The 115,343-nt window shown below is 31.4% G+C and carries 111 protein-coding genes and 1 tRNA gene (2 of these 112 cut by a window edge); 79 read left to right on the forward strand and 33 right to left on the reverse strand.

What is annotated here, in order from left to right:
• Nucleotides 1-331, reverse strand: the 5' portion of a protein-coding gene (locus BN2665_RS03145) for a J domain-containing protein (RefSeq protein ID WP_055665663.1). Its footprint begins 275 nt before the window's first position; 331 of the gene's 606 nt are visible here — the first part of the coding sequence; it begins with the start codon at nt 329-331; its stop codon lies beyond the left edge, outside the window.
• Between the two features lie 12 nt (nt 332-343).
• Nucleotides 344-1,228 carry a DUF5685 family protein gene (locus tag BN2665_RS03150; protein ID WP_055665664.1) on the reverse strand — a complete coding sequence of 295 codons (885 nt, stop codon included), beginning with the start codon at nt 1,226-1,228 and terminating at the stop codon, nt 344-346.
• A 456-nt stretch (nt 1,229-1,684) separates the two neighbouring features.
• Between BN2665_RS03150 and BN2665_RS03155 the strand changes: the two genes are divergently transcribed.
• The 7 genes from BN2665_RS03155 (at nt 1,685) to BN2665_RS03185 (ending at nt 10,290) form a co-directional block, all read left to right on the forward strand.
• Nucleotides 1,685-2,032, forward strand: a complete 348-nt coding sequence (locus BN2665_RS03155) for a hypothetical protein (protein ID WP_055665665.1) — start codon at nt 1,685-1,687, stop codon at nt 2,030-2,032.
• A gap of 175 nt (nt 2,033-2,207) precedes the next feature.
• Complete coding sequence (locus tag BN2665_RS03160; RefSeq protein ID WP_055665666.1) at nt 2,208-3,236, forward strand: ABC transporter substrate-binding protein; 1,029 nt, start codon at nt 2,208-2,210, stop codon at nt 3,234-3,236.
• A gap of 116 nt (nt 3,237-3,352) precedes the next feature.
• On the forward strand, nt 3,353-5,035 hold the full coding sequence (locus BN2665_RS03165; RefSeq protein WP_055665667.1) for an ABC transporter permease: 1,683 nt from the start codon (nt 3,353-3,355) through the stop codon (nt 5,033-5,035).
• A 24-nt stretch (nt 5,036-5,059) separates the two neighbouring features.
• Nucleotides 5,060-6,130 carry an ABC transporter ATP-binding protein gene (locus BN2665_RS03170; RefSeq protein WP_055665668.1) on the forward strand — a complete coding sequence of 357 codons (1,071 nt, stop codon included), beginning with the start codon at nt 5,060-5,062 and terminating at the stop codon, nt 6,128-6,130.
• A 32-nt stretch (nt 6,131-6,162) separates the two neighbouring features.
• The gene (locus BN2665_RS03175; RefSeq protein WP_055665669.1) at nt 6,163-6,864 is read left to right on the forward strand and encodes an MgtC/SapB family protein; all 702 of its coding nucleotides are present in this window, start codon (nt 6,163-6,165) and stop codon (nt 6,862-6,864) included.
• Nucleotides 6,865-6,977: 113 nt separating this feature from the next.
• Nucleotides 6,978-8,738 carry a sensor histidine kinase gene (locus BN2665_RS03180; RefSeq protein WP_055665670.1) on the forward strand — a complete coding sequence of 587 codons (1,761 nt, stop codon included), beginning with the start codon at nt 6,978-6,980 and terminating at the stop codon, nt 8,736-8,738.
• A complete protein-coding gene (locus BN2665_RS03185) occupies nt 8,731-10,290 on the forward strand; it encodes a response regulator transcription factor (RefSeq protein WP_055665671.1) in 1,560 nt (519 codons plus the stop codon). The genes BN2665_RS03180 and BN2665_RS03185 overlap by 8 nt, the downstream gene beginning before the upstream one ends.
• Before the next feature lie 66 nt (nt 10,291-10,356).
• Here the strand turns inward: BN2665_RS03185 and BN2665_RS03190 are convergent, their stop codons facing one another.
• Both BN2665_RS03190 and BN2665_RS03195 read right to left on the reverse strand, forming a co-directional pair.
• Nucleotides 10,357-10,863: a QueT transporter family protein gene (locus BN2665_RS03190; RefSeq protein WP_055665784.1), complete on the reverse strand. Its 507-nt coding sequence runs from the start codon at nt 10,861-10,863 to the stop codon at nt 10,357-10,359.
• Nucleotides 10,864-10,927: 64 nt separating this feature from the next.
• Nucleotides 10,928-11,161: a hypothetical protein gene (locus BN2665_RS03195; RefSeq protein WP_055665672.1), complete on the reverse strand. Its 234-nt coding sequence runs from the start codon at nt 11,159-11,161 to the stop codon at nt 10,928-10,930.
• Nucleotides 11,162-11,517: 356 nt separating this feature from the next.
• Here BN2665_RS03195 and BN2665_RS03200 point away from each other — a divergent pair, with 356 nt between their 5' ends.
• Both BN2665_RS03200 and ndk read left to right on the forward strand, forming a co-directional pair.
• Complete coding sequence (locus BN2665_RS03200) at nt 11,518-11,721, forward strand: hypothetical protein (protein WP_055665673.1); 204 nt, start codon at nt 11,518-11,520, stop codon at nt 11,719-11,721.
• A gap of 113 nt (nt 11,722-11,834) precedes the next feature.
• Complete coding sequence (gene ndk / locus BN2665_RS03205; protein ID WP_055665785.1) at nt 11,835-12,245, forward strand: nucleoside-diphosphate kinase; 411 nt, start codon at nt 11,835-11,837, stop codon at nt 12,243-12,245.
• A 23-nt stretch (nt 12,246-12,268) separates the two neighbouring features.
• On the opposite strand, the gene BN2665_RS03210 is transcribed toward ndk, so the two are convergent.
• Nucleotides 12,269-13,747, reverse strand: a complete 1,479-nt coding sequence (locus BN2665_RS03210; protein ID WP_055665674.1) for a nicotinate phosphoribosyltransferase — start codon at nt 13,745-13,747, stop codon at nt 12,269-12,271.
• 244 nt (nt 13,748-13,991) lie between these two features.
• On the opposite strand from BN2665_RS03210, the gene BN2665_RS03215 reads away from it, so the two are divergent.
• The 6 genes from BN2665_RS03215 (at nt 13,992) to BN2665_RS03240 (ending at nt 22,631) form a co-directional block, all read left to right on the forward strand.
• Nucleotides 13,992-15,980: an ATP-dependent helicase gene (locus tag BN2665_RS03215; RefSeq protein WP_055665675.1), complete on the forward strand. Its 1,989-nt coding sequence runs from the start codon at nt 13,992-13,994 to the stop codon at nt 15,978-15,980.
• Between the two features lie 122 nt (nt 15,981-16,102).
• Nucleotides 16,103-16,402 (forward strand): hypothetical protein, encoded by a 300-nt coding sequence (locus tag BN2665_RS03220; protein WP_055665676.1) that lies wholly within the window; start codon nt 16,103-16,105, stop codon nt 16,400-16,402.
• A gap of 308 nt (nt 16,403-16,710) precedes the next feature.
• On the forward strand, nt 16,711-18,783 hold the full coding sequence (locus tag BN2665_RS03225) for a cell division protein FtsA (RefSeq protein ID WP_055665677.1): 2,073 nt from the start codon (nt 16,711-16,713) through the stop codon (nt 18,781-18,783).
• Nucleotides 18,784-18,804: 21 nt separating this feature from the next.
• Entirely contained in the window at nt 18,805-20,007 is a 1,203-nt protein-coding gene (locus BN2665_RS03230) for a M20 metallopeptidase family protein (protein ID WP_154674854.1), read from the forward strand.
• 27 nt (nt 20,008-20,034) lie between these two features.
• On the forward strand, nt 20,035-20,991 hold the full coding sequence (locus BN2665_RS03235) for an RluA family pseudouridine synthase (RefSeq protein ID WP_055665678.1): 957 nt from the start codon (nt 20,035-20,037) through the stop codon (nt 20,989-20,991).
• A 20-nt stretch (nt 20,992-21,011) separates the two neighbouring features.
• Nucleotides 21,012-22,631 carry a putative polysaccharide biosynthesis protein gene (locus BN2665_RS03240; protein ID WP_055665679.1) on the forward strand — a complete coding sequence of 540 codons (1,620 nt, stop codon included), beginning with the start codon at nt 21,012-21,014 and terminating at the stop codon, nt 22,629-22,631.
• Nucleotides 22,632-22,723: 92 nt separating this feature from the next.
• On the opposite strand, the gene spoVB is transcribed toward BN2665_RS03240, so the two are convergent.
• Nucleotides 22,724-24,226 carry a stage V sporulation protein B gene (spoVB, locus tag BN2665_RS03245; RefSeq protein WP_055665680.1) on the reverse strand — a complete coding sequence of 501 codons (1,503 nt, stop codon included), beginning with the start codon at nt 24,224-24,226 and terminating at the stop codon, nt 22,724-22,726.
• A gap of 171 nt (nt 24,227-24,397) precedes the next feature.
• Here spoVB and BN2665_RS03250 point away from each other — a divergent pair, with 171 nt between their 5' ends.
• From BN2665_RS03250 to BN2665_RS03380, 28 genes are all read left to right on the forward strand, one after another.
• Complete coding sequence (locus BN2665_RS03250; RefSeq protein WP_055665681.1) at nt 24,398-24,955, forward strand: ferritin family protein; 558 nt, start codon at nt 24,398-24,400, stop codon at nt 24,953-24,955.
• A gap of 150 nt (nt 24,956-25,105) precedes the next feature.
• Nucleotides 25,106-26,410, forward strand: coding sequence for a PQQ-dependent sugar dehydrogenase family protein (locus BN2665_RS03255; RefSeq protein ID WP_195892651.1), 1,305 nt, complete (start codon nt 25,106-25,108; stop codon nt 26,408-26,410).
• 18 nt (nt 26,411-26,428) lie between these two features.
• Nucleotides 26,429-27,145 (forward strand): zinc dependent phospholipase C family protein, encoded by a 717-nt coding sequence (locus BN2665_RS03260; protein WP_055665683.1) that lies wholly within the window; start codon nt 26,429-26,431, stop codon nt 27,143-27,145.
• A gap of 75 nt (nt 27,146-27,220) precedes the next feature.
• Entirely contained in the window at nt 27,221-27,826 is a 606-nt protein-coding gene (locus tag BN2665_RS03265; RefSeq protein ID WP_055665684.1) for a hypothetical protein, read from the forward strand.
• Nucleotides 27,732-29,435 carry a B12-binding domain-containing radical SAM protein gene (locus BN2665_RS03270; protein WP_055665685.1) on the forward strand — a complete coding sequence of 568 codons (1,704 nt, stop codon included), beginning with the start codon at nt 27,732-27,734 and terminating at the stop codon, nt 29,433-29,435. Before BN2665_RS03265 ends, BN2665_RS03270 begins: the two co-directional genes overlap by 95 nt.
• Before the next feature lie 234 nt (nt 29,436-29,669).
• The gene (locus tag BN2665_RS03275; RefSeq protein ID WP_055665686.1) at nt 29,670-29,996 is read left to right on the forward strand and encodes a hypothetical protein; all 327 of its coding nucleotides are present in this window, start codon (nt 29,670-29,672) and stop codon (nt 29,994-29,996) included.
• On the forward strand, nt 29,983-31,935 hold the full coding sequence (locus BN2665_RS03280) for a V-type ATP synthase subunit I (protein ID WP_055665687.1): 1,953 nt from the start codon (nt 29,983-29,985) through the stop codon (nt 31,933-31,935). Before BN2665_RS03275 ends, BN2665_RS03280 begins: the two co-directional genes overlap by 14 nt.
• Nucleotides 31,936-31,947: 12 nt before the next feature.
• Nucleotides 31,948-32,427, forward strand: a complete 480-nt coding sequence (locus BN2665_RS03285) for a V-type ATP synthase subunit K (protein WP_055665688.1) — start codon at nt 31,948-31,950, stop codon at nt 32,425-32,427.
• A 32-nt stretch (nt 32,428-32,459) separates the two neighbouring features.
• Nucleotides 32,460-33,065: a V-type ATP synthase subunit E gene (locus tag BN2665_RS03290; protein ID WP_055665689.1), complete on the forward strand. Its 606-nt coding sequence runs from the start codon at nt 32,460-32,462 to the stop codon at nt 33,063-33,065.
• Between the two features lie 14 nt (nt 33,066-33,079).
• On the forward strand, nt 33,080-34,081 hold the full coding sequence (locus BN2665_RS03295; RefSeq protein WP_055665690.1) for a V-type ATP synthase subunit C: 1,002 nt from the start codon (nt 33,080-33,082) through the stop codon (nt 34,079-34,081).
• On the forward strand, nt 34,074-34,382 hold the full coding sequence (locus BN2665_RS03300; RefSeq protein ID WP_055665787.1) for a V-type ATP synthase subunit F: 309 nt from the start codon (nt 34,074-34,076) through the stop codon (nt 34,380-34,382). The genes BN2665_RS03295 and BN2665_RS03300 overlap by 8 nt, the downstream gene beginning before the upstream one ends.
• A gap of 17 nt (nt 34,383-34,399) precedes the next feature.
• A complete protein-coding gene (locus BN2665_RS03305) occupies nt 34,400-36,175 on the forward strand; it encodes a V-type ATP synthase subunit A (protein WP_055665691.1) in 1,776 nt (591 codons plus the stop codon).
• On the forward strand, nt 36,168-37,550 hold the full coding sequence (locus tag BN2665_RS03310) for a V-type ATP synthase subunit B (protein WP_055665692.1): 1,383 nt from the start codon (nt 36,168-36,170) through the stop codon (nt 37,548-37,550). The genes BN2665_RS03305 and BN2665_RS03310 overlap by 8 nt, the downstream gene beginning before the upstream one ends.
• A gap of 1 nt (nt 37,551) precedes the next feature.
• On the forward strand, nt 37,552-38,193 hold the full coding sequence (locus BN2665_RS03315; RefSeq protein WP_055665693.1) for a V-type ATP synthase subunit D: 642 nt from the start codon (nt 37,552-37,554) through the stop codon (nt 38,191-38,193).
• 363 nt (nt 38,194-38,556) lie between these two features.
• Nucleotides 38,557-39,396: a hypothetical protein gene (locus BN2665_RS03320; protein WP_055665694.1), complete on the forward strand. Its 840-nt coding sequence runs from the start codon at nt 38,557-38,559 to the stop codon at nt 39,394-39,396.
• A 428-nt stretch (nt 39,397-39,824) separates the two neighbouring features.
• Entirely contained in the window at nt 39,825-40,691 is an 867-nt protein-coding gene (locus tag BN2665_RS03325) for a GNAT family N-acetyltransferase (RefSeq protein ID WP_055665695.1), read from the forward strand.
• A gap of 42 nt (nt 40,692-40,733) precedes the next feature.
• Entirely contained in the window at nt 40,734-41,267 is a 534-nt protein-coding gene (locus BN2665_RS03330; RefSeq protein ID WP_055665696.1) for an NUDIX hydrolase, read from the forward strand.
• Between the two features lie 95 nt (nt 41,268-41,362).
• Nucleotides 41,363-42,724 (forward strand): SMI1/KNR4 family protein, encoded by a 1,362-nt coding sequence (locus BN2665_RS03335; RefSeq protein WP_055665697.1) that lies wholly within the window; start codon nt 41,363-41,365, stop codon nt 42,722-42,724.
• 85 nt (nt 42,725-42,809) lie between these two features.
• Complete coding sequence (locus BN2665_RS03340) at nt 42,810-43,754, forward strand: GNAT family N-acetyltransferase (RefSeq protein ID WP_055665698.1); 945 nt, start codon at nt 42,810-42,812, stop codon at nt 43,752-43,754.
• A 133-nt stretch (nt 43,755-43,887) separates the two neighbouring features.
• The gene (locus tag BN2665_RS03345; protein WP_055665699.1) at nt 43,888-44,721 is read left to right on the forward strand and encodes a GNAT family N-acetyltransferase; all 834 of its coding nucleotides are present in this window, start codon (nt 43,888-43,890) and stop codon (nt 44,719-44,721) included.
• Between the two features lie 37 nt (nt 44,722-44,758).
• The gene (locus BN2665_RS03350; protein WP_055665700.1) at nt 44,759-45,322 is read left to right on the forward strand and encodes a flavodoxin family protein; all 564 of its coding nucleotides are present in this window, start codon (nt 44,759-44,761) and stop codon (nt 45,320-45,322) included.
• 28 nt (nt 45,323-45,350) lie between these two features.
• On the forward strand, nt 45,351-46,526 hold the full coding sequence (locus BN2665_RS03355; RefSeq protein ID WP_055665701.1) for an amidohydrolase family protein: 1,176 nt from the start codon (nt 45,351-45,353) through the stop codon (nt 46,524-46,526).
• A 102-nt stretch (nt 46,527-46,628) separates the two neighbouring features.
• Nucleotides 46,629-46,799: a hypothetical protein gene (locus tag BN2665_RS27515; protein WP_242865891.1), complete on the forward strand. Its 171-nt coding sequence runs from the start codon at nt 46,629-46,631 to the stop codon at nt 46,797-46,799.
• Between the two features lie 5 nt (nt 46,800-46,804).
• The gene (locus BN2665_RS03360; RefSeq protein ID WP_242865892.1) at nt 46,805-47,356 is read left to right on the forward strand and encodes a GNAT family N-acetyltransferase; all 552 of its coding nucleotides are present in this window, start codon (nt 46,805-46,807) and stop codon (nt 47,354-47,356) included.
• A gap of 95 nt (nt 47,357-47,451) precedes the next feature.
• Entirely contained in the window at nt 47,452-48,339 is an 888-nt protein-coding gene (locus tag BN2665_RS03365; RefSeq protein ID WP_055665702.1) for a GNAT family N-acetyltransferase, read from the forward strand.
• Between the two features lie 140 nt (nt 48,340-48,479).
• Nucleotides 48,480-48,899: a pyridoxamine 5'-phosphate oxidase family protein gene (locus BN2665_RS03370; protein WP_055665703.1), complete on the forward strand. Its 420-nt coding sequence runs from the start codon at nt 48,480-48,482 to the stop codon at nt 48,897-48,899.
• A 101-nt stretch (nt 48,900-49,000) separates the two neighbouring features.
• The gene (locus BN2665_RS03375) at nt 49,001-49,588 is read left to right on the forward strand and encodes a GNAT family N-acetyltransferase (RefSeq protein WP_055665704.1); all 588 of its coding nucleotides are present in this window, start codon (nt 49,001-49,003) and stop codon (nt 49,586-49,588) included.
• 513 nt (nt 49,589-50,101) lie between these two features.
• The gene (locus tag BN2665_RS03380; protein ID WP_055665705.1) at nt 50,102-50,617 is read left to right on the forward strand and encodes a hypothetical protein; all 516 of its coding nucleotides are present in this window, start codon (nt 50,102-50,104) and stop codon (nt 50,615-50,617) included.
• A 44-nt stretch (nt 50,618-50,661) separates the two neighbouring features.
• Here BN2665_RS03380 and BN2665_RS03385 read toward each other — a convergent pair whose 3' ends face one another.
• Nucleotides 50,662-51,495, reverse strand: coding sequence for an SDR family oxidoreductase (locus BN2665_RS03385; RefSeq protein WP_055665706.1), 834 nt, complete (start codon nt 51,493-51,495; stop codon nt 50,662-50,664).
• A gap of 213 nt (nt 51,496-51,708) precedes the next feature.
• On the opposite strand from BN2665_RS03385, the gene helD reads away from it, so the two are divergent.
• From helD to BN2665_RS03405, 4 genes are all read left to right on the forward strand, one after another.
• Nucleotides 51,709-54,003: an RNA polymerase recycling motor HelD gene (helD, locus tag BN2665_RS03390; RefSeq protein ID WP_055665707.1), complete on the forward strand. Its 2,295-nt coding sequence runs from the start codon at nt 51,709-51,711 to the stop codon at nt 54,001-54,003.
• 100 nt (nt 54,004-54,103) lie between these two features.
• The gene (locus BN2665_RS03395) at nt 54,104-55,276 is read left to right on the forward strand and encodes an FprA family A-type flavoprotein (protein ID WP_055665708.1); all 1,173 of its coding nucleotides are present in this window, start codon (nt 54,104-54,106) and stop codon (nt 55,274-55,276) included.
• Nucleotides 55,277-55,356: 80 nt separating this feature from the next.
• A complete protein-coding gene (locus BN2665_RS03400; protein WP_055665709.1) occupies nt 55,357-55,608 on the forward strand; it encodes a DUF1292 domain-containing protein in 252 nt (83 codons plus the stop codon).
• 32 nt (nt 55,609-55,640) lie between these two features.
• Nucleotides 55,641-56,039, forward strand: coding sequence for a hypothetical protein (locus BN2665_RS03405; protein WP_055665710.1), 399 nt, complete (start codon nt 55,641-55,643; stop codon nt 56,037-56,039).
• Nucleotides 56,040-56,200: 161 nt separating this feature from the next.
• Here BN2665_RS03405 and BN2665_RS03410 read toward each other — a convergent pair whose 3' ends face one another.
• Nucleotides 56,201-56,386 (reverse strand): aspartyl-phosphate phosphatase Spo0E family protein, encoded by a 186-nt coding sequence (locus tag BN2665_RS03410; RefSeq protein ID WP_055665711.1) that lies wholly within the window; start codon nt 56,384-56,386, stop codon nt 56,201-56,203.
• 299 nt (nt 56,387-56,685) lie between these two features.
• Between BN2665_RS03410 and BN2665_RS26145 the strand changes: the two genes are divergently transcribed.
• From BN2665_RS26145 to BN2665_RS03435, 6 genes are all read left to right on the forward strand, one after another.
• Nucleotides 56,686-56,862, forward strand: a complete 177-nt coding sequence (locus BN2665_RS26145; protein WP_074042207.1) for a DUF896 domain-containing protein — start codon at nt 56,686-56,688, stop codon at nt 56,860-56,862.
• A 25-nt stretch (nt 56,863-56,887) separates the two neighbouring features.
• Nucleotides 56,888-57,805, forward strand: a complete 918-nt coding sequence (gene hprK, locus BN2665_RS03415; protein ID WP_055665712.1) for an HPr(Ser) kinase/phosphatase — start codon at nt 56,888-56,890, stop codon at nt 57,803-57,805.
• Nucleotides 57,795-58,346 carry a 5-formyltetrahydrofolate cyclo-ligase gene (locus tag BN2665_RS03420; RefSeq protein ID WP_055665713.1) on the forward strand — a complete coding sequence of 184 codons (552 nt, stop codon included), beginning with the start codon at nt 57,795-57,797 and terminating at the stop codon, nt 58,344-58,346. Before hprK ends, BN2665_RS03420 begins: the two co-directional genes overlap by 11 nt.
• A 144-nt stretch (nt 58,347-58,490) precedes the next feature.
• Nucleotides 58,491-59,423, forward strand: coding sequence for a CorA family divalent cation transporter (locus tag BN2665_RS03425; RefSeq protein ID WP_055665714.1), 933 nt, complete (start codon nt 58,491-58,493; stop codon nt 59,421-59,423).
• A gap of 137 nt (nt 59,424-59,560) precedes the next feature.
• The gene (locus BN2665_RS03430) at nt 59,561-60,976 is read left to right on the forward strand and encodes an aminopeptidase (RefSeq protein WP_055665715.1); all 1,416 of its coding nucleotides are present in this window, start codon (nt 59,561-59,563) and stop codon (nt 60,974-60,976) included.
• A 117-nt stretch (nt 60,977-61,093) separates the two neighbouring features.
• Nucleotides 61,094-61,336 carry a site-specific integrase gene (locus BN2665_RS03435; RefSeq protein ID WP_055665716.1) on the forward strand — a complete coding sequence of 81 codons (243 nt, stop codon included), beginning with the start codon at nt 61,094-61,096 and terminating at the stop codon, nt 61,334-61,336.
• A gap of 252 nt (nt 61,337-61,588) precedes the next feature.
• Here BN2665_RS03435 and BN2665_RS03440 read toward each other — a convergent pair whose 3' ends face one another.
• Nucleotides 61,589-61,978, reverse strand: a complete 390-nt coding sequence (locus BN2665_RS03440; RefSeq protein ID WP_055665717.1) for a hypothetical protein — start codon at nt 61,976-61,978, stop codon at nt 61,589-61,591.
• 654 nt (nt 61,979-62,632) lie between these two features.
• Between BN2665_RS03440 and BN2665_RS03445 the strand changes: the two genes are divergently transcribed.
• The gene (locus BN2665_RS03445) at nt 62,633-62,863 is read left to right on the forward strand and encodes a holin (protein WP_055665718.1); all 231 of its coding nucleotides are present in this window, start codon (nt 62,633-62,635) and stop codon (nt 62,861-62,863) included.
• A gap of 35 nt (nt 62,864-62,898) precedes the next feature.
• Here BN2665_RS03445 and BN2665_RS03450 read toward each other — a convergent pair whose 3' ends face one another.
• From BN2665_RS03450 to BN2665_RS03465, 4 genes are all read right to left on the reverse strand, one after another.
• Nucleotides 62,899-63,726 carry a PHP domain-containing protein gene (locus BN2665_RS03450; protein WP_055665719.1) on the reverse strand — a complete coding sequence of 276 codons (828 nt, stop codon included), beginning with the start codon at nt 63,724-63,726 and terminating at the stop codon, nt 62,899-62,901.
• 32 nt (nt 63,727-63,758) lie between these two features.
• Nucleotides 63,759-65,009, reverse strand: a complete 1,251-nt coding sequence (locus BN2665_RS03455) for a lactate/malate family dehydrogenase (RefSeq protein ID WP_055665720.1) — start codon at nt 65,007-65,009, stop codon at nt 63,759-63,761.
• A gap of 4 nt (nt 65,010-65,013) precedes the next feature.
• A complete protein-coding gene (locus tag BN2665_RS03460) occupies nt 65,014-69,885 on the reverse strand; it encodes a nucleotidyl transferase family protein (RefSeq protein ID WP_055665721.1) in 4,872 nt (1,623 codons plus the stop codon).
• Between the two features lie 223 nt (nt 69,886-70,108).
• Nucleotides 70,109-70,585 carry a DUF4883 family protein gene (locus BN2665_RS03465; protein WP_055665722.1) on the reverse strand — a complete coding sequence of 159 codons (477 nt, stop codon included), beginning with the start codon at nt 70,583-70,585 and terminating at the stop codon, nt 70,109-70,111.
• A 153-nt stretch (nt 70,586-70,738) separates the two neighbouring features.
• On the opposite strand from BN2665_RS03465, the gene BN2665_RS03470 reads away from it, so the two are divergent.
• The 4 genes from BN2665_RS03470 to BN2665_RS03480 all read left to right on the forward strand — a co-directional run bounded on the left by BN2665_RS03470 (nt 70,739) and on the right by BN2665_RS03480 (nt 72,615).
• Nucleotides 70,739-71,251 carry an N-acetylmuramoyl-L-alanine amidase gene (locus BN2665_RS03470; protein ID WP_055665723.1) on the forward strand — a complete coding sequence of 171 codons (513 nt, stop codon included), beginning with the start codon at nt 70,739-70,741 and terminating at the stop codon, nt 71,249-71,251.
• Nucleotides 71,252-71,599: 348 nt separating this feature from the next.
• Complete coding sequence (locus BN2665_RS26855) at nt 71,600-71,725, forward strand: CPC_1213 family protein (protein ID WP_278335847.1); 126 nt, start codon at nt 71,600-71,602, stop codon at nt 71,723-71,725.
• Nucleotides 71,726-71,856: 131 nt separating this feature from the next.
• On the forward strand, nt 71,857-72,147 hold the full coding sequence (locus BN2665_RS03475; RefSeq protein WP_055665724.1) for a hypothetical protein: 291 nt from the start codon (nt 71,857-71,859) through the stop codon (nt 72,145-72,147).
• Nucleotides 72,148-72,198: 51 nt separating this feature from the next.
• Nucleotides 72,199-72,615, forward strand: coding sequence for a putative ABC transporter permease (locus tag BN2665_RS03480; RefSeq protein WP_055665725.1), 417 nt, complete (start codon nt 72,199-72,201; stop codon nt 72,613-72,615).
• A gap of 200 nt (nt 72,616-72,815) precedes the next feature.
• On the opposite strand, the gene BN2665_RS03485 is transcribed toward BN2665_RS03480, so the two are convergent.
• Nucleotides 72,816-72,902: transfer RNA gene (locus BN2665_RS03485), tRNA-Leu, on the reverse strand.
• Between the two features lie 302 nt (nt 72,903-73,204).
• Here BN2665_RS03485 and BN2665_RS03490 point away from each other — a divergent pair.
• Complete coding sequence (locus BN2665_RS03490) at nt 73,205-73,897, forward strand: iron-sulfur cluster assembly scaffold protein (protein WP_055665726.1); 693 nt, start codon at nt 73,205-73,207, stop codon at nt 73,895-73,897.
• A 23-nt stretch (nt 73,898-73,920) separates the two neighbouring features.
• The gene (locus BN2665_RS03495) at nt 73,921-74,922 is read left to right on the forward strand and encodes a GGGtGRT protein (protein ID WP_055665727.1); all 1,002 of its coding nucleotides are present in this window, start codon (nt 73,921-73,923) and stop codon (nt 74,920-74,922) included.
• A gap of 456 nt (nt 74,923-75,378) precedes the next feature.
• Here the strand turns inward: BN2665_RS03495 and BN2665_RS03500 are convergent, their stop codons facing one another.
• Nucleotides 75,379-75,684, reverse strand: a complete 306-nt coding sequence (locus BN2665_RS03500) for a DUF1259 domain-containing protein (RefSeq protein WP_055665728.1) — start codon at nt 75,682-75,684, stop codon at nt 75,379-75,381.
• A gap of 212 nt (nt 75,685-75,896) precedes the next feature.
• Between BN2665_RS03500 and BN2665_RS03505 the strand changes: the two genes are divergently transcribed.
• Entirely contained in the window at nt 75,897-76,745 is an 849-nt protein-coding gene (locus BN2665_RS03505) for a PhzF family phenazine biosynthesis protein (protein ID WP_055665729.1), read from the forward strand.
• Nucleotides 76,746-76,880: 135 nt separating this feature from the next.
• On the opposite strand, the gene BN2665_RS03510 is transcribed toward BN2665_RS03505, so the two are convergent.
• On the reverse strand, nt 76,881-77,219 hold the full coding sequence (locus BN2665_RS03510; protein ID WP_055665730.1) for a hypothetical protein: 339 nt from the start codon (nt 77,217-77,219) through the stop codon (nt 76,881-76,883).
• A 76-nt stretch (nt 77,220-77,295) separates the two neighbouring features.
• A complete protein-coding gene (locus BN2665_RS03515; RefSeq protein WP_055665731.1) occupies nt 77,296-77,676 on the reverse strand; it encodes a hypothetical protein in 381 nt (126 codons plus the stop codon).
• A gap of 208 nt (nt 77,677-77,884) precedes the next feature.
• Between BN2665_RS03515 and BN2665_RS03520 the strand changes: the two genes are divergently transcribed.
• The 6 genes from BN2665_RS03520 to BN2665_RS03540 all read left to right on the forward strand — a co-directional run bounded on the left by BN2665_RS03520 (nt 77,885) and on the right by BN2665_RS03540 (nt 83,210).
• Complete coding sequence (locus BN2665_RS03520; protein ID WP_055665732.1) at nt 77,885-78,124, forward strand: hypothetical protein; 240 nt, start codon at nt 77,885-77,887, stop codon at nt 78,122-78,124.
• A gap of 21 nt (nt 78,125-78,145) precedes the next feature.
• A complete protein-coding gene (locus BN2665_RS26625; RefSeq protein ID WP_055665733.1) occupies nt 78,146-78,385 on the forward strand; it encodes a hypothetical protein in 240 nt (79 codons plus the stop codon).
• A 152-nt stretch (nt 78,386-78,537) separates the two neighbouring features.
• Nucleotides 78,538-78,666 carry a hypothetical protein gene (locus BN2665_RS27705; protein ID WP_278335845.1) on the forward strand — a complete coding sequence of 43 codons (129 nt, stop codon included), beginning with the start codon at nt 78,538-78,540 and terminating at the stop codon, nt 78,664-78,666.
• A gap of 302 nt (nt 78,667-78,968) precedes the next feature.
• Nucleotides 78,969-79,994: an Ig-like domain-containing protein gene (locus tag BN2665_RS03530; protein WP_055665734.1), complete on the forward strand. Its 1,026-nt coding sequence runs from the start codon at nt 78,969-78,971 to the stop codon at nt 79,992-79,994.
• Nucleotides 79,995-80,024: 30 nt separating this feature from the next.
• On the forward strand, nt 80,025-81,422 hold the full coding sequence (locus BN2665_RS03535) for an Ig-like domain-containing protein (protein ID WP_055665735.1): 1,398 nt from the start codon (nt 80,025-80,027) through the stop codon (nt 81,420-81,422).
• Nucleotides 81,423-81,605: 183 nt separating this feature from the next.
• Nucleotides 81,606-83,210 (forward strand): IS1182 family transposase, encoded by a 1,605-nt coding sequence (locus tag BN2665_RS03540; protein ID WP_055665736.1) that lies wholly within the window; start codon nt 81,606-81,608, stop codon nt 83,208-83,210.
• 273 nt (nt 83,211-83,483) lie between these two features.
• Here BN2665_RS03540 and BN2665_RS03545 read toward each other — a convergent pair whose 3' ends face one another.
• Nucleotides 83,484-84,377, reverse strand: coding sequence for a radical SAM protein (locus BN2665_RS03545; protein WP_242865894.1), 894 nt, complete (start codon nt 84,375-84,377; stop codon nt 83,484-83,486).
• Between the two features lie 50 nt (nt 84,378-84,427).
• Nucleotides 84,428-85,480 (reverse strand): YkvI family membrane protein, encoded by a 1,053-nt coding sequence (locus BN2665_RS03550; protein ID WP_154674859.1) that lies wholly within the window; start codon nt 85,478-85,480, stop codon nt 84,428-84,430.
• Between the two features lie 189 nt (nt 85,481-85,669).
• Between BN2665_RS03550 and BN2665_RS03555 the strand changes: the two genes are divergently transcribed.
• From BN2665_RS03555 to BN2665_RS03575, 5 genes are all read left to right on the forward strand, one after another.
• Nucleotides 85,670-86,803: a hypothetical protein gene (locus BN2665_RS03555; protein WP_055665739.1), complete on the forward strand. Its 1,134-nt coding sequence runs from the start codon at nt 85,670-85,672 to the stop codon at nt 86,801-86,803.
• A 64-nt stretch (nt 86,804-86,867) separates the two neighbouring features.
• Nucleotides 86,868-87,806: a tRNA modification radical SAM protein MnmL/YtqA gene (gene mnmL, locus BN2665_RS03560; protein ID WP_055665740.1), complete on the forward strand. Its 939-nt coding sequence runs from the start codon at nt 86,868-86,870 to the stop codon at nt 87,804-87,806.
• Between the two features lie 82 nt (nt 87,807-87,888).
• Nucleotides 87,889-88,998 carry an ABC transporter ATP-binding protein gene (locus BN2665_RS03565; RefSeq protein ID WP_055665741.1) on the forward strand — a complete coding sequence of 370 codons (1,110 nt, stop codon included), beginning with the start codon at nt 87,889-87,891 and terminating at the stop codon, nt 88,996-88,998.
• A 13-nt stretch (nt 88,999-89,011) separates the two neighbouring features.
• Nucleotides 89,012-89,956: a PucR family transcriptional regulator gene (locus BN2665_RS03570; protein WP_055665742.1), complete on the forward strand. Its 945-nt coding sequence runs from the start codon at nt 89,012-89,014 to the stop codon at nt 89,954-89,956.
• 1 nt (nt 89,957) lies between these two features.
• A complete protein-coding gene (locus BN2665_RS03575; RefSeq protein WP_055665743.1) occupies nt 89,958-90,668 on the forward strand; it encodes a 2-phosphosulfolactate phosphatase family protein in 711 nt (236 codons plus the stop codon).
• Nucleotides 90,669-90,865: 197 nt separating this feature from the next.
• Here the strand turns inward: BN2665_RS03575 and BN2665_RS03580 are convergent, their stop codons facing one another.
• Nucleotides 90,866-92,470: an IS1182 family transposase gene (locus BN2665_RS03580; protein WP_055665788.1), complete on the reverse strand. Its 1,605-nt coding sequence runs from the start codon at nt 92,468-92,470 to the stop codon at nt 90,866-90,868.
• 197 nt (nt 92,471-92,667) lie between these two features.
• Nucleotides 92,668-94,467 carry a heme NO-binding domain-containing protein gene (locus BN2665_RS03585; protein ID WP_055665744.1) on the reverse strand — a complete coding sequence of 600 codons (1,800 nt, stop codon included), beginning with the start codon at nt 94,465-94,467 and terminating at the stop codon, nt 92,668-92,670.
• Nucleotides 94,468-94,760: 293 nt separating this feature from the next.
• On the opposite strand from BN2665_RS03585, the gene BN2665_RS03590 reads away from it, so the two are divergent.
• Nucleotides 94,761-96,590 carry a SpoIID/LytB domain-containing protein gene (locus BN2665_RS03590; RefSeq protein ID WP_055665745.1) on the forward strand — a complete coding sequence of 610 codons (1,830 nt, stop codon included), beginning with the start codon at nt 94,761-94,763 and terminating at the stop codon, nt 96,588-96,590.
• A 75-nt stretch (nt 96,591-96,665) separates the two neighbouring features.
• Complete coding sequence (locus BN2665_RS03595; RefSeq protein ID WP_055665746.1) at nt 96,666-98,294, forward strand: IS1182 family transposase; 1,629 nt, start codon at nt 96,666-96,668, stop codon at nt 98,292-98,294.
• A 146-nt stretch (nt 98,295-98,440) separates the two neighbouring features.
• On the opposite strand, the gene BN2665_RS03600 is transcribed toward BN2665_RS03595, so the two are convergent.
• The 7 genes from BN2665_RS03600 to murI all read right to left on the reverse strand — a co-directional run bounded on the left by BN2665_RS03600 (nt 98,441) and on the right by murI (nt 104,416).
• Nucleotides 98,441-100,213, reverse strand: coding sequence for an HD domain-containing phosphohydrolase (locus BN2665_RS03600; RefSeq protein ID WP_055665747.1), 1,773 nt, complete (start codon nt 100,211-100,213; stop codon nt 98,441-98,443).
• 1 nt (nt 100,214) lies between these two features.
• Nucleotides 100,215-101,315 carry an ABC transporter substrate-binding protein gene (locus BN2665_RS03605; protein ID WP_055665748.1) on the reverse strand — a complete coding sequence of 367 codons (1,101 nt, stop codon included), beginning with the start codon at nt 101,313-101,315 and terminating at the stop codon, nt 100,215-100,217.
• A 13-nt stretch (nt 101,316-101,328) separates the two neighbouring features.
• Nucleotides 101,329-102,021, reverse strand: coding sequence for an XRE family transcriptional regulator (locus BN2665_RS03610; RefSeq protein ID WP_055665749.1), 693 nt, complete (start codon nt 102,019-102,021; stop codon nt 101,329-101,331).
• Nucleotides 102,022-102,393 carry a DUF3783 domain-containing protein gene (locus tag BN2665_RS03615; RefSeq protein WP_055665750.1) on the reverse strand — a complete coding sequence of 124 codons (372 nt, stop codon included), beginning with the start codon at nt 102,391-102,393 and terminating at the stop codon, nt 102,022-102,024.
• A gap of 12 nt (nt 102,394-102,405) precedes the next feature.
• Nucleotides 102,406-102,921 carry a peptidylprolyl isomerase gene (locus BN2665_RS03620; RefSeq protein ID WP_055665751.1) on the reverse strand — a complete coding sequence of 172 codons (516 nt, stop codon included), beginning with the start codon at nt 102,919-102,921 and terminating at the stop codon, nt 102,406-102,408.
• 193 nt (nt 102,922-103,114) lie between these two features.
• Nucleotides 103,115-103,381: an STAS-like domain-containing protein gene (locus tag BN2665_RS03625; RefSeq protein ID WP_055665752.1), complete on the reverse strand. Its 267-nt coding sequence runs from the start codon at nt 103,379-103,381 to the stop codon at nt 103,115-103,117.
• Between the two features lie 243 nt (nt 103,382-103,624).
• Nucleotides 103,625-104,416 carry a glutamate racemase gene (gene murI / locus BN2665_RS03630; RefSeq protein WP_055665753.1) on the reverse strand — a complete coding sequence of 264 codons (792 nt, stop codon included), beginning with the start codon at nt 104,414-104,416 and terminating at the stop codon, nt 103,625-103,627.
• Nucleotides 104,417-104,835: 419 nt separating this feature from the next.
• Here murI and BN2665_RS03635 point away from each other — a divergent pair, with 419 nt between their 5' ends.
• Together BN2665_RS03635 and BN2665_RS03640 are read left to right on the forward strand one after the other, a co-directional pair.
• Entirely contained in the window at nt 104,836-106,737 is a 1,902-nt protein-coding gene (locus BN2665_RS03635) for a type I glutamate--ammonia ligase (protein ID WP_055665789.1), read from the forward strand.
• 115 nt (nt 106,738-106,852) lie between these two features.
• Nucleotides 106,853-107,218, forward strand: a complete 366-nt coding sequence (locus BN2665_RS03640) for a hypothetical protein (protein WP_055665754.1) — start codon at nt 106,853-106,855, stop codon at nt 107,216-107,218.
• A gap of 71 nt (nt 107,219-107,289) precedes the next feature.
• Here the strand turns inward: BN2665_RS03640 and BN2665_RS03645 are convergent, their stop codons facing one another.
• A complete protein-coding gene (locus tag BN2665_RS03645) occupies nt 107,290-108,750 on the reverse strand; it encodes a methyl-accepting chemotaxis protein (RefSeq protein WP_055665755.1) in 1,461 nt (486 codons plus the stop codon).
• A 56-nt stretch (nt 108,751-108,806) separates the two neighbouring features.
• The gene (locus BN2665_RS03650) at nt 108,807-109,394 is read right to left on the reverse strand and encodes a nitroreductase family protein (RefSeq protein WP_055665756.1); all 588 of its coding nucleotides are present in this window, start codon (nt 109,392-109,394) and stop codon (nt 108,807-108,809) included.
• Between the two features lie 222 nt (nt 109,395-109,616).
• On the opposite strand from BN2665_RS03650, the gene BN2665_RS03655 reads away from it, so the two are divergent.
• The gene (locus BN2665_RS03655) at nt 109,617-110,714 is read left to right on the forward strand and encodes an HD-GYP domain-containing protein (protein ID WP_055665757.1); all 1,098 of its coding nucleotides are present in this window, start codon (nt 109,617-109,619) and stop codon (nt 110,712-110,714) included.
• A gap of 236 nt (nt 110,715-110,950) precedes the next feature.
• Here BN2665_RS03655 and BN2665_RS03660 read toward each other — a convergent pair whose 3' ends face one another.
• Nucleotides 110,951-111,223, reverse strand: coding sequence for a YciI family protein (locus tag BN2665_RS03660; RefSeq protein ID WP_055665758.1), 273 nt, complete (start codon nt 111,221-111,223; stop codon nt 110,951-110,953).
• Nucleotides 111,224-111,506: 283 nt separating this feature from the next.
• Between BN2665_RS03660 and BN2665_RS03665 the strand changes: the two genes are divergently transcribed.
• Nucleotides 111,507-111,938 (forward strand): RrF2 family transcriptional regulator, encoded by a 432-nt coding sequence (locus tag BN2665_RS03665; RefSeq protein WP_055665759.1) that lies wholly within the window; start codon nt 111,507-111,509, stop codon nt 111,936-111,938.
• Between the two features lie 73 nt (nt 111,939-112,011).
• Nucleotides 112,012-113,895, forward strand: a complete 1,884-nt coding sequence (gene cooS, locus BN2665_RS03670; RefSeq protein ID WP_055665760.1) for an anaerobic carbon-monoxide dehydrogenase catalytic subunit — start codon at nt 112,012-112,014, stop codon at nt 113,893-113,895.
• 73 nt (nt 113,896-113,968) lie between these two features.
• On the opposite strand, the gene BN2665_RS03675 is transcribed toward cooS, so the two are convergent.
• The gene (locus BN2665_RS03675; RefSeq protein ID WP_055665761.1) at nt 113,969-114,433 is read right to left on the reverse strand and encodes a hypothetical protein; all 465 of its coding nucleotides are present in this window, start codon (nt 114,431-114,433) and stop codon (nt 113,969-113,971) included.
• A gap of 210 nt (nt 114,434-114,643) precedes the next feature.
• Nucleotides 114,644-115,343, reverse strand: the 3' portion of a protein-coding gene (locus BN2665_RS03680) for an EFR1 family ferrodoxin (protein ID WP_055665762.1). Its footprint extends 80 nt past the window's final position; the window shows 700 of its 780 coding nt (coding positions 81-780); its start codon lies off the right edge, out of view; it ends in the stop codon at nt 114,644-114,646.

The raw sequence follows: 115,343 nt of genomic DNA on the forward strand, positions 1-115,343 counted from the left end.
TTCTAATTTTTATAGAGTTTAGTTTTTGTTCTGCAGCATGAAGGTTTCTATTTTGTATATCCATTCTTATAGAAGCATAGCTGTAATCATTATTACTAGTATTATTGCTATAATTTTCATTTGAGCTATAACTATTACTGTTATCTGAAATCTTCATTAAATAATCGTAAGCTTCGTTTAGCTCTCTTAACTTATCTTCTGCAAGATTTTTTAATGGATTATCTCCATATTGATCGGGGTGGTATTTTTTTACTAATTCTCTATATGCTCTTTTTATATCTTCTTTTGACGCTCCTTCTTTGAGACCTAATATTTCGTATGGATTTCTCATAACTATCACTCCTTAAAAATTTTCTTTAGAATTATTATCATTCAACATTACTTTTTGAGTTTTTTCCATAAGACCTAGTGCAAGTATATTTTCTATTAATTCTTCATTTTTTTTCAAAGGTAATTTTTTAAGCTGTTCATAACAAGAGGCTGCAGCAGAGGTTAATAGAAATTCTATTCTGGCTTTAATTTCTATACTAAATTCATTATAGACTTTTTTTTCTTTATTAAATATAGAGTTTAAAGCATTAAATTTATTTTTTTCCATATCTTCCTTTAAATCATCATAAGCGTCAATTATGTATATCCATTTGCCAAGATTATAACCAAGCCAGTATAAGTTTTCATAATCCATAGGTTTAAACGTTTCATTGATTATATAAGACTTTAATATACTTCCAGTTAAATGAGCAAAAGGGTGGGAAACCTCATCAATACTTATACCTTCACAATTTTTTTCTTTTTCACTCAATTCATTTATTTGTTCTTTGATTATATCGTCTAAGAAGGCTAAATTATTCTTTTGATTATACTTATTTAAAAAAGTTGAAAGTATGGAACTTTTTAATGACTTATCATCATGGACATCATCTAGTAATTTATAGTAGGCTAATAATATATTCGTACTTGCTGCAAAGTCTAAGGGTTTATTATTATATATTATAACCCTTTTTTTTAGTGGATGAACAAAACATCTTTCTGTTTTAAAGCATATTTTATCTTCATTTAAGGAATCTAAAACAATTGCTAGAAAGGTCATGTCATAATTTAAAAAAGCTCTTGGGAAATTACCATATTGTGTTTTTATGGACTTACACAATCCGCAGTAATAAGCTTTGAACTTTTCGTAATCTTTAATTTTTAGCTCCATTTTACATGGCATAACATATCCAAACATTAATTATAAATATCTCCTTTAAAAGCATTTAACATTGAAAATTATATCATAAATGAAGAATACTATAAATGTTTAGCAAAACTTTTTATCTTTTATTTTTATAGATTTGCTCATTAAAAGTATACCAGATATGGCTACAAAAATTGCAATGAATCCAGGTAGAGCATTAAATAAAGAATAATGAAAAGAATTGCCACCTATTCTATCAAGAAATTTAATTGCATAGGTTTTAGAAAAGGTGGTCATAAGAGTAAAAAGGATTCCATTATAAATATAATATCTTAAATTAGTATCAGGAGTTAAAAAAGTGTTATATATTGAGATACTTTACTTCTACAGGGTTTGATGATAGACTATAGATAACGATGTCTAAAAAATATACAATAACATTATTAATGTAGCACCTTGTCTAGAAGTTAAATTAAAGTCTTAAAATTTACTTTGGGAGGTAATATTATGAGCAAATATAGAGTAGGCGATGAACTAATAATAATAGAGAGGCCAGGTATGGACGAAAAAAGGCTAAGTGATATGACTAAATTATCCTTAGAAGGAGACTTTGCAGAAATTTCTTGGGGTCTTAAAATCTTAAATGTAGAATATGACAAGCCTAACGTAACTCTTACATATAAAAATGCCTATGGTCAAATTAATAAAGTATTTGCAGTTTGTGTAGATATAGATAATTTTAATCAGCAGAAGGTTCTTGAGAAGGCTCTGTTAAAGGCTTTTCAAAATGAGATTATAAACATTACTGTTTATAAAAACAATTCCAAGCAAATGTGCAATTTAAATTTAAAATAGTAAAATGCAGCTATAAAGCTGCTTTTTTCATGTATATTTTTAAAATGTGCAATAATTTTACCTTTATGTTTAAAATTTTGTTCATTATTTATTAACATGTTTATATTTAAATTATAATGAATCTGTAAACGAAATCAATAATATTTTAACCGAAACCATTAAGGAGGGTAAAATAATGAATAAAAAAAGACTATTGGCATTAACCTTAGGGGCAATGATGTCTGTTACATTATTTGCTGGTTGTGGTAAAAAAGAAGCAGCTTCAGAGAAAAAAGATCTAAAGTTAACAATTTACTGCGGATTAATGGAAGACCACATGGTTAAGGCTGTAAAAGAATTTGAAAAGGATACAGGGGTTAAAACCGAAGCAGTAAGAATGAGTTCAGGAGAAATATTAGGTAGAATTAGGGCTGAAAAAGAAAATCCTAAAGCTTCAATATGGTTTGGAGGTCCAGCAGATGGATTAGTTCAAGGCGCTGAAGAAGGGTTACTAGAGAAATATGTTTCACCAAATGCTAAAGATCTAGCAGATAAGTACAAAGATAAAGATGGATATTGGAGTGGAATATATGTTGGATACTTAGGCTTTGCGTCTAACCAAAAACTTCTTAAAGAAAAGGGTGTAGAAGCTCCAAAAACTTGGGATGATCTTTTGAAGCCAGAATTTAAAGGACAAGTATCCATGGCTAATCCAGGATCTTCAGGAACAGCTTATACAGCTTTGGCTACAGTAGTACAGCTTATGGGAGAAGAAAAGGGCTTAGACTATATGAAGAAACTTCATAAACAAATAAAAACCTATGAAAAGTCTGGAACTGCTCCTGCTAGATTAGCTGGACAAGGAGAAGTTATGGTAGGAATAAGCTTTCTTCATGATGGAATAAAGTATAGAGAAGAAGGTATGAAGGATTTAATTATGACAGCTCCATCAGAAGGTACAGGCTATGAAATAGGTGCTGTTGGTATAATTAAAGGAGGACCGGATCAAGAGGCCGCTAAGAAGTTTGTTGATTGGTGTTTGACTAAAAAGGCTCAAGAACTTGGACAAACTGTAGGATCTTATCAGTTCTTAACTCATAAAGATGCGCAACCTCCAAAACTAGCTGAAGAATTAAAGAGCACTAAGCTTATAGAATATAATCTTGACTGGGCAGGAAAGAACAGAAGTGCTTTAGTTGAAAAATGGAATAAGGCTATAAAATAATATTTTGAGACCAGTGAAAACTGGTCTCAAAACATATAAAAAGCAACGTGTATAATATTTTTACTTTATGTATAATATTTTGCTCGATAATATTTTAAGAAAGGAGCACATAGTAAATGGCTTTAAGAAAAAGTGCTTTAAAAAATGATTTAAATGACATGAAAAAGATTTGGAGAGATCCAATGCTTTTAATTACTATAGTATTCGTACTCATATCTTTAGCGGTATTTATATTGTATCCACTATTTTCTGTATTAAAGGTAAGCTTTATAAAAGGCTCTAGCTTTACCTTAAATGCCTATTGGGAAACTTTAAAAAACATTGAATTCCAAAAAACCTTAAAAAACACATTGGTGTTAGGTGCGGTGGTAGGCGGACTATCTACTATTATTGGTTTCGTATTTGCTTATGCAGATTCATATATCAGGTCTCATTTTAAAAGATTATTTAAGGTAGTTTCTATATTACCAATAATATCGCCACCTTTCGTTTTAGCGTTATCAGCCATAATGCTTTTTGGACAATACGGATTAATTACAAGAAGATTATTAGGAATAACAGATTATAATATATACGGATTTAAAGGTTTGGTAATTGTTCAAACCATGACCTTTTTTCCAGTAGCATATCTATTATTGACGGGTTTGTTAAAGAGAATAGATCCTTCTCTTGAAGAAGCGGCAAGAAATATGGGGGCATCAAGGTGGAAGACCTTCAAAACCGTTACTTTGCCTTTAATGGCTCCAGGACTAGCTAATGCCTTTTTATTAACTTTTATTGAAACTGTAGCGGATTTCTCAAATCCTATGGTTATAGGAGGTAACTTTTCAACCCTGGCTACTCAAATTTACCTACAAGCTATAGGTAATTATGATATGCAGGGCGGAGCTGCCGTAGCAGTTATATTACTTTCAATATCCATATTACTATTTGTGCTTGAAAAGTATTGGATAGAAAAGAAATCCTATATTACTGTCACAGGAAAAGCATCGAGGGAAAGAGATTTAATCACAGAAAAGCATATAGTATGGCCCATTGACATAGCATGTTTATTAATAACAGTATTTGTCCTTGCTTTCTACGCGCTCATACCTTTAGGCGGATTATTTAAAGTAATGGGAGTAGACTATTCTTTAACTTTAAACCACTTTAAATATGTATTTAGTCTAGGTACAAAAGCTTTAAAGGATACCACTTATTTAGCTGCTATAGCTACACCAATAACAGGTATATATGGCATGATAATAGCATTTTTAATTGTAAGAAAGAAGTTCTTTGGCAAGGGCTTTATAGAATTTACTTCCTTATTAGCAATGGCTGTGCCAGGTACTGTTATAGGTATAGGATATGTAACAGCCTATAACACTAAACCATTAGTATTAACAGGTACAGCGACAATAATTATTCTTTCCTTCGTCATGAGAAGCGTACCAGTAGGAGTAAGATCAGGGGTAGCGTCTTTGCAGCAAATAGATCCTGCAATAGAAGAAGCAGCAGCGGATTTGGGAGCAAATACAACAAAAGTATTTACCTCTGTAACACTGCCATTAATAAAGTCAGCATTCTTCAGCGGCCTGGTTTATACCTTTGTTAGAAGTATGACCGCTGTAAGTGCTGTAATATTCTTAGTTTCTGCTAAGTACAATCTTTTAACAGTTCAAATATTATCTCAAGTGGATAATGGAAGATTTGGGGTGGCATCTGCTTTCTCCACCATACTTATAATTATTGTTTATATAGCTATTTCTATATTATATTTTGGGTTAAGTAAAATGGGTGTAAGTAGAGAAGAAATGTAAAATTCATGGATGGAGGTAATTCATATGCAAAGAAGTAAAGGTGTTAATATTAAAAATTTAGTGAAGATATATACAGGAACAACTAATGGAGAGTTTAAAGCTGTTGATAATATATCTGTAGATATAAAAGCTGGAGAATTTGTAACCTTATTAGGCCCTTCAGGTTGCGGTAAAACTACTACCTTGAGAATGGTAGCTGGATTTGAAATCCCGAGCTCTGGAGAAATTTATTTAGGAGGGGACATGATAAATAACTTACCTCCTGACAAAAGAGATACAGCTATGGTTTTCCAAAGCTACGCTTTGTTCCCACATTATAATATATATGATAACATAGCTTATGGCTTAAAACTAAAAAAAATGGATAAGTCAGTAATAAAAGAGAAAGTTAATAATATAATAGATTTAGTAGGTTTAAGAGGAATGGAAAATAGATATCCAAATCAACTATCAGGAGGGCAACAGCAAAGAGTTGCTTTAGCTCGTGCTCTTGTAATGGAGCCTGGTGTGCTGCTATTTGATGAGCCTTTATCAAATTTAGATGCGAAGTTAAGAGTATATATGAGAACTGAGATTAGAAAAATCCAAAAGAAGGTTGGAATTACTGCTATTTATGTAACTCACGATCAATCAGAGGCCATGAGCTTATCTGATAGAATTATAATAATGAACAAAGGTATAATTGAGCAAGTTGGTACCCCTAAGGAAGTTTATTACACACCACAATCAGAATTTGTTGCAGACTTTATAGGTACAGCTAATTTCTTAGAAGCTACAATAAAAGAAGTTAAAGGTGGAAAAGCTATTTTAGATTTAGGGGGAACAATAATTGACATAAAATACAATGGAGACAAAGGCGCTGGAGATAGATGTAAATTAGTATTGAGACCTGAAGCCATACAAATTGCAAAGGAAGGAATGCTTTCATCGAAGGTAAGCCTATCTACCTTTATGGGATCCTATCAGGATTATGTAGTAGAGGTTATGGGCCAAGAAATTAAAATTCAAGACAATAATCCACAAGGTAGAGAAACCTTTAAAGAGGGAGAAGAAGTAAAAATAAGCTTTTCGGCGCTTAATGTGCATATAATTTAGGTCAAATAATTATCTATAAAGGAGGAAATTGTATGGCCATTTATGAAGTGGTTATAAGACTCCTTCTTGCTATAATCATAGCAGGGGCTATAGGTTATGAAAGAGAGTTTAAAAATAGACCAGCAGGGTTTAGAACTCATATACTCGTATGTGTTGGAGCGGCAGTGATATCTATGATTCAGGTTTACTCTATTCAAGATGCCACCAATTTGATACTAAAGAATCCTAGCCTAGAAGGAGCCTTGAAATCTGATATAGGAAGAATGGGAGCTCAGGTTGTAAGCGGTATAGGATTTTTAGGGGCCGGAACTATAATACATGAAAAGGGATCCATAAGAGGATTAACCACTGCTGCCAGCCTTTGGGTAGTTGGTTGTTTGGGGCTAGCTATTGGTATGGGATATTACCTTCTCAGTATTTTTTCAGGCATAACCGTGGTTATGGTACTTGTATCCTTGAAAAAGCTAGAAACAAGATTCTTTGAAAAGAGTAATCTAGTAAAGATAGAAGTCCAATATTATGATAGAAAAGCAGTAATAGATAAACTAGAAAACTACTTTAATACTAAGCGTATAAAGGTGAAAAATATAGAATTTGCATTAGAGGATGAGGAGGAAAATCCTAAAAATATGTCCAGCCTATATACCATATTAGTACCTAAATATATAAGCAGTTCAGATATCTTACATGACTTAATGCAAAACGAGGAAGTAATCAAAGTTAGCGTTATATAATTATTAATTTAAATATGCCTTAATAAAGAGAGTCCTGGGATTACCAAGGACTTTCTTTTGATATATATGCTATAATAAAATTGCGTTAAAATTAAATCCTTAAGGGGGCATCTATGGCAAAAGAAAGAAAACCTATACATTTTAAAGAGAAGCTTTTTAGATCCTTTATAATCGTAGGAATAATTCCTTTATTGTTTATGGCTATAATATCATATTATAATATTTCAGTATTTACAGAAGATAAAATAAACAAATCCATTACAGAAAATTTAAATATAATAAGTAGATTGGCAGATTCTACTTTATCTACTTTTATAAATATGACAAACTACATTTCAGAGCAAGAGGAGATACAAGCAATATTAAGCAAGACTAATTATGACAATTATGAGGATAGATTTAAAGATACTCAAAGGATCTATAAAATCGCTAATAGTGTATTAGCTACCCAGACTTTAGATGTACCGATACATATTATTGATAAAAATAGAAAAACTAGGTTTAGCACCACTGACTATCTAGTACCTATTTATGAGGATTCAAGAGGGAATTTTTTTGATATAATTGATGGATCAGAGGGGAAACAATTATCTTTTATACATAGAAGAGTAGATGGTAAGTATAGTAAGGATATAGTTATGGCTGTTGGAAGGCAAATAAGAAGCAGAAATGAAGGTGGCTCACTAGGATATGTTATTTCTGATGTATATGATGACTATTTCAATGACATTTTAAAAAACACAAGAACTTATGAAAAAAACAATGTGTACATATTGGATAAGAACGGAACTATTATAACTGATAAGTTACATAAAAATAGAACTGGTTTTAAATTTGATGAAGGTTACTTAGATCAAATTATAAAAAATGAAAAAGGTGTTTTTGAATGTAATCTTGATAATATACATTATAGAGCTTATTATACAACTTCAGACCATATGGCACTGAAGGTGGTAGAATTAGTTCCTATATCTGTTATCTATAAGGAGAGAGCTATAATAATCGCTATCTTTATAATTTTAATGATTGTATTTTCTATAATGGCTGTAATAGCTTCCTTAACTCTTTCAAGAAATATTTCTAAACCCATCAATGAATTATCTAATATAATGAAAAAGGTGGAGGAGGGCGAAAGAAATATTAATTTTCCTATTATAGGTAATGATGAAATAGCCCAGCTGGGAAAAAGTTTCAATGATATGATAAAAGAAATCAACAGGTTAATTGAAGAGGTTTACATAAAACAATTTCTTCTTCAGCAGGCTGAGTTTACCGCTTTAAAGGCTCAAGTAAATCCACACTTTCTATACAATACTTTACAATCTATTAATTGGATGGCGAAATTAAATGATTTTGAAGGAGTATCCACCATGGTTACTGCCTTGGGAAAGTTTTTACGATATAGCATAAGTAGCCATGAAGATCTGGTAACTATAGGTCAAGAAATAGAACAGATACAGAATTATTTAATCATTCAAAAGACAAGATATGGGGACAAATTTGAAGTATTTATAGATGTAGAGGAAAATATAAAGAATTATAAGGTATTAAAATTAATGCTTCAGCCTATAGTAGAGAACTCTATAATTCATGGCATAGAGCAAAAAATAGGTAAGGGTGAGATTAAAATTAATGTATATGCAAGAGATAGGAAGTTGTATTTTGATATTTTAGATAATGGCATTGGATTTGGAAATAGTACTGCAAAAGGAGAAGGTATAGGTATAAATGACGTAGATAGGCGAGTGAAAATTCAATATGGAGATGCTTTTGGAGTGAGTGTAGAGAAAAAAGGAGAGTTTACTTGCGTAAGCATTAAAATTCCTTATAATGATAACCTTCATTACGAAAAAAAAGGTGATATAAATGATTAAAGTATTAGTAGTAGATGATGAATACCTTGCTAGAGAAGGTATGAAAAGGACTATAAATTGGACGAGCCTTGGCTGTGAATTAAGCGGAGAGGCAGAAGACGCTTTTAAAGCCATAGAACTAAGTAAAGTAATTAAACCTGATATAATAATCACAGATATAAAGATGCCTGGCATGGATGGGATTAAAATGGCAGAAAAAATTAAAGAATATTTGCCAGATTGCAAATTTATAATAATCACTGGTTATGATGAATTCCAGTATGCTAAAGCCGCAATTAAAATTAATGCTCTAGACTTTATATTAAAGCCCATTGATGAAAACGAGTTTTTGGAGGCTGTATCAAAGGCCTCTTTAGAGGCACTTAAAATACGAGAAGAAAAGAATTTCACTAGAGAAAAAATATTACTAGATATTATGAGAGGTAAGATCACCAATATAGATATAATTGAAGAGATACTCTATGCAAGCAAAGTTAAGCTAAGAAAAATTATTGTAGTAAATATAGAAAATGACAATTATCATAATATTTTAGAAGAGGGAAGAGAAGATTTAATTTATACTCAAAATCGGTTGATTAAAAATATTATTTATGAAAACATTAACGAAGATTGCTATGTTATAGAGTGTCATCAAGACAGACTTGCCATAATAATAGATACGGAGCATATAAAAGATAAAGAAGAAATAGTTACTTTACTATCCTTTATACAAAAGGAAATAAAGGAAAAATGTAAGATAAGTGTCAGCATGGGTTTATCTACAATTGGTTTAATACAAAATATGAATAGACTATATTCTGAAAGTAAAGAGGCCCTTTATGATAAACTATACAAGGGAAGAGGTAGTATAAATTTTTATAAATATGAAGCTCACGATATAATAGAGAGTAAAACCTTAAATTTGTTAATAGAAAAATACAAAAGAGAAATTATTTTATCTATAAATGCAAAAGATAAGAGGAATGTAGAAAAGCAGATAAAGCAAGTGTATTATGAGATTTTCAAGAAATTAAAAGTAAAGTCCAAGCTAATTAAGGAATTCAGCATTGAAGTAATACTTTCTGCTTTAAAGTTATTAAAAGAATATAATATAGTTATTGCAAAGGTTGCAAGTGGAGAATTTGATGCTTATAAGCAGATCTCAAAGCTTAATACTTTAGATGAAATTTACGAACTTGTAAATAGCATAATCATATCTTGTTTAGATGAATTAAAGGAATTCAGTATAGAAACCCAAGATAGTGGGATAGAAAAGGCCTTGGAATATATAAAACAACACTATCACGAAGATATATCTTTAAATGATGTAGCAAAGACGGCATATTTAAGTGAAAGCTATTTAAGCAGAAAGATTAAAAAGATATTAGGAATTGGATTTTCTGAATATATTACTAAGCTGAGAATGGAAAAAGCAAAGGAATATTTTAGAGATCCTAATATAAAGGTTACAGAAGTAGCATCTAAACTAGGGTATCCAGATTACAGATATTTTTCTCATATCTTTAAAAAATATACTGGATATACCCCTAGCGAATTCTCTAAAGTAAAATAATGACGATTTTTGAAATTTTAGATATTTAAAAATTTAAAATAAAAAGTCCTTTTAAAAGGACTTTTTTTATATCTTTAAAATACTATTTATTTTGTTGTTGCTAAGCAGAGTCTTAAATAGAGGAACTCCTATAATTGAAACTACTCCAAACTCGCCTAGAGCAACATATAATATTGAAGCCCAGAAAGGAGCTATGTTTAGCAAATATAATTCAGCGGCAACAAATATGCCGTTCATTATACAAGGCCATAAAGATGCCAAGAATAAGTTTTTAGACTTGTTAATCATATAAACACTCAATAAAGTAGCAAAGCTGCCTACAAAGACATCTATCATACCTAGTGGACTAAATATATTAGCCATTATGCATCCTAGTACTAAGGCTGGTATATAAAGAGGATCTATAAAGGCTAATAATACCATTACTTCTGAAAGTCTAAATTGTATGAATCCATAGCTTATAGGCGCTAAGTTAATAGTTAAAAGTGCATATAAAGCTGCCACTATAGCTATTTTAACTAATTTATTGGTAGTTATGCTTTTTAAATATACTTTAAAAACAAAAATAAGCATAGCAATAGTTAAAATAAGCAGAGCAATAAAATAAAGTTTTTTTTCCATTGAAATTACCTCCAATTCAATAAATGATTTTCAAGAAATAGCTTTTTAATACTCCTTCCTTAAATAGAGTTTTAATGTCAAAAAGCCTTTCTTGTGGAAGCCCAAAACAATGTTTTAATTTTATTACTTCCCATATACCTTGGTTACCCGCAAATTTTTTTAGCATTCTCTTATAAAACTTAATTGCTATAAAACAGATAATATTTTGTGAAAAACTATTGTTAATAGTAGTACACTTAACCAAGCTCATATCAAACCCTCCCTTTTTTTATAGTGGGTACAAGGAGAAAACACTTTTTGACACTCAGATCATTATATCATATAAATTATTTTTTTACATCAAATTTGAGGATTTTATAAGGATTTTTTCTTGACATTTAGATTGTATGTGGAATATAGTGGTAATATACGTAGATTTTTTCTATAGCAAAAGGTTAAATGCTGGTTTGAGGTTATTTATACATTTTATATATCATCTTAGATATCACTCAGCAAAATAATTAAAAATAATTAGAAAATTCTAAATTTTAATACTTGGCTTTAAATTTCTAAAAAATTAGAATATAATAAAAATAATAATTGGTATAAAAACAGGAGGCGAGTAATATGAATCAATGCCCGTTTTGGTCTACAACTAAAGAGAAGGTAGAATGCTTTAAGGATTGTGTTTTTTATATGGAAGAGGAGAGGACTCAGGAAGGTTGTCCTTTTAAGTTATATGAAAATAAACATTCTTTTAGGATTAAAGAGTTATTAGAATATGACTTAGATCCTGATTTTAATGAATCTTACGATAATATTTTATGGTAAAACTAGTCTTTTTATAAAGACTAGTTTTAAATTTAATGAATTAGTGTTTAAATATTATTAAATTTGTCAATACATAGTATTATTACTATGTTGAGAGGTGGATACATATGGCAATTGAAAAAACTTTAGTATTAATTAAACCTGATGGAGTTAAAAGAAAATTAGTAGGCGAAATAATAAGTATCTATGAAAAAAAGAATTTAAACATATCTTCCCTAAAAATCGTAAAGGCAGATAGAGCATTAGCTGAAAATCATTATATTGAACATAAAGGAAGAAGCTATTTTGAAGATTTGGTAGTATTCATAACTGAAGATAATCTATGTGCTATGATAATAGAGGGGGAAAATGCCATTGAATTAGTAAGAAAAATAAATGGTAATAAAAATCCTCTAGAAGCAGATATGGGCAGTATAAGAGGAAGATTTAGCGGTGAGACTACAAAAAATCTGGTGCATGCTTCAGATAGCATAGATAGCGCTAAACGTGAAATGGCTATTTGGTTTCCAGAATTTAAAGAATAAAAAAAGTTGCATTGCAACTTTTTTTATTCCTCATATATATCAGAGTACTTATGAAGTAAGCTCTGTTTTAAATTCCATAAATCTGAAGATAAATCTAAATAGTAGCTATGTGGGTTTTCAAATCTTAATACTTCTGGCCAAAGTTTTGCAGATTCTTTTTCTGCCAAGCTTTTAATCTCCATAACGCTAGGGCTCTCATAAATAGGCTTACCATTTTCAAATATCTTAACCATTAAATCCTTAACATAATAATTTTTAATCTTCTTCTTTTTCCAGGTGTGTATAGGATCAAAAATTTCTAAAGGCTTTGTAACATCTATGGTTTCATGATTTAAAGTAATCAAGTCGGCTATAGCCATATGGCTATCCTTATCGAAGATTCTATATATTTTCTTAAAACCTGGATTAGTTATTTTTTCTTCATTTTCACTAATTTTTATTTTGGGGATTATACCAGAAGGTTCCTCAATGGCACAGAGTTTATATACACCACCAAAAACTGGTTCTGATTTTGCGGTAATTAAGCGCTCGCCTACACCAAAACCATCCACTTTTGCTCCTTGATTTAATACATCCATGATTATGTGTTCGTCTAGGGAGTTTGAAATTATTATTTTTACATCTTGGTATCCAGCTTCATCTAGCATTTCTCTGCAACGCTTTGTTAAATAGGTAATATCACCACTATCTATTCTTATAGCTTTTGGTCTATAGCCTTTAGGGATAACTACTTCATCAAAAGCTTTGATAGCATTAGGGATACCGGATTTTATAACATTGTAGGTATCTACAAGTAATGTGCAGTTATCAGGATAACATTCAGCCCAAGCTTTAAAAGAATCATACTCGTTTGGGAAAAGTTGAACCCAGCTGTGAGCCATAGTGCCTGCTGACGGTATTCCAAACATCTCTTCAGCAATAGTACAAGCTGTTGAGCTACAACCGCCTATAACAGCAGCCCTTGCTCCATAAATGGCACCGTCATAACCTTGAGCTCTTCTTGAACCAAACTCCATAACGGGTCTATTTCCAGCTGCTCTGCAAATCCTATTTGCTTTTGTAGCTATTAAGGTTTGATGATTTATTGTAAGTAAAATCATAGTTTCAATAAATTGAGCTTGAATGATAGGACCTCGTACTGTAACTAAAGGTTCATTTGGAAATACAGGATTTCCTTCAGGAATAGCCCAAACATCGCAAGAAAATTTAAAATTCTTTAAGTAATTTAAAAATTCTTCTGAAAAAATCTCTTTGCTCCTTAGATACGATATATCCTCATCTGTAAATTTAAGGCTGCCCAAATATTCAATAAGCTGTTCTACTCCAGCCATTATGCAATATCCTCCGCCATCAGGCACCCTTCTAAAGAACATATCAAAATAGGCTATTTTATCAGATACTTCACTGTTTATATAACCATTTCCCATAGTTAATTCATAGAAATCTACAAGCATTGTAAGATTTCTTTCATTCATAACATTAAATCTTGTTGAGTTTTTCATAGTTACTCTCCTCTACAGTGTATATGATGAAATCATATCTATTTTAATACCTTAAAAAAAATTTTACAATAGTTAAAATATATTTTAAAATTGGATATAATTAATGATAAAAGATTTTTAATATTAAATCTAGCATTAAATTTTCAAATTAATATATACATCGAGGAAATATTGAAAGTTATCATATTTTGGCAGGAAAATATGTATTTGTTATAAATAGTTTATATGCAGAAAGAGGTTATTTATGTATCGTAATTTAGATAAATTTCAAGTGGAAGCTGTAACTAGCAGCAAAAAGAATTTATTAGTAGTAGCAGCTCCGGGAAGCGGAAAAACTACCGTTATAATTAATAGGGTGGTGCACCTAATTAACGAGAAAAATGTGAATCCAGATAATATAATAGTAATAACTTTTACTAAAGCTGCCGCCTTAAATATGAAAAATAGGTTTTTGGGATTAGCTAGTGGAAGTAAGGCTCCATTTTTCGGCACACTTCATGCTTTGTTTTATAAAATATTAAGAAGAGCCTATGGAGAAATAAATATAATTGAAGCCTATGATAGCTTTAAAGTAATAAATGCTACTTTAGTTAAATATTTAGATGAAGTCAGTGAAGATAAGGTAAAAGAGCTTTTAAACAATATTTCTATTTTTAAATCAAGCTTTATCAAAATTGAGGATTTTACTCCTTCTATGGACAAAGATATTTTTAAGGAATGCTATAAAAATTATGAAGAATATAAATCTTCAAAGGGACTTTTAGATTTTGACGACTTACAGATAAAATGTAAATTGCTATTTGAAAAAGAACCTATGCTGCTTCAAAGGTATAGGAGACTGTTTAAATACATATTAGTAGATGAATTTCAAGATTGTGATGGACTACAAATTGAGCTATTAAAAACCTTAGCAGAGGATAACTCCTTGTTTGCAGTGGGGGATGAAGATCAATGCATATACTCTTTTAGGGGTTCTAAGCCAGAATGCATGGTAAATTTTTCTCAGCATTTTAAGAAGGGCCATAAGATATATCTTTCATATAATTATAGAAGTGCTCACAACATAGTAGAGCTTTCTAAAAAAATTATCATTAATAATAAGATAAGAAATTCAAAGAATATAATTCCTTTTAGAAAAGATAATAAAACTATTGTATGGAAAAATACGTATAATGAGGGACAGCAAACTGAAAAGATTATAGACATTATAAGCAAGCAAAATAGTGAAGAGTTCCATTATAAGGACAATGCCATACTATATAGAACTAATATGGAAAGCAGGAGTTTAATTGATGGATTTATAAGAAAAAAAATTCCTTTTGTTATATTGGACAAAGAATATAATTTTTATGAACATTTTATATGTAAGGATTTAATCTCTTATCTTAAATTAAGTATAGATCCTTTTGATAGAGAGAGCTTTATAAGAATAATAAATAAACCTTTTAGATATATAAGCAGAAGTAATTTAGACATAATTAAAGAATATAAATATAAAGAAGATTGTTTTTATATTTTTAAAAACTACTGTGAAGCAGCAGATTTCCAAATGAAGGTTATGGATAAGTTAAAGAGTACTATACAAAGTTTAAATAAAATGTCTCTTAGAAGTGCTATTGATTACATAATAATGGATTTGGCGTACATAGACTATTTAAGAGAATATTGTAATAAATTTAAATTAAGCATTGAAGAATTGGAAGAGATAATGGAAGAGTTTAAAAGTTCTGCAGAAGGATATAATAGTATAATATCTTTTTTGGCACACATAGAAGTATTCAAAGAAGAAGTAAGTAAAAATAAACCCACTAGTAATGAAGAGGGAGTAATAATAAGCACCATTCATGGCGTGAAGGGTATGGAGTTTAAAAATGTTTACGTAATAAACTGTAATGAAGATAATATACCCCATATAAATAGTATGGAAAACATAGAAGAAGAGAGAAGACTTTTTTACGTAGCTGTAACTAGAGCTATAGACAATCTTTATTTAATCTCAACTAGAAATATCAGAGGGAAGATGAAAGAAAAATCTAGATTTATTGAAGAATGTGGTATTGAAAATGAATATATTGGTAAGTATAAAAAGGGAGATAAAATTTTTCATAAAGCTTTTAAAGAGGGTATAATACAAGAAATCAAAGAAAAAGAAATAGATATTAAATTTAATGATATAGTAAGAAAGTTTGATTTAGATATATTGATCGTTAATGGTCTTATAGAAAAAATTTAGAAGATTTAAAAAGTATGCTTTTTTATATAAATGTGTTATACTATTACTTGATAATGATGGGGAATATGAAATGCAATTGTTTCATTTAATATATCACATTTCATTGGAAAGGGGAATGGTTTATGATAGCCTTTAAAACTATGTGGAAAGATATAAGTGAGATCTTAGGAAATGAAGATCAACCATTAGATTTTAAGGTTGTAGAGAGATTTACTAATGGTTTCGTTGTAAGAGAAAATGATGATACTACCTTTATTACTAAAGAAGATTTTGTGGATTTTTGGTGTAAACTGCTTTACTATAATAAAATATCAAAAAATGAGGTATTAAAAGATCAATTAAAATCTAAATATATATATGATTTAGTAAAAAAGCTGCCCTATGTTATTGAGAAGCAAGAAATATTGACATTGGAAGAATAATGCATATACAGGGTTTCTGTATCGAAACTTAACTTATACATGTTCCAAAATCACAGTTTTAAGTTATTATGGTGCATGTATAGGAGGATGTGAAAACATAGGTGTTCTTTTTCACGGGCCGCTCGTGGAGTTCCACGCGCGGTGTAGGGAAACCTATAGAACACCTTTTTTCACAGACTCCTATAAGTTATAGTTGAGTTAGAAACCCTAGATTATTGAATATTAAAATTTTATATTATATAATTTTATTAGGCTCATGTTCAAATTAGAATATGAGCTTTTAAATTATTTAGCGAAGAGGTATTAGTATGGAGCTTTCAAACATGAATCCTAAGGATGTAATTTTTTCTTTAGATATAGGAACTAGGTCAATAATAGGTGCTGTTGGTGTGGTTAAGGATAAAAAGCTAAGGATATTAGCAGAAAAGTATGTGGAACATGAAGAAAGAGCTATGGTAGATGGTCAAATTCATGATATTAACTTAGTAGCTAATACAGTACAGACTGTTAAAAGTGAATTAGAAAAAGATTTAGGCATTAAGCTTACTGATGTGGCTATTGCTGCTGCGGGAAGATTTTTAAGGACATCTTTAGCAAAAGCTGATATGGATATAGATAGTGAAAAAGATATAGATAAAGAAATGGTTAGGAGCCTAGAATTAACAGCTGTAAAAAAAGCAGAAGAGGATGTAAATAAGCAAACAGAGGGAAAGCTATATTGCGTTGGATATACAGTAAAAAGTTATTATTTAAATGGCTATGTAATATCTAATCTATTGGCTCATAAGGGAGAAAATATATCTGTGGAAGTTATTTCTACTTTTTTGCCTAGGTCTGTAGTTGATAGCTTATATGCAGTAATGAAGAAAGTGAATCTTAATGTGTTTAGTTTAACCTTGGAGCCTATAGCAGCTATAGAGGCTGCTATACCACAGAGCTTAAGATTGTTAAATCTAGCCCTGGTAGATATAGGGGCAGGTACTTCTGATATTGCCATAAGCAGTAAAGATACTATATCTGCCTTTGGTATGGTACCTATGGCAGGAGACGAGATAACAGAAATAATAGCTCAGAATTACTTAGTGGATTTTAACACTGCTGAATATATTAAAAAGCAATGCAGCGAAAAAGAAAATATTACATATACTGATGTATTAGGATTAGAAAATGAAGTGACTTCAGAGGAAGTTATTAGAGTTATATTACCTGTAGTTGAAAAAATTACGGAGGAAATAGGAACTAAGATAATAGACTTAAATGGAGGAAAAGCTCCTAATGCGGTATTTTTAGTTGGAGGAGGGGCGCATACTCCTAGATTAAAAGAATTCTTATCTAAAAAGCTCAACCTGCCCTTACAACGTATAGGAATTAAAGGAAGAGATGCAGTATCAGACTGCATCTGCTTAGATAATGAGTTAGGTAGTATTGGAGTTACAGTATTAGGTATAGCTCTAATCGCTATAAAAAACTCCGGACATGATTTTATAAATGTAATTCTTAATGGCAATGTTATAAGCTTATTTAATTCTCATAAGCATACTGTAACCGATGTAATGCTTCAGGCGGGTATAAATCCTAAAATCCTTATGGGCAGAAATGGTAAAAATATTAGATTCACGTTAAATGGAGGGAAAAGACTGGCTTTTGGTTCTTTAGCATCTAATGCGGAAATTAAAATTAACGGAAGGACATCTTCTCTTGAATCCGAGGTTAATGAAGGTGACAACATAGAGATAACTGTGGCTCAAGATGGAAAAGATGCAGAACCTAAAATTTTAGATTACATTAACAATGTTAATGCTATTAGCTTCTTTTACAACGATATAATTCAAAACTTAGAACCCATAAGCTTTAAAAATGGGGAAAAAGTAAGTATAAACACCTTAATTCATGAAAACGATGAGGTTTTAATTATATATCCTGCTACAGTTGGAGACTTTAAGAAGTATTTTTTATATCAGGAAGATTCCGTGGGGAATATGAAATTTTCCTTAAGAGAAGAATTGGTGTCTGAGGATTATATGATAAAAGAAGGCGATAGAATTTATAAAGTCATAGCAGATGAAACTGAAAATGAGGATTTAGAAGAAAAACTAAAAGATACTCCTCAAGAAGCACAGATAGCTGAGGATATTATAGTTAGTAATGAAAAAGAGATGAATAAAGTAGAGGATGATAATACAATAACTATAGTGGTTAATGATAATACTACAGTTTTAAAGGGAAAGGGAGAGTATGTATTTATAGATGTTTTTGATTTTATAGATTTCGATTTAACTATACCTAGAGGAAGGATAGTTTTAGAGCTTAATGGAAAAGAAGCAGGGTATTACGACAAGTTAAATGAAGGGGATTCCATAAAAATATACTGGAAACAATAATTTATGTAAGGAGAAAGCAACATGACTGATTATAATATAAATTTTTTAGAAGAAGCTGAAAATATTAAAGAACAACTCATAGCTTGGAGAAGGGATTTTCACCAAAATCCTGAATTAGGTTTTGAAGAGTATAGAACCTCAAAGGTAATAAAGGAATTTTTGGATAGCGAAGGAATTTCTTATTTATCCGTTGCCAATACAGGAATTTGTGCTATTATAAAAGGTGCAGCTTCTAATGGCGTAAAGAAAAAGACTATTGGCATAAGAGCGGATATCGACGCTTTACCTCTAAAGGATAACAAAGGCTGTAGTTATGCTTCAAAGGTTGAGGGTAAAATGCACGCTTGCGGCCATGACGCTCATATGACTGTGCTTCTAGGAGTAGCTAAAATTTTAAATAAACATAAAGATAAGCTAAAAGGAAATGTAAAACTAATCTTTGAGCCTGCGGAGGAAACCGTAGGAGGAGCTAGATTTATGATTAAGGAAGGAATCCTAGAGAATCCAAGGGTAGATGGAGTAATAGGACTTCATGTATCTGAAGCTATTGAGGCAGGTAAAGTAGGTATAAAGCAAGGAGTGTTTAATGCTGCATCTAACCCTTTTACTATCAAAATAAAGGGTAAGGGTGGTCATGGAGCTCACCCAGAAGATACCATAGATCCGGTTTTTATATCGAGTCAGGTTATTATGGCATTACAGAGTATTGTAAGCAGAGAGATACCACCTCAATCTCCGGCGGTAGTTACCATAGGAAGTATACATGGAGGCACTGCTCAAAACATTATTCCTGAAGAGGTAGAGCTTAAGGGCATAATTAGAACTATGAAAACCGAGCATAGGGAATTAGCCAAGAAAAGATTGGTTGAAATAACAGAAGGTATTTGCAAAACCATGAAGGCTAGCTGTGAAATAAATATAGAAGAGAGCTATCCTTGTCTATATAATGATGATAATATGATAAAGTTATTAAAAGAAGGTGCAGAAAAGATAGTTGGCAGCGAAAATATTTTAGAATTAGAATATCCTAGTATGGGAGTAGAAAGCTTTGCATATTTTTCTATGGAGAGACCTTCAGCTTTTTACTTTTTAGGCAGTGCAAATTTTATTAAGGGTATTGATAAACCTGCCCATGGAAGTTTATTTGATATCGAAGAGGATTGTCTCCCATTAGGAGTAGCTATACAATGTCAAACAGCTTTTGACTTTTTAAACTATAGATAAACAATTTGAAGACTTAGGAGTGATTTTGTGAAAATAAACATAGGACCTAATGAAGCAGGACAGAGAATAGATAAATTTTTAAGAAAATTATTAAAGGATGTACCCTTAAGCGCTATATATAAGTGCTTAAGAAAGGGTGATGTTAAGGTTAATGATAAAAAAGTAAAAGAGAAATATATGCTGGCTGAAGGGGACTTTTTAGAAATAAAATACGTAGAAAGTCATATGAAGAAGGAAATTAACTTTCAAAAGGTAGAAGCAAATTTTAAAGTTACTTATGAGGATGAAAACATGCTGTTAGTTGAAAAATGGCCCGATGTTTTAGTGCATTCAGACAGAAAAAATGGAGAGCCTACCCTAACGGATTATGTCTTGTCCTATTTACATGAAAAGGGAGATTATATTCCAGAAAAGGAGTTGACCTTTACGCCGGCCTCTTGTAATAGATTAGATAGAAATACTTCAGGTATTGTTATTTTTGGCAAAAATTTCGAAGCATTAAAATTGTTAAATGAAATGATACGAGACAGGAGAATAAATAAATATTATGTAGCCTTAGTAAAAGGAAGAATAAAGGATGGAAGATATGATGCTTATATTTTAAAAGATGAAGGTGAAAATATCTCAAAGATCTATAACGAAAAGAGATCAAATACAAAACAGATATCCATGGAGGTTAAAACCTTAGAGACTAATGGTCTATTCTCTTTTATAGAAATAGATTTAATTACAGGCAGAAGTCATCAGCTAAGGGCACACTTATCCCACTTAGGAAATCCTATTGTAGGGGATAATAAATATGGGGATAAGAAGTTAAATAGCTTTTTTACTAATAAATATGGCTTGAATTATCAATTCCTATATGCTTATAAGCTAATTTTTAGAGATTGTCCCGAGAGACTAGATTATTTAAACAATAAAACTATTGCTGAGACTTTGCCGCCTATTTTTAAAAAGATTAAATATGATGTGTTTAAATTTTAGTTAGGATTGAGGAGAGAGAGATGAAAGAGCAATCCACCACAAAGGGATTTGCGGTGTTGTCCATAGCAGGGATATTAGTGAAAATATTATCCTTGCTGTATGTACCTTTATTATTACAGATAATTGGAGATGAAGGTTATGGAATTTATACCGCATCCTATGACATTTTTAGCTTAATCTATGTTATGACCACTGCTGGTATGCAAGTGGCAGTGGCAAAGCAGGTTTCTGAGCTCATAGCATTAAATAATTATAAGGATGCAGTAAAAACCTTTAAGATAGCTAGAGCTTTACTGCTTTTAGTGGGGACTTTAGCCTCATTACTGCTTATGATATTTGCTCAGCCCATAGCAAATGCAACTAAGAGTAGTAAATCCTTTTATGCAATTATAGCATTATCTCCCACAGTGTTAGTAACTTCTGTTTTATCAGCCTATAGAGGTTATTTTCAAGGCAGAAGCATAATGACTCCTACTGCAATATCTCAAATAATTGAGCAAATTGCTAACATTGTATTAAGTCTGTTTTTTGCATATATCCTTATAGGTAAAAACATTGAGCTTGGAGCTGCTGGAGGAACCATAGGTACAACAGTTGGTGCTCTAATAGCGGTAATTTACTTAATGATGCTTTACAAAAAGCATAGAGCTATCAAAGTTACTAAAAGTGAGATTAATTCGCCAGAAGTTAAGAGGTTATCCAATAAACAATTATTAAAAAGGCTAATTAAATATGGAATGCCTTTAACCTTAAGCTCTGGAATGCAATATTTAGGAGCTGTAATAGATATGGCCCTAGTTAAGATCAGATTAGAAGTAGCTGGCTTTGGTGAGCTTGATAGAAATATTAAATACGCTCTCTTAGGTAAATATAAGACTTTGATCTATGTACCTTTAGCAATCATAGCTGCTCTTTCAGCTGCGGTGCTTCCGGCTATATCTAGATCTGTGGTTTTAAATGATAAAAAAGCGGTAAAGGAAAAGATAAATTTTGCTTTGAGAGTAAGCTATTTAATTTCTATACCCTCTGCAGTGGGACTAGCAGTTTTAAGTAAACCTTTGTATACATTGCTGTTTTCAGAAAGATTTTCTGGAGGAGCACAGCTTATGCAGTATGGTTCTATTGTGGTGGTTTTGATGGCGGTGGTGCAAATACAAACCACTATACTTCAAAGTATGAACAGACTATACATAGTTTTAGTATCCTTAGGGGTAGGTATATTAGCAAAACTAATTTCTAACTACATATTCATTGCAATGCCAGAGATAAATATAAATGGGGCGATAATAGGAAGCATTCTATGTTTCTTAATACCTATGATCATAAATAATATAGCACTGAGAAAAACTCTTAAGATTAGGATAAGTTTACTTAAGCACGCTTTTAAACCTTTAGTAGCCTCTGCCTTTATGGGACTTATCGTTTATATCACCTATTTTAATGTAGAAACCCTTCTTATAAATCATATTCATAGTAGAATAATAAGTTCTATACCTACTCTTGTATCAATTGCTGTTGGTATGGTAGTATATGGTTATGGGTTAATTCTCACTGGAGGAATTACGAAAAAAGATTTAGCAATCATGCCAGCTAGATTATTAAAATTAATACCTTCTTTTGTAATAAAAAGAATCAGATAGAATTAAAAAGCAAAGCTTAGGGCTAAATACTTAGCCAAGCTTTGTTTTTTATATTTCTATCATAGATCATAGTATTTTATGAGAAAATTCTTTTAGTATTCCTTCCTTTCTTCGGCTATCATTGAGATAATCAGTAATGAAAATCCTAATAATATAATAATTAAATATTTTATTAAGCCCAAAGAGCTTGGAAGTATCAGATTTATATAAGATATCAGATAATAGATCAGTAACGCAAAAAATAAGTTTATAAGAATATTAGGTAGAGAAAGCCTTATTTTACAAACCTTATTTATTTCATAGAGATTTAGGCATAGTGTTAATACTGAAGTTATCATTATTGTAATTCCATATCCAAATATGTTTATATTTTTAACAGCAGTTAAGATATAAAGGCAAAATACCTCAATAATAGATATAACTAAAGAGTTTCTAAGTATAATACTCTGCTTTCCTAAACCGTTCAGCATGCCATAGGTGCTAGCCGCACAGTAAAATAATGGAGCGCAGAGGGATGCAAATTTAATATAGGGACCTAAGTCATTGCGATTAAAAAACATAACACCTAGACTATCGGGTATATTATTGCAAATTATTAAAGTAGATAATCCTAATAAAAATGAAATCTTAAGCACTTCGTATATTCTTTTCTCTGCAGAATAAATATCTTTCTTATTCATGGTTTGCGATAGGTCCGGAATTAGTATAGTAGATATGGAAGATATAACTATCATAGGGAAAAATACTATATTTAAAGTCATTCCAGTGAACTTGCCAATTAAAGAAAGGGCAGTACTATATTCAAAACCAGCAACTAATAATCTACGAGGAACAATTAAGGTAGAAACCGTGGCTAAGGTGGTTGATAAAAATCCATTTAAACATAGGGGTACGGCAATAACTAAAACGTTAAATAGCAGCTGTGCTCTCCCTTCCGTTTTACAATAAGCTTTAGGCAGCTTAAGGGAATCTTTTTTATAGTATATATAAAGTAAAAGTAAGCTGATAAATTCCCCGATACAAAGAGCTATATAAGCTGAGGTTACTGTAGCAGTAATATTATCCGGAGAAAATAATTTTGAAATTACAAGTATTATTCCTATTCTTACGGCCTTCTCAAATATATCAATAAATGCTGGTACGGTAATTTTGGAAATACCGTAAAAGTAGCCCTTGAAGATATTGGATATACATATAAATACCATAGCAGGACAAGTTATTCTTATAGCGTCTAAGGTTCTTTCATCCTTAATTACAAATTTACTTATGTATGGTGCAAAAATAAAAACTAAAAATGTTATTAAAAGAGCCCATATTAAATTAAATATTATAGTAGTTCTTACAGTTTTTTTTAAGTTTCCAAATTCATTTTTATCGTAATAAACTGCAGATAATTTTGATATAGCAGTGATAACTCCAGCGCAGATAAGGCAGATAAATAGATTGTATATAGGCATAACTAATCCATATAGTCCCATACCCTCGGCGCCAAGCTCTCTAGAAAGGATTATAGAAAACATAAAGCCTAATACACCAGTAGTTAAATTGGATAGCGTGAGTAAAAACGAGTTTTTATAAAATTTATCTTTTTTCATTATTAGCTCTTTTACAAGATTCTCTCCTTAATAGTAGTAACATTAATTATTATTCTGTTTCTAAAATTTATATTCATAGTTTTAGTTTAAACCTGGGAATTTTAAAAATTTAAGTTGTTCGCAAAACATCTATTGTGATACTATAAAATATAGAAAATGAGGTGGGAGAATATGTTTAGATGTGTCATATGCGGAATGATAATTAACGAAAAAAATTATAATTTAAATTCCAATGCATTTTTAAATAAACATAAGGATAAGGGGGATTTATTTTACTGTCCCTTTTGCGGAGTAGGAAAGGAGTTTATTCAAGAGGAGTACGAAAAAGACTTAGCCTTTTATGAGGAATTAGATCCAAACACTGTAAAAATTTTAGATCATGCTATGAAGCTAGAAGTCTTTAATGGTGATTTTTATAATAAGGCTTCTAGGCTATGCAAGGATTTTAAAAATAAAAAAGTCTTTGAAGATCTTTCAACGATTGAATTCATGCATGCCAATATTCATAGGAGATTAATAGGTATTACTGAACTACCCAAATTAGCTGATATAAGCTATGAAAAATATGATAACGATATTAAACTGTTAGAATTGGCTAAAAAAAGAGAAGAGCACGCTGTAGCTTATTACGATAAATATTTTTTTCAAATTGAAAATGCTAGAATTAAGAAAATATTCAATGCATTAAAAGCTGTAGAAAAAGAACATATAATAATTATTATTAATTAAAAGCATATATCTTTAAAATTAAAAATCAATATTGTATAATATAAATATAAAAGTGTAACACTTTATATTTTATATATATACCTCCTTAATATGTAATTATTTGTTGTATTAATAAATATATATTAGTAAGCAATTAATTTCGGAGGAATAATGAAAAAGTTTGTTAATTTTATAATATGCTTTATAGTGTTAATAGCTATGATTTTTATAATGATGAAGTATTATAAAACCTATGATATAAAGATTAAGGACAAAAATATTTCATGGAAAGTTTTATATAAGGGCTTAAAAGATGCCAGAGATTTTGTCTATGATGAGGAAGGAAATTGTTATATTGCTTTTAAGGATAGAATACAATCTATAGATAATAGTGGTAAGAGCAATATTATGCTAAAAGATAAAGAATTAGATATAGCTTCTTTAGCTTATAGTAAAGAATTTTTATATTTTTCTTCTAAAACTAATGTATATAGTTATAATATAAAAAGCGGTTCTAAAGAGATAATAATTAAGGATATACCCAATTATGGGGACTATAACAAAAGCAAAGTAATTATTAAAGATAATTCTGTGTATGTAACTATAGGAGCTGTTACAAATTCAGGAGTAGTAGGTCCAGATAATTTATGGCTAGAAAAGTATCCTTTTAGTTACGATATAACTCCTAAAGCTATAACTATTAAAGGCAAGAATTTTGATAAAGGTACCACAGGAGCCTTTATACCCTATAAAACAAAGAATGTTTCTGGTCAAATAATTCCAGCCCATTTCCCAGGAAATGCATCTGTTATAAGGGTAAATATGGAAACTAAGAATGTAGAATTGTATGCTTGGGGTATAAGAAATATTGAGGGCATAGATTATAACAGTGAAGGTAAAATCTTAGCTTCTGTAGGTGGTATGGAGGATAGAGGTTTAAGACCTATAAAAGGTGATTCAGACTATATCTTTGAGATAAAACTTGGATTATGGTATGGTTGGCCAGATTATAGTGGAGGAGATCCTGTAGATTCTCCTAGGTTTAAAGGGGAAAATGAACTTAGAGTAGGATTTTTGTTGGACAAGCATCCTACCACTAATCCACCAGCACCATTGCATCAGCATAATAACTTAAGTTCCTTGGCTTCTTTATCCATTGATAGAAATGCTATACTAGGAGAGAAAGATAGTATATATTTTTATGATAGTAAAGATAATATATTATATGGATTAACTAAGAGCGATATATTAAAAGATAAACTAGAATTTAATGCAGATGCAAGAATACAGAATATTAAGTTTTATAAAGGCGGATTGGCCATACTTGATGGTAAGGAAGGTGTTTTATATTCCGTAGAGAATATTAAAGCTATTTATGCTGAAGGTAAGAACAATAAAGACATTGTAATATATTGCACATTGATATTATTTATAATAATAATAGTAATATTGCTCATAAAGAGCAAAAATAAATAATAAAGAAGGAATCACCAAATGAAAAATAAGATAGAATTTACTTATGGAAGAGCTTTAAAGGGATTAATGTTTGCAGTAAATCCATTAAAAAAAATAGTTCTAAAAACCCACTGTATTGTTCATAAGTTTATAAATATTCAGGCAATACAGATACTTAATAATGATGGGTATACTGAAGCTTCAAAGTTTTATAAAAAATATGTTAAGCCTTTAAATGAAGGAGTCACTTGGGCGGATCAAGATTTTAAAAGTTCCAATCACTTCTATCATGTAACTAAAGGTAGAGGATTGTATGGATTTTCAGATGCTCTAACAGAATGTAAAAAATACTATAATTGTGCAGTAAGGTTTTTAGAAGCTGGAGATGTAAATAAAGCTATGTTTTATCTTGGAGCTTCCTGTCATTTAATTCAAGATGCAACGGTGCCTCACCATGTAAATAATAAATTACTGAAAAGTCATAGAAAGTTCGAACTTTGGATAATATCAAAATTATTAACGGATTATTCTTTTGCCGTGGAACAGGGTACATCTAGATATCCTAATTTAGAAGATTATATAAAGAATAATGCTAAATTAGCTAATAGTACTCATACTAAATATTTTGCAGTGCAAAGTAAAGAGGAAAAGTATTATAAAATGACTTCTGTTATATTGAGGGAAGCTCAAATAACTACCGCTGGTTTTATGTTGGATTTTTATGAGAATAATGTTAAGGTATCCTCAAAACAATAATTCTTCCATAAAATGGAGGAGTTATTTTTTTTATGTGGAATAAATAATTGATATACTTAGAAAGAGGAGGATACCATGGTGAAAGAATTTACAATAAATTTAGAAAAAGAAAGCTTCAAAGGAAATTTATTAGATATAGGTGGAAAAAATTATGGGATTATATATAATTTATATAAGCATTACAATAAGGATACAAAGCTTGAGTACATTGAAAACTCAAAAGATAATGAGAAAATAGAGCATAAATATTACAATGTAGTGACCTTATTCTTTTATCTAAATTCTTTATGGTCAAATGTAGATATGAAAAAAATCATAAAAGAGTGCTTAAACTATCTTAAAGAAGATGGAGAAATTATGATTTGGGATATAAGCAAAAAATACAATGAGGTATTGCACTGTTCCATAAAAGTAATGCTTCCAGAAAATAAGATGAAGGAGATTAGAATAAAGGACTATAATTTACTTAAATCTAAAAGTAAGGAAAACACTGTAAAGATTATTGAACCTTACTTCGATATACTTGAAATAAGAGAAATTAAGGAATTATATTATATAAGAGCAAAAAGGAAGGGATTATATAAAGATGAAGATTTTACTAACAGCAATAAATTCAAAGTACATTCACAGCAACTTAGCAGTAAGATATTTAAAAGCTTACACAAAGGATCTAAATTATGATGCGGTGATAAAAGAATTTTCAATAAATGAATTAAGAGAAAAAATATTAGAAGAGATCATTGCAGAAAAGCCAGATGTAGTGGCTTTTTCCACATACATATGGAATATAACCTATGTAGAAGAGTTATCTAAACTGATAAAAATTATTGACCATAATATAGAAATTTTATATGGTGGACCAGAGGTTAGCTACGATGCCTGTGAATTTTTAAAAAATTGTACTGGAGACTATGTTATAGAGGGGGAAGGAGAAGAAGCTTATAGGGAGTTTATAGAATACAAGTTAAATTTAAGAGAGTTAAATGAAATTAAAGGTTTATACTATAAATATTCAGATTCATTAGAGGCGTATAAGATTAATTATAATGGCAGAAGGCCGCTTATGAATATGAACAATATAATATTTCCCTACGAAGCGCAGGAAGTATTAGATAATAAGATAGTATACTATGAAGCTTCAAGAGGCTGTCCTTTTAATTGCAAATATTGCTTGTCTTCTACGCAACATGGTGTGAGGTTTTTAGATATAGATAGGGTAAAAAGAGAGCTGCAATTTTTAATAGATAAAAAGGTAAGGTTGATAAAATTTGTAGACAGAACCTTTAATTGCAATAGTAAGTTTGCTATGACCATATGGAACTTTCTTATAGATCAACGTACAGACACCGTTTTTCATTTTGAGATTTCTGCAGATATATTAAAAAAGGAAGAAATAGAGCTATTAAGTAGAGCGCCTAAAGGCAGATTTCAATTTGAGGTGGGAGTGCAAACCACTAATGACGAAGTACTTAGAAATATAAATAGATTTGTTAATTTTGATGATATAAAAGAAAAGATAGAAGAGATGCAAAGAATCAAAAACATTAAGCAACATTTAGACTTAATAGCAGGATTGCCAGGAGAAAACTTTGAATCTTTTAAAAAGTCCTTTAATGATGTTCATTCTATTAGGCCTGAGGAGATACAGTTAGGATTTTTAAAGCTTTTAAAAGGTTCTTCTATGAGAGAAGAGGCTAAGCAGTGGGGAATGAGATATTCGCCTTTTCCGCCTTACGAGATCTTGAGCACGAAGGATATAAGTTATTTTGAATTATTAAGGCTAAAGAAGATAGAGGCTATGGTAGATAAATATTATAATTCACAAAAATTCAAAAATATTTTAGCTTTTTTTCAAGATAAATTTCCGTCGCCCTTTGACTTTTTTGAAGAGCTGTCAAAGTTTTTTTATGAAAAAGGATATTTTCATAGAAGTATATCTAACTCAGAATATTATAAAGTATTTTTAGATTTCAATAAGGAAATCCTAAAAGAGGATAATATAGCTTTAAAAGAAATAGTTAGATATGATTACTTGCAATCCAACAAAAGGAGAGGGATGCCAGAGTTTATCTTTAATACTCTAAATGAAAATGAAGAGAGAAGCATTAGGGAATACTTAAAAGAGAACTTTGGTAAAAAGTCTAGCCAATATTATATTGAAAAATTTAATATAGATATATTAAATTTTGTTAAAAGTAAAAAAATTAGTGCAAAAGTACATTATATTTTGTCAGAAGTAGATGAAAAAGAAAAATCAAGAGATATTACAGAAGAATTAAATATATATTGATATTTCTACAAAAATATATTTATTTTTATGAATAGCGGGAATATTCCTGTGAAATCCTTTTAATTAGTGAAAAATAAATGAATTTATACTATTAATTAACTTCATTTATGTTGAAAAAAATATAAAAGCTAGTATAATTAATAATATATCTATATTGTAATTAATACTATATTAAGTATTAATGAATATAAATTTTAATATAATTAAAATTGTTTTAGAAGGTGGTGATATATTTTGGCTTTAGAAGCAATAAATGAAATTAAAAAGGCCGAGGCTTTGGCAGAAGAAAAAATCAAAAATGCTCAGCAGCAAAGCAAGGATTTGGCGAAAAATGCTAATGCAAAGGCTGAGGAGGAATTCGAAAGAATAATCAATGAAGCAAAACTTGAAGCTAAGAACATATTAGATAGAGCTATTGCTTCTGGTAATGAGGAAGCAGCCCCCATTTTAGAAAAGGGTAAGTCAGAAAAAGAAGCTATATTAAATATTTCTAAAGAGGTTATGGATAAGGCTGTTAATTTAGTGATTGAGAGGATAGTGAAGATTAATGGCAATAGTTAAAATGAGTAAATTCACCTTATTTGCCTTTGAATCACAAAAGGAAGCATTGCTAGATAAATTCCATAAATTTGAGAATGTTCAATTTGTAAATCTGCAAGAGAATGCAGAGGAAGAATTCAATTTCCTCATGAAGGATTCCCAAAAGGAAGAACTTTCTGAAATTGAAGGAGATTTAGCGAAAGTAAGATTTACACTGGATATGTTAGAGCCATATGTGGAGAAGGAAAAAGGCATGAAGGCTCTTATGAAAGGCAAAAAAAGTATTACATATTCAGAGTTAAATGAAATTGGAAGCAAGACCTCTTGGAAGGATATTTATGAAGCATTGAAAGAAAAAGATGAAGAATTAGCTTCTTTAAAAAATGAAGTTTCAAAAATACACTCAGAGGTGGAGCTGCTAACTCCTTGGAACAAACTGGATTGTGCCTTTGGTGATTTAAAAGCTCTTAATTCAGTAGCTTGCTATTTAGGTACTTTGCCAAAAGCCTTTAAGGATACCTTTAGAGAAAGCTTAGACAGAGAAATTCCTTATTCTTACATAGAAATATTAAGTGAGGTTAAGGATGAAATCAATGTGCTTATTGTAGTTCATAAGGATTATGCTAAGGATGCTCAGGATATTCTAAAAAGCTATAGCTTTAGTAAAGCTAATGTAAATTACGAGGAAATGCCTTATGAAATATTAAATAGCTTTGGAGAGAGAATAAAGGAGCTATCTTTGAGAGAAGCACAAATCAAAGAAGAAATTAAAAGCTATGATAAGGATTTAGAAGCATTACAAATAGTTTATGAGTATTTAGCTAATAGGGCTATGAAATGCGAAGCTTGCGAAAATTTCTTAAAGACAGAGCATATAATTGCTCTTCGTGGATGGCTTCCTACAAATCTCGTGGAAGAATTTAAAACTGTAATAACCTCAGTAACCTCTGAGGATGTTTATATAGAATTTGAGGAAGCAGAGCTAGAAGATGGAGAGGTTCCAATATTACTTAAGAATAATAAAGTAGCAAAGGCTTTTGAATCTATTACCAAGATGTATAGCTTGCCAAAATACAATGAAGTAGACCCTACACCGCTGCTTACACCCTTCTATCTTGTATTTTTCGGTATGATGCTGGCAGATGCAGGCTATGGAGTTGTAATGTTCATAGCATCAGTGTTAGCTCTTAAATATTTAAAGTTAGAAGAGTCCCAAAGAGATTTTGTTAATTTCTTTAAATATTTAAGCATACCAACCTTTATAGTAGGAGTACTTTACGGAGGTTACTTTGGTGACGCTATAAAAATACCTGGATTAATAAACCCAGGTAACGATGTTATAAAGGTTTTAATAGGTTCTATGGCTTTAGGACTTATTCACTTATATGTAGGGCTAGGCATTAAGGCTTACATGATAATTAAAAATGGAAGCATAATTGACGCGGTTTACGATGTTTTATCCTGGTATTTAGCATTAACAGGAGGATTATTACTTTTAGCAGGAAATTCTATAGGACTATCACCTTTAGCCATAAACATATCAAAATATGTTATGTTGTTAGGAATGGCCATTATTGTACTCACTCAAGGCAGATCCAATAAAAATATTGGAGCAAGGCTTGGTGCAGGATTATATGCGCTATATGGCATAAGTGGTTATGTAGGGGATTTGGTTTCTTATTCAAGACTTATGGCTTTAGGATTGGCTGGAGGTTTCATAGGAGGAGCATTTAACCTTATGATAGGTCTTTTAGGTAATGGACCAGCTAAATGGATTTTTGGTACTTTAATATTTGTTGCGGGTCATGTGTTCAACTTATTATTATCTGCACTAGGAGCTTATGTTCACACTTGTAGGTTACAATATGTAGAATACTTTGGTAAATTTTATGAAGGTGGAGGAAAGCCTTTTACACCTTTTAAATCAAAAAATAAATATATTAACATTAAAGAAAATTAGGAGGAATTAATTATGGAATTAATGAAATGGATGGCAGAAAATCACGGAGGACTAGTAATGGCAGCTCTTGGTATGGCATTAGCTGTTATTTTACCAGGAATAGGTTCAGCAAGAGGAGTTGGTCTTGTAGGAGAGGCTGCATCAGGATTAATTACAGAAGAACCAGATAAATTCGGTAAGTCTTTAGTGCTACAATTGTTACCAGGAACACAAGGTCTTTATGGATTCGTTATAGGATTAATAGTGTTTTTAAAATTAGATAGTGCAATGAGTATATCTCAAGGTTTTTACTTATTTATGTCTTGCTTGCCAATAGCCTTTGTAGGTTGGAAGTCAGCTATATCTCAAGCTAAAACAGCCGCAGCAGGTATCTCTATATTAGCTAAGAATCCAGAACATAATACTAAAGGTATCATTTATGCAGCTATGGTTGAAACCTATGCATTATTAGGATTCGTTATCTCCTTGTTATTAGTAAATAAGACTTTCTAATTAAAATTACCTTTAGTTAAGGATGTGAAGATATGTCTAATTTAAATAATTTAACTTCTAAAATAGTGGAAGATGCTTCAAACAAAGCTGACTCCATTATGGAAGAAGCTAAAGCCCAAGAAAAATTAATTATAGATAACAAGGTTAAAGAGGCTGAAAAGCTAAAGAGTGAAATATTAGAAAAGGCTCATTTGGAAGCAAAAAATAAAAAAGATAGGGTTATATCTAATGCAGAATTACAGGTTAGAAATGAAAAACTTAGAGCAAAGCAAGAAGTGATAAACAAGGTAATGAAAGCATCCTTAGAAACTCTATCCAACATGGATACAGATAAGTATTTAACTTTGGTTAAAGATTATATTATAGCGATGAAGCTAAAGGATGTGCAGGAGCTTATAGTGCCAGAAAGGTATAAAGAAGCCATAACATTAGACTATATTACTGGTGTTAACATGGCTATTAAAGCTTCTGGATGCACTGGAGAAGTAGTTAAAAGCCTCCATAGCAGAGACATAGTTAGTGGATTTATACTGACTAAAAACGGTATAGACATGAACAATAGCTTTGAAACTCTTCTTTCATATATGAGGGATGACTTAGAGGCTGATATTGTTAAGGTGCTATACAATGAAATGTAGGGAGGATAGCCATTATGGATAGAATGGACTTTACTCAAGCAGTGGCTAGGCTCAGGGTATTAGAAACAAGACTTCTCAATAAAGCAAAAATAGAAAGAATGATTGATAGTGTTTCTGCGGAAGAAGCTCTCAAGGTTTTACAAGAGAGCGAGTACTCTGCTTTCATGAGCAATGTAAAGCATGCAGAAGATTATGAGATATTGCTTAAGGAGGAGTTAAAGAGAGTATATGCTCTTATGTATGAGGTTTCTCCCCATAGACAGATTATAGATATAATGAGTTTGAAGTATGATTATCATAACTTAAAGGTATTATTAAAAGGCAAGGCTCTAAATAAGGAGTTGTATTATCTATTAATGCCTGTAGGTACAGAAAGCGTAGAGAAATTAAAGCTGTATATGACTACAGGTGAGTTTAAGGAATTAACTCCTTTAATGAGAGAAGCTCTAATGAAGGCAGAAAAAGCTTATCATGAAGAAAATGATCCTCAAAAGATAGATATTATTTTAGACTTATATATGTATAAAGATATGTTATCTAGAGCTATAGCTACTAAATATGATTTTATAGTAAATTATGTAAAGCAAAATATTGATTTTATAAATATAAAGACTTTTATTAGATTAAAAAAGCAAGAAAAGAATGTCAAGTTCTTAAAAGAGGTGCTTATTGAGGGAGGAAATATTCCTCAAGAAGTATTTATAAAATCCTTTGATGATAGTTTAGATAACTTCATAAATAAGCTATCTCCTTATAACTATAGCGATATGTTAAGAAAAAGCTTAGAGGATTTTGATAAGGATGGAAAGCTTAATATATTAGAGAAACTATCCGAGGATTATGTTATGGAAAAGGCTAAGAAAGCAAAATACATAACTTTTGGTCCTGAACCTCTGTTTGCATATATGATTGCTAAAGAGACAGAAATAAAAATCATAAGAATTATTATGGTAGGTAAGGTTAATAAGATATCTCCTGAACGTATAAGAGAAAGGCTGCGTGATATCTATGTATAAGATAGGAGTTGTGGGGGATAAGGATTCCATTTTAGCTTTTAAGGCTATAGGAATTGATGTATATCCCGTAATAGAAATAGAAGAGGCACGAAAGACCATTGATAGAATGGCAGCAGATAATTATGCGGTTATTTTTGTAACTGAGCAAGTGGCTAAAGATTTAGAGGAGACCATTGAAAGATATAATAAATCCATGCTTCCTGCCATTATACTGATTCCAAGCAACCAAGGCTCACTAAATATAGGTATGCAAAGAATCCAAGATAACGTAGAAAAAGCAGTGGGCGTTAATATATTATAGGAAGGTAGGTAGGTATCTTGAAAACTGGAAAAATAGTAAAAGTTTCAGGTCCTTTAGTTGTAGCTGAAGGAATGGATGAAGCTAATATATATGACGTTTGTAAAGTAGGAGAGAAGGGCCTTATCGGAGAAATTATTGAAATGAGAGGAAATAAGGCTTCCATACAGGTATATGAAGAGACTTCAGGTATAGGACCTGGGGACCCAGTATATACCACAGGAGAGCCTCTAAGTGTAGAATTAGGACCAGGATTAATAGAGTCTATGTTCGACGGTATTCAAAGACCTTTGGATGCTTATCTTGAGGCGGCACAAAGTAACTTCTTGAAAAAAGGTATAGAAGTATCTCCATTAAATAGAATAAAGAAGTGGGCTTTTGAACCTAGGGTAAATGAAGGAGATAAAGTAACCTCAGGAACTGTAATAGGTGTAGTACAAGAAACTGCTGTAGTGGAACATAGAGTAATGGTGCCTTACGGAGTAGAAGGTACTGTAAAGGTAATAAAAGCCGGAGAATTCACTATTGAAGAAATAGTATGTGTTTTAGAAACTGAAAAGGGATTAAAAGAATTAAGCTTAATGCAAAAATGGCCTGTTAGAAAAGGAAGACCCTACGTTAGAAAATTAAATCCTGTGGCTCCAATGGTTACAGGTCAAAGGGTTATTGATACCTTCTTCCCTGTGGCAAAGGGTGGTACTGCCAGCGTTCCAGGACCTTTCGGAGCTGGTAAGACAGTAGTTCAGCACCAGATAGCTAAATGGGGAGATACTGAGATAGTGGTATATGTTGGCTGCGGAGAGCGCGGAAATGAAATGACAGACGTTCTTAATGAGTTCCCAGAGTTAAAGGATCCAAAAACAGGAGAATCCTTAATGAAGAGAACTGTGCTTATTGCTAACACTTCAAACATGCCTGTGGCAGCTAGAGAAGCTTCCATATATACTGGTATCACCATTGCAGAATATTTTAGGGATATGGGATACTCTGTAGCTATAATGGCGGACTCTACCTCCCGTTGGGCAGAAGCCTTAAGAGAGATGTCTGGAAGACTTGAAGAGATGCCAGGAGACGAAGGTTACCCAGCTTATCTAGGTTCAAGACTTGCAGAGTTCTATGAAAGAGCTGGTAAAGTAATATGCTTAGGTAATGAAGGAAGAGAAGGAGCTGTTACTGCTATAGGAGCGGTTTCACCTCCAGGAGGAGATATATCAGAGCCAGTTTCGCAGGCTACCTTAAGAATCGTTAAGGTTTTCTGGGGACTGGATGCTCAATTAGCTTATAGAAGACATTTCCCTTCTATAAACTGGTTAAATTCTTATTCATTATATGCAGATAAAATCGGAGAATGGATGGATAAGGATATTGCATCTGACTGGACTGAACTCAGAACAGAAGCTATGGCACTTTTACAAGAAGAAGCTAACTTAGAAGAAATAGTTAGACTTGTTGGTATAGACGCTTTATCTGAAAAGGATAGATTAAAGCTTGAAGTAGCTAAGTCTCTAAGAGAAGACTATTTACAACAAAATGCTTTCCACGAAGTGGATACCTATGCTTCTTTGGATAAGCAATATAAGATGCTAAAGCTAATTCTTCAATTCTTTAGAGAAGCACAAAAGGCTTTAGATGCAGGTGTATACTTAAATAAGGTATTAGACTTACCAATTAGAGATAAGATAGCTAGAAGTAAGTACATACCTGAAGCTGAAATAGCTAAAATAGATGACATATCTAAAGAGCTTTCAGTGGCTATGGAAGACTTAATCAGCCAAGGAGGTGTACTACATGCTTAAGGAATATAGAACCGTTACAGAAGTGGTTGGACCACTTATGGTAGTAGAAGGTGTAGAAGGCGTAAAATTCGATGAATTAGTTGAAATAGAGATGCATAACGGAGAAATGAGAAGAGGTAAGGTTCTTGAAGTAAATGGCAGCAAAGCCATGGTTCAGATCTTTGAAGGCTCCTCAGGAATAAATCCTAAGGGAACAAAGGCTAAATTCTTAGGAAGACCTCTAGAACTTGGAGTTTCTGAAGATATGCTTGGAAGAGTCTTTGATGGTATGGGAAGACCGAAGGATAACGGTCCAAAGATAATACCAGAAAAAAGATTAGATATAAACGGAGAGCCTATAAATCCAGTGGCTAGAAATTATCCTTCAGAGTTTATTCAAACTGGAATATCTGCCATAGATGGCTTAAATACTCTAGTTAGAGGACAAAAGCTTCCTGTATTCTCAGGTTCAGGTTTACCTCATGCTCAGTTAGCTGCTCAAATAGCAAGACAGGCAAAGGTGTTAAGTTCAGATTCAAAATTTGCCGTGGTATTTGCGGCCATAGGTATAACTTTTGAAGAGGCGGAGTTCTTTATTGAAGACTTCACAAGAACTGGCGCCATAGATAGATCTGTTCTATTTATGAATCTAGCTAATGATCCAGCTATAGAAAGAATAGCTACTCCAAGAATGGCTCTTACTTGCGCTGAATATTTAGCTTATGAAAAAGGAATGCACGTGCTAGTTATAATGACAGATATAACAAACTATGCAGAGGCTCTACGTGAGGTTTCCGCAGCAAGAAAAGAGGTTCCTGGAAGAAGAGGATATCCAGGATATCTATATACAGACCTTTCAACTCTATATGAAAGAGCAGGAAGGTTAAGAGGAAAAGAGGGTTCCATCACTCAAATACCAATACTTACTATGCCTGAAGATGATAAAACTCACCCAATACCAGACTTAACTGGCTATATAACTGAGGGACAGATAATACTTTCAAGAGAGCTTTACAAAAAAGGTATTATGCCTCCAGTGGACGTTTTACCATCCCTTTCAAGACTTAAAGATAAAGGTATAGGTAAAGGAAAGACAAGAGAAGACCATGCAGATACTATGAACCAATTATTCTCAGCTTATGCTCAAGGTAAGCAAGCTAAAGAATTAGCAGCCATCCTTGGAGAATCTGCACTTTCAGACAACGATAAGAAGTTTGCTAAATTTGCAGAGGCTTTTGAAAAGGAATATGTATCCCAAGGCTTTACCACTAATAGATCCATAGAAGAAACCCTAAGCTTAGGTTGGAAGCTTCTTAAGATATTACCAAGAACAGAGCTTAAGAGAATAAGAGATGAGTATTTAGATAAATACATGCCACTAAGAGAGGAAGACTAGTATGGCAAGGTTAAATGTGAATCCAACCAGAATGGAACTCACTAAACTGAAAAAAAGGTTAGTGACAGCAGTAAGAGGTCATAAGCTTTTAAAGGATAAACAAGACGAACTCATGAGACAATTTATAAATCTAGTAAAATATAATAATGAACTTAGAAAATCTGTAGAAGAAGAACTTCAAGGTTCTTTAAAGGATTTCGTCATGGCAAGAGCCGTAATGAGTTCAGAGTTCTTAGAAGAAGCCATTGTTTATCCTAAAGAAAAAATCAGCTTAGAGGTTGGAACAAAAAACGTAATGAGTGTTAATGTACCTGTGATGAACTTTAAAAGAAAGCTTGAAGGCGATGCAGGTAGCATTTACCCCTACGGTTTTGCAAATACCTCTGCAGAATTAGATGGAGCTATAGAAAAGCTATATAGCATTCTACCGAAGCTTCTAGAGTTAGCCCAAGTAGAGAAATCTACACAGCTTATGGCTGATGAAATAGAGAAAACCAGAAGAAGAGTTAATGCTCTAGAATATATGACTATTCCTCAGCTTCAAGAGACTATTAAATATATAAGAATGAAGCTGGATGAAAATGAAAGAGGAGCCTTAACCAGATTGATGAAGGTTAAGAGCATGATAGAGCAAAGAGGATAAGTAAATAGTAAACATAAAAAAGAGTTGAAGCGAAAGCTTTAGCTCTTTTTTCTTGGGCAAAATATATAAAATGAAAGTCATAAGAAGATTTTTTACCTTGAGTAAGTACATAAGCTGGTGTATAAAACAAAGTTTTTAATTTTTACAGTTGATTTCACAATAAGACATAATTTTCAAAAGAATTATTATATCATATATGTAGGATTAAAAAATAGGCGTACCACTATTTTGAATTTTCATATAGGCAATCTTAACAGAGAATATAAACAAATTATAATTATGGAGTAAGTCACTTGATAATAGTTTTTAGACTTGATTTTAATGAGACGTAATTGTAAAAATACGATACATGGGGGAATAATTTTGTCTATAAATATACTTAAAGAACCAAGAGATAAAGAATATGAGAGATTAATACAATATGCTTTTAAAACATGTAAGACTTTTGTATTAGCAGTACAACGAGAAATATTAATATTTTACCCTAAACCTAAGATATTAGAAGAGTTAGAACAGTACAAAGTAAATGGATTAAAAGCACTTTATTATCCTCAAATTAATTATTACAATCATGATACAATACTTTATTTTTATGAGTGTAATGAGGGAGCTAAATCAATTATCATGCAGGCGGTAATGGGACTTTATGACTGGAGACATCCTTACTTACCAGAGGACTTAACTTTTCTTGATGATAAAGGTGATATATGGATGTACAGCATATCTCACGAAAATATTGCTGGAATATACGAAAGAAATATAGATGAAGTTGAATTTATAAAAAGCGAGATTGAATTAGAAATATATTGGAGAGAAAGGGTATATACAGAAGCCGAAGCTATGGAAGCTATTACTAATTTGCATTGCTTAATAGATGGATACTTTTTCTTATTAAGAGCCAATGAAACATGGACTTTAGATGAAAGATTCAGTAATAAAGAGAACTCAGAGCATTATATGTATTGGAATGAATATTTTGATGAATACGATATAAAGGAACATTATTTAGCCTTTGAAATTGCTCATTTGGGTAATTTACTTAAGTTAAATAATCCTATTTATGCTTTTGACTTTTCTAATTTATTAAATGAGGTACAGAATACTAGTTATTTAGAACAATCCTTAATTAGAAACATAGGTGGTAATTCAGAAATACTATATGAATTTCTAGAAAGATTTAAACTAAAGTATAAGAAAAAGTAAATTATATTAATACTTGATAGTTTAATTGAAACATCAAGCTTTTCACATTTTTCTTTAAAATAAATCTAGTTGATTTTGAAGATTCTACAATCAATTGTATCTTATTCTATGATATTTTCCATGGTGAAGAAATAGATAGATTTTCTATGATAAAAGAAAGTTATAGAGTTTTAAAAGATAATGTAGTGTTATCTATACTACCATTCCATTTTTCAAATTATAGGGATAAAGGTGGAAATAAGAAAAAGTATAAAATAGATCAGTTACTTAATTAAATAATAGATTTCAATTTTTAATATTGAATTAAAAGCTAAGAAAAAAGGTTTTTAGCATGTAAGCGACTCCATAAAAAGTGATAAATTTAATTCAAAAAGTATATGTAAAAGTATGGAGCAAAGGTTATTTATGTAATCTAGGAGGAAGATAGAATGATAAGAAGATGCACTTCAAGTGATATTCAGCAAATTGTAGATTTGGCATTTGCAAAAAATAATCAGCCTGAACACAATTCTGCTTTTTGCTGCAAAGAATATAATTCTATACAACAAGATTTTTTAAAGATGATGGAATCAAAAGCAAGTGCTGTTATTGGTTATTTCAAAGAAGAAACTTTAGTGGGCGTGATTGGAATTTTTGTAGATGAAGAAAAATATACGGCAGATTGTTGTGGACCTTTTGTAGCTGTAGAGGATTTTGTTAGCATAGCTAAATTGCTTTTTGACTACGTAAAAAACTATTTCAAAGAAAATTTGCAATACAATTTCTTTTTCGATTCTAGAAATCGAGAATATCTTGCTTTTATGGAGGTTATTCATGCTGAAAATCAAGGCAATGAATGCTGTCTTGCATTAAAACGTCAAAATTATAAGAGAAAGAGCTATGGAATAAATATAATACCACTGCCTGTAGAATATGTTAATGATTTTATGAGTTTACATAACACTATATTTCCTGATGTATATGTATCAGGTATGGATATAATAAATTCTATAGGACAATCTCGAAAAGTGTTTTGTATTATAGAAAATGAAATGCTAATTGGATATAGTGTTTTGAAACGAGCAATAAATAGCTCAAGAGTTACTGCAGAAATCATAGCCATAGATAAAAAGCAGCGTGGAAAAGGTTATGGAAGAGCATTACTAAATGAATTAGCAAAGCAGGCTTTTTATGTTGAAAATGCAGAATTTCTTAATTTAGTTGTTGAAAATATAAATATTAATGCAATGAATTTATATTATACCTTCGGATTTGAGTTAGTTACTGAAAATTGTTTTTACTGTAAAGATAATTGATATGGACTTGTTATAAATGATTTTAAGATAGGAGTTGAAAACATGCTTCCTAAAAGATTAGCGAGAACTGTGATTTATGAAAATCCTTGGGTAAATCTCTATGTTGATAAAGTGATATTTCCTGATGGTAGGCTAATAGAAAAACATCATTATCTCCACTATGATAGGCAATCTGTAGGTGTAGTAATAGAAAATCATAGAAGCGAAATCCTTCTAATTCAATCCTATAGGTATGTAACTAATTCAATAGAATGGGAAATACCTGCTGGAAGAATTGAAGAAGGAGAGTCACCACAAGAAGCTGCTAAAAGAGAAGTATTAGAGGAGACAGGCTATACAGTAACAGAACCACGGCTTATATACACTTTTAATCCTTCAAATGGTATGTCTGATGCAGTTTTCAATATAGTTAAATGTAAAGCTATAAGTAGCATTGATAATTTTGATAAAAATGAACTAAAAGAACTTAAATGGACAACAATTAGTGATATTAAAGAAATGATAGGTAAGAATCAAATAAAATGTGGGCCGTCTTTAATAGGATTACTACTCATTTTATCAGAAGGGATTAGATAATTCCTTTGGAGGAATTATAACCGAAAGGAAAAACTTTGTCCTTTATCAAGATACAGAGATCTCTATTAAAGGACTGTTAATGGAGGGAAGTAAAAATGTCTAACTGTGATTACGGGGACCTAGTAAACAAATGGAATGAAATATTAGTTAAGATAAATTTTGTGGGTGGCAAAACGAGAGAATTAATAATGGAACCTCCAGCTACAAAATCAGAGATTGAAGAAAAAGAAAATAGCTTGGGATTTAGCCTACCGGACTCTTTTAAGGAAGTACTATTGAATTTTTCTAAGCATGTTGAGTTAAACTGGTCTCTTCCCAAAGAAGCAAATTTACCATATGAATTTAAAGAAATATTTTCTGGTGAAATTGGCTGGAGCCTTGAATGGATCGAGGATTTAAATATATTAGCTGAAGAGCTTGAATATAGCCATGGATATGATGAACCAGATTTAAGAAATAAGCTTCAGTTTTTTCAAGTGGGCAATGGAGATATACTAGCGTTTGATGTGCCTCAGAACAGTAGCGAAAGTATAGTTTATTGGAGTCATGAAGGAGCTGGTGTGTTTTATATAGCAGATAATTTTATTTCTTATATAAAAAAAATTACTGATTTATATTGTGTAGGAAGTGAAATATGGCAATTAGAGCCTTTCCTTGATGAGAAAGGATTGAATACAAATAGCGAAGTATCAGGTTATTGGAAGGAATGGTTTGCAAGATTTACAACTATTTCTTTTGAAGAAGCGTCCAGGGATTTAGATAGCTTGATAGAATATATAGAATTTCACGGTCAGATAGGAAAAAAGGAACAGGATGCTTTTAATGCCTTTGATAAAGATATTATTTTTAAAAAGGTGCTACATAGGTTAGCGGTTATAGATCATTGTCAAAAGGAAATACTGTATAAAGTTCTTGGAGAAGTGTTGGGTACTCATATTTCTATTTGGGTAAGATCTCTTTGGTCAAAAGAAAGCAAAATTAATCCGTTAACGAGAACTTATCTTACAGCCATGTGCCTTGCTAGAGAAGAAGCGCTAAGTATTGTATTACCATATGCTAATAAGATGATTACTCAAGGAGCATATGTATATGAGATTAAGGACCATCTAGCGTATTTAAGAAATAATAGAATTATTAATTGGATGAAGGAGTATGTTCCAAATACAAAAGATAATGATCAATGGGCTGACCTTTTTGCATGCTCACATCCATCTTGGAACGATGTCACAGAATGGTTTAAGATGGGTGGGAAATATAGAAAAATAGTATTAAGGGCATTAGAACATATGGTAGATTCATGGACTTCCAGTTACATAAAAGGCAATTTTAAGATTTCTGATAAACCTCATAAACAACAAGTTATTAATGCTCTTGAAGAAATGAAGATATCAGAGTTATTAAAATCTAAGAAAGAAGTGTATGACAAAATAATAAACAATATAGACTTACTCTTATAATTCATTAGTATAAAAGCATCAGTAAGAATATCATTCCTAAGTTCTAACATTTTAACAAATCATATATATTATGGAGGATTTAACTATGGAAAAAATCAACATTAGAAACTATGTTCCAGAAGATATTTCTCAAGTGATTGAAATACAAAAAGAATATAAAAGAAAATATTCCAATTATTCAATTCGTGGAGCGGAAGTATATACTCATCATCCAGTATTTGAAAATGGGAGAAATATTTTTTGTGCATTCGATGATAAAGACAGACTAATTGCATACTCACCTATTGTACCAGCACCAGTAAATGATGATAGCTCAGAAGAATACCCACATTACTTCTGGACAGACATTATATTCAATCCTACAGTAGAAACAGAGACATTAGGCGCAGCAATGAATTTATTGCTCGAAAAGGTAAGAACCAGAGCCATGGAGGTAAAAGCTACTTTCTCTAAGAGAAGGACACGTTTGGCCAGTCTAAAGTTTGCTGAAGAGGTTGAAGGTATTGATTATTATATTGCCAAAGGTTTTGAGCATTACGATACAGTTTATTCAATGAGTAGGAATTTATCTAGCCCCATTGAAGAAGTATCAGTACCTGATGAAGTTGAAATAAAAAGATGGAAAATCTCTACACAAGCAGAAAAACTAAAATACATTAATTCGGATAACTTATCAAACCCAGACAATCCTATAAATCTTGAAAAATTGGAATGGTCCTTAGATGGGCCATGGTCTGTTGGTTCTTCAGTTGGGGCATTTGACAGATGCGGCAATCTGGTAGGTAGCGTTATGGTATATTGGTTTGATGATAGCCATGGAATTACGGAAGAAGTCTTTGTTTTACCACAGTGGAGAAGAAAAGGCATTGCTCAATGTATATTAAAGGAGGCATTAGTCTATCTAAAAGAAGGTGGTAAACTTAGTGCAGAATTAGAGGTTAGAAAATCAAACGGAAAGGCTATAAATCTTTACAAAAGAATGGGATACGAAATAGAGAAAGAAGAATGTTCTCTTGGTATTTTTATTTAGCGAAGAAATATGAAGGCTGTTAGCTGAAAGAATATGCTTTAGAAAGCTTTGAGTCTGTAATCAAGTATAGTATGAATTAGTAGAATATGATGAATTAGTTATACTTTTATATCGTAAAGGGAGATATTAAATTATGGAGTTATGTATTAAAGCCTATAAGGATGAATATAAGTCGATAGTAAGTGATCTTATTTCAGATAATAGTTTTGTAAGAGAAGATATAATAGGATGCTTAGATAGATGTCCACAGTGTGGGTGGATTGTAGAAGGGGAGTGTGGAGTTCTTGCCGTGGGTGTGTTTACTGGGGCAAGTAAAAAGACTAGTATGACTTTATATGTGAAAGCATCAAAAAGAAAAGAAGGAATCGGAAGTATGCTTTTAAAGTCATTAGAGGAGAGTATGAGAAGTGTTGGAGTTGAGGAGACAGTATGTGATTTTAAAGCTAATGAATTAGAAAAATCATTTTTATATAAAAATAGGTACAAGCATTGGTTTCATTCTAATCTTATGGCATATACTGGTTGCAAATTGATAGTAGATAATCATGAAATAATAAATTATGAAGATAAGTATTATGATGAATGTCAAAAGGTATTTAGTGAATCTTTTCATAAAATGCGCTTATCGGTAGGGTTAGAGTCTACGCTGAGCCTTCCAAGTGAAAAAGAGAGAAGAGAATATAAAGAAAATGCAGAAAATATATTTGTATTACGTCATAATAATCAAATAGTAGCAGTTGTTAGAATTGAAGATAATGAAATAGATGCAGTGGCAGTAGGTGTAGAGCATCAAGGTAAAGGATATGGAAAATCTTTAGTAAGCTATGCTGTTAATAAATTATTAGATAGAGGATGTATAAAAGTGACTCTCTGGGTAGTTGAAGGAAATCCAGCAAAATTTTTATATGAGAAATTAGGTTTTATAGCAGAACGCACACATGAATTTGTTGTTAAAAGTATAAAGTAGAAAAGATTATCTATAATTTACTATTAGGAGGCATATGATGAAAACACTAATTATTAATGGTTCTCCAAGGAAAAATGGGGATTCCATGACTTTAGTTAATGAAATGATACATTACCTTCATGGAGATATGAGAGTTGTTCACACTTATTATGATAATATTAATCCCTGCATAGATTGTAGATATTGTTGGCACAATGATGGGTGTTCAATTAATGATGAAATGCAGGAATTATATAAACTTCTTGATGAAGTAGACAACATAATATTAGCCTCACCTCTGCATTTTTCCGAACTTACAGGTAAAATGTTAAGTTTCGCAAGTCGATTACAATGTTTTTTTGTTTTAAGGTGTATAAGAAAAGATAGCAATTTTAAACTGAAAAATAAAAATGGTGTGCTTGTTCTTACTGGAGGTGGTGATGGGAGTCCTAATACAGCAATAGCCAGTGCAAATATTATTTTTAGACATATAAATACAAAATTAATCGGAACTGTTTTATCTTTACAAACAAATGATATACCAGCCAATGAGGATGTTGAAGCTTTAAGTAAAGCTAAAGATTTAGCATTTCGATTAAGTGATTTATATAAAGTGGTATAATGGGGTATTTAAAAAAGGGGGTAGACTATTGAGAAGAGAAATAGATTTGCTTTTAAATAATTGTAATTTAATTGATGGTACAGGAAGCGAAATTAAAAAAAATGTACACATTGGAGTTAAAAATAAAAAAATAGTATTTATAGAGAATAAAGTTATTAATAATGTAATTAATGATGAATGTAAGATATTAAATTTAAATGGTGCAACTATATTGCCTGGATTCATAAATGCTCATGCTCACACAGGGTTTAAATATATAAAAGATGAGGTGTGTGAAGGATTTCAGATTGAATATTTAAATGCTTGCATTAGAGAAGGAATAACAACTATTCGTGATGAAGGAATGCTTAGTGATGCTTCTATAGACAATATGTTAAAACAAAAAAATCTTTTAGATCAGAGTACATCACATCCTAATGTAATTGTTACAGGAAAGTTCTTTTCGGCTCCAGGAGGATATGGTGGACAAGCACCTATTACAGTGTCAACTGTCGAAGAGGTAAGACAGAAAGTAAATGAAATAATAGATCAGGGCATAAGAGTTATAAAGACTGTACTTGACGATGGAATGGATCCTAGTACATTTGGATTGCCTAAATTATCAGAAGAATTGTTAAAAGAAATTTGCAATGTGGCACATAGTAGAGGAGCTAAGGTATCGGCGCATGTAACTCAGGCACATAATCTCGAGGTACTTGTGCGTGCGGGTATAGATGATGCAGGGCATATGGTTTATGACAATTTAAGTGATGATTTAATTAATGATATGATTGAGAAAAATATTTATTTCGTACCAACACTAACTGTATTTAAATTTATACAAGATAAATATGGAGCTCCAATATTAGAGAGTGCCATGAATAATCTAAAGAGATTTATTAAAGCAGGTGGCAAAATTGCACTAGGTGATGACTTTATTGAGGAAGAAGAACCTTGGTATAGATTAGGTATGCCATTAATTGAAATTGAACTTTTACAGGAATGTGGAGTAACACCTATGGAAATTATAGTTGCAGCAACAAAACATGGTTCGGAGGTATGTAATGCTTCAAAGGAAATAGGTACTGTTGAAGTAGGGAAAAATGCAGACTTATTAATATTAAAAGATAATCCACTGGAGAATTTCAATAATATAAGAAATATTCTTATGGTTATAAAAGATGGAAATATTATTGTGAATAAAGATGTCAACTTAAAATTGTGAAGTACCTTTTTATTTTACAATTTCAAATCTAAGTTATTTATGTAATTTAGTAAGAATCAAAGCCATTACTTCGGTGGTTTATGCAAGAGGAGGAAATTCTATATGAAAGTAATAGAGTCATGGCAAGAAGAAAAAGATCAATACATCTTAAACCATGGATTTATGCTTAAAAGAGCTGATAAACTAGAGTTTGAAATTCATGAAACCATATATTCAAATGGTCAAATAATCATAACAAGATTAAGATATATGGGGTTACTCCTAGAGATATAGAACATTTGTATAAACTTGGATATAGGATAAAATGCGAAAGAAGAGTAATGATCCGACCAACTGAAATGTTTGATAATATTGACTGGAATAACGATTTGACTATTAAAACACCAGCTATATCTGATATTCCTCAAATAGGAAAATTGTTTTTTGAAAGTTATAGTGGTGGTATAGATTATGAAGTTTTTGGACATCAGAGCTTAGAAGAAGCTACTATTAATGCTGAAAAAGTTCTAAACACGTATAAATCAAATAATATTCTTGACGGTTCAACTCTGGTTTTCGATAAAAATACCAATGAGTTAATCGCAGCATGCATGGCTGGAATTAGCGGATATTGTGATAATGATTTTTCTGAAATTGGTGAAGTTGCAGTAAAACCAGCCTATAGGAAATTAGGCATTGCTTCTAATATGATAAAGAAAGCTTTAACAAATTTAAAGAAAATATCACCAGCAACAATATTATGCGTTACTATAGGTAATCCAGCGGAAGGTTTGTATCATAAGATGGGATTTTTCTCAGGGGTTAAGTTCACAAATATGTATTTAAGATGAATAACAAAATGTCAAGGGGGCCACCAAGTACCTAGAACAAACTGTGGAAAACATTATTTTTAAATATTATTGAAAATAAAAAAGGGGATGAGACTTTGGAATATCTAAATAAATATAAAATAATTAAAGCTGACTCAGAAGAATGGGCAAGATATCATGCTATCTATAGAGTAAGCAACTTTAATGAATGGATGTCATTAAGCTTTCAAAATGATATAGATCGCTATGCTAAAGCAGATTTCTGTTATTGGATAACAGTATGTGAAAAGAGAATAGGTGGAGCTTTTATAAAACCTAATATGCTTAAATGCGTATTTACTATACCGCCATTTCACAATTACAAAGAACTGATTGAAGTGTTAACGCTGTACATGAATGATATATCTGATAAAAGCAATCCTATCGTAGCTCCAGATGCCGATGTGAAGAATGTTGAATATTATAGAAATGTAGGATTTAACCTTGAGAGAATTGAGAAGCTTATGGTTTGTCCTACAAACGAATTTGACATAAACTTGGAAGAAACCTATAAAGTTGTAACACCTAATATAGAACATGTGGAAGCCATGGCGAAGCTTTATTTTGAAGCATATAGCAATAATAAACTTCCTTATATTGCATCTCAGTCCTATGAGTTTCAACTATCAAATGCCCAAATATACTTTAATCATATAAAATTAGTGAACATTACTAATGAATGGTCTACTTTGGTTTATGATACTGTTACAAATAAGTTTATTGGTGCTTGTATAGTTGGCTTTGTTAATGGTCTACCCTATATACTTGATTTTGTTGTACATCCTGAGTTTCAAAGAAAAGGAATTGCATCCATGATGATGCAGCGGACCTTGAGTCTGCTATATAGAAGCTATCCAGCTATAAGATTAAGTATCACTGAAGGAAATGATGCAGAAGAGTTTTATGATAAATTAGGATTTATTAGTTTAGCAAAAACGGTTTACATGACCAAATGCAAGGAGTAAAAACTGTAATTATAGGTTAGGTTGCATCTGTGAATTATATCTAATTAAAGACAAGAGGAGGAAATAAAAGATACATCGAAGAATGGGCAGGAGTTGGAAAAATACAATATAATAAATAAATTTATAAGGAGGATATTAAAATGAGGGATGCAGAGAAAACCATAGGCAATTTAATTGATAAGGCAGGTGTTTCGTTTATTGGGTCAATAGATGCTGAAGGATTTCCAAATATGAAAGCAATGTTACCGCCAAGAAAAAGAGAGGGAATTAAGCATATTTATTTTACTACTAATACTTCATCTATGAGGGTAAGCCAATATAAGGCAGACCCGAAAGCAAGCGTGTACTTTTGCGACAAACGTTTTTTTAGGGGAGTGATGTTAAAGGGAACTATGGAAGTGCTTGAAGATAGTGATTCCAAAGAAATGATTTGGCGTGAGGGTGATACAATGTATTATCCCTTAGGTGTAAGCGACCCTGATTATTGTGTATTAAAATTTACAGCACATAACGGGCGGTTTTATAGTAATTTTAAATCGGAAAATTTTGATGTTGAATAAAGTTAGTATAAGAAAAACATAGAATAAGAAGTGAATACTTTTCTAAAGTTCAACAATGAGCGTATCATTTATAAAATAAAAGTAAGGGGGGAAGCTGTAACGTGGAAGAAATAGAAATTAGAAGAATGTGTGACTTGGATGATAATGCAAAATACCAAGTAGCAGAGGTGTTCGTTGATGGGTTTTATGAGGAGTTATCTGGTATTTCAAAGAGTACAGACAAGCTTATAAAAGTTTTTGAAAATGCCTTTATTGAAGAGTCATGCTATTTGGCCACCATAAACAATGTAGTGGTGGGCATGGTGTGTTGCTCAGATAGCAAAACAAGGGCTGTAAATATAGAAAAACGAAAATTTCTAAAAGAATTTGGTTTTATAAAAGGAAATATTGTTTATCGAATTCTAAATAGCGAATTTAATAAACCTATAGAATTTGGCGAGAATATTGCCTTTGTGGAATGTATGGCAACTAGAGTTGAAAGCCGTGGCAATGGCGTTGCAACTTCACTATTACAATATATAATTAATAATTTACCATATACAGAATATGTTTTAGATGTAACTGATGTGAATGAAAAAGCGATAAGTCTATATAAAAAGGTTGGATTTAAGGAATTTGAGAGAAAGAAAGAGAGGTATGGAAAGCAAAAGGGATTTAACGAACGCATCTACATGAAATTTAATAAATAGATTTTGGGATAAGATAGGATAGTATTAAAATGATTTAGTATGGATTTTAAAAGGGTAAAGGGGTTACTTTATAGTAATCCCTTTAGCATTATAGGCAGCACCTAAGAAAGGAAGTTTAAGTTTTTGTTTTATAATAATTTCTTCGCTTAATACAAGAGTTTTATGAATATAGATTTTTATACCATCTACTTCATATAAGTTATAGTTTATCTCGTCAGAAAAATTTTTAAGAACCTCGATCCAAAGGTTTTTTAGTATGCCGCCGCTTCAACCACAGGAAGAGGTTACAATTTTTATAACTACAATACCACCACTAGCCTTAATGCTAGCTAATGCCTTGTCTTCTATTTTTATCACATTAAATCCCTCCATACCTATATAGGGTATAGTTATATTATAATAAATACTAAAGTGCGTATCAATAATAATTAGGTTACGTTTAAAAATATATTTACAAAAGCAACGCATTGCTATATACTAGTGTATATACACTAGTATGCAGGGGGAAATAACATGAATAAGAATAAAAAGATGATAATTACGGCTTTATTAGTTGCTCTATCTATTATAATACCTACTCAATTTGGATTTTTAAGGGTTATTATACCGCCCTTTACAGCTACCTTGACTTTCCATGTACCTATGTTTTTAGCTATGCTGATATCTCCGATGGCAGGTATAGCTGTGGGAATAGGTTCAGCCATAGGATTTGTGATTACAGGTCTTCCGCTAGAAGTTGCGGCTAGAGCTGCTATGCACATGTTTGTGGCGGGTATAGGTGCAGTTTTAATAAGAAAGAACTTTTCTTTAGGACAAGTTATATGGATAACAGCTCCAATACATGGACTTTTAGAAGCAATTATTGTAATTCCTTTTGGATTTGATTTTTATAAATCCTTAGTTCTTGTGGGAATAGGTAGTGTAATTCATCACATGATAGATGGTGTTATCACTGTGTATCTTACTAAAGCCATTTTAAAGGCCCAAAGAAAGGATAGCAAAGATTATAGAAATCTTTTTGCGGCATAAAAAATAGCAGTTCTTTACTGCTATTTTTTATGCTTTAAAATATTTTAGTCATTATATTCTAAAATATATTCATTAATTCTGCTTTCCAGGCTAGGAAGTTCTATATTAAAACAATTTTTTAGCAAAGAAGTATTAAGTGCAGAATATTTTGGTCGGGGGGCGGAGTTGGCAATGTAGCCTTCTGGCATTTCTATTAAGTTCTTTTCAAGACCTAATTTATAAAAAACAGTTCTAATTAAATTGCATTTGCTGATTATGGCGTTATTTGAACAATTATAAACACCATAAAAATTAGATTTAACCATAGTATTAATAGCATCTGCTAAATCTTTTATATATGTGGGGCTTACTACTTCATTGGAGCAAACAAAAATCGGGGACTCTATCTTATCTAAGGCTTTTCTAATGTAGCAATCGTAGCCTCCGAAAACCCAAGAGGTTCTTATAATAAAGTATTTCTTGCATATAGTTCTAATAAGTTTTTCCCCAGCTAATTTAGTTTTTCCATATATATTTAAGGGGTCACATTCATCTGTTTCGTAATAAGGGCTTCGTTTTAAACCATTATATACATAGTTAGTAGATAGATATACTATAGGTATATCTAGGCAGGAACAGGCATAGGCAACATTTAGGCTACCTATAGTATTTACTGTATAAGCAGCAGTTTCATTGTTTTCGCAGAAATCTAAATTAGTTATAGCAGCGGTATGAATAACTAAATCAGGCTTTAATAGCTCTATGGTACTACATACTAAGGTTTTATTTGTTATATCCAATTCATTTTTTCCTAAAGCATATATCTTATGGTCTTTTTCGAAATAATCCTTTAAATAGCTTCCAATACTTCCGTTGGCACCAGTAATTAATATATTCAAATAAATCAACACCTTCCTATAAAAATAATTTATCTTATGAAATATAAATGTTATCTTCAAGCCATTATGGTGCAGATATAAGTTAATATTTAAGCTTGTTTCCTTATAGGGAAACTCCCTATTTAATTATATGAGTATAGTATAGTAAATATTGACATGATTTTTTAAAAAATGTATAATTTTAGATTAGGTTATGAGAGTGAGGTGAATATAATGAAGCATGAATCCATAGAATTCAAAGTGGAGATAGAAAAACTTCAAAACACTAGAACGTGGATTAAAGAAGAATTAGAGAATGTTTCTAACAGTGAAGAAGAGCTTAAAAGCAAAATTTCGTCATTAAAGAAGGCTTCTAAAGGTGGATATAACGAGGAACTAGAGACTTCCATAAAATTATATGAAATAGTTCATAAAAGCTTAGAAAAGTATAAGGAGGCTATTAATCAGCCTTACTTTGCTAGAATTGATTTTAGAGAGTTTAGAAAAGAAAAAGAAAGATACTATATCGGTAAATTTGGGCTAGGAGACTCTAAAACGGGAGAAGAAGTGGTTATAGATTGGAGGGCCCCTATAGCAGATCTTTACTATAGTGGTACTCAAGGAGAAACTTATTATGTAGCCCCTATAGGAGCAATCAATGGAGAGCTTTCATTAAAAAGAAAATTTTTATATAAAAGTAATGAACTAAAGGATATATTTGATGAAGGTATTAATGACATAATAATAAGAGCTTTTGGAGATGACAGTGAAGGAAACGCCCTTATTGATGAATTTTTAAGAATAAACCTTGAAGAAAGTACAGGTAGTAAATTAAAAGAAGTAGTAGCTACCATACAAAAGGAACAAAATGACATTATAAGAGCTGAAAAAAACATGCCCATTATAGTTCAAGGATCTGCAGGTTCAGGAAAAACTACCATAGCTCTACACCGGTTAGCCTACCTTTTATATAGATATAAAAATAAACTATCTGGGGAAGATATTTTAGTTATTGCGCCGAATAAACTATTTTTAGATTATATTTCAGAGGTGCTTCCTAATTTAGGAGTAGAAAAAGTTAAACAGGTGACTTTTGAGGATATGTGTCTAGAGGTGTTAGGTATAAAGTCTAAGGTTTATACTAAGGATAAAAAGTTAGCGGATATATTAGAAAGCAGTGATGAAGCCTATGTAAAGTATGTCACTAACAGCAGTAAAGTAAAGGGTAGTGTTGTATTTAGAACTATATTAGATAGATACTTAAAAATAATTGAAAGAGAAGATTCTAAGATCGAGGATATAAAAGTTCAGGACTATATTCTGTTTGAAAGTAAAGAGATTAAAAGATTATATTCAAAAGATTTATCTAATATGCCTATAAATAAAAGAAAAGATGAAATTAAAAGATATCTTGGACTAAAGCTTAATGAAAAAATTGTTTCTATACTGGAGAGAATAGATTTCTTATACGAATATAATATTGCAAGAATTAAGAAAACTATGGAGGATGGAGCAGAGAGAAGAAATAAATTAATAGAGGTTTATAACGAAAGAGATGAAAAGAAAAATGAAATAAAGCTTCAAAGCAGAAAGCTATTTGAAAATTATTTTGAAGCATGGAAGGGAATAGACACTAAAGGCTTATATTTAAAACTTTTTAATGAGGAGAGTATTTTTGAGGAAGCCACAGCTAATAAGATTCCATCAAGTTTAGCAGCCTATATGAAAAAAATCCTCAATGAGGATAATGAAAAAGGAGTAATAGATAGTGATGATCTTGCAGCTATACTTTATATAAAATTTAATATAGATGGAGTTCCTGAGAAATTCAAATATTCCCATATTGTTATAGATGAAGTACAAGACTATAGTTTACTGCAGTTAATGATAGCTAGATTTATGGTTTATGGAGATTCCTTTACTATAGTAGGAGATTTAGGGCAAGGCATTTACTATTATAAGGGCATTGAAGATTGGAGCAAAGTAATAACAGAGGTATTTAATAATGAAGTTAATTATGCTCCTCTTGGACAGAGCTATAGATCTACCATTGAAATAATAGAATTTGCAAATGTAGTTCTCAAAAAGCAAAAAAACAGCTTAGAACCTGCAAAACCAGTATTAAGGCACGGTAACAAACCTGAAGTTATAAATTTTAGTAAAGGTAAAGAGTTTGCAGATAAGCTGGAGGAAATAGTTCAGGAAGTAAAGGCTTTAGGAAAAAAGAGTGTAGCGATTATAGGAAGAACTCATAAGGAATGCAAGAAGATCAATGAGGTGCTTAAAAAGTATAGCAATAATAATTGGAAGCTGGTAAAAGAAAATGATGATATTCTAAATTTAGATAAAATAATAATACCTTCTTATATGACCAAGGGATTAGAGTTTGATTGCTCTGTAATTTATAATTGTAACAGTGAAAATTATGGGGAGAATGAACTAGATAAAAAGTTGTTATATGTAGTTTTAACAAGGGCTTTACATTTAGAATATGTTTTTTATAATGGCGATATTTCTCCTTTGATTTAAAAGGTAAGTATTAACTTTTAAATCCATTATATTTGTGATAGAATTAACTTGGACAAAATTGAATTAATTTATAATATACTTTTAGCTGGGAGGTCTTTATATGAGTTCACAAAAAATTAAGAATAATATATACTGGGTAGGTGTTAATGACCCTGAATTAAGAATATTTGATATCATAATGGAAACTAAAAAGGGCACTACTTATAATTCTTATATAATAGAAGATGACAAAATAGCTGTAGTTGACAGTGTTAAAACTGGATTTTATGATGAATTTAAAAATAATATTAAGTCTGTAATCGGAGATAAAAAAATAGATTATATAATAGTTCAACATACAGAATTAGACCATAGCGGATCCGTAATTAAACTGTTAGAAGATTATCCAGAAGCTGAAATAGTATCTTCTAAGGCTGCTATGATATATTTAAAACAAATATTAAATAGAGAGTTTAAATGGAAGGAAGCAAAAGAGGAATTAAGCCTAGGCAACATCACTTTGAAATTCATATCAGCTCCAAATTTACATTGGCCAGATACTATATTTACTCATGTATCAGAAAGAAAAGTATTATTTACTTGTGACTTCACTGGATGTCACTACTGCCCAAATACAAGTATAGTAGACAATTGTTCTGGAGACTATTTCGAAGAAATGAAATATTACTTTGATGTTATTATGGGACCTTTTAAAAAGTTTGTTTTGATGGCGCTAGATAAGATAAAAGATATAGAATTTGATATAGTAGCACCTAGCCATGGTCCAGTACATATAGCGGATGTAGAAAAATATTTAAATCTTTATAAAGAATGGGCAACTACAGAAGAAATAGCAGAAAAAAATGTTCAAATTTTCTATATATCAGCCTATGGGAATACAGAAGCTATGGCCAGCTATTTATGTGACAAAGTAAAGGAAAAAGGAATAGAAGCAAATGTTCATGAGATAACATCCATGAATATGGGAGATTTAGTTCAATTAGTAGAAGGTGCTAGTGGAATAATGGTAGGTTCTCCAACTATTAATCAAGATGCTGTAAAGCCAGCTTGGGATTTACTTTCTTCTATATGTCCTATAACCAATAGAGCTAAGGCTGCAGGAGCTTTCGGATCTTTTGGTTGGAGCGGAGAAGGTGTTCCAATGCTTACAGATAGACTTAAGAGCTTAAAATTTAAGGTTGTAGAGCCTGGATTAAAGTTTAATTTTGTACCTTCAGAGGAAGAATATAAAAAGGCGGATGAATTTGTAGAAGCTTTTATGGGCTTACTATAATATTTAGATATACTGCAGGAATTAATCTTGCAGTATATTTTGTAAAGAAAAAACTAAAAAGTAATGGAGTGAATTTTTTTATGGAAGAAAGAGAAATAATGTCTTTTAGGGATGAGGAAGGCAATAAAGTTGATTTTGAGCCCATAGCTAGAATATTTTTAGAAGAGACAGAATACTTAATATTATCTCCTATAGATGGAAATGAAGAGGATGCCTTTGTCTTTAGAGTAGATTATGTAGAGGATAAACAAGAGCTTAATCTTGTAGAGGATGAAAAAGAGTTTGATAGAGTTAAAAAAGAGTATAAAAACTTATTATATAATGAAAAATAAATTTAATATTATTTATGTGGAGGAATTTAGATATGAATAGTAAAGATATAATTAAAGTTTTAGAGAATAATGGATTAAGTGATATAGAAGAAATTAGCTATAAAGAAGGATTTGCAGTTATAAGATTCTTCTATGATTTTGACGAGGATGAGCTAAAAGCTGCTAGAGCTTATGCTAAGGATGAGTGCGAAGAAGAAGAGGAAAGCGAAAGCTGGTATGAAGACTATTTTCTGCCTTATTTAAATGATTTAGCTATTGACAATGTGGGTGAAATTATGGAAGAGATCATGGAAGAGTTTGGCGCAGAAGCTCAATACATTTCTTATGAGTTAGATAGTGAAAATTATGAGTATAATGAATTTGTTGCTGTGGTTGTTTCAGGAGATAAGGACTTAAATATTGAAGAAGTACTAGATGAACTTGACATTTAGAATTTAAAATAAATATGGACCTCACTCCATAAGGAGTGAGGTTTTTTATAATAAATTATCATATATACACATTGCGAAGAGTATAGTATATTCTTGGTAAGATATAATCTAAGAACTCTAACGTAATATATGAAATAATAAAGAGTAAATTAAGTCATTAATTAGGCAGCCTTGCTTTTCACTTTATTTCTTTTAGGTTTTATAATGCTCTTCTGATATTCTACTATAAGCTTGTCTAATTCTTGACTGCATTTTACAACATATTTATTCGTAGGAGACTTTAAAAGTAAAAGTATATGTAGCGCTTTCCTCAGCAGCTTAATTTTAGTGGGTAACCATTTTTTCATGGGATATCACTCCTAAAACATTTACTATATTTGTAATATTATTCTATCAGATTTTTATACATAATAAAGAATTACTTTAAGTCAATAAAATACAAAATGCTTCAAAAATATTTACAAAAGTATTAATTTATATAAAATACAAAAGTACTAATATGCCTTTAATCTACTTCTATATGTTGAAAAAAGCTACATGGAATAAACTGTAAATGACGAAAGTGGTCATAAATTTTATTCTGATATTTTTTTATTGATTAAAGTTTATTTAATGCTTTAAAATATATTTAGAAAGGGTGAAAATCATGAACATAGACGAGATGATAAAAAGAATAAATGAATTATATAAAAAAAGTAAAGAAGAAGGCTTAACGGAAGAAGAACTTATAGAGCAGCAAGAACTAAGAAGAAGGTATGTAGACAATATTAAGGCTAATTTTAGGGCTCAGCTTAATACCATTGAAAGAAAGTCTTCGAATTAATTAAGGGATGCAAGGAGGGGTTAAATTGGCAGTTTCAGTGGAACAACTTATAAAAGATTTTAATTTAGAAGTATTAGTAGAAGGAAAAAATGATATAGAAATAAGTACTAGTGATTTAAATAGACCAGGACTTCAGCTATCAGGATTCTATAATTATTTTGCTAATGATAGAATTCAAATAATTGGAATGGCTGAGTGGAGTTTTTTAGATAATATGCAAATAGAAATAAGAAAGAAGAGATTAAAAAAATTTTTTACTTTTGATACACCTTGCCTTATATTAACGAGGGGATTGGAAGCTCATGAGGAATTAATAGAAGGAGCAGAAAGAAACCATAGATGGGTTTTAAGAACAGATATGGTGTCTACTAGATTTATAAGCAAACTTACTAATTATCTTGATGATGCCCTAGCACCGGAAACAAGGCTTCACGGAGTGCTGGTAGATGTATATGGCATAGGAATACTTATTACCGGTGAAAGTGGCATAGGCAAAAGCGAAACCGCGTTGGAGCTTATAAAACGAGGACATAGACTCGTGGCAGACGATGCAGTAGATATAAAAGAGATTGACGGAGTGTTAAGGGGAACTTCACCTTACATTACCTTTGGAATGCTAGAGGTTAGAGGCATGGGTATAATAGACGTACCAGCTTTATATGGGCTAAGCTCTGTACTTCATAGTAAAACCGTCAAGTTAGTAATCTATTTAGAACATTGGAGAGATGATGGGGTATATGATAGACTTGGTACTGATGAGCAACATATCGATATATTAGGAGTGCCCGTTAGAAAGCTTACTGTTCCTATTAGACCGGGCAGAAATGTAGCTGTGATTCTTGAGGCTGCTGCTGCAAATTACAGATATAGCTTGATAAGCAAGGTTACTCCAGCAGATATAATAGATAAAAGAATAGAAGGGATTTGGGAAGATGCTCTCTAAAATAGAATTAAGAAAAAAGATGATAGAATTGAGAGAAAACCTTGATAACCATTCATTTGAAGAATATAATAGATCAATTTTAAAAAAGGTTATAGAATGTGATGAATTTAAAAAAGCCCATAATATTTTCATATTTGTAAGCTTTAATAAAGAGGTAGATACTCATGGTATCATCGAGCATTGTATAGCTTTAGGGAAAAAAGTATCAGTACCAAAAGTAATTTCTAAGGATTTAGGAATGAAAGCCGTAAGTATAGAAGGTATAAATGAATTAAAACCTAGTAAGTATGGAATACTAGAACCAGAATATGAAGAACATAAGATAATGCTAGAAGAAAACATAGACTTAGTGATTTTGCCAGGCTTAGCTTTTGATAGCAGAGGTGGACGTATAGGCTATGGAGCTGGCTACTATGATAGATTCTTAAGAAAACTAAGCCCTAACTGCAAAAAAATAGGTATATGCTTCAACTTTCAGATGGTAGAAAAAGTTCCCATGGATGAAAATGATGAATATATAGACTTTGTCATTACAAATTAGGACTTATAGGGTTTCTGTATCGAAACTTACCTTATACATGTTACAAAATCATAACTATAAGTGATTATGGTACACATATAAGGTAATAGTTGAGTTAGAAACCCTGTTTTAAAAGAAACCTATATTATTAAAATTGGTGATCTTATGATGGTATATGATATTTCCCAAAACTTTAAGACTACAGCTGAAGATTGGAAGATTGGAAAAAATTATTATTGGATTTTAGGTACGCCAAAAGAGCTTTCTGATCTAAATATAGATTTAGATGGTGAGTGCATTGAAGAGTGCAATAACTTAAATCAGTCTTCAAAAATAATTTATTTTAATGACTATATTTTTATGGTGTTTAATATTTTAGAATATGAGAATAGAGAAGTCCTTTCCAAAGAATTAAATATCTTTTTAGGAAAGGATTATATTATTACGGTTTATAAAGATAAATCCGATATTATAGAAGATTTTCTTTCAGACATAAAGGAAGATAAAAATTGTTTTATGCTAAAGGAACAATCTAAGCCCTGCATTCTTTTATACTATATATTAGATAGAATAATAGTAAGAAATTACAATGTTATATCAGAACTAGAATCAGAGGCAGACAAAATAGAGATAAGTATTTTAAAAAATCCAAGCAATGATAAGGCTCATGACCTTATAAATCTTAGGAGACAAGTATATAAGATTAGAAAATTTTTGAATCCTTTAAGGTATATAGGTGACAGTCTTCTTTTAAATGAAAATAATATTATAGATAAAGATAATATACGTTATTATAAAAATTTAAATAATAAGATAGAAAAATTAATGTTGTCGTTAGAAAATCTAGTTCAAGATTTGGCCTTGGTACGAGAGGCCTTTGAATCCGAAATTTCTAACAAGACTAATGAATTAATGAAGATATTTACATTAGTAGCGGCTCTTTTTCTTCCACTAGATTTAATAAGTGGTTTGTTTGGTATGAACTTAGATAATATTCCATTAAAAGATAAATGGTATGCATATTATTTAATTTTAATTATTATGGCTACTATTGCAGTAACTTTATTTTATGTATTTAAAAAGAAGAAATGGTTATGAAAATCATTTGTTTGTATTTTCTTGAAATTTGATGTAAAATATAAATGTTAGCTTATAAAAATATCTATAAACTTAATTAATAAAAATTTAAATTATAGGTATATGTAATAATTTTTTATAAGGTGGGGGATATTAGTATGTCTAAAGTAGAAGAAAAAAAAGATTTAACAAAAAAATATGAAACAGCTTGGAACAAATATTCTAAAGAAGACTTAGAGAAAGTTTTTGCTCTCAATGACAGATATATAGATTATATGTCAAAGTGCAAGACTGAAAGAGAATGTGTAGATGAATTTATAGAAATAGCTGAAAAAAATGGTTATGTAAATTTAGAAACAATCCTTGCACAAGGAAAAACCTTAAAAGCTGGGGATAAGGTTTATGCTAATAATAAAGGAAAAACTTTAGCCATGTTTTTAATAGGAGAAGAAAACTTTGAAAAAGGGTTAAAAATATTAGGTGCACACGTAGATTCTCCAAGATTAGATTTAAAACAAAACCCACTATACGAAGATTCAGAATTAGCGATGATGGAGACTCATTATTATGGTGGAGTGAAAAAATATCAATGGGTTACAATACCATTAAGTATACATGGTGTAATTGCTAAAAAAGATGGTTCAGTGGTAAATGTAGTAATTGGAGAAGATGAAAAAGATCCAGTAATAGGAATTTCAGATTTATTAATACATTTATCTGCGGATCAAATGAATAAAAAACTATCTAATGGTGTTGAAGGAGAAGACTTGAACATATTGGTAGGAAGTATGCCTATTGAAGATAAAGATGCAAAGGAAAGAGTTAAGCTTAATATATTAAAGCTTTTAAATGAAAAGTATGGAATTAATGAAGAAGACTTTGTGTCAGCTGAGTTAGAAGTTGTTCCAGCTGGAAGGGCTAGAGACTATGGTTTAGATAGAAGCATGGTAATGGCTTATGGCCATGACGACAGAGTATGTGCTTACACTTCCTTTGAAGCATTATTACAAATGGACAAGGCTGACAAAACTTGTGTTGGTTTATTTGTTGATAAGGAAGAAGTAGGAAGCATCGGAGCTACTGGAATGCATTCTAAATTCTTCGAGAATGTATTAGCTGAAATCATGGATAGAGTAGGAGAGTATAGTGAGTTAAAGTTAAGAAGATGCTTAGCTAATTCAAAAATGTTATCCTCAGATGTAAGTGCTGCTTATGATCCAAATTATCCGTCAGTGATGGAGAAAAAGAATGCAGCTTATTTTGGAAAAGGATTAGTATTTAATAAGTATACTGGTTCAAGAGGAAAATCAGGCTGTAATGATGCTAATGCAGAATATATAGCTGAAATAAGAAATATAATGGATAAGCATAATGTTAGCTGGCAAACTGCGGAATTAGGAAAGGTTGATCAAGGAGGCGGAGGAACTATAGCTTACATTCTAGCTGAGTATGGAATGGAAGTTATAGACTGCGGAGTAGCTCTTCATAATATGCACGCGCCTTGGGAAGTTGCAAGCAAGGCAGATATCTATGAAGCTATGAGAGGATATCATGCATTCCTATTAGAGGCATAGTCAGATATTGATTTTACTAGGTTTGAAGCTTTTTTAAAATTAAAAAAATTATAAGTGAAACTATGATGTTTTTATAAATGAAGCTATGTAAATCCTTACATGAATGGAGGAGTTTACATGGCTTCATTTCTTTTGCCTGTAAGAAAAAGAAATAAAAATGACATTAATATTAATACAATGGACGAACTAGGGAACGAATATATAAATTATTTAGAAGCAAATAATTGTAGTATTTATACAATCAAAGGCTATAGACAAAAAATAAATAGATTTATAGCATATTTAAATTTAGCTAATATAACAAATTTAAAATCTATAAATGAAAAAGTTATAGATAACTATAAAAAATTTTTATATTGAACTAATAGACGGTAGTATACAAATTACCGTAAATTTACCATACATTAACCCCAATGCAAGTTCAACAGAAGTGTTTAATGCATGTTCATATAATGTATTAGCTTAATCAGTGGAAAATTAAGATAGAGCCAGTACACTGAGGAATTATCCCAGATGCACTGACCCTTTTTTTGGCCCTATAAAATGCTTACTTTTTTATAGTTCTTGTACTACTCAACATTATAGTTGTTGATACAATTCAGTTTATTATTTCTATCCAACGATTGGGCATAAAGGAACTCTAACTAAAACAAGCTCATCTGTTGTGTTGGTTTCAACGTCAAATACCAAAAATACATTTCCGCCAAATACAAATGCGCAAATAAGATTTACCTCTCTTCCAGGTGCTGAAGTTGGAATTTCATCTGGACCTACTATTTGACAAAGGCCAACTGATCTTATTAATTGTGCTGCTTGAGCAGGTGTTATTCTTATTATAAGCACTTGTTCTATTTCTTCACCAATTACATCTACTTCTACTTCAACAAGTAATACAAAAACGTTAGGAGCTAACTCAGCAACGCATGCTGCTCCAATTGTAACAGGATCTTCTTGACACATTGTACTATTATTATACATATTTGGGTATTCTGGTGTATCCATTATATTCACCATCCATTTCTATATTAGAGCTAGGGGCGTGCCCTTATCTCTAATATAGAATATTCTACATTAAAAAAAATGTTACTACTTATGCAAAAAATAAGATATTTTGTATAAATTACTATGTTTAAAAGCTAATTGGAACTGCATAATATGATAAAATTTTCTCTATAGATATATTAGTAGTCGAAAAAAATAACTTGATACTACTTACAATTAAATAAGGGGGATTTATATTGCCTTCATTTTTTTCTTATTGTCGTTCTTAAATAGCTTGAATCTAGAACCATGGAAATTAATTATTTCAGGTTATCTATTTTTAAAAGGTTTGAGAATCTTTTCGTAAAGGTTTGAGACCAAACTCCAAGTTCTCAAAAATTTAAATAGGAGATGGTATGTAAGCGTGTTAATATCGATAATAGCTATAACTTAGAGTTATTTATATCAATCCACTTAAACCTTAGCGGTGGCCATAGGGTAGAAACTTTTATAGGAAATCGCATGATTTTTTTAATAGAAAAAACTTTTGTCAAAACAAAAGCTAGTAAATATAAAAACTTTATTTGATTTTTTTGCATACTCAAAAGTAGTTTCACCTTTTTAAAAAGAGGAATATTATGTATTATATAGCAATTTGAAGAAGGTGATACAAAAATGAAAGGTAGATTTAGAAACTATGGTTTATGGCTTTCTATATTAGCCTTTATACCCATGCTATTAGAAGGCTTTGGATTAAAAGTATTACCAGGTAATTATGATGAAATAATAAAGGCATTGCTATCAATATTAGTGCTAGCAGGAATAATTAGCAACCCAGCCACTGAGAGTAGATGGTATTTAGATGATGATAAAGAGAATAAAAATATTGAAGAAACTAAGAAGTAAATAACTATAAGAAAAAAAGCGACGGGAGTCGCTTTTTAAAGTGCATTTATAAACCTATCTGCATATTCTGAAGGCACATCCATAGAGCCAATATATCCATGCTTAGTATCATCCGCTCCTAATCCATGAAAGTCTGAACCAAAGGTAATAAGTTTTTTATGTTTTTCTGCTAGATCTATGAACTTTAAGGTATCTTCCTTAGTATTTAAATAATAAAGAGCCTCAATGGCATCAAAATCATATTTTATAATATCTTCTACATTGCTTTTTTTGATAAGTACAGGGTGAGCTAGTGAAACTAAGGCATTTAAGTCCTTTAGCATGCTAATCCCCTCAGTAAGGGATACTTTTTTATTGTGAACATAAGCAGGGCTATCCTTGCTAATTATATTATTAAAGATATAATCCCAATCATAGGGATAGCCTTCTTCAATGATAGAGGCGGCAATGTGAGGTCTTGCTATTACGCCCCTTGCTCTCTTAAATACTTGTTCATAGTCAAGTTTAATATTAAAATAAGTATTCAGATTTTCTACTATTTTTTTAGCTCTATATATCCTATAATCCTGCATATCCTTTAAAAATTTTTGAAATTCCATATTTTTATAGCTGTTATCTCTAAAGTAACCTAAAATATGAATACTTTCATTGTTATGTATAGTAGACAGTTCTATACCAGGTATAATCTTTAAATTATACGGCTCGGAGGCCTTTATAGCTTCCTCAATTCCAGCTGTAGTATCGTGATCCGTTATGGATATTATATCTAAGTTTTGATCATTAGCTAATATGACCAAATCCTTTGGAGAAAGTTTACCATCGGAAGCGGTAGTATGCATATGTAAATCAATTTTAATCTTCATGTATATGCCTTAAAGGCAGTCACATCCTCTCTTTAGAAATATAAGGATTTTAAATAATCATAAGTATCACTTAATTTATCAAAAAGCCTTGGGTCGAAATCATAGTTTTCTAATTCTAAACCATAGGGAGTTTCTCTATTTTTACATCCCATAAATACTCCACCTATGAAATTACAGCTGTAATGCCATTGACCTTTAATAGTAGCAATAAGACTTAGGGCTCCCGAGGAAAGAGCTGGAGCTATATAGGGTTTAAAGCCTGAAGCCCTAACCTCCAAATTAGCCTTCTTTGTTTCTAGGGTGAGCTTATTGGATAAATCTTCATCATAATTATTAATACTATTAGCAATTACTAAACCTTCGCCATGAGGACCAAAGGCTCTTCCTTCTTCAACATAATTTAAGGTTTCCTCATTTATAGAGGCATAATAGGCAGCTCTTGCATTCATTACTCCTAAACCATAGCCTTTAATCTGATGAGAGGCTAACCCTTTATGATCTATTTCTCCTTCAGAATTTTTATTGCTTTCATTAAAGGCAACCTTGCATAGCAAATCTACAGGGTCTGAAACTACAGAAAACAATCCCTTAAAGTTAGCATCTCGTGCTTTTTTAGCATAATAAGATAGGATTTTAGCATTGCCTTCGAATTGTACTAATCTTACGTCCTTTTGTTCCTTGCCTACTTCAGGAACTCCCACTGAAACGCAGAAAACAAACATATCACAATTAAATATATCTTCTTCTTTTAAAGGGATAATAGGTGGCATATTGCTGCTGTTGATATCAAATATTTGATTAGCTTCAAGAGTCCATCTCTTAATCTTATTAGGGTCTCTATCGTAGATTCCTATAGACTCAATGCAATCTCCACCAAGCAATCTTAAACCTGTTATTAGAGTACCTCCTACATCTCCTAAACCTACCACGGAAATTCTCCATTTTTTATTTATCTGCTCTTCTAATAATTGAGGCCAATTACTATTTGAGGAATTAATATAAAACATTCTGCCATCCCTAATAGACTTTTCTGTAATTTTATCTACCATAGAGTAATCCTCATTAACTCTAAGCATATTTAGATCTTCTTTATTTAAGGTAAAGAAGCTAGGGGAAAGGATTTTTGACTTACTTCTAAAAAGAGATAGATCTCTCTTATCTATATAAAACATTTCACCTTTATAGTTTGTTAAAGACTCTAAGTCAATGCTTTCATAGTGATCTGACATATTTAAATTATCTTTTGCAGCCAAAACACAATCTTTATATTTATAGTAATGCATCTTTCTATCTCCTTATTATGTTTTCTAGTCTGTTTAGTAGCTCTAAATCATTTCTCAAATAATGAGAGGCATTTAGATTTAAATCGTATTTAATATCCCTGCCATGATCAGGACATCTTGGAATGGTAAACACCTGACCTAAGGAGGAAAGGGTAAGATTCCTTTCATTCATAAAATGAAATTCGCTTTCTAAGGTAGTTAATATATCTATAGCATTTTCAATACAGGTTTTAGATAAATCGAATAAAGCTGTATTGGATGCACCTCTTATGAAGTTTGGCGAAGTATAGGGCATAATTAAATTTATTGAAGGAAGTAAGTTTCTTTCAGGAAACTTGCCTCTCCAAAGGGCATCTCCACCAATAAAAGGATATAATGCATTTTCATTGAACCATATCTTAAGTCTAGGAATAAAATATACACTTTCTACCTTTCTGTTTTGATAATCCATTAAGTCCTTACCACGAGCAGAAAGTATAGCCACTATTATTTTTTGTACCTTTAGATCTTCCTCCTTAAATAGGGGATCTAAGGCTTTCATTCTATAACCTTTGTGTAGAATATTATCTACTAGTATTATGGGCTTGTTAAAAGACTTAAGCATTTTAATTTGATTTTCTAAATTCATATAGTGAGGGAATTCACCAATACTGAAAGATTTCATATCTGTATCGAAATATTTTTCAGTATGCAGTGCTTTTGTAACAGTATTAGGAATAATATATCTATCTAGTATATCGCCATAAGGAACGCACATAGCCTTTCCTAAAGTTCTAGGTGCTATAGAGGTGCTAGGCACTTCATTTTCAGCACAGATTTTTTTAATTAAGCCTTGATGAAGCATATTGCTGTCAAAAGGAAGTACAAGCTGTCCTGGAAATAGGTTACATAATGCCTTTTGCAGCTTAAGCCTAGAGGAGCTTATAATGCTTTTTACCTTATTATTGCTTCTAAAAGGTTCTTTAATTAAGTTTTCTAAATCAAGATTTATAACGCAAGGAGTACTCATATTTACAAGCCATAGGTTAGAGGAGTATCCTCCGTAGTTAATTTGCTGAAAGCCATAGGCCTTTAAGAGCTCACTGAAATAGGGTGAGCATAATTTAGGTATAGAATTCTTAAAGAGGGCATATTCATAATCTCTAGAAATACAGAAGGCCAGAGTTTCGGTCAATAAAATTTGCTCAAGATTTTTGTTTCTATCAATATTTTTTATATATAAGCCATCTATCAATAAAATTCTGCCTAAACTATTTTCTCTAATGTACTCTGCCACACTAACTTCTCTGATTTCCTCAAAGAGCATGCTAGATCTAGTCCAATGAAATAGAGAGAATCCAAGTATTTCTTTAGTGCTGCTGTCTTTTAGCAGTATTACTCTTCCAGAGGGTTTTAAAAACACACTTTCTATATTTCCTTTTAATTTTTCATCACATTGATCTACTTGCTTACAAAGCAGTGACAATAAATTTTTATCTAGCTTGTTGATTATTTCCGTTTCCCAATATACTGATTTCAAAGTTGCCTTATCTAAAGGTTCTCTTTGATAGAAACCATTATCATATATATATTGTTGGGCTAATGGATCAATTAAGCTTGATATATCCCTATTTTCATCAATATAGTTTCTTATTTGAGTAGAACTTATATCTGTATATTTTAAAGGTAGGGTTAGGATCTCAATATTACCTTCTATATTTTTTATAGCTTTTTCTAAATGCTTTGCTTTTCCTCTTTCAAATATTATATGTGAAAAGCTATGAATAGAATCTTTAGATTTCTTCTCCTTATAGGCACTAGCATTAATTACCACATCACTACCAACTACCATATAGACCTCTGAATTTTTAAAATTATTCTTTAAGGTTTTTAAATCTTCTTTATTAGCTATGTTAGTTGGAAAGTTTTCAGGATAAATAAACATATTTAATTCGCTGGCTATGGACATACTTAATATATTTTTCCTTAATAAATTTGGAAGGGTCTTTTTAGACCAAGAAAATTCATCAACAGCCATGTATACTTCAAAATCTAAATTTCTTATACGTCTAGATATCTCCATATGACTTAGAGAATATGGATCAAAGGTTCCTGGGAAAAAAGCTATTTTTTCAGGAACAGGTAAACTAATTCCTTCTTTAAAAAAGCTATAATCAGAAATAAATCTATAAATGTGATTTAATCCGGCAGCGTTAGATAGAAATAACAATTCGTTGCTATGATCCTCTGCTACTAATGTCAATAATTTTTTGGCAATAAGCCTAAATATATTCATCTTTTCTTCTAGAGATAAGGTTTTCGAGCCAAAAATAACCTTACCTATAGCCCCGAAGGCTGCTTGATTAACCTGAGGATTGTAATCACCTAAACCATTTAAAAGTATTCCTAAAATATTTATTAATCTACTTTCATAGCGCACTTCATCATCTCTATTGTAATTGCTATAATACTCCGCCATGACACCAACAGTTTTTAATATTAGAGTTTTTACTGAAGGTTTTGATATTTTAATTTTATAGGTTAAATCGTCAATAATCTCATCTAACTCCTTAGGGGCAAGGAATAGTAAAACTTGACCTAGATATTTAGGTATATATTCTGTAAATTTATGACCTTCTATTTCAAGGGCCCTAAGAAGTTCTATAGCTACTTCATTTCTTTCGGAAGAAGAAAGCTTAGGCATTATACTTAATATGGCAGAGCCCGCTTGATGCCTTACACTTTCTACGGCACTTACTTTTAAAAGGTTACAAAAGTGTATAGCAGCATGTAAAGCGTTACCTATATTATTGTTTACCACATAATGAAGTAACAGTGAAACTTGATGCTTCTTTTTAACCCATTCTGTAGCGGTCTTTAAATTGCTTAAAAATATTTCAGATAGCTTGATTTCATCCATGTTAAGCCAGTTTTTGTATTTTTCTTGAAGCTCTGTATCCATAAGTACGGAAGCCAGTTCATATCTTAGCATATTTTCAGCAGGTATATTGCTTTTAAAATTCACATAGTTAAGATATCTTTTAACTTCTGATAAAAGATAACCGGTATTTTGTAGCTTTCTGCAAAGGATTATGGATACTTCTAAAGCGGCTAATCTTAATGTTGAATTTCTCTTTGAAAGCATGGAGACTATAAATTGATATAGAGGAGTTAAAGCCTCATCCTCCTCTAGAGGAATATACTTTGCACTATCTAATAAATATAATTGCATATCAGAACCTTTATATATCTGAACATCAAAATACTCTAAAAGAACTTTTCTATAATTTAATCTTTGCTTATCTTTACAACTAGTAAATAAAGAATTACAAAGGATGCTTAAGCTATAGCCAAGCCAGTTTCTATGGGAGGATATTATTTTATGACTAGGAAATAATAAAAGTTCAATATATTCTTTAAATAGTTCAAAACTGTTAATATTAGCTTCTTCAATTTCAACTTTTTCAGGCAGTTCCTTTCTATAATCTTCATCGAATAAGGCTATTAAAGTTCCTATGATTTCGGCTGAATGCCTCCTTATATCATCCTCAGGATGGGTAAGATTTTCAAATAAGAACTTTATTGTCTGTAATTTCTGCCTTTGAGTTAAATAGGTAGAATACTCTTCGAAAATCCTAATGTATTCCCTTAAGTTTTTCCAATCCTTTTCACTTCTTGCGGTTTCCAATATAACATCCAAGGAATATTCATCTCTTAATAAATGCATAAGATTTATATTATGGCTGATGGCTAAATATTTTAGATGCTGGATTACCTCTTCACCCTGCATTATGGAATAATTAGGAGTGTTTATAAAACCTATAGTATTTACTTTAGGAGTTTCATCTATTTCTGTTATCACATTCAAGCTTATTAAATAATCTTCAAAGTCTTTAAGCTTAGCATAAACTCTTTTATATCTTTTCTCTTTTTTATCATCTAGGTTATCAAGCTTTTGAAGTATTACATCAAAGGAATCCTTTAAGGAAAATATGTGCATTTCTTCACCCTTAAGAGTTCTTCTATTTTTAACTCTAAAGTCTGAATAAATTAATATTAAGCTTTCAATTGAGAGATTTTCTAGCTCAAGATCCCAAGTAGAATGATTTATAGCGATATTTCGAATATAATTAATACCGTATTTTTTGAACCATTGGTCTGAATAATAGTAGTGCAGATAAGGAACCCTTTTTAATTCACTTACTTTACAACCAAATTTGCCTATATCATGGCCGGCGGCAGCTCCTGATACTCTCCCTAAATCAACCTGTATACCTATTTGTTTTAATTGCCTAGCTATATACAGGGAAAGATAATGAACACCACATACATGCTCTAGAGTATTAAAACCGGTAATTTCATAGTTTAACTTCATCATTTCGTATATGTAGTCCTGCTTAAAGGCTTTTAAGAATTTTGAGTATTCTTCCATGCTTTCTAAGTCCGCTGCTTCTTCATTAGTTAAAAAATGAAGAGGATATTTACTTTGAAAACTACTGTCGCCACCGTTTTTTTGTATATCACAAGTCACCCTTAACACTCTTAAGTATACTTCGCAAACACTATTTAGCTTTGGATTTAAGTCTAATGTAATAGCTTCAGGGAAAGATTTGTGTAAAGTATAATTGTATATGTACTTTATCCAATCTTCAGGAATCTCATCCTTGGATAAATTTAATTGGCATAAGCCTAAAATAATTTCTTTACATAATTCAAATGCGGCCTTACAACTATAATCCTTTGAGAAAATCATATAATTTAAATTATCTATAAAATCTTTACTTCTTACTTTTTCTTCCATAAAAGATTTTTCAATACCCCACTTGTTTAACCAGCGTATGCTGAGTAATTTTCTAGAAACTTTTGAGTGAATATTATCATTAAATACGGTTTCCATTACTTAAACCCCCTAACTGCAATATAAGCATATAATAAAATTATACTATTTATGCCTGTGGTTTTATAGGGGTTATAAGCAATAAAAAAAGAGCTAATAGCTATAGATAAACATTACGTAAACTTAATTTATACATTTTCTAAAATGCCAATCTTCATGGCATTATAAGGCATGTATAAATTATTGGTTGAAGTTGTTTATCTATTAATTAGCCTTTCATAAGTTATTTATTTAAAATAAATTCACATAAATTATATAAGTTATATGCTGTTGGAATACCCTCCATGGTTATATTATCCGTTGAATAAACACCATCCCAAGGGTGAACTGATATATGAATTTCATCAAATATGTTAATTACATATTTTTTTTCATTATTTAGCTTAATAAAGAGCTTATATTTTATTTTTTTAGATGGATCTTCCTTGGGAGATAGAAAGTTTTCTTTTTTAAGATTAGATATAAATTTATATAGAGTTTCCTTATTTTCCTTTGATACTTCTACGTCCTTATTTAAATTTGTTTCAAAAAGTGTAACTTCTACAGTATTTTCATTTATAAGTTGAGATAATTGTGCAGTGTAATAGAAAGTAGTAGGCTTTTTATTTTTTATAGGTGAATCTATCCATTCTTTTTTACAGCCACTTAAAGATATTAATAGTATTATTATCAAGGTAAATAAACACTTTTTCTTATTCATCTTCAGACCCCTTAAAATATGATTTCAAAATAAAATATGTTTATAAAAATAAAAATATTCCATGGTTATTAGAACATATGGCTTGTACTATGAATAAAATATTTTATAATAATATTAACTCATAATAAATATGAGTTTTGGGGGTGGTGCTATTTGAAGTTTGGAGTAGATATAGGCCATAATGTAGCCTACGATATAGGTGCGCAGGGTATAAGAAAAGAGGATGAACTTACTAAAGAGGTAGGAATTAAACTCATGGAAAGATTAAGAAATTTAGGCCATACTGTAGTAAATTGTACTCCGTCCTCCGCATCGAATTTAGGAGATTCCTTATATAAGAGAGTGCTTATAGCTAATCAAAATAATATAGATTATTTTATTTCCATACATTTTAATTCTGGGGGAGAAAGTGGCACTGAAATATTTGCTTTATCAGAAGAGGGGAGAGCTTTAGGAGAAAAGATATTGACTGAGATAGTTGGTCTGGGATTTTATAATAGAGGAGTTAAAGACGGCAATAGATTATATGTGTTAAAAAACACTAAGGCTATTGGAATATTAATGGAAATAGCTTTTGTCGATTCCAAGGATGATATGTATTTATATAATTCAGATTCTATAGTAAATGCTATAATTAAAGGAATTAATAGTAAGATAGGTAAGTAGAATAGACAAAATTTTAAAGGATTTAAGCAACTATTTAAAAGATATTAAAAAACTTAACAAAATATTAATACATTTTTCGAGAAAAATATGGTATATTAAATATATAAACAGAAGCTAATAAATTTGATATTGAAATATAGATTTAACCCCTTATTTATATAACCCCTTTAGTACGAAAAGATATTGGTATCCCCCACCAGTATCTTTTTTTGTTTTATATTATCTAAGAGACAACTAATGAAGTATATTCTCTATAATTTTATTGGAGATGCCTTAATAGTATTACATATAAAAATGCAGAACTGAACATAATATACCTGAAAAGGGGTGTAAAATGTGGATTCAAAAATGAAGAATACTAAGAATAATAAAAAAAGTGATGGAGAATTTAAATCTAAAAATATAAAGCATAATCCTAATGCTGAAAGCGCTAGAGCTGTATTCAGCGATCCAAAAGCAAAAGAATTAGAGTAAAATACTTATAATTTAATCCTTAGAGAAGCAAAGACATCTAATCTAAATTTCAGGTTAGATGTTTTTGATTTGTCATTATATAGATTATTCTTGAATAAGTATCTAAAGAGAGTATTTTGGGAGATTTTATTATGGAGGTTCTAAATATAATTGTTTTGGCATGTATAGGGGAGGCCATATGGGAAACCTTAAAATTAACCTGGCAAAAGGGGAAGGTATCTGAGGATAGAATCGGGGCAATAGTGGTAGGAGTAATTATTGCCTTAAGTACGGGGGTGGATATAATGCATGCCTTAAGCATACCTATGAGAGTACCTTATCTAGGCACGATTTTTACAGGACTATTAATAAGTAGAGGAGCTAATTTTACCCATGATTTAATTTCTACATTAAATAACCATATGAATAATCAAAAGAACTAACTTTAAAATATCTATAGTATATTTTGCAAACTAAATGATGAAACTAGTTCCATGAGAAGAAGATTTATTATATATGGACTTTTAGGGTTTTGCGCAGAAGTTTTATGGACTGGTTTATCATCTATGCTAAAGGGCGATATAAAACTCACAGGTTATACTTATATTTGGATGTTTCCCGTATATGGCCTTGCGATTTTATTAGAGCCCGTTCATAACAGGATAAGGCACCTTTCAATTTTTTTAAGGGGAGGTGTTTATATGGTTCTTATATATTTTGTAGAACTTATATGTGGATTATTGTTAAGAGAAATATTAGGTGTCTGTCCTTGGAACTATGCAGATGAGCCATTGTCAATTAACGGAATAATAACTTTGAGATATATACCTGTATGGTTTACCTTAGGGTTGATATTCGAAAAGATTCATGATACTTTACTTCTGGTGGAAAGTGGACTTAAAAGTCTATGATGAAAGTAGAAAAAGGAAAAGGTTTAGCTACTATAGAAAAACATGTAGCTATTGACAAGATTAGTTAAGTAACCATTGGTATTTTTTATTCCAATGGTTAATTTTGTTTATATGTATAATATATTTTAAAGAGTACCTATTTGTAAAAAAGAAAAAAGCCTATGAATCGCATAGAAATACGATTTATAGGCTTTTTTCTTTGGTGCCGGTGGCCGGACTCGAACCGGCACGGTGTTGCCACCGGTGGATTTTGAGTCCACTACGTCTGCCAATTCCATCACACCGGCATATCTGACAAGGAATATAATATCATATAATTTGTTAGGGTGCAACTATATTTTTTAGAAAAAAATCATAAATTTATACAAATTTTCATCATAAACATATTGTTAGTATAGTTTATATTTGCTAAAATAGATTTGTTGGTTATACATAAAATGACCACGTGGGACATAAAAAATCCCTTCAAAGTATTTTGTAGTTTTTGTTAAAATATATGCAAAGCATAACTAAAAAGCTTAAAGTTGCTACAAAGTACAGCTCTGCTTATGGCGAGCTGAATTTCATTAATATAGGGAGGAGAAAGAATATGATTTATTCAACAGAAGTACAACATATGTGTTCTATTGCAAAAGGACCAAATCATGGTTCAGCACCAATTCCACAAGAGGGAAAGTGGGTACAAGCTAAAGAAATAAAAGATATATCAGGACTAACTCACGGTGTGGGCTGGTGTGCGCCACAACAAGGAGCCTGTAAATTGACTCTAAACGTTAAGGATGGAGTTATTCAAGAAGCTCTTGTTGAGACTATAGGATGTTCTGGTATGACTCACTCTGCTGCTATGGCTTCAGAAATACTACCAGGAAAAACTATATTAGAAGCATTAAACACAGACTTAGTATGTGATGCTATAAATACAGCTATGAGAGAATTATTCCTACAAATAGTTTATGGAAGAACTCAAACTGCTTTCTCAGAAGGTGGACTACCAGTAGGAGCAGGATTAGAGGACTTAGGAAAGGGTCTAAGAAGCCAAGTTGGTACAATGTATGGAACTTTAGCAAAAGGACCAAGATACTTAGAAATGGCTGAAGGATATGTAACTAAGATAGCTTTAGATGCAGAAGATCAAATAATAGGATATAGATTTGTTCATTTAGGAAAAATGATGGAGATGGTAGCTAAAGGAACAGATGCAAATGAAGCTTTAGAAAAAGCTACTAGCCAATACGGAAGATTTGATGAGGCCGTTAAAGTTATAGACCCAAGACATGAATAATTAAGGTGAGGAGGAGAGCTAACATGGCATTATTTGAAAGTTTTGAAAGAAGAATAGATCAGATTACACCAGTATTAAATAAATATGGTATTAGTTCCTTAGAAGAAGCTAAAGCTATCTGCGACGAAAAGGGAGTAGATGCTTATAATATAGTAAAGAGCACTCAACCAATAGCATTTGAAAATGCTTGCTGGGCATATATAGTAGGTGCTGCTATAGCTATAAAGAAAGGCTGCAAAAAAGCTGCTGATGCTGCTGAAGCTATAGGAGAGGGATTACAAGCTTTCTGTATACCAGGTTCTGTAGCAGATGACAGAAAAGTTGGTATAGGACATGGTAACCTAGGAGCAATGTTATTAAGAGAAGAAACTAAATGCTTTGCTTTCTTAGCAGGACACGAATCCTTTGCAGCAGCAGAAGGTGCTATAAAAATAGCTGAAAAAGCTAACAAGGTTAGAAAAGAGCCATTAAAGGTTATATTAAATGGTCTCGGTAAAGATGCAGCTATGATAATTTCAAGAATAAACGGATTTACATACGTTCAAACTAAGTTTGACTACTATACAGGAAAATTAGAAATAGTTCAAGAAGTTCCTTACTCAAAGGGAGCAAGAGCAAAGGTTAAATGCTACGGAGCAGATGATGTTAGAGAAGGTGTTGCAATAATGCACCATGAAGGCGTTGACGTTTCTATAACAGGAAACTCAACAAACCCAACAAGATTCCAACATCCAGTAGCAGGAACATACAAAAAAGAATGTGTTGAAATGGGTAAAAAATACTTCTCAGTAGCATCTGGTGGTGGTACAGGAAGAACTCTTCACCCAGACAACATGGCAGCAGGTCCAGCTTCTTATGGTATGACAGATACTATGGGAAGAATGCACTCTGATGCTCAATTTGCAGGTTCTTCATCTGTTCCAGCTCACGTTGAAATGATGGGACTTATAGGAGCAGGAAACAACCCGATGGTTGGTATGACTGTTGCTATAGCTGTTGCTATAGAAGAAGCTATGAATAAGTAAAAATATCTTTAAACCTCTGATTTTTCAGAGGTCTTTTATTTTTCAAAACTTTATAAAAAATAAGCAAAAATTCACTGATAATACACGCGAAATACACAAGTAATATACACTCGTAATACACAAATTTTAATAAAAAAATTATTTTATTTTTTCAATTTCTTTCTTTAGTTGCTCCATTGTTCTAAATTTATCTAAAGAATGGACATTAGTATAGAAGCCAGTAGAATTTATGTTGGCATTTAGTGCGCTTTAATATGGTAAAGATATATCAGCAGAATATAATGGGGAAAAACTTAAAATAAAGCTAATTCAAGAGGGTAATATCTTTTTAAAGAATTATGAAGAGTAATGGAGGGTGTATTAATAGGAATCGGCATATTCTTGATAATTGCCATAGTTGCAACAGGAGCTACTGTTATATTTATTCCTGTACTTTGTTAAATTAAATAGGTCGGCTCAATATAATAACCAATGATTATGCAAAGCCGTTACAATTATACCTTGACTTTGGAGCATAGAAGAAAAATTATAAATTTCGCTAGGAAGAATGACAGTTTCTCCTAGGTTTAATGTACAACCCTGTTGATCCGCGGATTCATAGGAGAACATAGCGGCCAAAGTTAGTCCAGAGGTGCTAGGACTCCCTAAAATATTTATCTTTAGATTATCTCTTGAGAATATAACGGTACATAAACCATCTTTTGATTCCATAATATTGATGTTAAGTATCTGAGCAAATTGTTTACAAAGATTATAAGACATTAAAAAACCTTCACGTAAATACTAACTACATATTTATAATATGCTAAGTTTACTTGGACTACGATTTAATTTGAAAAAAAGGCGACGTAACTTTTAGATTTAAAATACGAATAATGTTCTTTGAAAACTGAATAATGCGGTATTTACACTATATGTTATAATTTTAGGTAAAATAAATGTTAATTATATTTTTTATATAAGGAGGAATTAAAATGGAATATTTTCATGTTGATGTTTTTAGCAATGAAATTTTATCTGGCAATGGATTAACTGTTGTTTTTTGTAATGAGGAATTAGAAGATAATCTTATGTTGAAATTAACACAAGAGTTTAAGCAATTTGAAACAATTTTTGTGAGAAGAATAGATGAGAGTATATTTAATGCAAGAATTTTTACAGTAGATGAAGAATTGGATTTTGCGGGGCATCCTATTTTGGGAGCAGCTGCTACTATTCATAGTCATATTTTTAGAAATGAAGAAGATATAGCAATTACATTTCAATTAAATCAAAAAACAATTATAGTTAATTCAAAAAAGATAGAGGAGTATTATGAAGTACAAATGAATCAAGGAAAAGCGGAATTCCTCTGTGAAGTTTCAAAAGAGAAGAGAAATAAATATGTACATGCATTGAACTTGTCAGAAGAGAATTTAAGCGAAGAATTTCCTATGGAAGTTGTATCAACAGGGTTACCATACTTATTAGTACCATTAACTTCAGGAATAGAGAATGCAAAAATAATTAGTTCTAAATTTGAAGAAATGTTAAAAGAAGTAGGTGCTAAATTTGCTTATATATTTGATGTGAATTATATAGAAGGACGGACCTGGGATAATCAAGGAAGCGTTGAGGATGTTGCAACAGGAAGTGCAGCTGGACCATTAGGTGCATATTTATATAAGCATAATATTTTTAATGTAGGTCATGAGATTATAATAAATCAAGGAAGATTTGTCGGCAGACCTAGTAAAATTAAGGTTTCTATGAGCATTTCTGAAAAAGAAATATTAGTGTCTGGAGAGGTAGTTATTTTGGCAAAGGGAACTATTTTACTATAATAATAAACGTAAAAAATCGCATTATTCAAGAGATTGAATTTGCGATTTTTTATTGCGCAATCCAAATATAATGTGCATGAAAGGTTTATAAACAAAAAATATAGCTCCAATTACTCGGAGCTATATTTATGTTTCTTAATGAATATTATACCAAGTTGATGGTACACCTGCATATGTTGCTGAAGGAATATAATATGAATATCCACCTGAATAGCCAATTGAACATTGTGATGGATAACAATATCTGTTCGCATCTGATGTTATTACTTGACTACCACAGTCGCATGTCCACAAAGTACCATTGTAAATAGTTCCATTAATTTTAACTTTAACTAAGTTGCTTCTGGTAGAAATATGATACTGTCCATTAACATTGCAAACTATAGGACCAGCTTGGACTTTTTGCGGAGAGCCTACTACGCCAACCAAAACTAATAACAGTGATAGGCATAAGATTTTAAGATTTTTTTTCATAATAACAACTCCTTCGCATAAATTTATTTATTTTTACCAAATAAGAATAACATCCGATTAATAGGAGTCTATAGTTTTAGCGAACGTTTATCCAATCTGAAGGTGTTCCATAATATACGTAGGATAAACTTCTAGGAACATAATAAGTATAGCTACCAGGAAGATAAGGATAACCAGGAGATTGTTTTAAGTCACATAGCGATGGATAAGTATAAGAGCCGCCACCATAATCGCAACCTATTACTTCGGCACCGCAATCACATTTCCAAAGAGTACCAAGATAATTAGTACTATTAATTTTAACAGTAACAGTGGAAATTCTTGTGTTGTTAGGAACATGATATTGACCATTAACAGGACAAGCTAAAGGACCAGCTTGGACCTTTTGAGGGGAGCCTACTACACCAACTAGAACTAGTAATAGTGAAAGACATAGGATTTTAAGGTTTTTTTTCATAATAACAACTCCTTTATATATATTTGTTTTTTCTTACAAAATAAGGATAACACATAAAATGGAAACTTTCAATACAATTTTTAAAAAAATTAAAAAAAAAATTAAAGTTCAAATATCTAATAATAATTTTGAAGAGAATTAGCAATTTAAGATAAATTTAACCTATAGATATAAAAAGATATCGTGGAGATATAAGGAAGATTATAAAGTGAGTAAAGTAATAAAAGACATGGTAGGAGATGAAATGTTTAGCTTAGAGCTAAAGGATATGTACGCAATAAAGCATAGCTTACAAGCGACTATAAGATACAAGAAAAATAAGCTTCAGGAGGAAAAAGATTGCTTTAATAGAGATAGATTAATCAAGGATATAGCAAGAGAAGAAATCCTTTTAAACAAATTTATGGTTTCTATACAGAGCTTTAAGCAGAAAAATAATAGCCATTAAGACCAATTAAGGAGGAATTACATGATAGATAAAGAGCTATTTAGGAAGACAGAGGGAAGACTATATAGATACTTTAGAAGTCTTATTGAAATAGACAAGCTAGAACATAAAGCAAATGTATTGGAAGAGCAAGAGAATAAGATAAGGCAAGATATAGCTGAAATGAATATCTTCTTAGAAGAAGAATCTAGATCAATCACATATATAAGGAACGAGTACAAAACTCTTCCTCAGGATCTAGTTATGCAGAAAAGGAAATGATAAGGCAGATTGAAAAGCTGGAGAGATAGCTTAAAGATATCATAAAATACTCTTTAAAATTAAAAGTCAAAGTAAGAGAGATAAAAAAGGAAATAGCAGATATAGAGTATGCGATAAAGCTCTTAGGTAAAGAATATAAGGATTTAGTAGCAATGAAATATAAAGAAAAGAAAAGTTTTGAGGCTATAGGATTCGCCTTACATATGAGTAAGAGTGCTGCATGTGATAAGAGGGATGAAACAGTGGAGGCTATAGCTAAGTTGTTAAATGCTAAAATATAGGAAAATACATTACAATGAATCAAAAGTAGCGAACGATCTCTGAACGAAAAGCGGAAATTGAGACTTAAAAAGGTAATAAAATATAAATTGTAGATTTAATAATTTTTATAAGTAATTGTCTAGCCTTTTATATTAGGATGCCAAGTGCTTTTTTAATCTCAATAAACTCTTTCTAGGTAAAATTTACTATAATTTAAAGATAACTCATAAAATGTGGGAAAATGAAGTAAATAAATACTTGAAATTACAAAATTAGAAATTATATAATACTTATGTACAAAAATTACAAGGGGGACAAAAGAATGAAAAAGAAATTTAGTTTATTTTTAGTTTTTATGTTGACTTTGCTAACATGGGTGGGAGGTATTAATCCTCAGAAGGTTAAAGCTGTTACTATAGGAGAAGTATTAATAGCTCCAGAAAAAGGGTGGCAGAGATTTGATGATTCGGATAGTAAAATACAGTATATTGGAACAGGATGGGGAGTAGGACCTTATGTAGACAAAAAATATAATAACTATTCCACTATTTCTACTGTATTAAATGATAAAATCAAAATTAAATTTGTAGGCACCAAATTAAGACTTATTATGTCTACAGCTAATACTAGTTCCAACAACATAGGCATAACTATTGATGGTATTGAGTATGGTAATATTAATACCTATATAAGTCCTGCTACAGCAGTATACCAAGCAATGGTATTTGAAAAAACTGGACTCGAAAACAAATTACACACAGTTATATTAACTAATAATCAAAGTGGTTACAACCTTAATTTTGATGCACTTGATATAGATGATACAGGATACTTAGTTGATCCTTCAACAGTAATAGCAGAATCAATATCTTTAGATAAAACTTCTTTGAATATGCTTGAAGGAACCACAGAAAAATTAACAGCTACAGTATTACCAGAGAATACAACTAATAAAAAAGTTACATGGACTTCAAGTGATTCAAGTGTGGCGTTTGTAGATGAAAATGGAAATGTAGTAGCTATAAAAGAAGGCCAAGCAATAATAACTGCTACTACTACAGATGGTACTAACTTAACTGCAACTTGTAATGTAACTGTAACAAAGCCAGTAACTAATTGGGCAAACTTAGAAATAACTATGACTAATGGTCAAATTAAGAAATATAATCTACCCATGGTTGAAGTAGATAAATTTATAAATTGGTATATTCAAAGAGTTGCAGGAACAGGAAAGCCATTCTATGAATTTGTTAAGACAACAGATATAGCACCATTTATAAAGAAAACAGAGTATATAATCTTTGATAAGATTTCAAGCTTTGAGGTTAATGAATATAAAGTACAGTAAGATATTTTACATAAATAAGGAGGAGAAAGAATGAAAAAGAAGCTTAGTATATTTTTTATTTTTGTGCTGGCTTTGCTAACATGGGTTGGAGGTATTAACCCTCAGGAAGCTAAGGCTGCTACTGTTGGACAAGCGTTAACTGTTCCAGAAGCAGGTTGGAGAAGGTATGACGATACCGACTCAAATATAACTAGAGGTGGAAATGCAGATACTTATAATTACGGTTATACGGAAACATACGGAATAATCACAAGATTAAATACCGCAGGAGCTTACGTAGAATTTAATTTCACAGGTACTAAGTTACGAATAATTGGAACACGTTATTTAGGGTATTGCAAAACCATAAAAATATTAATAGACGATGTTCCTTATACATATAGTAACTATGGAGACGAAGTGTGGCGATGTTTATTATTTGAAGTGAATGGATTAGATGATACAGAACATTCTGTAAAAATAATCAGAGAAGTTCCATACACTAATAATGAGCAAGTCCATATTGATGCTATAGATATAGATGATAATGGGCAATTGAAGCCGTATAATAAAAATATAGAATCTATACCAACATCGGAGATATCTCTTAATAAGACATCGTTAGATATGATTACAGGGCAAACAGATACTTTGCTTGCTACAGTACTTCCAGAAAACGCAACTAATAAAAAAGTTATATGGACTTCAAGTGATCCAAGTGTAGCACTTGTAGACGAGAATGGAAACGTAACAGCTATAAAAGAAGGCCAAGCTGTTGTTACTGCTAAAGTTGAAGGAACTAATTTAGCTGCAACCTGCAATGTAACAGTTAATCCAATATCTAAAGATGGAACTATAACAGTAGAATCATTACAAAGCAAGTTAAGAGTAGGTCAAGAATTTACTACTGATATAGTTCTTCATAATGGTATTAACATATGTGCAGAAGATATAAAGATAGATTACAATAAAGACTTATTTGAATATGTAGGCTATGACGTTATTAATGGCTTAAGAGTAGTTAAAGAATTAAAGGACAGCAATACTGGAGCTTTAAGATTTATAATTGCTAGTTTAGGAAAAGACAATGCAATTAATGGAGACAAGACTATACTTAAATTAAAGTTTAAAGCTAAAGCAGTAGGTACAGGGAAAGTAGATGTTACTAAAGCTCGTATAGCTGATAATGGAACTATAGAAAAAGATATCTTAACAGAAAATTGTGGAGAAAAAGAATTTACAGTAACAACATCAGATGTAAATAGAAATGGTGAGTTTACTCTTTTGGATTTAGGTATTGATGCATGGTATTATGGAGCTAATGCAGAAGATACCGACACTAGTAAATATGATACTGACGTAGTTGTTAATGGTAAGATAGATGATGGCGATTTACTAGAAATAGTGGAACAAATGATTAAGAATCCAAACTATCAACCAAATAACTAAATAAAATATTAAATAAATCAAGGCACTTAGAGAAATCTAGGTGCTTTTTATATAAAATCAAGAAAAGAGTAAAAGGGGCTGTTGCACAACTAACTAAATAGTTAGCTGTGTAGCAGCCCTGTTTTATTTCAGATATAGAAAATGCGGGGCTCGAAAGCCCCGCAAATGTTGTATAATTATAGTATGCGAAAACCAAATTATCAACATAAAAATTATACTTCATCAAATGGATATTATCAACTGGTTCTTCCATTTGATTTTGAAATGTTGATACCTGAGGATGATTCAGTCCGCCTGCTTAGCCAAATATTGGAGGGATTAAATTACGAAAAATTATACAAGGCGTACTCTTCCGTTGGAAGAAAACCGGCAGTGGAACCTAAAATCCTATTTAAGGTATTAACATATGCTTATTCAAACAACATATATTCGAGTAGAAAGATTGAAACAGCATGCAGAAGGGATATTAACTTCATGTGGTTACTTCAAGGCGCGAAAGCACCGGATCACGCTACAATTGCTAGGTTTAGAAAAGAATATTTATCAGAAGCAGTGGAAGACTTGTTTTATCAGCTAGTTCAATATCTTCATAGTATAGGAGAAATCAATTTTGAGAATCTTTTTGTAGATGGAACGAAAATTGAAGCAAATGCTAATCGCTACACTTTTGTATGGAAAAAAGTTGTTAATAAAAATGAAAGCAAGATGTTTGAGAAGATACAGTCTTGCATTGAAGCTGTTAACTTAAGCTTTATGACAAACTTTGCTGTCGCAAAGGATAACACTGCTCAGGATATTAAGAAAGTACTTGACTTTATTAATCAAAAGATAAATGAAGAAAATATAGAGCTAGTTCATGGTATTGGTAAGCGCAAATCAAAGCTTCAGAAATTCAAAGAGGAGCTAGAATGTTACTATGAGCGTCAAGAGAAATACAACATGCATAATGGGATATTCAATGGAAGAAATAGTTATTCGAAGACTGACCATGATGCAACTTTTATGCACATGAAAGATGATCATATGCGCAACTCACAGCTAAAACCAGGTTATAATGATCAAATAGGAGTAGAAAGTGAATATGTAACTGGTGTTGGTATATTTCAGGATAGAGCTGATATTACTACACTAATACCATTTCTAGATGATATGAAATCAAACTTAGGAGTTAAATATAAAAATATAATTGCTGATTCTGGTTATGAAAGTGAAGAGAATTATATTTACCTAGAAAATCAAGGGCAAAAATACTACATAAAACCTCAGACCTATGAAAAGTGGAAGAAGAAAAGCTTTAAGAAGGATATTAGCAAGCGTGAAAATATGACCTATAACGAAGAAAAAGATGAGTATACCTGCCATAATGGGAAGCATTTGAAAAAGATAGGTATAGCCCATAGAACTTCAGCTACTGGCTATAGTTCAGAGACAACTGTTTATGAATGTGAAGATTGCAGTAACTGCCAGTTTAAAGCAAAATGTACAAAAGCACGAGGAAATAGGAAAATGCAGGTATCTAAAACATTTGTAGCAAAGCGTCAGATATCCCTTGAAAACATAACATCCTCAGAGGGTATTATGTTAAGGATAAACCGTTCAATTCAAGTAGAAGGAGCTTTTGGAGTACTAAAAAATGACTACCAATTCAATCGTTTCTTAACACGTGGCAAAAATGGTGTTAAAAATGAGTTCCTTCTTCTTTGTTTTGGTTTCAATATAAATAAATTGCATTCAAAAATACAAAATGATAGGTGCAAAAAACATCTTCATGAAGCAAAAATAGCCTAAGAGTAAGACAAAATTTCTCAAAAAAGTGTTAGGCTTATTTAAGTGCGTCAAAAAATCAAGAATTCATGAAAACTTGGAGTAATGGCCCTGTTTTTATAATCGATTTTTATCTGAATACAAAAAAGGAGTGGAGCAAACTACTTTTTAAAGTAGTTTTGCGACACTCCCTTTACTTTTTAAATTATAGATTTTTCGTAGAATAGCGGAGAAAAAGCCACCCTAATTGTGAATTGTGAAATGTAAAATGTGAATTAAAAAATGCTCTGCACTTTTTTAAACTCCTTGTAGTCCAAAATCAGGTACAAACTCCTTAGAGGAAGTTCCAGAATCTTGTATAAAACCCTTTGTTACTCCAAGTGATAAGGCATAATCTATTAAGGCATCGTAATGCTTAGGGTTTAAAGTTTTATTGATTTCAGCATAATCCTTTGCTTTATTTAAAGGGGTATACTGATTCATTATGCTTATATAAACTTTGTCACCATAGGTGTTATATATATAGTCTATAACCTTTTTTGAATCAAAGAGAAGACCAGGCAGCATCAAATGGCGGATGATAACTCCTTTTGTTATCAAACCCTCTTTATCAAAGCTTGATTCACCTACCTGCTTATACATCTCTTCTATGGCTAAAATAGCCTTTTCAAAATAGTTATTAACCTTAGAGTATTTTAGGGCATATCTATCATCGAAATATTTTAAATCGGGTACATATATATCTATTAAACCCTGAAGGCTTTTAATGGTGTCTAGGTTTTCGTAAGAATTAGTATTATAGATTACTGGTATATTCAATCCCTCTTCCTTAGCTAATAAAAGTGCAGCTTTAATCTGGGGAGCATAATGAGTAGGGGTAACCAAGTTTATGTTATGAGCTCCTTTAGCTTTAAGTTCTAAAAATATTTCACTTAATCTTTCTATAGTAATTTCTTTTCCCACATCTTCTTGACTTATACAATGATTTTGGCAAAAGACGCATCTTAAATTGCAAGAAGAAAAAAATACAGTTCCTGATCCCTTAGTGCCGGAAATACAAGGCTCTTCCCAAGCATGAAGCTCAGCTCTAGCCACTTTAGGATATAGGCCAGCTCTGCAAAAACCAACGGAATTATTTGTCCTATCAATTTGGCAGTTTCTAGGGCATAATGTACAACTTTTTAAGTCCAATTTTTCCACCTCATTTGTTTCCCTATATGAATGCATATGTTTATATTATACTACTTAAAATTCTTATAGTAAAAGTAAATGCATTGACCTAGAAAAACTAGGCTCACAGCACCGAAAGCAGGGTATAATACAGAAATCAAAGTAGAAAAACCAATTTGAGATATTGGTATCGCAATAGCTAATATAATTAGCATAGATTTTCTAAAGCTTAAATTAAAAGACTGCTTCATAGTCTGGCTGATACTATAAATATTTGAAACTTCCGTAGAAAACATTTCTAGCCATATAACAGCTAGTAGTGCTATTTGAATGGAAGCTCCGAATCTGTTGGCTATATATAAAAGTGGTATTTCATAAAGGGTTATATAAGGCTTATTAAGTAATAGCATAGCATTTATAAATACACATAATATAGTCAGCCCTAAGGAGCCTAAGGCTATTCCTTTTTTTAATATGTTCTCATCTTTTATTTCACTGCTTAAAGGGACAAGTACACCACTACAGCAAAGGATGTTAAAGCCTGCATATAAAAGGGCAGATAATAACCAATACTTTTTATCCGAGGGTATATTTGAAAGATAAGAAATTGTGATACTATCATTATAGAAAAAAACATATAACATAAAAATTATAAGTAGAGTTATGATTAAGCAGGGAACAATAAAGGAGTTTATACCTATTAGCCCTTCTGTTTCTTTCATAAGAGTAAGAATAGAAAAACATACCATGATTATGATTCCTACCCATATGGATACGCCAAAATATTGCTTAAGCAAAGCACCACTAGCGGCTAATATTATGGCGGAGCTGCTTACTAAAAAGAAACCAGTTATAAAGTCTATAAGTACACCAAGAAAGCCAGGACTTACTAGAGTTATTAGCTCGTTATAAGATTTTAAATTATATTTTATGCTTATCTTTGATATTATGGAGCCAGCATATATGTAGATTCCACCACAAATTATTATGCCTATAAAGCTCTTAAAACCATATAGGGTAAAAAATTGTGTAATTTCTCTTCCCGAGGCAAGTCCTGCACCTACAATGGTTCCAATAAATACTGCTGCTACCTTCAAAATGCTTAGGAAATTTTTCTTCAATATTACCACCTCTGTATTTAATTCTCAATTTAAAATTCACAATTTAAGAGAAAGTATTTTACTAACATCGTGAATTATTAAAATTACTATTATATTTATATAGAGTTTTGCTTATAAAAATGAGTTTTATTTTGAAAAATGGGCAAAATAAAAGAAATTATATATTTCTACATACTTAAAGAGGTGATGAATTTGAGAAAGAAGTTTTCTTATATTGCCCTACTATTAACTTTTATTTTGTTATGTTCCTGTTCTCAAAAAAAGCAGCCTAAGGAAGAAGGTAAGGAAAAGGCAGCGGCAGAGAGCTTTAATAGTAAAATAGCCATAAATTTAATAAATAGCTATATGATATATTTGATGAACGATGACATGGAAAATGCCAAAAAACTATATAGCAAAGAACTTAGTGAAAAAAATGTAGAGATAATGGGTAGTGAATTAAAAGTAGAAGGCTATAAGTTAGATGATGTAAATGAGGTGGGAAGCTCTGCATTAATTAAGGTGAGAGTAGCTAGAAGCGTCAGGGAAAGACCCACAGGAGTATTAGATATCTATACTATAAAGATAGTTAAAGAAGATGGAGATTATAAAATTAAAGAAATTAGCTCTATGAATGAAAAGGAAGGCTTTGAACAGGATTTTGCTATTAGAATGAGACAAAAAAATAATGTAAAAACTTATTTAATTTTAGATATGGACGGAATACCTCAATATGCTTTCCCTAAAAATGATAAGGTAAATGTAAGTAAAATAAAAGTTCCTAAAAAAGAATATGGCAATATTACCTTTTCTTATAGTGGAGATAAATTAGCTATATGTACCTATGATAAAAATTCTTTTATTGGTGTAGTGAAGATTGATGAAAGCTTAGCTGTGCAAGGTGGCGCTACAGGAGGAGAACAAGGAGGTGGAGCTGGAGCTGGAGGTGGAGGAGAAGGCAAACAGGGAGGTCAACAAAATGTGACCCCAGGGTCAAAAAGCAAGGAGATGCCAATAGGAAAAGAATTGGTATCCCTGGATTTGCTTAGAGATTGTAAGGTTCAGTATACAAGTTTCTCTTTAGATGAAAAATTTATAATGGCGCAATACAAAAAGGAAAATATAGGCTATGGTATGAGAATATATAATGTGGATAGTGGTGAGACAATTCCAATTTCCATAGAGGAACAATTTCCTATAGAAAAATTCGATACCATATTTTATTCTTATGATACGGATGTAATAAATTTTGATGTGAGGGAGAAAAAGGGAGCCACCAAGGAGGATATGGAGAAGGTAGGAAGATGGCAAATAAATTTTAAAGAGTTTAAGCTAAAGAAGCTATGATATAATATATATAAATTAGTTGTTTTTTGAGGATATATTATATAATTAAAGAAAGGAAAGAAGTATGCAAAAGATGTGGGGAGATAAGAGATATCATAGCTTAAATTATTTCCTAAGAAATAAATTTGGTGAAAAAATTTTCAAAATATCCTTAGATGCAGGGTTTTCTTGTCCCAATAGAGATGGCACTATAAGCAAAGGCGGATGTATTTTTTGCAGTGAAAGGGGATCAGGAGACTTTGCAGGGGATAGAAATTTTTGTATAGGAGATCAATTTGCTGAGATCAAGGCGATGATGAATAAGAAGTGGAAGGAAGGTAAGTATATAGCTTATTTTCAGGCTTATACTAATACCTATGCTTCTTTAGAGATTTTGAGGGAGAAATATGACGAAGCCTTAAAAGAAGAAGGTGTAGTAGCCTTAGCTATTGCAACTAGACCTGACTGTTTAGATCCCAATGTACTAGATTTATTAGAGGAATATAGCAAGAAGGTATATTTGTGGGTGGAACTTGGGCTGCAAACTTCAAAGGATAAAACTGCAAAATTAATAAATAGGGGTTATAACTTAGAAATTTTTGAAGAAGCTATCAGAAATCTTAGAGCTAGAAATATAGATGTAGTAGTACATACAATTTTTGGGCTGCCAGAAGAGTCAAAAGAAGATATGCTAAATACGGTTAGATATATTTCAAAGCTAGATATTCAAGGGGTTAAATTTCATTTATTACATTTGATGAAGGGCACACCCTTAGTAAAGCTTTATGAGCAAGGCAGGTTAAGCTTTTTAGAGCAAGAAGAGTATATTGAGTTAATATGCAAAGCTATTTCCATATTACCACAACAGGCTGTTATACATAGGCTTACTGGAGATGCGCCAAGACAGTTGCTTATTGGGCCTATGTGGAGCTTGAAGAAATGGGAAATATTAAATGCTATAGATAGCTATCTTCAGGATAATGACATATATCAGGGTTTGTACTTTTCTACAAATACAGATTAATAGATTTGTCAGTTTTACGAATAGATAAATGCCCTCCAAAAGTATAAAATATAATTATAATAAATATTTGGAGGGAATTAGAATGGCTAATTTATCATTAAAACATATATTTAAGATATACGCTGGTAATGTGACAGCAGTAAAGGATTTCAACTTAGAAATTAAAGATAAAGAATTTATAGTTTTCGTAGGACCATCAGGTTGCGGTAAGTCCACAACTTTAAGAATGATAGCTGGATTAGAAGAAATATCTCAAGGAGAATTATTCATAGGAGACAAGATTGTTAACGATGTGGCACCAAAGGATAGAGATATAGCGATGGTTTTCCAAAACTACGCTTTATACCCTCATATGAGTGTTTACGACAACATGGCTTTTGGGTTAAAATTAAGAAAAGTAGATAAAGCTGAAATAGATAAAAAAGTTAAAGAAGCAGCTAGAATATTAGATATAGAGCATTTATTAGACAGAAAGCCAAAAGCTTTATCAGGAGGACAAAGACAAAGGGTTGCTTTAGGAAGAGCTATTGTAAGAGAGCCTAAGGTATTCCTTATGGATGAGCCTTTATCAAACTTAGATGCTAAGTTAAGAGTTCAAATGAGAACTGAAATATCAAAGCTTCATAAGAGGTTACAAACTACATTTATATATGTAACTCACGACCAAACAGAAGCTATGACTATGGGAACAAGAATAGTTGTTATGAAAGATGGAGTAGTTCAACAAGTGGATACACCACAACATATATATGATCATCCAGCAAACATATTCGTTGCAGGCTTCATAGGAAGTCCACAAATGAATTTCATAGATTCAAAGCTTGTTGAAGAAGGTGGAAAAGTTCTTGTGGTATTTGGAGAAGATACCGTAGAGCTTCCAGAAGATAAAGCAAAAGTATTAAAGGAAAAAGGATATATAGGAAAAGATGTTATCATGGGAATCAGACCAGAAAATCTTGACGACGGAGCTGATTTCATAGCTGCTCATAACAAGGCTACTTTTAATGCTAATGTAGAAGTTACAGAGTTAATGGGAGCTGAAACTTATATATACCTATCAAAAGAAAAATCAAATTTAGTAGCTAGAGTAAATGGAAGCTCACTAGTTAAGTCAGGAGAAACTATTAAAATAGCTTTAGATGAAAGCAAAATTCACATATTTGATAAAGAAACTGAATTAGCAGTTCTATAGGAGGTATTAATAGATGTACAATTTCAAAGGCTTCTTGCAGGAATTAAGTGAAAATAGCAATATTCCATTTAATCTTATGACAGAGGATGGAATATTGATGTATCAATGTGGCGAGAAGTTTAAAGACTCTGAGCGTTTAGAGGTTCAAGTGATCCTAGGTAAGCAAAGAGCCAAGCTAATATTGCATGTAAAAAATGAAAATTGTACATCCTTACTTAAATTCTATATTGAAAATAAATATAGAGAACTGTTTAATGTAAGAGAACAAATATTTATTGATATCCTTGAGGGGAAGGGTCTAGCTTCAGAGAAGCTAGACAAAAACTTCCCCTTTTTATCACAAGGATGCACCTTATTCTTAGTTTCTGTAGACGGCAGCAAGTATGAAGCCTTGAACATTATTAAGCAGATATATAATGAACAAGATATTATATCTATGATATATAATGAACACATATTAGTTATAGGTCACTTTGAAGAAGTGGGAGAACATGCACAGAGCATCAGAGAAACCATAATTTCAAACTTATATTGCAGATGTTATATAAGCTACTCAGAAGAAGCCTTTGAGGCTTTAGATATAAAGAGAGCCTATGAGGATGCTAAGGAATGCATGTTAATAGGCAAAAAGTTTGAAATCAAGTCAGAGATTTATGATTATAACGACATGGTTTTTGAGAAAACAGTACATAATATAAGTGCTAAAACTAAAGATGAGTTTTTGCATAAGTTTAAGAGTATATTCAATTCCTTTGACAGTGAAATGATTAACACTATAGAGGAATTTGTTAATTGTGGTCTTAATATAAGTGAAGCAGCAAAGAAATTATATATTCATAGAAACACGTTAATATATAGGCTGGATAAGATAGCAAAAGATACAGGCTACGACATAAGGGATTTCAAACAAGCTACTATATTTATAATAGCCTTCCTAGTATGGAAGGAGAGCAGATAAAATGAAAATTGATTTAATCATTTCAGCAGATGACATTAAAGATAAGGTTATTAAGGACAAAAATGTAGTGGTAATAGATATGCTTAGAGCCACTTCGGTGATTGTCACAGCTTTAAATAATGGATGTAATAAGGTAATTCCTTTATTAACTGTAGAAGAAGCCTTAGAACTTAGCAAGGACAATAGAGATAACTATGTTCTTGGAGGAGAGAGAAGGGCTTTAAAAATAGAAGGCTTTGATGCCTCTAATTCTCCTTTAGAGTATAAAAGAGAATTGATGGAAAATAAGTCTTTGATTATAACCACCACTAATGGCACAAGAGCCATCAATGGATGTAAAGAAGCCAAAAATATTTATATTGGAGCTATGATAAATGCAAAGGCTGTAGCTAAAAAGCTTCTAGCTCAAGGTGAAGATGTGGTATTTGTCAATGCGGGTACCTATGGTGAATTTTCCATGGATGACTTTATTTGCGCAGGCTATATGATTCATTGCCTATTAGAAAATAACTATGCAGAATTGACAGACATAGCCTTTACCGCTAAGTACGTCTATGAAAATAATAAGGATATACTAGGCTTTATAAAAAATGCAAGGCATTACAATGTAATAAAGAGCTTAGGCTTAGAAGAGGACTTAGCTTATTGTATACAAAAGGACATAATAGACATAGTGCCAGAGTTTAAAGCTGGTGAAATAAATGTTAATTAGTAAAATATATATCTTAAATTCCAAAGAAAGGGAGTGTCGCAAAACTACTTTAAAAAGTAGTTTGCTCCACTCCTTTTTTGTATTCAGATAAAAATCGATTATAAAAACAGGGCCATTACTCCAAGTTTTCATGAATTCTTGATTTTTTGACGCACTTAAATAAGCCTAACACTTTTTTGAGAAATTTTGTCTTACTCTTAGGCTATTTTTGCTTCATGAAGATGTTTTTTGCACCTATCATTTTGTATTTTTGAATGCAATTTATTTATATTGAAACCAAAACAAAGAAGAAGGAACTCATTCTTAACACTATTTTTGCCACGTGTTAAGAAACGATTGAATTGGTAGTCATTTTTTAGTACTCCAAAAGCTCCTTCTACTTGAATTGAACGGTTTATCCTTAACATAATACCCTCTGAGGATGTTATGTTTTCAAGGGATATCTGACGCTTTGCTACAAATGTTTTAGATACCTGCATTTTCCTATTTCCTCGTGCTTTTGTACATTTTGCTTTAAACTGGCAGTTACTGCAATCTTCACATTCATAAACAGTTGTCTCTGAACTATAGCCAGTAGCTGAAGTTCTATGGGCTATACCTATCTTTTTCAAATGCTTCCCATTATGGCAGGTATACTCATCTTTTTCTTCGTTATAGGTCATATTTTCACGCTTGCTAATATCCTTCTTAAAGCTTTTCTTCTTCCACTTTTCATAGGTCTGAGGTTTTATGTAGTATTTTTGCCCTTGATTTTCTAGGTAAATATAATTCTCTTCACTTTCATAACCAGAATCAGCAATGATATTTTTATATTTAACTCCTAAGTTTGATTTCATATCATCTAGAAATGGTATTAGTGTAGTAATATCAGCTCTATCCTGAAATATACCAACACCAGTTACATATTCACTTTCTACTCCTATTTGAACATTATAACCTGGTTTTAGCTGTGAGTTGCGCATATGATCATCTTTCATGTGCATAAAAGTTGCATCATGGTCAGTCTTCGAATAACTATTTCTTCCATTGAATATCCCATTATGCATGTTGTATTTCTCTTGACGCTCATAGTAACATTCTAGCTCCTCTTTGAATTTCTGAAGCTTTGATTTGCGCTTACCAATACCATGAACTAGCTCTATATTTTCTTCATTTATCTTTTGATTAATAAAGTCAAGTACTTTCTTAATATCCTGAGCAGTGTTATCCTTTGCGACAGCAAAGTTTGTCATAAAGCTTAAGTTAACAGCTTCAATGCAAGACTGTATCTTCTCAAACATCTTGCTTTCATTTTTATTAACAACTTTTTTCCATACAAAAGTGTAGCGATTAGCATTTGCTTCAATTTTCGTTCCATCTACAAAAAGATTCTCAAAATTGATTTCTCCTATACTATGAAGATATTGAACTAGCTGATAAAACAAGTCTTCCACTGCTTCTGATAAATATTCTTTTCTAAACCTAGCAATTGTAGCGTGATCCGGTGCTTTCGCGCCTTGAAGCAACCACATGAAGTTAATATCCCTTCTGCATGCTGTTTCAATCTTTCTACTCGAATATATGTTGTTTGAATAAGCATATGTTAATACCTTAAATAGGATTTTAGGTTCCACTGCCGGTTTTCTTCCAACGGAAGAGTACGCCTTGTATAATTTTTCGTAATTTAATCCCTCCAATATTTGGCTAAGCAGGCGGACTGAATCATCCTCAGGTATCAACATTTCAAAATCAAATGGAAGAACCAGTTGATAATATCCATTTGATGAAGTATAATTTTTATGTTGATAATTTGGTTTTTGCATACTATAATTATACAACACTTGCGGTGCCCACGGGCGCCGCATTTTAATTTTTCGAACAAAAAAAGAAGCTGCTGCGCAGCTAACTATTTAGTTTAGTTAGTTGTGCAACATCCCCTTTATAAATTATCAATTTTTTCGCAACGTCAGTGGAGAAAAACTCCCCTTAATTCATTGTGGATTGTGCACTGTGCATTCTCCTATATATTATATCTCTCTAAATCATCCTTAAATTCTTCTGTTATCTTCTTAAAGTCGTGAATATTATCAATTAATTTCATTATTTCATTAGTATAATTAGAAACGCTAGCGCTAACCTCCTCAGAGGATGCAGAGTTTTCTTCTGCTATAGCAGCCAGAGATTCTATAGTGTCATATATACTAGATATAGAGTCAGCCTCTTTATTAAGCTCATCTATGGTCTTTATCATAGAGGAAGATACAGATTGTATGGATTCATTAGCCTCATAGCTTATATCTCTTACTTTTTCTAGGCTTTTAGTTTCATTTTCCAATACATCATATTGATTACCTATATTATCTACAAGCAAGCTTATATCCTGAACAAATTGAGCTAAATTTGAATTTATTTCTTGCACTGCCCCTTTAGACTGCTCCGCCAATTTTCTTATAGACTCAGCTACTACAGCAAAGCCTCTACCTTGTTCTCCTGCTCTAGCCGCTTCAATGGATGCATTTAAGGCAAGAAGGTTAGTTTGTTCTGATATTCCTGATACTATAGACACAATATTAGTTATATCATTAGCTTTGTTTTGAAGCATAACGCCTTTGTCTCTAACCTCTAAGAAGCTGTCCAAAGTATTTAATATATTCTTACTTGCATTGTCTACACTATTATAGCTATTATTGATTTTTTCAATAGCCTTTTCCAACTCTTCTTTATTTTCATTTTCATTTTCTACTATAGCTTTTAAGGTTTGAATATTATCATTTAGCAGCTGCACTGATTGTTCAGAGTTTTCAGCTTGAGTAACAGCTCCATTAGCCACTTGCTCCACTACCCCTGATATTTCATTAGAAGTATGGTTCATAGAATCAGATATCTTGTTGATATTATCCACAAAGGTATTCATCTCATCGGTAACGCCTTTAAAACCTGTAAAATCTGCTCTTACTACCTTCTTATATTTGTTTAAAAGTTCATAAATATCCTCAAAGAAATCCTTGGTTTCTATTTTTCCTTCATAGCTATATTTATTTTCTAGAAGTCTATTTATTTCTTCCTCTATTAAAGCCTTTGGTTTTAGCATAGCAGAAGTGGCTAGAAAAGCCGCTAAAGCTGCTACAAACCCTATAATTACAGCTTTTATACTGCCGCTTATCCCTATAATTGGTAAAGCAGCTAAAGTAGTAACCAAAAAGGTAAATATACTACTTTTTAACTCAAAGCTCTTTATGAACCCTAATGAGAGTATATTGCTTACTAAATACTTCTTTTTGTAATATATATCTTTATCGAAGGTCAATTTAATCTTTAGATAATTACTAGCTTTCTCCATTTGCTCTATTTCAATTTTTTCTTTAAAAAACTCGCTGCTGCCTTCTAGTAATCCCATAAAATAGTCAAACATTCCTCTTTCCGATCTATAGCTAAAATAGGCTTCTCTGCTTGATATAGGCTCTATTTCAACTAAAGGAGGCTTTGCTCCAGCAAATTTCTTAGTCATGACTACATGTATATCAAATAAAGATTTCAAAAATGAATATAAGTTTTCATGATTAAAGAAAGCAGGATAATCTTTTTGGAAAGATTTTAAATTATCCTTTCCAATAATTCTCCATAATTGTCCTATATCCATTTTTTTAGCTTTAGCTATTTCTCCAATGACTTTCTTTATCTTATCATCTTCTACCGTTTCAACAGGTGTAAAAATCTTATTAGGAGACCAGCCTACGCTTTCCATAGCCTTGTCCACTATTTCATCGCCATATAGGCTTCTACTGGTTCTCATCCATGTGGAAACAACCGTTCCTTTCATTGTATATCCCCCCAATTAAATTATTTAAGTTTTTAATCCTTAAACACAAATACAAAATAATTAAAAATATTGAAAAATTATGCAATGATAACCTATATTATTTTACTCTTACTTATTAATTCTACATCAAAATACAATTTTTTAAAATAGTTTTGTTATTAAAATTACAATAATTATTATTTAATATATTATTTTAGTTATCAATGGAAATATACTTCTAAACATGCATAAATACACTACTCTTTGACTACAATATTAATGTAATAATATGAATTGTTAAACAAGGAGACCGTATGAATATTTTTAAGAAATATAATTCTCTGTTAATTTATTGCCTGATTTTAATAGCATTTTTAATAATATTGGCATTATATCCCATAAAAGTTGAAAATGCAATATTTTTAAAAACCGAGGGAGATTACAGCATCTTCTATGTAGGAGATAAAGTAAAAAAATATAAGCTTCCTAATAATGCCTTATCTAAGTATGAGGTAATAAATTTTAAACGCAACCTATTTAGTAATTTTAATATAGAAAAACTAACACCTATAAAGGAAAGAATAATGACTAAAAATAGTGATAATTATGAACTAGAAAAACAAGGGTTAAAGCCTTTATCAAAGAAAAGATACTACTATTCTATGGATAAAAACCGTGAACTAGCTTTAAATAATGCCAATTTATTAATCATTGGTAAAAATAATGTATCTAGTTACTATGACTCTAAAGGAAGGCTTAAAACTTTTATAATCTACCCCATGGACTATGACTATATGAGAGTTGGATTATCTACCACAAACTTTAACTCCTTATATCATCAAAGCATATCAATGGAGTGCTCAGAGCCCTGTACTGTTTTTTCAAAGACCGAAGATATAAATGCTAACTTAAATAAAAATAGCTCTATATTAGTAGAAAAGTCTGGGGATAAAATAAATATAAAATATAATGGTACCACTCTAAGCTTTAAAAACAGAGTTTATATTAAAGGGGAAAACCTAACAGTTAAAACTATTAATCGAGGTTCTCCGAGTTTTAATCCTTCTTATAATGGTATTCTTGAAGTAACCCTTCACGAAAAAGGCCTAAGACTAGTAAACGAAGTGCCATTAGAGGATTATCTAACCAAGGTAGTACCCTCTGAGATGCCAGCATACTCAGCTTTAGAGGCCTTAAAATGCCAATCCATTGCTGCAAGAACCTATGCCATATCTGATATGCTTAATAATAGATTTGAAGATTCAGGTTTTTATGTAGATGATAGTACTAAAAGTCAGGTATACAACAATATTAAAACCTATCCCAAGACCAATGAAGCTGTAAGTGCTACTAAAGGAATTATAATGACTTATAAAGATAAGCCCATTGACGCTAAATACTACTCTTCTTCTGCTGGTACTGGAGTGAATTTTAGCGATATCTGGTTTAATGCCGATGACTCTAGTGAAAATAAACCCTACCTAAGCACTGAAAATTATATGATACCTAAAGGGAATTTGCCTAGCAGTGAAAAGGAGTGGCTAGATTTCTATAAAAACATCGGGTTAAAAGCCATTGACAGCGCTTCTCCTTACTTCAGATGGAAGATAGAGTTTTCCAAAGAAACCTTGGAAAACAACCTAAATAAATCCTTAAAACTAATATTTGAGAATAGAAAAGATTTTATAAAAATTAGAGATAAGAAAGATAAAAAGCAGCTAAAAAAATTACCAATTCTAACAGACCTAAAAGCCGTAGAAGCTTCAAAAAGAAGCTCTGGAGGCAATATATTAGAAATAAGATTTATCTTTGGAAATGCTGTAGTATACGTTAAAAACGATTATAATATACGAAGCTCCATTAGATGTAATAAGGAATTCAACGGTTATGACCTTGAAATTATAAGATATAAAGACGAACCCTTAAAAAACTTTAATTTCTTGCCCTCTTCCTTTTTTGCTGTGGAAAGAAAGGATAATACATTTACTCTTTATGGCGGTGGTTATGGCCATGGTGTAGGTATGAGCCAATATGGCGCCATGGAATTAGGAAAGCTTGGGTATGATTATATTCAAATATTAAATACTTTTTATAAAAATATATCCTTAAATAAAATAAATGGGGCTGTCGCACTAAGTGATTAGTGCGTAGCTCCTTTTTTGTGCAAAAAAATAAATCCCGAACTTCGAGAAGTAAGGGATTTATGGTAAAATATTAGTATGCTAAAACATAACATTTTACAAAAAAATTATACACTTAATCAAAGATATTTTCAATTAAAACTTCCAATAAATATCGATTGTATGATCCCAGAAAATGATTCAGTGCGTTTGCTAAGTCAATTTGTAGAGGAGATGGATTTAGAAGATTTATATTCGACTTATTCCCGAGTTAGGGAAAATCAAGCAACACCACGTCAGATGCTGAAGATTGTACTCTATTCTTACATGAATCATAGTTATTCATCTCGTGCCATGGAAACAGCATGTCATCGTGATATTAACTTCATGTACCTTCTTGAAAATTCACCAAAACCTGATCATTCAACTTTTGCAAGATTTAGAAGCTTGCACTTTGCACCCTGTGCTGAAAGAATTCTAGCTGAAATGACAAAGTTTCTTCTTAACATAGGAGAGATATCTGGAGATGCTGTTTTCATTGATGGCACAAAAATTGAGGCTTGTGCAAACAAATATACTTTTGTTTGGAAAAAAGCTGTTACAAAAAACTTAGAAAAGCTACTAATTAAATTAGCAGATTTAGTGGCTGAATGCGAGGAATTATACGGCATCAAGCTTGTTTATCAGAATAAAGTAAAAATGAAACACGTAAAAAAGCTGCGAAAAAAACTTTATACTCTGAAACATAAAGAAAAGATAGAGTTTGTACATGGATGTGGAAAAAGAAAAACTTCATTGCAGCGATCCATTGAAAAACTTGAGGAATACCTTGATAAATTAAAAGAATACACCCAGAAAATATATATTTGTGGTGATCGTAATAGTTATTCGAAGACTGATCATGATGCAACTTTTATGCACATGAAAGATGATCATATGCGCAACTCACAGCTAAAACCAGGTTATAATGTTCAGCATGGTGTGGACTCTGAATATATAGTGTGGCTTACCGTGGGCGACCAGCCCACAGATACCAACACCATAATTCCATTTCTCAAAAGTATGGAGGCGTTCCTAACATTTAGATATAAAAAAGTGGTTGCAGATGCTGGATATGAAAGCGAAGAGAATTATGTGTATCTTGAAGAAAATGGACAACTGGCATTTATCAAACCATCAAACTATGAAATATCTAAAACAAGAAAATACAAGAATGACATCAGTCGAATAGAAAACATGGAATACAATGAAGCTGGTGATTACTATACTTGTGAAAATAATAAAAAGTTAACAGTTAGCAAAACGATAAAAAGAAAAAGTAAAACTGGATATCAAAGTGAGAAAACCATATATATCTGCGAGGATTGCAGTAACTGTTCACACAAAAGTAGATGTATAAAAGGAAACAACTGTAAAACTCCATTAGAAGAAAGATTAAAAAATCTTGAAACATCAAAGTTATTTAACATGCTGAGGAAAAAGGATCTCGAAAGAATTGTAAGCAAAGAAGGTTGTGAACTCAGAATGAATCGAAGCATACAAGCTGAAGGTTCTTTTGGAGAGATTAAGCAAGATATGGGATTTCGAAGATTTCTGTGCAAAGGAAAGCAGAATGTTTTGTCCGAAAGTATCCTTTTGGCTATGGCACATAACATAAACAAACTACATAACAAAATTCAGTCAAACAGAACTGGAACACACCTTTTTTTGTTAAAAAGCACTGCCTAATTTTAGACTTTTAAAAAACAAGTATTCTGAAAAAAGTCTTAAGCGAAAGGGCTTATTAAAGTGCGCCATTTTTAAGGTATAGAGATGAATTTATTTGCAAATCTCTTTAAAATTGCTATAAAACAGTACAAAATAGGAGCTGAGCATTAGCGGTTTTTAACCGCTAATGCGACAGCCCCATTTAAATCGCTCAGAGCCGCTTCTGTATGAGTAACATCTAAACAGTTTAAAAAAACATCTACTACGAAAGGGTCAAATTGAGTACCCTTATTTTTTATTAGTTCTTTTATAGCTACTTCTTTTGCCATACCATTTCTATAAGGTCTATCCGATGTCATGGCATCATAAGCATCTGCAACACATACAATTCTGGCCCCCAAGGGAATAGCATCTCCCTTTAATCCATCGGGATAACCCTTACCATCATATCTTTCATGGTGATGCTTTATTATCACTGTCTCCTCTTTTAAATTTTTAACTTCTTTTAAAGAATTATATCCTTTTATAGAATGAGTTTTTATTTCTTCGTATTCTTCTTCTGTTAATCTCCCGGGCTTATTTAATATATTTCCTGCTATTCCTATTTTACCTATGTCATGTAAAATTGATGCTACCCTTAGTCTCTCTAAATTAATATGAAAGTTATACTCCATATTAAGGCGCTCCCCAATCTGCAGAGCATAGATAGTTACCATTTTTGAATGTCCCGCAGTGTACTCATCCTTTATCTCTATTAAATTTAATAATGCATGAATAATCTGTATGTACTGATCTTGTTTTTCTCTTTCTTTTTTGTTTATAGTACTTATCATTTCTGTTACCTCGTCATTGGAAGCCTTTAATTCTTCATTATATACCAATAGCTCCTGTTCTCTCTGGTTAACCTTTTTAGCCATATTGTAAAATCTATTCATAAAATCATTTACTTCCTTGTAAGGGTACAGATCTTGTAAGGATAAGTCATAATTTCCTTGTTCAATTTTTGATACTTTGGTTAATAATATATTTATATATTTTGTAATAATACCAGAATTTCTAGCAGAAAACAGCAAAATAAACATTAGAAGCAACACTATTGTTATGAATGAAATAAAAATTATGCCTTTAAATACATCTAAATTGGCAAATATACTGTGCTGTATAATAACATAAGTGGAACTGCTTTCATCTGCTCTAATGGTTGTCAGCGTATATTTATTAGCATTGGAATCCCTATGCATAAAGGTTTTAAAATTACCATTCCGCATATTGTATATTATTTGTGAATCAAGTAATCTTATATCGCTATTATTCCTTGAATCGCTTGAAAATATAACCTCACCATTATTCCAAGCAACGTAATACTTTATGTCCTTTACCTCCTTAGAGCTTTGGATAAAATCAGGACTTATAAATAGAACCATAAAAGCTTTAGCTTCATTTAATTCAAAGGGAGTTACAAAGCTCATGGATACTTTCTTACTAAAATTAGATACAAAAGGATCAGATATAATAGTATTGTTTGCATTAATAGCCTTTTTATAATAACTTTTTTTACTAAAATCATAATTTAAAAGTCCAACATAGCTCTGAGATGCTTTGATAACTTTACCCTTGTCATCTAATATAATGAATCCCGAAACATCTTGTTCATCCTTAATTTTAAGCTCCATGGACTTAATTTTATCCTCGTCTGCAAGCTTACTTTCCATAATTCTCGCTAAATTTTTGCACATAGCCTCTAGTCTATTTTCTTTTTGGGTTATATTAGAAATAAGCACATTGGAAAGGTTTTCTTCATTGGATTTCATCATTATATAGGATAGAGAAAGTGAGAACATTCCTACGATAGTTATTATAAATAGGCAAAACAGCATACTAGCTTTAAGCATTCCATAAAAGGACGCTTCTTTAATACTTCCAATCTTTTTAGAGTCCATGCTACTTATCCTCCACTTTAGAAAATTCCCCTTTATTTGCTCTTAGTATATATTCTTTTCTTTTGGAATCTCCATACTTATCAAAGCTGATCTTTGACTCTATACCTTCAAAGCTCTCTCTATCTGATAATATACTCTTTAAACTTTTATGCTTTGTGAATTTTTCTCCGTATATATCCCTAGCTATATATATAGCCTCATAGGTAGTTGCAGTAATCATGCTATTTTTTTTATTAAAACTAGCTAACTCTTTTTCTAAGGCATCATAATGTCCATATTTTGAACTTATATCTATGGGAGTAATTACTGTAAATCCTTCTATGCTCTTACCTCCATATTCTATTAAATTATAATCTCCGCTCCATGAAAAACTAAAAATAGGTTTATTTTTAATATCTATCATATTTAGTTTTTGAGCTACAAAAGCACTTTCTGTAGCAGAACATAGGGTTAAAATTGCAGAAGAATTCATTATCTCCTGAGGATAGTTTACCTCAAAAAGCTCATAATGCTCTTGCCAAGTAATCTTGTAGGCAATCCTTCCTCCCCGCTTTAATATCTCACTTTCTACAGAAGCAACATACTCCTTATTTTCCTTGTTATAAATTACGGTAAAATTCTTTTCTATCTTATCTTTGTCTAGATGATCAAAGAGAGCTTGTACTTCTTCTGAATCATCGGGAAGAAGCTTATATATATTATCCTCTATACCACTCAAGGATGTAGCCGTAGCATTAGCACTTAGGCATATCATATCGTACTTCTTTAAAAAAGGTCTTATTTTAACTAAATTTTCGCTGGTGGCTGTAGATATTATAAGCTCTACATTTTCCTTTTTTAGTTCTTCAAAAATGGTCTCTGTGTCTGAAAAATTTGTATTCTTTATTATTATTTTTATTTTTCTGCCGAATATCCCCTTATCCTTATTTATTTGCTCTTCAGCTATTCTGGCAGCAAATAGGGATGTAGTACAAAAGGCATTCCCCTCTTCTTCAAAGTCTCCAATCAAAGCTATTTTAACAGGAGTATTTATCTTTAATAAGATAAATACTCCAAAAAGTAGAGTCAACAGTATTGCTAATAAACCATAAATTTTTTTCATAATTACCTCTTTTTTATAGTTTTATTTCTACTTTATCTAACTTTGCAATGACTCTAATATCCTTCACATTTACAGTTTCTGTTTTAAGGGTGCCTTTATTATATATAAGCAAGGCCTTTGTATTATCTAATTTTTTAACTTGCCTTATAAATCTTTCCCCATTATGCTCTAATAAGCATATAGTATTATTTTCAACTTCTTTAATACTATGGCAAAAGGCAATATCGCCTTTTGATATTCTAAATCCAGCCATATCATCATTCTCTATCTCTAAAAAAAACACTTTATCTAAGGCATATCCTTCTATCTTGTTACCATGTACAGGCAGTTGCCTATAGGCAATAGACTTTTGTAATGAATAATCCATTACTGGCACATTCTTTAAAACATCTCCAAAGGCTTGATTCCACACCTCTTCCACAGGCTTTTTAGGAGAGGTTTCCATGGAATAAACCCTTTTAACCTCGGTGTTTACTTCTTTAGCTGACTCTTTAAAGGTTTCTTCTTCTACAGACATACCTATATCGTTTATTTCTCTATTTAGAGCTTTAGATATTCTTGACATTAAACTTTCATTAACTATTTTTCTTCCTGCTTCTATTTCATTAACATAACTCTCTGCTACACCTAGCTTTTTAGCTAATTGCTTTTGAGTGATGTTGCTTTCTAATCGCGCTTTTTTAATTTTTTCTCCTACTCTACTCAATTATGCTCGCCCTTTCTGACTGTTCTTATACCATTCTCTTTCTTCCATGAGATGCTCCAATAAATAATTAAAAGACCACTGAGCAGAGGTTTCTGTAACTACTGCTAATATAACCTCTTTTCCCATAGTAGCTCTAATTAACTTTATGACCTTATCTAATTCGCTATCTTCATAATTATTAAATAAAATTACCTTCTCATTTGGAATCTCTCCAGTATATATATCAAATTTTAATCCTTCGATTATATCTTCTATTTTCATATTACCCATTTCGGCAGTAACTACCTTATGGTTAATATTGGACATCTTTAGTATATCTAGGTGTTCCTTTTCTAGACCGTAAGCAAGCATTAACTTGTCATTACTCAACATATTCACACTCCTTTATACTCTTTCTGGCTCACTATAATCAACGCCGAAGGTATCTACCGTTACTTCTTCCATTACTTGATCTTCATAAGGTCTATCTCTAAAATCTGTTTTAGTAGCTACGATAGCATCTGCAAGCTCCATTCCCTCTAACACTTTTCCAAAAGCAGCATATTGCCCATCTAAATGAGGTGCATCCTCAACCATTATAAAAAATTGACTTCCTGCAGAGTTTGGATGATTAGCTCTAGCCATGGAAATAACCCCTCTATGATGGTTTAAAGTATTCTTAAACTTATTTGAGGTGAATTCTCCTTTTATTGAGTAACCAGGACCGCCCATTCCTGTGCCTTCCGGGCATCCACCTTGAATCATAAAACCTGGTATAACCCTATGAAATATCAGCCCATTATAGAAACCCTTATTTACAAGACTAATAAAGTTATTCACTGTATTTGGAGCTACCTCAGGATAAAGTTCAATCTTTATATTACCACCATTATTGGTTTTTATATTTACTATTGGATTCATATTTTTCTCCTTTCAAACCTTAAAATTAAATATATATTATTACTCCTATTATACTCTGTAACTTATATTATACTCAATATTTTATTCTGTATTTTTAATAGCATTCTTAAATCTTAATTTATTGCAAAAATAAAAGGACTGGTATATCAACCAACCCCTATTTTAAACACAGAAAGCGCCTTAGCTATAAATATTAAAATGCAGTACCTAGAACTACTCTTCTATAATCTCTGTAGTTTGATAAGTTTTTAACGTTTATCCTCGAAAAAATATAATCTCTTCCCTCAGTGTATATTAATTCAGTGAATAGACAACATAAAAATGTAGTTGGAACCTTATTTATATCAGAAAAATCTAGTATAAGTTCTTTATCCATATTAGCTTTTATATAGTTTCTTAATACAATAGCATCCTCATCACTAAACTTTGTTCCCAAAACTTCTTTTACCTTTATATCCATATAAGACACCCCATTTTTTAAATTTTCTTTCAATTCATCTTACACTTATAATATAACACCCCATTCTAAGTTTGTCAACTATTTAACAATGTGATTTTTAAAATTTTTAACTTTTTTGAAAATAGATTATATTTATTCTTTTACTTAAAATTATGACTTAAAAAAATCAAAAACCACCTTACTCATAAAAAATAACTAGTAAAATGTAAAGATACACCGACTAGTTATTTTTTAGATGGCTTATTAATGCTCTTTTAACTCTAACAATTTATAGCAATACCTAACTAAAAATTCCTCTTCACTGGAATTTAATATTTCTATTTTACCTTTAGAAAGTGAAGTATTGACTAATTCTTTTTCCTCTAGTTTTCTTTTAAGCTCCCTTGCAGTACCTTCACTGCCATCGATGATACTCACAGCTTTACCTACTACCTTTTGCAGTTCTTTTCTAATAAATGGATAATGAGTGCACCCTAACACTATAGCTGCGATATCCGTTTTCAAGCTCTTTGCCAGCTTTTGTTTTAAGAATCTATTTAATTCTTTTCCTTCCAAAGTGCCTTTTTCAATAATCTCTACTAATCCAGCGCAGGGAACTGATTCGATAACTGAATCCTTAGCATAGACCTTTACTAAATTACTAAATTTCTTTTCTGCTAAGGTTAGAGGGGTAGCCATTATGAGTATTTTGCCTTTTTTTCTCATTTCTACAGCAGGTTTTAGTGCAGGTTCTATGCCTATTATAGGAATATGCTTATATTCTTTTCTTAAATCCTCTATGGCAGCACTAGTAGCAGTATTACAGGCCACTACAATAGCTTTACATCCTTTATCTAAAAGAAGCTGTATTGCATTAAAGGTTAACTTCTTTACTTCTTCTAGAGGTCTTACCCCATAAGGAGCATTTTTTGAATCTCCAAAATATATGTAGTTTTCATTAGGAAGTATTTCTAAGGTCTTTTTTAAAACGCTTATACCGCCAACCCCAGTATCAAAAAAGCCAATGGGTCTACTATTTACATCCTCTAGTTCCATATACATCACTCCTTAATGATTGAAATATTATCTATACATATGCTCTTTTTATCACTCATAAACACTATTTTATCAAAAAAATATTTTGTTGTAAAAAAATATATAATATTTTATACGTATGATAATCTTATTTTGAATTCTATAGTTCGTACAAACGTTTTCATCTGATTTTCTTGTTTTTTGAAACAATTTCCTTAGTATACTTCATATTTTTTCTATTGACACAAGGTTTTCTTTATAATAAAATCATCCTATATTTTTATTTCAATTCTTTTTACGTACACATATCTATGTTTATACATATAATTTTATTGTAATATGAAAATAATGATTTAACTTTAAACGAAAGGAAGTGAAGTATACCTTGCATATACCGTACCTTTCCCCTAGGTTAATATATGCTTTTAGGTATAGTATTTATGTTAAATGATTTAATTTATTATCTACCTAAACACGAACATTCTAAAGAATCTATTAAAAAAATCTTAGAAGAACATCCTGAGATTAAATTTGTGTCCTTAGTTGGTATAGATTTATCAGGTAATGATACTGACGAAAAAATTCCAATTTCAGTCTTTATAGAAGATTTAGATACTTTCCTAACCGGTGCCGCTGTTCAAACCGACGGTTCTTCTGTTGTCCTCCCCGGAATTGCAACCCTTAATAATGCTAAAGTTGATATGATAGCTGATGTCGATTGTACTTGGTTCGTTGATTATAATTTCGAGCACATAGATCCTATTTCTCAAAAGCCTGTAGGTTCTTTAAGAATTCCTTGCTTCCTATATCACGAAAATAAGCCTGTAGATTCAAGGCATATTTTAAAGAGATCCATTGAATATTTTAAGTCTACTCTATTAAAATCATTTAAAAATAATCCTAAAGCCTTAGACACATATAATATAAGATTTGAAGATATAGAGGATGTCGTTGCAACTTCAGCCACAGAACTTGAGTTTTGGGTTAAGACCCCTAATGATAAAGCTCAAGTTGAAGAGTTATCTACTTCTCAAGTGTTACAAGAGCAATATTGGACTAGAACAAAGGGTTCTGTAAGAACTGCTCTAGAAGAATCTTTAATGATGATGGAAAGATACGGACTGGAACCTGAAATGGGTCATAAGGAAGTTGGAGGAGTTAAAGCTAAAATAGATGAATCAGGAAAATTAACTCATATAATGGAGCAATTAGAGATAGATTGGAAATTCTCAGATGCTATTCAAGCCGCAGATAATGAGCTATTTGTTAGAACCTTAGTGAAAGAGACCTTTAGAAGAAATGGGCTAGAAGTTACATTCCTAGCTAAACCCATTGAAGGGGTTGCCGGTAGTGGAGAACATGTTCACGTAGGCATGGCTCTTAAATTGAGGAACGGAAAAAGAATCAATCTATTCACGGCCACTAAAGATCATTTCCTAAGCCCCATAGGCTATGGTGCTATTATGGGAGTTTTAAAGAATTACGAGGTTATAAATCCATTTATTTCCGCTACTAACGACTCTTTAAGAAGGCTAAAGCCTGGATTTGAAGCTCCAATATGTATAGTTACCTCCTTAGGAATAAGTACTGCAGTGCCATCAAGAAATAGAACTATTCTTATAGGTCTAATAAGAGATACCCAAAACCCAATGGCCACAAGGTTTGAACTTAGATCACCAAATCCACACACTAACACTTATCTTGCTATAACAGTATTATATATGTCCATGGCAGATGGAGTTAGTTATGCTATAGAAAATAATAAATCTGAGGATGAACTTCTCAGAGAACTTTCAAAGAAACCTGGTGAAGAAGCTGATTACCTAGAAAAAAATAGAGCCTATAGATCAGAAGAAGATGTTTTTGAACATTATACAGAGGAAGAAAGAAATAGCTACTTCGGTAAAGCTCCTGCTACTATTTATGAAAATCTTTCTGCCTTTGATGCCTATAAAGAAAAGCTAGAAGTATTGAAAAAAGAAGATGTTTTTACTGATGCATTGATAAACAGCTTCAGGATTGCAGTTACAAAGAGATGGTTAACTGAAATCAGCAATAGGATAATCAATAATTATACTGATGAGATTCGTTCTTTTAAAATGCTTCATTGTGTAGAAAAAGCTTTGGATTTGGACGTATCAAATTGGATGGGAGTAAATGAGCTTAGATACTATATAATGAAAGACAGCTATAGTACCAGGAGCCTATTTACACGCATCAAGGAAGCTATAGCCAGCAACAAACTAGAAAGGGTTTCTGAGCTTCAATTAGAGCTTGATTCTAAAATGACAGTTTTAAGAAACTTGTATATAAGCTATAAGAAGAACTTGCTTGATATATAAGAAAGGCAACGAAAGTCGCTTTTTTTAATACGCAGTTCACAATGCACAATTGTTGTGTCTCAACTTTTATTTAAATTCATATAATATACAAACAAATATTTTAAGGAGTATACTTATGAATTTAAAATATACTTTTTCTAACATCACCAAGACCATAAGCAATGAAACTAAAAATACAATAAAAAAATCTGAAAAGTTAATAGAAATATCTAAAATAAATATTACAATCTCTAATCATAAACAGCAGCTAGATGAACTATATAAAAAATTAGGAAGAAAGCTTTATAAAAATAGTAAGTCCTCGGACTATAGCGATGATTCTATAAGAAAGCTTTTCCATAGTATAGATGAAGAGAAAGAATTAGTAAAAGGTCTATATAAAACCTTGGATGAATTAAAGGATAAAAAGCATTGCAAAAGGTGTAATTTTAAGATGTCTAAGGATTCTCAGTACTGTCCAAATTGTGGTGGCAAACAATAAATCTCAAAGTACAATAAAAAATAACTAGTCAGATATACTAATAAACTGACTAGTTATTTTTTTACTATATATTAAAATACATATTCTCCATCTTTAATTAAAAGCTCTGATACTTCTTTTAGCTGGTTCAGTAATTTTATCATATTTAATGATAATTCCTTGGCTCTTTTCACTTCTGTGTTGGCCATGGTACTATCCTTATGTTTTATATGAGATAAGACCTTTGCTCCCAAGGAATGAAGTTCATTATGAATAGGATCTATGCTATGCCATATAGGCTTAACTCTTTCATTAGAAGGTCTAACTGAATGATAGAAATGACCAAAGCCACATTTTGTTGAGTCAATATGTAATGGTCTAACCTCCATCTCAGCCACCATGGTTTCCAAATTTGTTACCCATTTTTTGTGAGCTTCTACAGCTGTATCTATGGCCCCTTCAAAATCTCTATTTTCTAGTTTAAAATAGTCCTCTGTGGTAACATTATTAGTAAGCTTATTCACAAAAGTTAGCTCATCGTCAATAGCTCCAATTTCCTCTCCCAGCTGTTTAGCTAGGACTGCTTTTTTTTCTAGCAGCATCACTGTAGAGTTAGCCTTCTCAATGCCTTTTACCACTATTTCCATGCTAGCATTTACCTCTTGGCTAGAAGCACTTATTTGCTCCATGCTTGCACTAATAGTATGAACTGACATATTCATGCTATTAACAAAATCCTTACTTTTCGAAAATCCAGCTGCTACCTCTTCTGTATGCTTAGCTACATCTTCTATAAGTTCTGCTGTATACTCTGCACTGTCCTTACTTCTAATAGAAGCTTCCTCTACCTTTAGCATATAATCATTTAAACTTATAAGTTTTTCTTTTGTATTATCAGAAAGCTTTCTTACCTCTTCAGCTACCACTGTAAAGCCTTTTCCATTTTCTCCTGCTCTTGCAGCTTCTATAGCAGCATTAAGAGCTAGAAGATTTGTCTGATAAGCTACCTCTTGTATACTATTTACTATTGCCTTCATATTTGTAATCAATTGCGATAAGTCCCCTATATCTACCTTCATATTATTAGCTGTTCCTATAACTGATGCATTTACTTCTGATATTTTTTTTATACTATCTTCATTTTTGGTTATCATCTCTAACAAGTGACTAGTATCTGAAGATATGCTTTCCATGACCCTGACATTTTCTTCTATAGCTCCAGCAACCTCTTCCATGCTAGCATTAGTCTCTTCCACTGAGGCTATCATTAATTCTGAAGAGCTCCCTAGCTCCTTTGAAGTATCCATAAGTTCACCTGAAAAATGAGAAAGTTCTAAGTTAAAATTGCTTATCTTTGTATTTACCTTGAGTATTTCTTTTATTATAGCATTAACATTAGGAGAAACTACCTTTAAGCTCTTTGCCATCTTGGCAATTTTTCTTATACTATTCTTACTAGGAACTTGCTGGAGCTTTCCCAGCTTTTCCATATCATTGTTATCAAAGCTAGTTAAAATATCCTCTAGCTTCTTCTCTAGACTCGTGTTAAACATACTCTCATCCCATCCCTTAAAAATTATAAAATTAGCTACTTTTGAAGATATCTTATTTAAAAGTATTTTTCATCCTTACTAATCCATCTAGTCTTTTCTCTAAAATCAGTTCTCTTTCTTTCCTTCTTATGGTCCTCTGGATATCCTATATAAATTAATGCAAGAATCTCATCCTTTTCAGTTAATCCGAAAAGTTCTTTCATTTTGCTATGATAAATTGCAGTACCAGTCTTCCAGTAAGCCCCTAATCCTTCTGATTGAGCCATAATAAGAATATTTTCTACAGCAGCATAAACGGCCCCTAATTCCTCCAATGGAATTACTCTATCCCTATTGGTAATCTCAGCAGCTACAGCCATAATTATAGGTGCTCTAAAAGCCTTCTCTTCTTCTTTTTTCAATTTTTTTAAGCTTTCTTCCGAATTTATATCCTCCATACCCTCTTTAGCAATTTCCACTAAAGCTCTAGACAGCGGTTTTCTACCCTCTCCACTTAAAATAAAAAACCTCCAAGGTTCTGTTAAAAATCTATTAGGTGCCCATATAGCAGCTTCCAGTAGCCTTTCAATAATTTCTTTTGGTACCTCTTCGTCTTTAACCTTAGCTATACTTTCTCTGGACTTTATAAGAGAAAGAACATCCATATCCATCACCTCTCACTAATATTAATTATTAATTACATTTTAATTGCAATCAATTTATTTATCAATAATATAATACTCAATTAAATTATTTTTATTTCAATAATTATATAGATTAATATATTAATGAATAGTATAATTTTTATAGAGTTCTAATTTTATTGATGCATATACTTAATCATTAAAATTAGATATTTATATATTCAAGCAACGGGGTGTATTAAGATGCGACTTGTTCCCATAGAATGCGCAAAGGAGGGCTCCTATCTAGCAAAAACCATTTTTGATGATGATGGCAGAGCATTATTAAGAGAAGGAGTAAGATTAACTGATAATCTCTTAAAACGAATTAAAGGTATTCATGTATATAGCATTTATATAATTGATGAATACAGCGAAAGCGAAATAGAAGATATTATAAAGCCTGAGTTAAGGCTCAAAGCTGTAAAAAGCATAAAAGAAACTTTTTCTACCTTAGAAAAATTCACTCAATCTTCTCAAAAATCAAATTCCTTAATAAAAGAGCGAGAGGGTTATTTCAAATCTATTAGCCAACTAGCAGAAGAGATCATGGAAGAAATTCTTTCTCAAAAGAACGTTATGATAAGCCTTGTGGATATAAAAAGCATGGATAACTACACTTACCAGCATTGTGTAAACGTGGCTGTTTTATCTTTAGTTCTTGGTATACAGCTGCAGATGAACAAGTATGACTTATTAGACCTTTGCATAGGAGCATTAGTTCATGATATAGGCAAAGCTTTTATTCCTAAAGAAATCTTATTAAAGCCTGCACCTCTTTCAGATGAGGAATTTAAAATTGCCCAACAGCATACTAATAAAGGCTATGAATACTTAAGAGGCGTCTTAGATATTTCTTCAAAATCTAGGATTGTTGCTCTTCAACATCATGAAAGGGTGGACGGTAAAGGTTATCCCGAAAAGAGAAAGGGAAATGAAATCAACTATTTAGCAAGGATTGTAGCTATTGCAGATGTATACGATGCTCTAACTTCTGATAGACCTTATAGAAGAGCCCTTAGTCCTAACGAAGCCATGGAGTATATTATGGCAAACTCTAATATGCATTTTGATTTTGCAATGGTTAAGGCATTTTCAAAGGCAATAGTTCCATATCCAAAAGGTACTATTGTTAGACTAAGCAATAGTGAAGTTGCTCTAGTGGGAGACACTCTTCCTAATTATCCTTTAAGACCAAATTTAAAAATAATAAAAAGTGAAGATGAAAGCAGGATAGGTCTAGAAATAAGTCTTATAGAAAGTTTATCCTTAGTTATATCTGGTGTGCAGTATAATATATGATAGAATTTAAGAAAAAGCGACGTTAGTCGCTTTTTCTAATACACAGTTCACAATTTACAATGCGCAATAAGGGAAAACTTATGCTTTCATTGCAAAGTCGTGGCTAACCATTAGCCATGCTTTACAAACCTCTAATTTTTTCGAAGCGTAGGCGGAAAAAGGATTTCCTTTATTGTGGATTAAATAAAAGTTGTACCTCAGCTTTTATTTATAAAAAACTTAAAGAATGAAAAATATTAAAGTGCTATATTATCCGTACTAAGTATTTCATAATTATACATTTTAGTCTTAGAAAACGGATTATTATAAATTATATCCTTAGCTTCATCAAGATCCTTTGCCTTAAATATCATAGTGCCACCATTTTTGTTATATACTCCCGCGCAAAAAAGGTATCTCTTGGCATCCATATTATTTAAACAATTAATTTTGTCCTTGCTCACCTCATTTTTAAATTCTAAGTCCATTTTATAATTTATTTTTACAAATATACCACCGTTTTTTTTCATTTCCTTCGTGCCCCCTATTTTTATTTTCATATATTCTGAAACAACTCTGCTGTTATAGCGCAAAACTAATTAAAGATATTTTATTAAAGTTACATGGTTAATTTACTAATTTAAATATATTCTCATATAAATAAAATTATTACTTTGTTTATATTTTTAATTATATCGAACATACGTTCTTTGGTCAATAGTTTTTATAATTATTTTTTATTGACATTTTTTAAACAACATAGTATATTGAAACTATACCAAGTAAGTATACTTTTAATAATGGAGATTAAATATGAAAATAACACAAGAAGTTGATTATGCTTTGAGAGTGGTGCTTTATTTATCCAAAATAGGCTATGGAGAAAAGGTAGATGCAAAAACCATATCTGACCTTGAGAATATTCCACATAGATTTTTGCTGAAGCTTTTACGAAAATTAAATGCAGCAAATATAGTGAGATCTTTTAGAGGAGTACATGGTGGATATGCTTTAAATAAGTTGCCAGAAGAAATAACTATTTACGATGTAGTCCTGGCCATTGATGGACCTATTTATGTAAATAGGTGTTTAAGCGATCCAGCTAGCTGTAATATATCCAGAACAGGAGTTTGTGAGATTCATAGGGCATTATCCATGGTTCAGAATAATATTATACACGACTTAAAAAGCATAAGTTTTAAAGATCTTCTAAATAAGAGCAGTAAAATATCAATGGGGACTTAGTCCCCATATTAATGCAATAAAATTATACCTTTTTAGTATACTTTATATTCTTTCATTTTAAGGAGGCAAAAAAATGTCAAACTGTAATACTTGTAATTTATGCAATTCCGCTGATAAAAATCTAACTAGCTTTATTTCTACCCTTAATGTAGAGACCTCTCATCATAGAGTAGAAAGTCAAAAGATAAAATGTGGTTTTGGACTTCAAGGGGTCTGTTGTAGGCTATGTTCTAATGGGCCCTGCAGAATAACTCCAAAATCTCCTAGAGGTATATGCGGAGCTAATGCGGATACCATTGTAGCAAGAAATTTTTTAAGAGCAGTGGCCGCTGGTTCTGGTTGCTATATACACGTAGTTGAAAATACAGCTTTAAACCTAAAAAAGGTTGGAGAAAATAACGGGGAAATAAAAGGTGAAGAAACCTTAAATAGATTAGCTCAGTTATTTGATGTTAATGAAGCTGACTTACATAAAAAAGCCATAGCTGTATCAGAAAAAGTATTATCTGATCTATATAAACCTAGATGCGATAAGATGGAATTAGTAGAGAAAATGACTTATAGTCCTAGATTTAAAAAGTGGAAGGAACTAGATATACTACCTGGTGGTGCAAAATCCGAGGTCTTTGATGGAGTCGTAAAAACCTCAACCAACTTAAATAGCGATCCTGTAGATATGCTATTAAATTCATTAACCCTAGGAATTTCTACTGGTTTATATGGCCTTACCCTAACAAATTTACTAAATGATGTTATGTTAGGCGAACCAGAGATTACAGCGGCAAAGGTTGGCTTAAGGGTAATAGATAAGGATTATATAAATATCATGATCACAGGTCATCAGCACTCCATGATTTTAGATTTACAAAAGGAATTAACTAATCCAGAAATCGTTGAAAAGGCAAAAACCGTGGGTGCAAAAGGCTTTAAGCTTGTAGGATGTACTTGCGTTGGACAAGATTTACAGCTTAGAGGTGTTCATTATGAGGAAGTGTTCTCAGGACACGCTGGAAATAACTTTACTAGCGAAGCTGTATTAGCTACTGGTGGCGTGGATCTAGTAGTATCAGAATTTAACTGTACTTTACCAGGAATAGAGCCTATTGCAGAGGAGTTCATGGTAAAAATGATATGCATAGACGATGTAGCTAAAAAGGCTAATGCAGACTTTTTATCCTATTCCTATGAGGAAAGAAGAAATATAACTAATAGAGTAGTAGATGAAGCTTTAAATAGCTATGTAAATAGAAGAGACAAAGTAGAAATTCATGTGCCCGAAGATCATGGCAATGAAGATACCATAACAGGAGTAAGTGAAGTTTCTCTAAAGAAATTCTTAGGCAACTCCTGGAAACCACTAGTTGATTTAATTACTCAAGGAAAAATAAAGGGTATTGCTGGGGTAGTTGGTTGTTCAAATCTTACTGCCATGGGACATGATGTATTTACTGTAGAACTAACTAAGGAACTAATTAAAAGAGATATAATTGTTCTATCTGCAGGTTGTTCTAGTGGAGGACTTGAAAATGTAGGCCTTATGTCACCAAGTGCTGCTAAACTAGCAGGAGATAATCTAAAAGAAGTTTGCGAAAGTCTTGGAATACCTCCAGTACTAAATTTCGGACCCTGTCTTGCTATAGGAAGATTAGAGATTGTAGCTACAGAAATTGCTGAATTCTTAGGTATTGATATTCCTCAGTTGCCACTTATACTCTCAGCTCCTCAATGGCTTGAAGAACAAGCCTTAGCTGATGGTGCTTTTGGTCTTGCCTTAGGTTTGCCATTACACTTAGCAATACCACCGTTCATAACTGGAAGTGAAGTGGTTACAAAGGTGCTAACAGAGGATTTAGTAAATATAACTGGCGGTCAATTAGTGTTAGAAGATGATGTAGTTAAAGCTGCAGATAGATTGGAAAAAATAATCATAGAAAAAAGAAAAGCTTTAAACCTATAATAAATAAAAACTTCTCTTATTTGTAAACAATAATGCATTTCACAAATAAGAGAAGTTTAATTGTATGCTATTATTATTTTATATACTCCTTTAAACTTCCAATATATTCCTTCCTTTTCTTTATAATCTTATTAAGCACTTCATAAGCTATAGAATTAATATCGCTCTCTTTCTTTATAAGCCTTCCTTGAATATCTATTAGCAAAGCTAAGGTATCTTTTTCATAGTTTAAAGTAAATTCCTTCAGCTCTTTAATATTTTTCACCTTTCCATTGTAATGTTTACCATTAAATTCATTTATTAAAAAGGATATTTTATCATACACTACAAAATCTATTTCCTCTAATTCCTTATCTTGTAGCTTATGTTCTAATTCTTTATAATACAAAATGCTCTTTTCACACTCTTTAATAAAAGCATTTCTTACTAATACCATTGTATTTAAATCCTCTTCCATCAAAATTCGTTTATATATATTTAGTTTGTTGTTAACTATATCAATAGCCTTATCAATTAAATCTAAGGCATTATATGCCATAAAAGTCCATCTCCTCACAGTAAGTATTATTATCTTTGTATATAATATTTTACTACAAATTCTGTTTTTCTACATCCTACGACAAATAGTTTCCTAATATTAAAGTCTATATATTTTATTCAATGCTATTTTAATTATTCCTAGTTTAAAAATCTTAATAATATAAAAATAAGCAAAGTTTTTAGGCTATATTTAACCTAAAAACTTTGCTTATTTCTGCTCAACGATTTCTTTTATGGTTACTAAAGGATTTCTATATCTTCTTCTTTTTATAGTAGCCCCACCTATTTGTATGGCTTTTTCTGGGCAAGCGTGAACGCAAGCCATGCAATCTTGGCAATTATGGTTCCACTGAGGCTTGCCATTAATCATCTTTACATTTCCTACTGGACAAATTTTTTCGCATAGGGTGCAAGAGACACACTTTGAATCTGAATAAAATTTTTCATCTGCATTATGCACCTTTTCCTTCCAGGACCTATGCCAGGTTCTTGAAACTACTTTATTTAGTATGGAGGTATTAACTTCCACTTCTTCTCTAAGGCTTATTTTTTTTGCCACATCCATCATAGTTTTTTCTGCTTCACAAATAATATTTCTATTCTTATAATCGCTTCTTATATTATACATTCTTACATAATTAGATGGCATTGTTATATAATGATTAAAATTTAGTGCTAATCCTTTACTTTGTAAAATATTATGAATTTGCTCCATGGCACAACCTTTTGTAATTCCTCTTGTGGCAACTGCAAATATATATTTAGCTTTTATATTTAAGCTTTTGATAAATCTTTCCACAATTTCCGGCAATCCAGCGCAATATAGTGGAAATACAAAACCAACTGCCTCAGCTTCTACGGTTAACTCATTATTATTAATAGCCTTTATCATGGGCATATATTCACTA

This window comes from Desnuesiella massiliensis (assembly GCF_001403615.1).
Lineage (GTDB): Bacteria > Bacillota > Clostridia > Clostridiales > Clostridiaceae > Desnuesiella > Desnuesiella massiliensis.

Bases quoted from the DNA above. Each gene is read 5' to 3' on its own strand.
- BN2665_RS03150 (WP_055665664.1), bottom strand. From the start codon at position 1,228: ATGTTTGGATATGTTATGCCATGTAAAATGGAGCTAAAAATTAAAGAT.
- BN2665_RS03155 (WP_055665665.1), top strand. From the start codon at position 1,685: ATGAGCAAATATAGAGTAGGCGATGAACTAATAATAATAGAGAGGCCA.
- BN2665_RS03160 (WP_055665666.1), top strand. From the start codon at position 2,208: ATGAATAAAAAAAGACTATTGGCATTAACCTTAGGGGCAATGATGTCT.
- BN2665_RS03165 (WP_055665667.1), top strand. From the start codon at position 3,353: ATGGCTTTAAGAAAAAGTGCTTTAAAAAATGATTTAAATGACATGAAA.
- BN2665_RS03170 (WP_055665668.1), top strand. From the start codon at position 5,060: ATGCAAAGAAGTAAAGGTGTTAATATTAAAAATTTAGTGAAGATATAT.
- BN2665_RS03175 (WP_055665669.1), top strand. From the start codon at position 6,163: ATGGCCATTTATGAAGTGGTTATAAGACTCCTTCTTGCTATAATCATA.
- BN2665_RS03180 (WP_055665670.1), top strand. From the start codon at position 6,978: ATGGCAAAAGAAAGAAAACCTATACATTTTAAAGAGAAGCTTTTTAGA.
- BN2665_RS03185 (WP_055665671.1), top strand. From the start codon at position 8,731: ATGATTAAAGTATTAGTAGTAGATGATGAATACCTTGCTAGAGAAGGT.
- BN2665_RS03190 (WP_055665784.1), bottom strand. From the start codon at position 10,863: ATGCTTATTTTTGTTTTTAAAGTATATTTAAAAAGCATAACTACCAAT.
- BN2665_RS03195 (WP_055665672.1), bottom strand. From the start codon at position 11,161: ATGAGCTTGGTTAAGTGTACTACTATTAACAATAGTTTTTCACAAAAT.
- BN2665_RS03200 (WP_055665673.1), top strand. From the start codon at position 11,518: ATGAATCAATGCCCGTTTTGGTCTACAACTAAAGAGAAGGTAGAATGC.
- BN2665_RS03210 (WP_055665674.1), bottom strand. From the start codon at position 13,747: ATGAAAAACTCAACAAGATTTAATGTTATGAATGAAAGAAATCTTACA.
- BN2665_RS03215 (WP_055665675.1), top strand. From the start codon at position 13,992: ATGTATCGTAATTTAGATAAATTTCAAGTGGAAGCTGTAACTAGCAGC.
- BN2665_RS03220 (WP_055665676.1), top strand. From the start codon at position 16,103: ATGATAGCCTTTAAAACTATGTGGAAAGATATAAGTGAGATCTTAGGA.
- BN2665_RS03225 (WP_055665677.1), top strand. From the start codon at position 16,711: ATGGAGCTTTCAAACATGAATCCTAAGGATGTAATTTTTTCTTTAGAT.
- BN2665_RS03230 (WP_154674854.1), top strand. From the start codon at position 18,805: ATGACTGATTATAATATAAATTTTTTAGAAGAAGCTGAAAATATTAAA.
- BN2665_RS03240 (WP_055665679.1), top strand. From the start codon at position 21,012: ATGAAAGAGCAATCCACCACAAAGGGATTTGCGGTGTTGTCCATAGCA.
- spoVB (WP_055665680.1), bottom strand. From the start codon at position 24,226: ATGAAAAAAGATAAATTTTATAAAAACTCGTTTTTACTCACGCTATCC.
- BN2665_RS03250 (WP_055665681.1), top strand. From the start codon at position 24,398: ATGTTTAGATGTGTCATATGCGGAATGATAATTAACGAAAAAAATTAT.
- BN2665_RS03255 (WP_195892651.1), top strand. From the start codon at position 25,106: ATGAAAAAGTTTGTTAATTTTATAATATGCTTTATAGTGTTAATAGCT.
- BN2665_RS03260 (WP_055665683.1), top strand. From the start codon at position 26,429: ATGAAAAATAAGATAGAATTTACTTATGGAAGAGCTTTAAAGGGATTA.
- BN2665_RS03265 (WP_055665684.1), top strand. From the start codon at position 27,221: ATGGTGAAAGAATTTACAATAAATTTAGAAAAAGAAAGCTTCAAAGGA.
- BN2665_RS03270 (WP_055665685.1), top strand. From the start codon at position 27,732: ATGAAGATTTTACTAACAGCAATAAATTCAAAGTACATTCACAGCAAC.
- BN2665_RS03280 (WP_055665687.1), top strand. From the start codon at position 29,983: ATGGCAATAGTTAAAATGAGTAAATTCACCTTATTTGCCTTTGAATCA.
- BN2665_RS03285 (WP_055665688.1), top strand. From the start codon at position 31,948: ATGGAATTAATGAAATGGATGGCAGAAAATCACGGAGGACTAGTAATG.
- BN2665_RS03290 (WP_055665689.1), top strand. From the start codon at position 32,460: ATGTCTAATTTAAATAATTTAACTTCTAAAATAGTGGAAGATGCTTCA.
- BN2665_RS03295 (WP_055665690.1), top strand. From the start codon at position 33,080: ATGGATAGAATGGACTTTACTCAAGCAGTGGCTAGGCTCAGGGTATTA.
- BN2665_RS03300 (WP_055665787.1), top strand. From the start codon at position 34,074: ATGTATAAGATAGGAGTTGTGGGGGATAAGGATTCCATTTTAGCTTTT.
- BN2665_RS03310 (WP_055665692.1), top strand. From the start codon at position 36,168: ATGCTTAAGGAATATAGAACCGTTACAGAAGTGGTTGGACCACTTATG.
- BN2665_RS03315 (WP_055665693.1), top strand. From the start codon at position 37,552: ATGGCAAGGTTAAATGTGAATCCAACCAGAATGGAACTCACTAAACTG.
- BN2665_RS03325 (WP_055665695.1), top strand. From the start codon at position 39,825: ATGATAAGAAGATGCACTTCAAGTGATATTCAGCAAATTGTAGATTTG.
- BN2665_RS03330 (WP_055665696.1), top strand. From the start codon at position 40,734: ATGCTTCCTAAAAGATTAGCGAGAACTGTGATTTATGAAAATCCTTGG.
- BN2665_RS03335 (WP_055665697.1), top strand. From the start codon at position 41,363: ATGTCTAACTGTGATTACGGGGACCTAGTAAACAAATGGAATGAAATA.
- BN2665_RS03340 (WP_055665698.1), top strand. From the start codon at position 42,810: ATGGAAAAAATCAACATTAGAAACTATGTTCCAGAAGATATTTCTCAA.
- BN2665_RS03345 (WP_055665699.1), top strand. From the start codon at position 43,888: ATGGAGTTATGTATTAAAGCCTATAAGGATGAATATAAGTCGATAGTA.
- BN2665_RS03350 (WP_055665700.1), top strand. From the start codon at position 44,759: ATGAAAACACTAATTATTAATGGTTCTCCAAGGAAAAATGGGGATTCC.
- BN2665_RS27515 (WP_242865891.1), top strand. From the start codon at position 46,629: ATGAAAGTAATAGAGTCATGGCAAGAAGAAAAAGATCAATACATCTTA.
- BN2665_RS03370 (WP_055665703.1), top strand. From the start codon at position 48,480: ATGAGGGATGCAGAGAAAACCATAGGCAATTTAATTGATAAGGCAGGT.
- BN2665_RS03380 (WP_055665705.1), top strand. From the start codon at position 50,102: ATGAATAAGAATAAAAAGATGATAATTACGGCTTTATTAGTTGCTCTA.
- helD (WP_055665707.1), top strand. From the start codon at position 51,709: ATGAAGCATGAATCCATAGAATTCAAAGTGGAGATAGAAAAACTTCAA.
- BN2665_RS03395 (WP_055665708.1), top strand. From the start codon at position 54,104: ATGAGTTCACAAAAAATTAAGAATAATATATACTGGGTAGGTGTTAAT.
- BN2665_RS03400 (WP_055665709.1), top strand. From the start codon at position 55,357: ATGGAAGAAAGAGAAATAATGTCTTTTAGGGATGAGGAAGGCAATAAA.
- BN2665_RS03405 (WP_055665710.1), top strand. From the start codon at position 55,641: ATGAATAGTAAAGATATAATTAAAGTTTTAGAGAATAATGGATTAAGT.
- BN2665_RS03410 (WP_055665711.1), bottom strand. From the start codon at position 56,386: ATGAAAAAATGGTTACCCACTAAAATTAAGCTGCTGAGGAAAGCGCTA.
- BN2665_RS26145 (WP_074042207.1), top strand. From the start codon at position 56,686: ATGAACATAGACGAGATGATAAAAAGAATAAATGAATTATATAAAAAA.
- BN2665_RS03420 (WP_055665713.1), top strand. From the start codon at position 57,795: ATGCTCTCTAAAATAGAATTAAGAAAAAAGATGATAGAATTGAGAGAA.
- BN2665_RS03425 (WP_055665714.1), top strand. From the start codon at position 58,491: ATGATGGTATATGATATTTCCCAAAACTTTAAGACTACAGCTGAAGAT.
- BN2665_RS03430 (WP_055665715.1), top strand. From the start codon at position 59,561: ATGTCTAAAGTAGAAGAAAAAAAAGATTTAACAAAAAAATATGAAACA.
- BN2665_RS03435 (WP_055665716.1), top strand. From the start codon at position 61,094: ATGGCTTCATTTCTTTTGCCTGTAAGAAAAAGAAATAAAAATGACATT.
- BN2665_RS03440 (WP_055665717.1), bottom strand. From the start codon at position 61,978: ATGGATACACCAGAATACCCAAATATGTATAATAATAGTACAATGTGT.
- BN2665_RS03445 (WP_055665718.1), top strand. From the start codon at position 62,633: ATGAAAGGTAGATTTAGAAACTATGGTTTATGGCTTTCTATATTAGCC.
- BN2665_RS03450 (WP_055665719.1), bottom strand. From the start codon at position 63,726: ATGAAGATTAAAATTGATTTACATATGCATACTACCGCTTCCGATGGT.
- BN2665_RS03455 (WP_055665720.1), bottom strand. From the start codon at position 65,009: ATGCATTACTATAAATATAAAGATTGTGTTTTGGCTGCAAAAGATAAT.
- BN2665_RS03460 (WP_055665721.1), bottom strand. From the start codon at position 69,885: ATGGAAACCGTATTTAATGATAATATTCACTCAAAAGTTTCTAGAAAA.
- BN2665_RS03465 (WP_055665722.1), bottom strand. From the start codon at position 70,585: ATGAATAAGAAAAAGTGTTTATTTACCTTGATAATAATACTATTAATA.
- BN2665_RS26855 (WP_278335847.1), top strand. From the start codon at position 71,600: ATGAAGAATACTAAGAATAATAAAAAAAGTGATGGAGAATTTAAATCT.
- BN2665_RS03475 (WP_055665724.1), top strand. From the start codon at position 71,857: ATGGAGGTTCTAAATATAATTGTTTTGGCATGTATAGGGGAGGCCATA.
- BN2665_RS03480 (WP_055665725.1), top strand. From the start codon at position 72,199: ATGAGAAGAAGATTTATTATATATGGACTTTTAGGGTTTTGCGCAGAA.
- BN2665_RS03490 (WP_055665726.1), top strand. From the start codon at position 73,205: ATGATTTATTCAACAGAAGTACAACATATGTGTTCTATTGCAAAAGGA.
- BN2665_RS03495 (WP_055665727.1), top strand. From the start codon at position 73,921: ATGGCATTATTTGAAAGTTTTGAAAGAAGAATAGATCAGATTACACCA.
- BN2665_RS03500 (WP_055665728.1), bottom strand. From the start codon at position 75,684: ATGTCTTATAATCTTTGTAAACAATTTGCTCAGATACTTAACATCAAT.
- BN2665_RS03505 (WP_055665729.1), top strand. From the start codon at position 75,897: ATGGAATATTTTCATGTTGATGTTTTTAGCAATGAAATTTTATCTGGC.
- BN2665_RS03510 (WP_055665730.1), bottom strand. From the start codon at position 77,219: ATGAAAAAAAATCTTAAAATCTTATGCCTATCACTGTTATTAGTTTTG.
- BN2665_RS03515 (WP_055665731.1), bottom strand. From the start codon at position 77,676: ATGAAAAAAAACCTTAAAATCCTATGTCTTTCACTATTACTAGTTCTA.
- BN2665_RS26625 (WP_055665733.1), top strand. From the start codon at position 78,146: ATGATAGATAAAGAGCTATTTAGGAAGACAGAGGGAAGACTATATAGA.
- BN2665_RS27705 (WP_278335845.1), top strand. From the start codon at position 78,538: ATGAAATATAAAGAAAAGAAAAGTTTTGAGGCTATAGGATTCGCCTTA.
- BN2665_RS03530 (WP_055665734.1), top strand. From the start codon at position 78,969: ATGAAAAAGAAATTTAGTTTATTTTTAGTTTTTATGTTGACTTTGCTA.
- BN2665_RS03535 (WP_055665735.1), top strand. From the start codon at position 80,025: ATGAAAAAGAAGCTTAGTATATTTTTTATTTTTGTGCTGGCTTTGCTA.
- BN2665_RS03540 (WP_055665736.1), top strand. From the start codon at position 81,606: ATGCGAAAACCAAATTATCAACATAAAAATTATACTTCATCAAATGGA.
- mnmL (WP_055665740.1), top strand. From the start codon at position 86,868: ATGCAAAAGATGTGGGGAGATAAGAGATATCATAGCTTAAATTATTTC.
- BN2665_RS03565 (WP_055665741.1), top strand. From the start codon at position 87,889: ATGGCTAATTTATCATTAAAACATATATTTAAGATATACGCTGGTAAT.
- BN2665_RS03570 (WP_055665742.1), top strand. From the start codon at position 89,012: ATGTACAATTTCAAAGGCTTCTTGCAGGAATTAAGTGAAAATAGCAAT.
- BN2665_RS03575 (WP_055665743.1), top strand. From the start codon at position 89,958: ATGAAAATTGATTTAATCATTTCAGCAGATGACATTAAAGATAAGGTT.
- BN2665_RS03580 (WP_055665788.1), bottom strand. From the start codon at position 92,470: ATGCAAAAACCAAATTATCAACATAAAAATTATACTTCATCAAATGGA.
- BN2665_RS03585 (WP_055665744.1), bottom strand. From the start codon at position 94,467: ATGAAAGGAACGGTTGTTTCCACATGGATGAGAACCAGTAGAAGCCTA.
- BN2665_RS03590 (WP_055665745.1), top strand. From the start codon at position 94,761: ATGAATATTTTTAAGAAATATAATTCTCTGTTAATTTATTGCCTGATT.
- BN2665_RS03595 (WP_055665746.1), top strand. From the start codon at position 96,666: ATGCTAAAACATAACATTTTACAAAAAAATTATACACTTAATCAAAGA.
- BN2665_RS03600 (WP_055665747.1), bottom strand. From the start codon at position 100,213: ATGGACTCTAAAAAGATTGGAAGTATTAAAGAAGCGTCCTTTTATGGA.
- BN2665_RS03605 (WP_055665748.1), bottom strand. From the start codon at position 101,315: ATGAAAAAAATTTATGGTTTATTAGCAATACTGTTGACTCTACTTTTT.
- BN2665_RS03615 (WP_055665750.1), bottom strand. From the start codon at position 102,393: ATGTTGAGTAATGACAAGTTAATGCTTGCTTACGGTCTAGAAAAGGAA.
- BN2665_RS03620 (WP_055665751.1), bottom strand. From the start codon at position 102,921: ATGAATCCAATAGTAAATATAAAAACCAATAATGGTGGTAATATAAAG.
- BN2665_RS03625 (WP_055665752.1), bottom strand. From the start codon at position 103,381: ATGGATATAAAGGTAAAAGAAGTTTTGGGAACAAAGTTTAGTGATGAG.
- murI (WP_055665753.1), bottom strand. From the start codon at position 104,416: ATGGAACTAGAGGATGTAAATAGTAGACCCATTGGCTTTTTTGATACT.
- BN2665_RS03635 (WP_055665789.1), top strand. From the start codon at position 104,836: ATGTTAAATGATTTAATTTATTATCTACCTAAACACGAACATTCTAAA.
- BN2665_RS03640 (WP_055665754.1), top strand. From the start codon at position 106,853: ATGAATTTAAAATATACTTTTTCTAACATCACCAAGACCATAAGCAAT.
- BN2665_RS03645 (WP_055665755.1), bottom strand. From the start codon at position 108,750: ATGTTTAACACGAGTCTAGAGAAGAAGCTAGAGGATATTTTAACTAGC.
- BN2665_RS03650 (WP_055665756.1), bottom strand. From the start codon at position 109,394: ATGGATGTTCTTTCTCTTATAAAGTCCAGAGAAAGTATAGCTAAGGTT.
- BN2665_RS03655 (WP_055665757.1), top strand. From the start codon at position 109,617: ATGCGACTTGTTCCCATAGAATGCGCAAAGGAGGGCTCCTATCTAGCA.
- BN2665_RS03660 (WP_055665758.1), bottom strand. From the start codon at position 111,223: ATGAAAAAAAACGGTGGTATATTTGTAAAAATAAATTATAAAATGGAC.
- BN2665_RS03665 (WP_055665759.1), top strand. From the start codon at position 111,507: ATGAAAATAACACAAGAAGTTGATTATGCTTTGAGAGTGGTGCTTTAT.
- cooS (WP_055665760.1), top strand. From the start codon at position 112,012: ATGTCAAACTGTAATACTTGTAATTTATGCAATTCCGCTGATAAAAAT.
- BN2665_RS03675 (WP_055665761.1), bottom strand. From the start codon at position 114,433: ATGGCATATAATGCCTTAGATTTAATTGATAAGGCTATTGATATAGTT.